This is a genomic window from Microbacterium sp. NPDC078814 (assembly GCF_040702645.1).
GTDB lineage: Bacteria > Actinomycetota > Actinomycetes > Actinomycetales > Microbacteriaceae > Microbacterium.
Window position 1 is genome coordinate 282,379 of record NZ_JBFBLT010000002.1, and the last position, 109,705, is coordinate 392,083.

108 protein-coding genes, 5 tRNA genes and 1 other RNA gene (2 of these 114 running past the window's edge) are annotated in these 109,705 nt (G+C 70.3%); 57 read left to right on the forward strand and 57 right to left on the reverse strand.

Annotated elements, in window-relative coordinates:
* On the forward strand, positions 1-81 hold the end of the coding sequence (locus tag AB0300_RS04605; protein ID WP_249521814.1) for a pyridoxamine 5'-phosphate oxidase family protein. It extends 513 nt beyond the left edge of the window; 81 of the gene's 594 nt are visible here — the last part of the coding sequence; its start codon lies off the left edge, out of view; the stop codon is at positions 79-81.
* Between the two features lie 176 nt (positions 82-257).
* Here AB0300_RS04605 and AB0300_RS04610 read toward each other — a convergent pair whose 3' ends face one another.
* Genes AB0300_RS04610 through AB0300_RS04625 form a run of 4 tightly spaced genes read right to left on the reverse strand, consistent with a single transcriptional unit; the run spans position 258 to position 2,155 of the window.
* The gene (locus AB0300_RS04610) at positions 258-1,067 is read right to left on the reverse strand and encodes an SURF1 family protein (RefSeq protein ID WP_366215547.1); all 810 of its coding nucleotides are present in this window, start codon (positions 1,065-1,067) and stop codon (positions 258-260) included.
* Complete coding sequence (locus tag AB0300_RS04615; protein ID WP_366215548.1) at positions 1,064-1,258, reverse strand: hypothetical protein; 195 nt, start codon at positions 1,256-1,258, stop codon at positions 1,064-1,066. Before AB0300_RS04615 ends, AB0300_RS04610 begins: the two co-directional genes overlap by 4 nt.
* Positions 1,255-1,599, reverse strand: a complete 345-nt coding sequence (locus tag AB0300_RS04620; RefSeq protein WP_025103634.1) for a DUF3099 domain-containing protein — start codon at positions 1,597-1,599, stop codon at positions 1,255-1,257. Before AB0300_RS04620 ends, AB0300_RS04615 begins: the two co-directional genes overlap by 4 nt.
* A 52-nt stretch (positions 1,600-1,651) precedes the next feature.
* Positions 1,652-2,155 (reverse strand): DUF4190 domain-containing protein, encoded by a 504-nt coding sequence (locus tag AB0300_RS04625; RefSeq protein ID WP_338566184.1) that lies wholly within the window; start codon positions 2,153-2,155, stop codon positions 1,652-1,654.
* Between the two features lie 140 nt (positions 2,156-2,295).
* Here AB0300_RS04625 and AB0300_RS04630 point away from each other — a divergent pair, with 140 nt between their 5' ends.
* A complete protein-coding gene (locus AB0300_RS04630; RefSeq protein WP_060921849.1) occupies positions 2,296-3,006 on the forward strand; it encodes a beta-ketoacyl-ACP reductase in 711 nt (236 codons plus the stop codon).
* Positions 3,007-3,021: 15 nt separating this feature from the next.
* On the opposite strand, the gene AB0300_RS04635 is transcribed toward AB0300_RS04630, so the two are convergent.
* From AB0300_RS04635 to AB0300_RS04645, 3 genes are read right to left on the reverse strand one after another with little or no spacing between them, the layout of a single operon-like run.
* The gene (locus AB0300_RS04635) at positions 3,022-3,723 is read right to left on the reverse strand and encodes an alpha/beta fold hydrolase (RefSeq protein WP_025103631.1); all 702 of its coding nucleotides are present in this window, start codon (positions 3,721-3,723) and stop codon (positions 3,022-3,024) included.
* 38 nt (positions 3,724-3,761) lie between these two features.
* On the reverse strand, positions 3,762-4,397 hold the full coding sequence (gene serB, locus AB0300_RS04640) for a phosphoserine phosphatase SerB (RefSeq protein ID WP_366215549.1): 636 nt from the start codon (positions 4,395-4,397) through the stop codon (positions 3,762-3,764).
* A 48-nt stretch (positions 4,398-4,445) separates the two neighbouring features.
* The gene (locus tag AB0300_RS04645) at positions 4,446-5,687 is read right to left on the reverse strand and encodes a glucose-1-phosphate adenylyltransferase (protein ID WP_025103629.1); all 1,242 of its coding nucleotides are present in this window, start codon (positions 5,685-5,687) and stop codon (positions 4,446-4,448) included.
* A 69-nt stretch (positions 5,688-5,756) separates the two neighbouring features.
* Between AB0300_RS04645 and glgA the strand changes: the two genes are divergently transcribed.
* From glgA to AB0300_RS04660, 3 genes are all read left to right on the forward strand, one after another.
* Positions 5,757-6,941: a glycogen synthase gene (gene glgA / locus AB0300_RS04650; RefSeq protein ID WP_085607679.1), complete on the forward strand. Its 1,185-nt coding sequence runs from the start codon at positions 5,757-5,759 to the stop codon at positions 6,939-6,941.
* A 17-nt stretch (positions 6,942-6,958) separates the two neighbouring features.
* On the forward strand, positions 6,959-7,744 hold the full coding sequence (locus tag AB0300_RS04655; protein WP_025103627.1) for an ABC transporter ATP-binding protein: 786 nt from the start codon (positions 6,959-6,961) through the stop codon (positions 7,742-7,744).
* 120 nt (positions 7,745-7,864) lie between these two features.
* On the forward strand, positions 7,865-8,122 hold the full coding sequence (locus tag AB0300_RS04660; protein WP_025103626.1) for a type B 50S ribosomal protein L31: 258 nt from the start codon (positions 7,865-7,867) through the stop codon (positions 8,120-8,122).
* A 69-nt stretch (positions 8,123-8,191) separates the two neighbouring features.
* Here AB0300_RS04660 and AB0300_RS04665 read toward each other — a convergent pair whose 3' ends face one another.
* The 3 genes from AB0300_RS04665 to AB0300_RS04675 are packed head-to-tail and all read right to left on the reverse strand — an operon-like array spanning position 8,192 to position 11,786.
* Complete coding sequence (locus AB0300_RS04665; protein ID WP_366215550.1) at positions 8,192-8,476, reverse strand: hypothetical protein; 285 nt, start codon at positions 8,474-8,476, stop codon at positions 8,192-8,194.
* Positions 8,477-8,529: 53 nt separating this feature from the next.
* Entirely contained in the window at positions 8,530-9,786 is a 1,257-nt protein-coding gene (locus AB0300_RS04670) for an alpha/beta fold hydrolase (protein WP_366215551.1), read from the reverse strand.
* Complete coding sequence (locus AB0300_RS04675; protein WP_025103623.1) at positions 9,783-11,786, reverse strand: DUF262 domain-containing protein; 2,004 nt, start codon at positions 11,784-11,786, stop codon at positions 9,783-9,785. Before AB0300_RS04675 ends, AB0300_RS04670 begins: the two co-directional genes overlap by 4 nt.
* A 176-nt stretch (positions 11,787-11,962) precedes the next feature.
* Between AB0300_RS04675 and AB0300_RS04680 the strand changes: the two genes are divergently transcribed.
* The gene (locus AB0300_RS04680) at positions 11,963-12,736 is read left to right on the forward strand and encodes a hypothetical protein (protein WP_025103622.1); all 774 of its coding nucleotides are present in this window, start codon (positions 11,963-11,965) and stop codon (positions 12,734-12,736) included.
* A 182-nt stretch (positions 12,737-12,918) separates the two neighbouring features.
* Positions 12,919-13,422 (forward strand): DUF3145 domain-containing protein, encoded by a 504-nt coding sequence (locus AB0300_RS04685; RefSeq protein WP_025103621.1) that lies wholly within the window; start codon positions 12,919-12,921, stop codon positions 13,420-13,422.
* A 139-nt stretch (positions 13,423-13,561) separates the two neighbouring features.
* On the opposite strand, the gene AB0300_RS04690 is transcribed toward AB0300_RS04685, so the two are convergent.
* Positions 13,562-14,965 (reverse strand): PLP-dependent aminotransferase family protein, encoded by a 1,404-nt coding sequence (locus tag AB0300_RS04690; protein ID WP_366215552.1) that lies wholly within the window; start codon positions 14,963-14,965, stop codon positions 13,562-13,564.
* Positions 14,966-15,060: 95 nt separating this feature from the next.
* Here AB0300_RS04690 and AB0300_RS04695 point away from each other — a divergent pair, with 95 nt between their 5' ends.
* Positions 15,061-15,738 carry a YitT family protein gene (locus tag AB0300_RS04695; RefSeq protein WP_025103619.1) on the forward strand — a complete coding sequence of 226 codons (678 nt, stop codon included), beginning with the start codon at positions 15,061-15,063 and terminating at the stop codon, positions 15,736-15,738.
* Positions 15,739-15,824: 86 nt separating this feature from the next.
* On the opposite strand, the gene AB0300_RS04700 is transcribed toward AB0300_RS04695, so the two are convergent.
* From AB0300_RS04700 to aceE, 6 genes are all read right to left on the reverse strand, one after another.
* Positions 15,825-17,063, reverse strand: a complete 1,239-nt coding sequence (locus AB0300_RS04700) for a beta-ketoacyl-[acyl-carrier-protein] synthase II (protein ID WP_366215553.1) — start codon at positions 17,061-17,063, stop codon at positions 15,825-15,827.
* A 97-nt stretch (positions 17,064-17,160) separates the two neighbouring features.
* Positions 17,161-17,409, reverse strand: coding sequence for an acyl carrier protein (locus AB0300_RS04705; RefSeq protein WP_017202249.1), 249 nt, complete (start codon positions 17,407-17,409; stop codon positions 17,161-17,163).
* 69 nt (positions 17,410-17,478) lie between these two features.
* On the reverse strand, positions 17,479-18,480 hold the full coding sequence (locus AB0300_RS04710; protein WP_315106987.1) for a beta-ketoacyl-ACP synthase III: 1,002 nt from the start codon (positions 18,478-18,480) through the stop codon (positions 17,479-17,481).
* Entirely contained in the window at positions 18,477-19,397 is a 921-nt protein-coding gene (locus tag AB0300_RS04715) for an ACP S-malonyltransferase (RefSeq protein ID WP_366215554.1), read from the reverse strand. Before AB0300_RS04715 ends, AB0300_RS04710 begins: the two co-directional genes overlap by 4 nt.
* 97 nt (positions 19,398-19,494) lie before the next feature.
* Positions 19,495-20,691: a helix-turn-helix domain-containing protein gene (locus tag AB0300_RS04720; RefSeq protein ID WP_025103615.1), complete on the reverse strand. Its 1,197-nt coding sequence runs from the start codon at positions 20,689-20,691 to the stop codon at positions 19,495-19,497.
* A gap of 31 nt (positions 20,692-20,722) precedes the next feature.
* A complete protein-coding gene (gene aceE, locus AB0300_RS04725; protein WP_062634357.1) occupies positions 20,723-23,449 on the reverse strand; it encodes a pyruvate dehydrogenase (acetyl-transferring), homodimeric type in 2,727 nt (908 codons plus the stop codon).
* Positions 23,450-23,602: 153 nt separating this feature from the next.
* On the opposite strand from aceE, the gene AB0300_RS04730 reads away from it, so the two are divergent.
* The 3 genes from AB0300_RS04730 (at position 23,603) to AB0300_RS04740 (ending at position 25,609) form a co-directional block, all read left to right on the forward strand.
* Positions 23,603-23,675 (forward strand) — tRNA-Val (locus AB0300_RS04730).
* Positions 23,676-23,703: 28 nt separating this feature from the next.
* A complete protein-coding gene (locus AB0300_RS04735) occupies positions 23,704-24,591 on the forward strand; it encodes a TIGR01777 family oxidoreductase (RefSeq protein ID WP_366215555.1) in 888 nt (295 codons plus the stop codon).
* A 64-nt stretch (positions 24,592-24,655) separates the two neighbouring features.
* A complete protein-coding gene (locus AB0300_RS04740; protein ID WP_366215556.1) occupies positions 24,656-25,609 on the forward strand; it encodes an L-lactate dehydrogenase in 954 nt (317 codons plus the stop codon).
* A 34-nt stretch (positions 25,610-25,643) separates the two neighbouring features.
* Here the strand turns inward: AB0300_RS04740 and AB0300_RS04745 are convergent, their stop codons facing one another.
* On the reverse strand, positions 25,644-26,408 hold the full coding sequence (locus tag AB0300_RS04745; protein WP_315108280.1) for an SDR family NAD(P)-dependent oxidoreductase: 765 nt from the start codon (positions 26,406-26,408) through the stop codon (positions 25,644-25,646).
* Positions 26,409-26,508: 100 nt separating this feature from the next.
* Between AB0300_RS04745 and AB0300_RS04750 the strand changes: the two genes are divergently transcribed.
* Positions 26,509-27,345 carry a helix-turn-helix transcriptional regulator gene (locus AB0300_RS04750; protein ID WP_366215557.1) on the forward strand — a complete coding sequence of 279 codons (837 nt, stop codon included), beginning with the start codon at positions 26,509-26,511 and terminating at the stop codon, positions 27,343-27,345.
* Positions 27,346-27,356: 11 nt separating this feature from the next.
* Here AB0300_RS04750 and AB0300_RS04755 read toward each other — a convergent pair whose 3' ends face one another.
* Positions 27,357-28,196: an aldo/keto reductase gene (locus tag AB0300_RS04755; protein ID WP_025103609.1), complete on the reverse strand. Its 840-nt coding sequence runs from the start codon at positions 28,194-28,196 to the stop codon at positions 27,357-27,359.
* A gap of 100 nt (positions 28,197-28,296) precedes the next feature.
* Here AB0300_RS04755 and AB0300_RS04760 point away from each other — a divergent pair, with 100 nt between their 5' ends.
* The 4 genes from AB0300_RS04760 (at position 28,297) to rnpB (ending at position 31,559) form a co-directional block, all read left to right on the forward strand.
* On the forward strand, positions 28,297-28,680 hold the full coding sequence (locus AB0300_RS04760; RefSeq protein ID WP_366215558.1) for a YchJ family metal-binding protein: 384 nt from the start codon (positions 28,297-28,299) through the stop codon (positions 28,678-28,680).
* A gap of 37 nt (positions 28,681-28,717) precedes the next feature.
* Complete coding sequence (locus AB0300_RS04765) at positions 28,718-29,455, forward strand: C4-type zinc ribbon domain-containing protein (RefSeq protein WP_366215559.1); 738 nt, start codon at positions 28,718-28,720, stop codon at positions 29,453-29,455.
* A gap of 22 nt (positions 29,456-29,477) precedes the next feature.
* Positions 29,478-31,178 carry a bifunctional 3'-5' exonuclease/DNA polymerase gene (locus tag AB0300_RS04770; protein WP_366215560.1) on the forward strand — a complete coding sequence of 567 codons (1,701 nt, stop codon included), beginning with the start codon at positions 29,478-29,480 and terminating at the stop codon, positions 31,176-31,178.
* A gap of 24 nt (positions 31,179-31,202) precedes the next feature.
* Positions 31,203-31,559, forward strand: an RNA gene (gene rnpB, locus AB0300_RS04775) — RNase P RNA component class A.
* 75 nt (positions 31,560-31,634) lie between these two features.
* On the opposite strand, the gene ppgK is transcribed toward rnpB, so the two are convergent.
* Complete coding sequence (ppgK, locus tag AB0300_RS04780; RefSeq protein ID WP_025103605.1) at positions 31,635-32,381, reverse strand: polyphosphate--glucose phosphotransferase; 747 nt, start codon at positions 32,379-32,381, stop codon at positions 31,635-31,637.
* A gap of 81 nt (positions 32,382-32,462) precedes the next feature.
* Between ppgK and AB0300_RS04785 the strand changes: the two genes are divergently transcribed.
* From AB0300_RS04785 to AB0300_RS04800, 4 genes are read left to right on the forward strand one after another with little or no spacing between them, the layout of a single operon-like run.
* On the forward strand, positions 32,463-32,702 hold the full coding sequence (locus tag AB0300_RS04785; protein WP_025103604.1) for a hypothetical protein: 240 nt from the start codon (positions 32,463-32,465) through the stop codon (positions 32,700-32,702).
* Positions 32,703-32,704: 2 nt separating this feature from the next.
* Complete coding sequence (glnA, locus tag AB0300_RS04790; protein ID WP_025103603.1) at positions 32,705-34,042, forward strand: type I glutamate--ammonia ligase; 1,338 nt, start codon at positions 32,705-32,707, stop codon at positions 34,040-34,042.
* Positions 34,043-34,049: 7 nt separating this feature from the next.
* The gene (locus AB0300_RS04795) at positions 34,050-37,025 is read left to right on the forward strand and encodes a bifunctional [glutamine synthetase] adenylyltransferase/[glutamine synthetase]-adenylyl-L-tyrosine phosphorylase (protein WP_366215561.1); all 2,976 of its coding nucleotides are present in this window, start codon (positions 34,050-34,052) and stop codon (positions 37,023-37,025) included.
* Between the two features lie 48 nt (positions 37,026-37,073).
* Positions 37,074-37,994, forward strand: a complete 921-nt coding sequence (locus tag AB0300_RS04800; protein ID WP_025103601.1) for a diacylglycerol kinase family protein — start codon at positions 37,074-37,076, stop codon at positions 37,992-37,994.
* On the opposite strand, the gene AB0300_RS04805 is transcribed toward AB0300_RS04800, so the two are convergent.
* Entirely contained in the window at positions 37,995-39,143 is a 1,149-nt protein-coding gene (locus AB0300_RS04805; protein ID WP_366215562.1) for an AI-2E family transporter, read from the reverse strand.
* A gap of 103 nt (positions 39,144-39,246) precedes the next feature.
* Complete coding sequence (locus AB0300_RS04810) at positions 39,247-40,638, reverse strand: serine/threonine-protein kinase (protein WP_366215563.1); 1,392 nt, start codon at positions 40,636-40,638, stop codon at positions 39,247-39,249.
* 136 nt (positions 40,639-40,774) lie between these two features.
* On the opposite strand from AB0300_RS04810, the gene AB0300_RS04815 reads away from it, so the two are divergent.
* Complete coding sequence (locus tag AB0300_RS04815) at positions 40,775-41,167, forward strand: VOC family protein (protein WP_249521830.1); 393 nt, start codon at positions 40,775-40,777, stop codon at positions 41,165-41,167.
* 66 nt (positions 41,168-41,233) lie between these two features.
* On the opposite strand, the gene AB0300_RS04820 is transcribed toward AB0300_RS04815, so the two are convergent.
* The 6 genes from AB0300_RS04820 to glnA (AB0300_RS04845) all read right to left on the reverse strand — a co-directional run bounded on the left by AB0300_RS04820 (position 41,234) and on the right by glnA (AB0300_RS04845) (position 45,784).
* The gene (locus tag AB0300_RS04820; RefSeq protein WP_126893106.1) at positions 41,234-41,719 is read right to left on the reverse strand and encodes a hypothetical protein; all 486 of its coding nucleotides are present in this window, start codon (positions 41,717-41,719) and stop codon (positions 41,234-41,236) included.
* Between the two features lie 90 nt (positions 41,720-41,809).
* Positions 41,810-42,094 carry a WXG100 family type VII secretion target gene (locus AB0300_RS04825; protein WP_025103596.1) on the reverse strand — a complete coding sequence of 95 codons (285 nt, stop codon included), beginning with the start codon at positions 42,092-42,094 and terminating at the stop codon, positions 41,810-41,812.
* Entirely contained in the window at positions 42,091-42,480 is a 390-nt protein-coding gene (locus AB0300_RS04830) for a hypothetical protein (protein ID WP_025103595.1), read from the reverse strand. The genes AB0300_RS04825 and AB0300_RS04830 overlap by 4 nt, the downstream gene beginning before the upstream one ends.
* A gap of 92 nt (positions 42,481-42,572) precedes the next feature.
* Complete coding sequence (locus AB0300_RS04835; protein WP_085607641.1) at positions 42,573-43,868, reverse strand: putative T7SS-secreted protein; 1,296 nt, start codon at positions 43,866-43,868, stop codon at positions 42,573-42,575.
* Positions 43,865-44,155 (reverse strand): hypothetical protein, encoded by a 291-nt coding sequence (locus AB0300_RS04840; protein ID WP_366215564.1) that lies wholly within the window; start codon positions 44,153-44,155, stop codon positions 43,865-43,867. The genes AB0300_RS04835 and AB0300_RS04840 overlap by 4 nt, the downstream gene beginning before the upstream one ends.
* 204 nt (positions 44,156-44,359) lie before the next feature.
* A complete protein-coding gene (gene glnA / locus AB0300_RS04845; protein ID WP_025103592.1) occupies positions 44,360-45,784 on the reverse strand; it encodes a type I glutamate--ammonia ligase in 1,425 nt (474 codons plus the stop codon).
* A 147-nt stretch (positions 45,785-45,931) separates the two neighbouring features.
* Here glnA (AB0300_RS04845) and AB0300_RS04850 point away from each other — a divergent pair, with 147 nt between their 5' ends.
* The gene (locus tag AB0300_RS04850) at positions 45,932-46,327 is read left to right on the forward strand and encodes an RDD family protein (protein WP_025103591.1); all 396 of its coding nucleotides are present in this window, start codon (positions 45,932-45,934) and stop codon (positions 46,325-46,327) included.
* Positions 46,328-46,330: 3 nt separating this feature from the next.
* Here the strand turns inward: AB0300_RS04850 and AB0300_RS04855 are convergent, their stop codons facing one another.
* Positions 46,331-46,819 carry an ATP-dependent zinc protease gene (locus AB0300_RS04855; protein WP_366215565.1) on the reverse strand — a complete coding sequence of 163 codons (489 nt, stop codon included), beginning with the start codon at positions 46,817-46,819 and terminating at the stop codon, positions 46,331-46,333.
* An 18-nt stretch (positions 46,820-46,837) separates the two neighbouring features.
* Here AB0300_RS04855 and AB0300_RS04860 point away from each other — a divergent pair, with 18 nt between their 5' ends.
* On the forward strand, positions 46,838-48,025 hold the full coding sequence (locus AB0300_RS04860) for a RimK family alpha-L-glutamate ligase (RefSeq protein ID WP_025103589.1): 1,188 nt from the start codon (positions 46,838-46,840) through the stop codon (positions 48,023-48,025).
* Positions 48,026-48,082: 57 nt separating this feature from the next.
* Here AB0300_RS04860 and AB0300_RS04865 read toward each other — a convergent pair whose 3' ends face one another.
* Positions 48,083-48,793, reverse strand: a complete 711-nt coding sequence (locus AB0300_RS04865; RefSeq protein ID WP_025103588.1) for a DUF4191 family protein — start codon at positions 48,791-48,793, stop codon at positions 48,083-48,085.
* A gap of 164 nt (positions 48,794-48,957) precedes the next feature.
* On the opposite strand from AB0300_RS04865, the gene AB0300_RS04870 reads away from it, so the two are divergent.
* Complete coding sequence (locus tag AB0300_RS04870; RefSeq protein ID WP_139833342.1) at positions 48,958-50,391, forward strand: hypothetical protein; 1,434 nt, start codon at positions 48,958-48,960, stop codon at positions 50,389-50,391.
* A gap of 16 nt (positions 50,392-50,407) precedes the next feature.
* Here AB0300_RS04870 and sucB read toward each other — a convergent pair whose 3' ends face one another.
* The 3 genes from sucB to AB0300_RS04885 all read right to left on the reverse strand — a co-directional run bounded on the left by sucB (position 50,408) and on the right by AB0300_RS04885 (position 55,101).
* Positions 50,408-52,177 (reverse strand): 2-oxoglutarate dehydrogenase, E2 component, dihydrolipoamide succinyltransferase, encoded by a 1,770-nt coding sequence (gene sucB, locus AB0300_RS04875; RefSeq protein ID WP_366215566.1) that lies wholly within the window; start codon positions 52,175-52,177, stop codon positions 50,408-50,410.
* A gap of 66 nt (positions 52,178-52,243) precedes the next feature.
* Entirely contained in the window at positions 52,244-53,617 is a 1,374-nt protein-coding gene (gene lpdA / locus AB0300_RS04880; RefSeq protein WP_025103585.1) for a dihydrolipoyl dehydrogenase, read from the reverse strand.
* Positions 53,618-53,622: 5 nt separating this feature from the next.
* A complete protein-coding gene (locus AB0300_RS04885; protein ID WP_025103584.1) occupies positions 53,623-55,101 on the reverse strand; it encodes a leucyl aminopeptidase in 1,479 nt (492 codons plus the stop codon).
* A 114-nt stretch (positions 55,102-55,215) separates the two neighbouring features.
* Between AB0300_RS04885 and AB0300_RS04890 the strand changes: the two genes are divergently transcribed.
* From AB0300_RS04890 to AB0300_RS04900, 3 genes are all read left to right on the forward strand, one after another.
* On the forward strand, positions 55,216-56,157 hold the full coding sequence (locus AB0300_RS04890; protein ID WP_025103583.1) for a PAC2 family protein: 942 nt from the start codon (positions 55,216-55,218) through the stop codon (positions 56,155-56,157).
* Between the two features lie 167 nt (positions 56,158-56,324).
* Positions 56,325-57,566 (forward strand): RNA polymerase sigma factor, encoded by a 1,242-nt coding sequence (locus AB0300_RS04895; RefSeq protein WP_025103582.1) that lies wholly within the window; start codon positions 56,325-56,327, stop codon positions 57,564-57,566.
* A complete protein-coding gene (locus AB0300_RS04900) occupies positions 57,566-58,258 on the forward strand; it encodes a coenzyme F420-0:L-glutamate ligase (RefSeq protein WP_029989267.1) in 693 nt (230 codons plus the stop codon). Before AB0300_RS04895 ends, AB0300_RS04900 begins: the two co-directional genes overlap by 1 nt.
* A 98-nt stretch (positions 58,259-58,356) precedes the next feature.
* On the opposite strand, the gene AB0300_RS04905 is transcribed toward AB0300_RS04900, so the two are convergent.
* A complete protein-coding gene (locus AB0300_RS04905; RefSeq protein ID WP_025103580.1) occupies positions 58,357-59,373 on the reverse strand; it encodes a sugar-transfer associated ATP-grasp domain-containing protein in 1,017 nt (338 codons plus the stop codon).
* An 84-nt stretch (positions 59,374-59,457) separates the two neighbouring features.
* Here AB0300_RS04905 and AB0300_RS04910 point away from each other — a divergent pair, with 84 nt between their 5' ends.
* Positions 59,458-60,162 carry an alanine racemase C-terminal domain-containing protein gene (locus AB0300_RS04910; protein ID WP_231729440.1) on the forward strand — a complete coding sequence of 235 codons (705 nt, stop codon included), beginning with the start codon at positions 59,458-59,460 and terminating at the stop codon, positions 60,160-60,162.
* Between the two features lie 11 nt (positions 60,163-60,173).
* Positions 60,174-61,211, forward strand: a complete 1,038-nt coding sequence (locus tag AB0300_RS04915) for an alanine racemase (RefSeq protein WP_025103578.1) — start codon at positions 60,174-60,176, stop codon at positions 61,209-61,211.
* Between the two features lie 26 nt (positions 61,212-61,237).
* On the opposite strand, the gene AB0300_RS04920 is transcribed toward AB0300_RS04915, so the two are convergent.
* Positions 61,238-61,456: a hypothetical protein gene (locus AB0300_RS04920; protein ID WP_025103577.1), complete on the reverse strand. Its 219-nt coding sequence runs from the start codon at positions 61,454-61,456 to the stop codon at positions 61,238-61,240.
* 178 nt (positions 61,457-61,634) lie between these two features.
* Here AB0300_RS04920 and AB0300_RS04925 point away from each other — a divergent pair, with 178 nt between their 5' ends.
* Positions 61,635-63,749 carry a DNA topoisomerase IV subunit B gene (locus AB0300_RS04925; protein WP_036292541.1) on the forward strand — a complete coding sequence of 705 codons (2,115 nt, stop codon included), beginning with the start codon at positions 61,635-61,637 and terminating at the stop codon, positions 63,747-63,749.
* Positions 63,750-63,809: 60 nt separating this feature from the next.
* On the opposite strand, the gene AB0300_RS04930 is transcribed toward AB0300_RS04925, so the two are convergent.
* Positions 63,810-66,251, reverse strand: coding sequence for a DNA topoisomerase IV subunit A (locus AB0300_RS04930; protein WP_366215567.1), 2,442 nt, complete (start codon positions 66,249-66,251; stop codon positions 63,810-63,812).
* A 44-nt stretch (positions 66,252-66,295) separates the two neighbouring features.
* Here AB0300_RS04930 and AB0300_RS04935 point away from each other — a divergent pair, with 44 nt between their 5' ends.
* The gene (locus AB0300_RS04935; RefSeq protein WP_338566145.1) at positions 66,296-67,417 is read left to right on the forward strand and encodes a nucleotide pyrophosphatase/phosphodiesterase family protein; all 1,122 of its coding nucleotides are present in this window, start codon (positions 66,296-66,298) and stop codon (positions 67,415-67,417) included.
* 15 nt (positions 67,418-67,432) lie between these two features.
* On the opposite strand, the gene sepH is transcribed toward AB0300_RS04935, so the two are convergent.
* Complete coding sequence (sepH, locus tag AB0300_RS04940; RefSeq protein ID WP_249521841.1) at positions 67,433-68,482, reverse strand: septation protein SepH; 1,050 nt, start codon at positions 68,480-68,482, stop codon at positions 67,433-67,435.
* 199 nt (positions 68,483-68,681) lie between these two features.
* Here sepH and AB0300_RS04945 point away from each other — a divergent pair, with 199 nt between their 5' ends.
* Positions 68,682-68,975 carry a DUF4193 domain-containing protein gene (locus AB0300_RS04945; RefSeq protein WP_025103572.1) on the forward strand — a complete coding sequence of 98 codons (294 nt, stop codon included), beginning with the start codon at positions 68,682-68,684 and terminating at the stop codon, positions 68,973-68,975.
* Between the two features lie 74 nt (positions 68,976-69,049).
* Here the strand turns inward: AB0300_RS04945 and AB0300_RS04950 are convergent, their stop codons facing one another.
* The gene (locus AB0300_RS04950) at positions 69,050-69,514 is read right to left on the reverse strand and encodes a DUF3093 domain-containing protein (RefSeq protein ID WP_025103571.1); all 465 of its coding nucleotides are present in this window, start codon (positions 69,512-69,514) and stop codon (positions 69,050-69,052) included.
* A 12-nt stretch (positions 69,515-69,526) separates the two neighbouring features.
* On the opposite strand from AB0300_RS04950, the gene dut reads away from it, so the two are divergent.
* The 5 genes from dut to dxs all read left to right on the forward strand — a co-directional run bounded on the left by dut (position 69,527) and on the right by dxs (position 76,396).
* Positions 69,527-69,997 (forward strand): dUTP diphosphatase, encoded by a 471-nt coding sequence (dut, locus tag AB0300_RS04955; protein WP_126893121.1) that lies wholly within the window; start codon positions 69,527-69,529, stop codon positions 69,995-69,997.
* Positions 69,994-70,581 carry a DUF3710 domain-containing protein gene (locus tag AB0300_RS04960; protein ID WP_025103569.1) on the forward strand — a complete coding sequence of 196 codons (588 nt, stop codon included), beginning with the start codon at positions 69,994-69,996 and terminating at the stop codon, positions 70,579-70,581. The genes dut and AB0300_RS04960 overlap by 4 nt, the downstream gene beginning before the upstream one ends.
* A complete protein-coding gene (locus AB0300_RS04965; protein WP_366215568.1) occupies positions 70,578-71,312 on the forward strand; it encodes a DUF3159 domain-containing protein in 735 nt (244 codons plus the stop codon). Before AB0300_RS04960 ends, AB0300_RS04965 begins: the two co-directional genes overlap by 4 nt.
* Before the next feature lie 108 nt (positions 71,313-71,420).
* Positions 71,421-74,300, forward strand: a complete 2,880-nt coding sequence (locus AB0300_RS04970) for an aconitate hydratase (RefSeq protein ID WP_197426452.1) — start codon at positions 71,421-71,423, stop codon at positions 74,298-74,300.
* Between the two features lie 155 nt (positions 74,301-74,455).
* Positions 74,456-76,396 (forward strand): 1-deoxy-D-xylulose-5-phosphate synthase, encoded by a 1,941-nt coding sequence (gene dxs / locus AB0300_RS04975; RefSeq protein WP_366215569.1) that lies wholly within the window; start codon positions 74,456-74,458, stop codon positions 76,394-76,396.
* A 28-nt stretch (positions 76,397-76,424) separates the two neighbouring features.
* Here the strand turns inward: dxs and AB0300_RS04980 are convergent, their stop codons facing one another.
* Positions 76,425-77,867 (reverse strand): glycerol-3-phosphate dehydrogenase/oxidase, encoded by a 1,443-nt coding sequence (locus tag AB0300_RS04980; RefSeq protein WP_366215570.1) that lies wholly within the window; start codon positions 77,865-77,867, stop codon positions 76,425-76,427.
* Positions 77,864-78,472, reverse strand: a complete 609-nt coding sequence (locus AB0300_RS04985) for a TetR/AcrR family transcriptional regulator (RefSeq protein WP_025103564.1) — start codon at positions 78,470-78,472, stop codon at positions 77,864-77,866. Before AB0300_RS04985 ends, AB0300_RS04980 begins: the two co-directional genes overlap by 4 nt.
* Before the next feature lie 20 nt (positions 78,473-78,492).
* Here AB0300_RS04985 and AB0300_RS04990 point away from each other — a divergent pair, with 20 nt between their 5' ends.
* Genes AB0300_RS04990 through AB0300_RS05000 form a run of 3 tightly spaced genes read left to right on the forward strand, consistent with a single transcriptional unit; the run spans position 78,493 to position 82,694 of the window.
* On the forward strand, positions 78,493-80,124 hold the full coding sequence (locus AB0300_RS04990; protein WP_231729438.1) for an FAD-binding oxidoreductase: 1,632 nt from the start codon (positions 78,493-78,495) through the stop codon (positions 80,122-80,124).
* A 1-nt stretch (position 80,125) separates the two neighbouring features.
* Complete coding sequence (locus tag AB0300_RS04995; RefSeq protein WP_025103562.1) at positions 80,126-81,040, forward strand: YegS/Rv2252/BmrU family lipid kinase; 915 nt, start codon at positions 80,126-80,128, stop codon at positions 81,038-81,040.
* Positions 81,030-82,694 carry a GMC family oxidoreductase gene (locus tag AB0300_RS05000; protein ID WP_366215571.1) on the forward strand — a complete coding sequence of 555 codons (1,665 nt, stop codon included), beginning with the start codon at positions 81,030-81,032 and terminating at the stop codon, positions 82,692-82,694. The genes AB0300_RS04995 and AB0300_RS05000 overlap by 11 nt, the downstream gene beginning before the upstream one ends.
* On the opposite strand, the gene AB0300_RS05005 is transcribed toward AB0300_RS05000, so the two are convergent.
* The 4 genes from AB0300_RS05005 to AB0300_RS05020 all read right to left on the reverse strand — a co-directional run bounded on the left by AB0300_RS05005 (position 82,695) and on the right by AB0300_RS05020 (position 87,879).
* On the reverse strand, positions 82,695-84,836 hold the full coding sequence (locus AB0300_RS05005; protein ID WP_366215572.1) for a 3-hydroxyacyl-CoA dehydrogenase NAD-binding domain-containing protein: 2,142 nt from the start codon (positions 84,834-84,836) through the stop codon (positions 82,695-82,697).
* Positions 84,833-86,038 (reverse strand): thiolase family protein, encoded by a 1,206-nt coding sequence (locus AB0300_RS05010; RefSeq protein WP_249521848.1) that lies wholly within the window; start codon positions 86,036-86,038, stop codon positions 84,833-84,835. The genes AB0300_RS05005 and AB0300_RS05010 overlap by 4 nt, the downstream gene beginning before the upstream one ends.
* Before the next feature lie 73 nt (positions 86,039-86,111).
* The gene (locus tag AB0300_RS05015; protein WP_126893129.1) at positions 86,112-87,305 is read right to left on the reverse strand and encodes an HRDC domain-containing protein; all 1,194 of its coding nucleotides are present in this window, start codon (positions 87,303-87,305) and stop codon (positions 86,112-86,114) included.
* Positions 87,298-87,879: a DUF3000 domain-containing protein gene (locus tag AB0300_RS05020; protein ID WP_025103557.1), complete on the reverse strand. Its 582-nt coding sequence runs from the start codon at positions 87,877-87,879 to the stop codon at positions 87,298-87,300. The genes AB0300_RS05015 and AB0300_RS05020 overlap by 8 nt, the downstream gene beginning before the upstream one ends.
* Before the next feature lie 25 nt (positions 87,880-87,904).
* On the opposite strand from AB0300_RS05020, the gene AB0300_RS05025 reads away from it, so the two are divergent.
* Entirely contained in the window at positions 87,905-89,062 is a 1,158-nt protein-coding gene (locus AB0300_RS05025) for an alpha/beta fold hydrolase (protein ID WP_025103556.1), read from the forward strand.
* Here AB0300_RS05025 and AB0300_RS05030 read toward each other — a convergent pair.
* Together AB0300_RS05030 and AB0300_RS05035 are read right to left on the reverse strand one after the other, a co-directional pair.
* Entirely contained in the window at positions 89,046-89,477 is a 432-nt protein-coding gene (locus AB0300_RS05030; protein ID WP_025103555.1) for a SufE family protein, read from the reverse strand. The two genes, AB0300_RS05025 and AB0300_RS05030, sit on opposite strands and share 17 nt — an antisense overlap.
* 18 nt (positions 89,478-89,495) lie before the next feature.
* Positions 89,496-90,389, reverse strand: a complete 894-nt coding sequence (locus AB0300_RS05035) for a sulfurtransferase (protein ID WP_025103554.1) — start codon at positions 90,387-90,389, stop codon at positions 89,496-89,498.
* 144 nt (positions 90,390-90,533) lie between these two features.
* On the opposite strand from AB0300_RS05035, the gene zapE reads away from it, so the two are divergent.
* From zapE to AB0300_RS05055, 4 genes are all read left to right on the forward strand, one after another.
* Entirely contained in the window at positions 90,534-91,571 is a 1,038-nt protein-coding gene (gene zapE / locus AB0300_RS05040) for a cell division protein ZapE (protein WP_025103553.1), read from the forward strand.
* 134 nt (positions 91,572-91,705) lie between these two features.
* Positions 91,706-92,944 carry an ammonium transporter gene (locus AB0300_RS05045; protein ID WP_025103552.1) on the forward strand — a complete coding sequence of 413 codons (1,239 nt, stop codon included), beginning with the start codon at positions 91,706-91,708 and terminating at the stop codon, positions 92,942-92,944.
* A 19-nt stretch (positions 92,945-92,963) separates the two neighbouring features.
* Positions 92,964-93,557 carry a type II toxin-antitoxin system PemK/MazF family toxin gene (locus tag AB0300_RS05050; RefSeq protein WP_025103551.1) on the forward strand — a complete coding sequence of 198 codons (594 nt, stop codon included), beginning with the start codon at positions 92,964-92,966 and terminating at the stop codon, positions 93,555-93,557.
* An 83-nt stretch (positions 93,558-93,640) separates the two neighbouring features.
* Positions 93,641-94,027 carry an SPW repeat protein gene (locus AB0300_RS05055; protein WP_366215573.1) on the forward strand — a complete coding sequence of 129 codons (387 nt, stop codon included), beginning with the start codon at positions 93,641-93,643 and terminating at the stop codon, positions 94,025-94,027.
* Positions 94,028-94,087: 60 nt separating this feature from the next.
* Here AB0300_RS05055 and AB0300_RS05060 read toward each other — a convergent pair whose 3' ends face one another.
* Together AB0300_RS05060 and AB0300_RS05065 are read right to left on the reverse strand one after the other, a co-directional pair.
* Positions 94,088-94,261 (reverse strand): hypothetical protein, encoded by a 174-nt coding sequence (locus AB0300_RS05060; RefSeq protein ID WP_153244978.1) that lies wholly within the window; start codon positions 94,259-94,261, stop codon positions 94,088-94,090.
* Positions 94,262-94,372: 111 nt separating this feature from the next.
* Complete coding sequence (locus tag AB0300_RS05065; protein ID WP_062634439.1) at positions 94,373-94,798, reverse strand: GIY-YIG nuclease family protein; 426 nt, start codon at positions 94,796-94,798, stop codon at positions 94,373-94,375.
* 103 nt (positions 94,799-94,901) lie between these two features.
* Here AB0300_RS05065 and AB0300_RS05070 point away from each other — a divergent pair, with 103 nt between their 5' ends.
* Both AB0300_RS05070 and AB0300_RS05075 read left to right on the forward strand, forming a co-directional pair.
* Positions 94,902-95,867, forward strand: a complete 966-nt coding sequence (locus tag AB0300_RS05070) for a TIGR03885 family FMN-dependent LLM class oxidoreductase (protein WP_366215574.1) — start codon at positions 94,902-94,904, stop codon at positions 95,865-95,867.
* Positions 95,864-97,528, forward strand: coding sequence for an alpha-amylase family protein (locus AB0300_RS05075; protein ID WP_126893136.1), 1,665 nt, complete (start codon positions 95,864-95,866; stop codon positions 97,526-97,528). The genes AB0300_RS05070 and AB0300_RS05075 overlap by 4 nt, the downstream gene beginning before the upstream one ends.
* Positions 97,529-97,580: 52 nt before the next feature.
* On the opposite strand, the gene AB0300_RS05080 is transcribed toward AB0300_RS05075, so the two are convergent.
* Positions 97,581-97,653 (reverse strand) — tRNA-Val (locus AB0300_RS05080).
* Between the two features lie 151 nt (positions 97,654-97,804).
* On the opposite strand from AB0300_RS05080, the gene AB0300_RS05085 reads away from it, so the two are divergent.
* The 5 genes from AB0300_RS05085 (at position 97,805) to AB0300_RS05105 (ending at position 99,130) form a co-directional block, all read left to right on the forward strand.
* Positions 97,805-97,877, forward strand: a tRNA-Gly gene (locus AB0300_RS05085).
* A gap of 52 nt (positions 97,878-97,929) precedes the next feature.
* Positions 97,930-98,000 (forward strand) — tRNA-Cys (locus AB0300_RS05090).
* Between the two features lie 27 nt (positions 98,001-98,027).
* Positions 98,028-98,102, forward strand: a tRNA-Val gene (locus AB0300_RS05095).
* Between the two features lie 205 nt (positions 98,103-98,307).
* Complete coding sequence (locus AB0300_RS05100; RefSeq protein ID WP_312672418.1) at positions 98,308-98,628, forward strand: hypothetical protein; 321 nt, start codon at positions 98,308-98,310, stop codon at positions 98,626-98,628.
* Between the two features lie 172 nt (positions 98,629-98,800).
* Entirely contained in the window at positions 98,801-99,130 is a 330-nt protein-coding gene (locus AB0300_RS05105; RefSeq protein WP_338567294.1) for an ATP-dependent DNA ligase, read from the forward strand.
* Positions 99,131-99,206: 76 nt separating this feature from the next.
* Here the strand turns inward: AB0300_RS05105 and AB0300_RS05110 are convergent, their stop codons facing one another.
* Positions 99,207-99,680, reverse strand: coding sequence for a DUF4383 domain-containing protein (locus AB0300_RS05110; protein ID WP_102209276.1), 474 nt, complete (start codon positions 99,678-99,680; stop codon positions 99,207-99,209).
* A gap of 188 nt (positions 99,681-99,868) precedes the next feature.
* On the opposite strand from AB0300_RS05110, the gene AB0300_RS05115 reads away from it, so the two are divergent.
* Together AB0300_RS05115 and AB0300_RS05120 are read left to right on the forward strand one after the other, a co-directional pair.
* Positions 99,869-100,369, forward strand: a complete 501-nt coding sequence (locus AB0300_RS05115; RefSeq protein ID WP_366215575.1) for a DUF6098 family protein — start codon at positions 99,869-99,871, stop codon at positions 100,367-100,369.
* Positions 100,366-101,211, forward strand: a complete 846-nt coding sequence (locus AB0300_RS05120) for an MBL fold metallo-hydrolase (protein ID WP_366215576.1) — start codon at positions 100,366-100,368, stop codon at positions 101,209-101,211. Before AB0300_RS05115 ends, AB0300_RS05120 begins: the two co-directional genes overlap by 4 nt.
* On the opposite strand, the gene AB0300_RS05125 is transcribed toward AB0300_RS05120, so the two are convergent.
* From AB0300_RS05125 to AB0300_RS05150, 6 genes are all read right to left on the reverse strand, one after another.
* A complete protein-coding gene (locus AB0300_RS05125; protein WP_126893140.1) occupies positions 101,117-102,343 on the reverse strand; it encodes a Dyp-type peroxidase in 1,227 nt (408 codons plus the stop codon). The genes AB0300_RS05120 and AB0300_RS05125 overlap by 95 nt on opposite strands.
* Positions 102,343-102,873: a copper chaperone PCu(A)C gene (locus AB0300_RS05130; RefSeq protein ID WP_366215577.1), complete on the reverse strand. Its 531-nt coding sequence runs from the start codon at positions 102,871-102,873 to the stop codon at positions 102,343-102,345. The genes AB0300_RS05125 and AB0300_RS05130 overlap by 1 nt, the downstream gene beginning before the upstream one ends.
* 11 nt (positions 102,874-102,884) lie before the next feature.
* A complete protein-coding gene (locus AB0300_RS05135) occupies positions 102,885-103,505 on the reverse strand; it encodes a copper resistance CopC family protein (protein WP_253247455.1) in 621 nt (206 codons plus the stop codon).
* A gap of 113 nt (positions 103,506-103,618) precedes the next feature.
* Positions 103,619-104,224 carry a hypothetical protein gene (locus tag AB0300_RS05140; RefSeq protein ID WP_366215578.1) on the reverse strand — a complete coding sequence of 202 codons (606 nt, stop codon included), beginning with the start codon at positions 104,222-104,224 and terminating at the stop codon, positions 103,619-103,621.
* Positions 104,225-104,285: 61 nt separating this feature from the next.
* Positions 104,286-105,635, reverse strand: a complete 1,350-nt coding sequence (locus tag AB0300_RS05145) for a deoxyribodipyrimidine photo-lyase (RefSeq protein WP_085607949.1) — start codon at positions 105,633-105,635, stop codon at positions 104,286-104,288.
* Complete coding sequence (locus AB0300_RS05150; protein ID WP_025103536.1) at positions 105,632-106,009, reverse strand: membrane protein; 378 nt, start codon at positions 106,007-106,009, stop codon at positions 105,632-105,634. The genes AB0300_RS05145 and AB0300_RS05150 overlap by 4 nt, the downstream gene beginning before the upstream one ends.
* 50 nt (positions 106,010-106,059) lie before the next feature.
* Here AB0300_RS05150 and AB0300_RS05155 point away from each other — a divergent pair, with 50 nt between their 5' ends.
* The 3 genes from AB0300_RS05155 (at position 106,060) to AB0300_RS05165 (ending at position 109,044) form a co-directional block, all read left to right on the forward strand.
* A complete protein-coding gene (locus AB0300_RS05155) occupies positions 106,060-106,419 on the forward strand; it encodes a YnfA family protein (protein ID WP_085607589.1) in 360 nt (119 codons plus the stop codon).
* 121 nt (positions 106,420-106,540) lie between these two features.
* Positions 106,541-108,493 carry a threonine--tRNA ligase gene (thrS, locus tag AB0300_RS05160; protein ID WP_253247471.1) on the forward strand — a complete coding sequence of 651 codons (1,953 nt, stop codon included), beginning with the start codon at positions 106,541-106,543 and terminating at the stop codon, positions 108,491-108,493.
* A complete protein-coding gene (locus tag AB0300_RS05165; protein ID WP_366215579.1) occupies positions 108,490-109,044 on the forward strand; it encodes an HIT domain-containing protein in 555 nt (184 codons plus the stop codon). The genes thrS and AB0300_RS05165 overlap by 4 nt, the downstream gene beginning before the upstream one ends.
* Before the next feature lie 221 nt (positions 109,045-109,265).
* Here the strand turns inward: AB0300_RS05165 and pdxY are convergent, their stop codons facing one another.
* On the reverse strand, positions 109,266-109,705 hold the 3' portion of the coding sequence (pdxY, locus tag AB0300_RS05170) for a pyridoxal kinase PdxY (protein WP_062634460.1). 412 nt of this gene lie beyond the right edge of the window; only the last 440 of its 852 coding nucleotides appear in the window; its start codon lies off the right edge, out of view; the stop codon is at positions 109,266-109,268.

Genomic DNA, 109,705 nt, shown 5'->3' on the forward strand with positions numbered 1-109,705 from the left:
CGGAACCACACCCGGATCGTCTATGACGTCGTCGGCCGCGTATGGCGGCATGCCGTCACGGGCTCTGCTCGCGAGCGCTAGACATCGAGATCGACCGGAGGCGCCCCGCAGGCGGGGATCGAAATGGTGCGTGCCGACGGTCCAAGAGGCCCGTTTCCCATCCTGCGTCGGCCGGGCGGTCCGTCCGGGATCGAAAGGGTGCCGGGCAGCGCAGCGTCCGGCGCGTTCTCGCGCTCGCGTGACGCTCGGCGGGTGCGTCAGCGCGCGTCGAGCAGTTCGTCCTCGGCGTCCGCGTCGCGGTCGCGGCGTTTCGGTGCCTTCGCCGGTGCCGGCTTCCCCTCGACCTCTTCGCGGTGCTTCACGATCTCCGTGCGGATGATGTACCCGATGAAGATGAAGCCCATGATGGCGAACAGGATCCACTGGATCGCATAGGACAGGTGCGGACCCGGGTCGTCGGTGGGGGACTCGAAGCCGCCCAGCGCGGCATCCGCGGCGGGCTGTTCCTCGACCAGGCGTCCGTAAGCACCGGTGATCACCTCGTCGCCGACGAGGTCGGCGATGGACGGGAGGTGGATCGTGGGCACCTGGCCCTCCGGAGCCCCGCGTCCGGACCCGGGAAGCGGCTCGCCGGGACGCAGGCGGACGGTCACCGTGACCTCGCCGGACGGTGGAGAGGGGACAGCGTCCGGGAGCTCGCCCTCGCCCGGTGCCACCCAGCCGCGGTCGACGATGAGCACACGACCGTCCGTGTCGCGGAAGGGGACCAGCACCTCGAACGCGCTCGTTCCGCCGTGGGGACGGTTGCGGACCAGGAGCTGCTCGTCGGCGAGGTACTCGCCCTGCAGCGTGACGGGGCGCCATTCGTCCGCGGGGTCGAGCTCGTCGTCGGCGACCACGTCGGCGAGGGGGACGGCCGGGGCATTGTAGTTCTGCTCCACCAGCGCGATCTGCTCAGCGCGGGATTCGTTCCTCTCGAACTGCCAGTTGGAGAGGAAGACGCAGGCGATCGCGAAGCCGATGGCGATGAGGACGTACACGCCCCAGCGGGTCAGGCGGTTGCTCATGAAGGCGCCCCGTCTCGCACCGTCACCGGGAAGTCCCGCGCGGCGAGGTAGTCGTGGAGGAAGCCGACGTGCTCGTCGCACGCCAGCCAGATCTTCTCGCGATCGGCGGAGTGGATACGCGGGTTGCGCCAGACGACCTGCCTCGTGGCCGCGCTCCGGCAGCCGGCGCGCGAGCAGATGAGCGCGCTCATCGGTCGGTGCGGCCTTCGCGGATGGTGATGACGTCGGGGGCGGTCTCCGGAGCGAGCGACGGTGCGGGCGGCGCATCGATCTCGCGCATCGGCGACTCGGCGGCGGTCTCTGTGCTGTCGCTGCCGGCGTTCGCGAAGACGACGGCGATGTACGGGAGCACGGCGGCGGCCAGCGCGAACACCCAGGTCCACCAGCCGAACGGCTGCACGAAGAACATCAGCCCGAAGCAGACGATGCGGATCGTCATCGTCAGGGCATATCGGCGCACACGATGGTCCCCCTCATCCCGCGGGGACTGCGGCAGTGAGGTGACGGCCGGGACTCGACGTGCGTTCTTCACGATGGTTCCAGCCTACGCCGCCGTGGCGACATCGGCATGCCCGGGCGGGGCGTCAGCTCGCGAAGACGAACGGCAGGGTGAAGGCGCCGAAGACGACGAGGCCGATGATCGTCGAGACGATGGTGAAGACCAGCACGCCGATCATGACGTAGCCGAGGATGAGCCCGGCGATCGCCATGCCGCGGCCGCCGAGACCGGGCGTGCGACGGATCTGTCCGAGCGCCATGTGACCGGTGATCACGGCCGCGATCGAGGCGAGCATCGGCACGATCGCCCAGAACAGCACGACACCGGCGATGCCGCAGACGAGGGAGGTGATCGCGAGTCCGCTGGACGGCCGCGCAGGCGCGGCTCCATACGGTTGCGGGGCCGCGTACTGCTGCGGGGCCCCGTACTGCTGAGGCGTCGAGTACTGCTGAGGCGCCGAGGACGGCTGCGTGGCGGCGTTCGCCGGCGGTGCCGGCGGGAACCCCGGGTACGCCGGGGCGGAACCGGGAGCCGGGGGGAAGGCCGGGGGCTGCTCGCCGGACGAACCGGAGATACGGGGATCGCTCACGCTGGTGCCTTTCGTCGCCCTCAGAGTCCCAGGAGGCTCCCGGTCTGTCAAACCGTCATCGTGAAGGCGGCACGGCAACGTCGCTAGGATCGATCACGGCCCGGAACCCCGGCCCTTGACCCCAGACCCAGGAGTGTCCCATGAGCGCGGAGCGCGTCGTCCTCGTCACCGGAGGCAACCGCGGCATCGGCCGCGCCATCGCCGAGCGCTTCGTGCGGGAGGGCTACCGGGTGGCGGTGACCGCTCGCAGCGGAGAGGGTCCGGAAGGCACCCTGACGGTGCGCGCCGACGTCACGGACGCCGCCGCTCTCGATGCGGCCTTCACCGAGGTGGAGCAGCAGCTGGGTCCGGTGGAGATCGTCGTCGCCAACGCCGGGATCACCAAGGACACCCTGCTCATGCGCATGAGCGAGGACGACTTCGACAGCGTCGTGGCGACGAACCTCGGCGGCACCTTCCGCGTCGTCAAGCGTGCGTCGAAGGGGATGCTGCGGGCACGGTTCGGACGGGTCATCCTCATCTCCAGCGTCGTGGGCCTGTACGGCTCCGCCGGGCAGACGAACTACGCCGCCTCCAAGAGCGCGCTGGTCGGTTTCGCCCGCTCGCTCACGCGTGAGCTCGGCGGACGCGGCATCACGGCCAACGTCGTGGCACCCGGCTTCATCGAGACCGACATGACCGCGGAGCTCCCCGAGGAGACGCAGAAGCAGTACAAGGCGAACATCCCCGCGGGGCGGTTCGCGACGCCGGATGAGGTCGCGGGCGTCGTGACCTGGTTGGCGAGCGACGACGCCGGTTACATCTCGGGCGCCGTCATCCCGGTCGACGGTGGTCTCGGCATGGGGCACTGACCCCAGCAGTCCTCCTCAGCGATCGATCGCGCGCACGAGGAGCTCCGCGAGACGCTCGGGCGCCGAGAACTGCGGCCAGTGTCCCGAGCCGATCCGGACGACCTCGGCGTCGCCGATCGCCCGATACTCCTCGGCGTACGGACCCCACTGGCTGATCACCGCGTCGAAGGCGTCCTGGTCCAGCCCTCCCATCAGCAGGGTGACCGGGATGCGATACCGTGCCGGGTCGTGGTCGTGCAGAGCGAGCTCGTCCGTCGGCACCCGCGCGGGGACGCTGTGCGTGAGCGGGGCCGTCCTCGCACGAGTCTCGTCGTCCAGATCGTGCACGTCCTCGTCGGGGAAGAAACCCCAGCCCGGGAACGGGACGACGCCGTCCTGCACCGGGAACTCGCTGATGCCCGAGCCCGGGGGCGGCGGCACGGTGTCGACGAAGACGACCCGGGCCACGCGGTCCGGTCGCGCGTCGGCGACGCCCCAGGCGACGTTGCCTCCGCCGCTGTGTCCGACGACCACCACGTCGCCCTCCGCGGCATCGACGGCGGCGACCGCGGCGGCGACCCAGTCGTCGATCCCGACACCCGCCGCCGTCTCCGCAGACGCGTCGAGCCCGGGCATGGTCAGCGGATGAGGGCGGTGGCCGGCGCGCTCGAGGGCAGGCACGACGTCGTCCCAGCTGGAGGCGTCGAGCCAGAGGCCGGGGATGAGGATGATGTCCATGACCCGACCGTAGACCCGGCCCCGGACATCGGCCAGGGTCAGGGGAGGAGCGGGATGACCGTTCCGAGGTCGACCGGGCCGATGACCAGGCTCGCGGACTCGCGGACGGCGGGCTTGGCGTTGAAAGCGAGCCCCAGGCCGGCGACCGCCATCATCGGGAGATCGTTGGCGCCGTCGCCGATCGCGATGGTCGCGTGCGGCGCCACGCCGAGCTCCTCCGCCCAGGTGCGCAGCCAGAAGGCCTTGGCCGCGCCGTCGACGATGTCACCGTCCACCCGCCCCGTGAGCGCGCCGTCGGCGACCTCGAGGCGGTTCGCCCGCCACCGGTCCACGCCGAGCCCCGGTGCGACGTCGTCGAGGATCTCGTGGAACCCGCCGGAGACGACGCCGACGACGCCGCCCCGTGCGTGTACGGCGGTGGTGAGGTCGCGGACGCCCGGAGTCGGCTCGACGCGGGCGCGAACGCGGGCGAACGCCTCGACGGGAACGCCCGCGAGGGCAGCCACCCGGGAGCGGAGGCTGGTCGCGAAGTCGATCTCCCCGCGCATCGCGGCTTCCGTGGCCGCCTGCACCTCGGTGCGACGGCCGGCCTCCTCGGCGAGGAGCTCGATCACCTCGTTCCGGATGAGCGTGGAATCGGCATCGAGGACGACGAGGAATCGCGCGGTGGTCACCCCCCGAGCCTAGCGACCGGGGGACCGGAGCCCACGCCGCATGACGCGTCAGCGTTCGATGAACACGCCCTTGCCCACGACTGTGATCCCCGACTCCGTGACCGTGAACCCGCGGGCGAGATCGCGTTCGCGGTCGACGCCGACCGTGGCGCCGTCGGCGAGCACGACGTTCTTGTCGAGGATCGCGCGGTGCACGCGGGCGCCCTGACCGACGTGGACGTGATCGAACACCACGGAGTCCGTGATGGTCGAGCCGCCGCCGGCCAGGGTCCACGGCCCCACGACGCTGCGTTCGAGGTGCGTGCCGGAGAGCACCGACCCCAGCGAGACGATCGAGTCGATCGCGTTGCCGATCCGCCCTACGGAGTCGCGGACGAACTTCGCCGGCGGGGAGTTGACCGCCTGCGAGTGGATCGGCCACTCCATGTTGTAGAGGTTGAAGATCGGAAGCGTCGAGATCAGGTCCCGGTGCGCGTCGAAGAACGAGTCGATCGTCCCCACGTCGCGCCAGTACGAGCGGTCGCGCGGGGAAGACCCCGGGACCTCGTTCTGCTTCATGTCGTAGTAGCCGGCCTCGCCGCGGTCGACGAAGTACGGGACGATGTCGCCGCCCATGTCATGACTCGACGTCGGCAGCTCGCCGTCGGCCTCGACCGCCGCGATGAGGGCGTCGGTGTCGAAGATGTAGTTGCCCATGGAGGCCAGCACTTCGTGCGGGGAGTCCGACAGACCCGTGGCGTCGGTGGGCTTCTCGAGGAACTGCCGGATGCGTCCGGACTCCGGATCGGCGTCGATGACCCCGAACTGGGACGCCAGGGCGAGCGGCTGACGGATGCCCGCGACCGTCGCCTTCGCGCCGGACTCGATGTGCGCCTCGAGCATCTGGCGGAAGTCCATCCGATAGACGTGGTCGGCGCCGATCACGACGACGATGTCGGGCTTCTCGTCGTTGATCAGGTTCATGCTCTGCAGGATCGCGTCGGCGGATCCGGAGAACCACCGCTTGCCGAGCCGCTGCTGGGCCGGGACCGAGGCGACGTACGAGTCGAGCAGCGCCGACATCCGCCACGTCTGCGAGATGTGCCGGTCGAGGCTGTGCGACTTGTACTGGGTCAGGACGACGATCTGTCTCAGCCCGGAGTTGATGAGGTTCGAGATGGCGAAGTCGATCAGGCGGTACTGGCCGCCGAACGGGACGGCCGGTTTTGCGCGGTCGGCCGTCAGCGGCATGAGTCGCTTGCCCTCGCCGCCGGCGAGGATGATCCCGAAGACCTTCTTTGGAGCGGACATGGGTCCACCATAGATCCCGTTCGGCGCGGGGAACTAGCATCTGGACAACCCGCTCGATAGCGTCTAGGCATGCGAGTCGAGATGATCACCAAGGAGTATCCGCCGGAGATCTACGGAGGCGCGGGTGTGCACGTCGCCGAACTCGTCTCCGCACTGCGTCGGGACATCGATGTGACGGTGCGAGCATTCGGCGCGCCGCGCGACGAGGAGGGCACCTTCGCCTACCGCGCTCCCGAGAGCCTCTCCGCCGCCAACCCGGCGCTGCAGACGCTCGGAACGGACCTGGAGATCGTGTCGGCCATCGCGGGCGCCGACGTCGTGCACAGCCATACCTGGTACGCCAACTTCGCCGGACACCTCGCCTCCCAGCTCCATGGGATCCCGCACGTGCTCACGGCGCACAGCCTCGAGCCGCTGCGGCCGTGGAAGGCCGAGCAGCTCGGGGGCGGCTACGCCGTGTCGAGCGGCATCGAGAAGCTCGCCTACGAGAACGCCGCCGCGGTGATCGCCGTGAGCGCCGGCATGCGCGCGGACATCCTCCGCAGCTATCCGCAGGTCGACCCCGCGCGGGTCCGGGTGATCCACAACGGGATCGATGTGGAGCGCTGGCGTCCGGTGCAGGATCCGGCCTTCCTCTCCTCGATCGGTATGGATCCCGACCGCCCCTCGGTCGTCTTCGTCGGACGCATCACACGGCAGAAGGGGCTGCCCTACCTTCTGCAGGCGGCACGGCTGCTGCCGCCCGAGGTCCAGCTCATCCTCTGCGCCGGTGCTCCGGACACGCCGGAGATCATGGCGGAGGTCCAGGAGGGGGTGCGGCTGCTGCAGCAGACCCGAGAGGGCGTGGTGTGGATCGAGCGGATGCTGCCGCGGGACGAGCTGTCGGCGATCCTGGCCGCGGCGACCACCTTCGTCTGCCCCTCCGTCTACGAGCCGCTCGGGATCGTGAACCTCGAGGCCATGGCGTGCGGAGCGGCCGTCGTGGGAACGGCGACCGGCGGCATCCCCGAGGTCGTCGACGACGGCGTGACGGGCCGGCTGGTCCCCATCGAGCAGGTGCAGGACGGCACGGGCACACCGACCGACCCCGACCGCTTCGTCGCCGATCTCGCGGCAGTCCTCACCGAGGTCGCCACGGATCCGGCGCGGGCGCGGGAGTACGGGGAGGCCGGTCGGGAGCGGGCCCGCACGCAGTTCAGCTGGGGCGCGATCGCCGACGAGACCCGCGCGCTCTACGCAGAGCTGTCCGCCTGAGCCGATAGGCTTTCGATATGCCGATCGCTCTGGAGTTCACCGACGTCGTCGTGCGCCGAGAGGGGCGCAACATCATCGATCACGTGACCTGGCAGGTCTCTGACGATCAGCGATGGGTGATCCTCGGGCCGAACGGTGCGGGGAAGACGACCCTGCTGCAGCTCGCCGACACGCTGATGCACCCCACCTCGGGCACGGTCACCGTCCTCGGCGAGACACTCGGACGCGCCGACGTCTTCGAGATCCGTCCGCGGATCGGGTTCGCATCGTCCGCCATGGCCAAGCGCATCCCGCGTGACGAGACGGTGCTCAACACCGTCCTCACGGCGGCGTACTCCGTGCTCGGGCGCTGGAACGAGAGCTACGAGGACATCGATGAGCGGCGTGCGCTGCGCGTGCTGGGCGACTGGCGTCTCGCGCACCTCGCCGACCGCACCTTCGGCACGCTGAGCGACGGCGAGCAGAAGCGCGTGCAGATCGCCCGGGCGGTCATGACGGACCCGGAGCTCCTGCTGCTCGACGAGCCGACGGCCTCGCTCGACCTCGGGTCGCGCGAGGAGCTGCTGGCTCTGCTCGGCGGCTATGCGTCGGCGCCGACGACGCCCGCGATGCTCATGGTCACCCACCACGTCGAGGAGATCCCCGTCGGGTTCACGCACGTGCTGCTGATCCGCGACGGCGCCGTGGTCGCCGCGGGCCCGATCGCGGAGACGCTCACCGCGGACGCCCTCGGCGAGACCTTCGGCATGCCGATCGCGCTCAGCAGCGAGGACGGGCGCTACTCCGCCCGCGCCGCCTCCTGACCTCGGTTCCGATGGGTTACTGAGCTTGTCGAAGTACTGGTAGAATCGATCCTTGGTGCGTTCGGCACCACAGACTTCCCTCGTCCCTGGCACAATCCAGGGCAGCAACAAAGGAATCCCATGAAGACTGACATTCACCCCGAGTACAAGGCTGTCGTGTTCCGCGACCTGGGTTCGGGCGAGACCTTCCTCACCCGCTCCACCGTCACGAGCGACAAGACGATCGAGCTGGACGGCGTGGAGTACCCGGTGATCGACGTCGAGATCTCCTCGGCCTCGCACCCCTTCTACACGGGCAAGCAGCGCATCATGGACTCGGCCGGCCGCGTCGAGAAGTTCAACCAGCGCTTCAAGGGCTTCGGCGGCTCCTCCAAGTAAGACCGCCCACGAAGGCCGCGTACTCCTCGGAGTGCGGGGCCTTCGTCATGTCCGGGGTGGACGAGTCGCTCAGACGTCGATGACGATGCGTCCGCGCTCGATGCGGCCCGGCGGATCTCCGGGGGTCGGCGTCGGGGCCGTGCGCCGGGTCTGCCGGTCCCGCTCCTGGCCGGCCTCGTGCGCGGTGGGGGACCACACCGCGTCGAAGACGCCGACGAGCCCTCCGGACCCGGCCTGCTCGTACTTCTCCTCGACGGGACGACGGGAGAGGGAATGCCGGATGCCCACGAAGAACAGCACCGGTCCCGTGCCGAGCACGAGGACGATCGTGGTCCACCCGAGCAGATGTTCCATGGCCCCAGGATAGATCGCCGAGCGCGGCGGTGGCACCCGTCGCGCGGCGGAGGTCAGCGGAGGCGGCGTCCGTGGGCGAGGTCGATCAGCCGCTCCAGCACGGGCCCCGTCCGCAGGCCGTTGTGCTCGTGCTCGCTCGTCACCCAGGGCGTCACGCCGGGGAGGAGACGGGCGGTCTCCAGCGAGAACTCCACGGGCACGTACACGTCGTTCACGTACACGGCGGCCGCGCCCGTCGCCCCGGTGGCGGCGAGGGCGGCGGTGTCGTAGATCCGCGGCCAGGGGTGCTCCGCCAGGATCGACGTCACCTCCCGCCAGGGCTGCAGCGCCGGGACGGTGTCGGCCCACTCGCGGCGGATGTGCTCGCCCGTGAAGAGCGTCGGATCGTCGCGGAAATCGGTCGGCTCGACGCGCTCGGCGGACCACCGCGTGGTGTGTCCGTTCGCATAGCTCGACTCGTGGAAGGCGTAGTACAGCGGGTTACGGCCGCCGAAGGGCATGGCGTGCTGGAGGTCGTGCCGGAAGGCGTTGGACGCGGGATCCCGCTCCAGCAAGGACCAGACCGTCTGCCAGCCGTCGTCGGTGCCGAGAGCGGAGCCGACGGAGCGGAGGCGGGAACGCGATACGACCTCGCCGTCGGGGAGGACGAGTTCACCGGCGTCCGCGAGATCGATCAGGCGTCGCATGACGTCGCGGTGCTCCGGGAAGCGCCGGTAGTACCGCTCGGAGGCCGTGCGCATCTTGTCGTAGCAGAGCGCGTACACCTCGTCCGGATCGCGCTCGACCGTGCTGAGACCGCCGGTTATGAAGACGTCGTCGAGGGAATCCGCGTGGGTGGACAAGTAGGCCAGCGTCGTGAAGCCGCCGAACGACTGACCGAGGACGCTCCAGGTCGATGCCCCCAGATGCTCCCGCAGTGCCTCGCAGTCGCGCACGATGGCATCGGCACGCAGGTGCGTCAGGTACTCGGCGACGCCTTCGGCGCCCTGCGCGAGGTCGCCGTCGCCGACGGGGGAGGAGAGGCCGGTGCCGCGCTGGTCCAGGAGCACGAGCCGATACTGCGCGAGGGCCTGATCCAGCCACGCCGGTGCCGCGGAGGAGTGGAAGGGGCGCGGCGCCTCGTGGCCCGGCCCGCCCTGCAGGAAGACCAGATAGGGGAGCGCCTCGCCGCCCTCGCGTGCGACGACGCGGGCGAACACGTCGATCGTGCGGGTGTCTGCCGGGTCGTCCCAGACGAGGGGGACCGTGAGCGTGTGCTCCTCGACGGCGAGGTCGAGCAGGCGGCGGCGGATGACAGTGGTCATGGTCACATCACATTCCCGATGTAGGAGTACTTCACGAAGACCTCGGCGGCGATGCCGGACTCGTCGAGGACGCCCTGGACGGCCGTCATCATGTAGTTCGAGTCCCAGCCCATGTAGAGGAAGTGCGTGTCATCGAGGTCGTCCCACTGCCCCTTCCACGCCTTGTCGCGGTAGATCGGGCCGCCGTGGGTCGCGCAGTACGCTAGAGCGGCCTCGGTCGTGTCGGTCCAGGCGCGACGGAACACGCGGTTGAACAGGTGCTTGACGTCGTACACCTCCCACCGCTCGCCCCGGTACTCCACGTAGTCGAACTCGCGCTCCCACCCCGCGGGCCAGCCGCGGCGGCGCACGGCGTCGAGGATCGGGGTGAGGCCGTCGTCGTCGATCTCGGGCAGCGCGGGCCGTGCCCACACGCGGACGAGGTCGTCCGTCAGCGCCACTGTTCGTGCGGTGATGGCCGCCGTGCCCCAGGATTCCTCCGCGGCGAGGGCGCGGGTGGCCGGTACCGCGCTGCGGGCGTAGGCCTCATCGCGTTTGGCGGGGAAGGAAGCGCCGAACACCCGCTCCGTTAGCCCCTGTTCCAGCAGCGTGAGGTTGCCGAGGGTCGGTGCGAGGGCGCGGTGGCTGTTCTGCTCGTCCTCGGAGTGCTCGCTCCAGGGACGCACGCCGTCGCCGGACCAGGCGTCGCCGGGCACGGCGGGCACGATGTGCTCGACGTCGAAGCCGTCCACGTCGTCGACGCCCTCGAGCCGACCGAGCACGTAGGCCGGATACGGCAGCTCGCTGTATTTGAGCACGGCGCTGACCCGCTCGTCCGACGGGGTGATGCGCGCGATGGCGCGGGCGAGGGCGTCGTGTCCGTCGCGACGGGCACGGCAAAGACGGGCGATCAGGCGTTCGGCGGGAAGGTTCACGAGCGCGCGACGGAGGAACATCGCCTGCAGCCACTCGAGCGTCTCGAGGAGCTGACTCCGGTCGATGAGGCCACGCGCGTGATCGCTGTAGGCGCTCATGACCAGCGGGGAGGAGGAGCGTCCGAACGTGTTCACGTACCTCAGCTGCCGCGCGATCTCCGGGTCCTGCTCCTTCGTCGGATCGAGGAGGATGCCGTAGATCTCCGCATAGTGCCGCCACGTCTCGGCGTCGGCCTGGAGGTGGGCGACGTCGACGCGCGGGAACGACTGGCGGAAGGCGCTGTACACGCCGTGCTCGCCGTTCGCCGCCACCTCACGCCCCGTCACGAGCACGAGGTAGTGGCGCCAGAACGCGCCGATCGCCTCGCCCGTGTGCTGCTCGATCGGCAGCCAGAACCGCGCTTCCACATCCAACTGCTCGGCGTGGTTCAGCCCCATGAGGATGTAGTTGTGGATCAGCTCGTGATCCCGCAGCGGCTCGCCGGTGGAGTTCAGGCTCTCGAAGATCTGCTGCGCGTTGGCCTGGGCGCCGAGCGTGATCGAGACGTGCTCCAGGCGCTGCAGCCCCTGCCAGATGAACGGCACCTCGTCGGCATGGATCTGGCTGCGGAAGAACGCGTAGTTGTCGTCGAAGCGCGATTCGCGGTCGACGTCGTCCCGGCGATCGAGCACGACCGACTCGTAGAGATCGGCCCAGGCGTCGTGCGGACGGAGCTTCGTGCGCTCGGGATCGTCGGGGCGGACCAGCACGCGGGCGAGGTCGGCGGCGAGCTCCGGATCGCGGTCTCGCACCGCGTGATGCAGCGCGGCGACGAGGAGCATGAGCGTGGTGAGGCGCTGCTGCCCGTCGATGAGGATGAGGTCGGCGTCCGGACCGGAGCCGTCCTCGGCGGAGAGGATCGAACCGATGAAGTGGCGATGCGCGTCGTCTTCCGCCGCCACCGCCCTGACGTCGGAGAGGAGCCGCTCGCAGCCGCCGATGTCCCAGCGGTACTGCCGCTGGTAGACCGGGACGACGATGGTCGTGCGTCCCGCCGCGAGCCATTCGATCGTGTTGACTGCCGTCGCCTCGACGTTGGTCGCGGTGCTCATGCTGGTGTCTCGTCCTCCCGTAGCGACAGGCGCCACGGACGCGCCGGGTGCCCCGCCCAGTCTATTCGCTTATCCACGGCGACCCTCCGGGGGAGGGCCAGGTCCCGCTGTTAGCCTTGCCTTATCAGGGCCTGTTAAAACGTGCTGGCCCCCGATGAAAGGAACATGACTCGATCATGGGATACATCAAGTCCGCAGCGCTGGAGGAGAAGGGCTTCGTCGTCCTCGACAGCTACGACCAGGAGGCCGACCCCAAGGAATGGCTCGACATCGAGTACGTCGACTGGAAGTCCTCGGGTGACACCCGGTTCGCGCCCCTCGCCAGCGCCTTCGGCGACATCGAGTGCAACGGCTTCTGGAACCACAAGCCGCCGCGCACCGACAAGGACGGCGTCTGGATCGACGAGCAGACCGCCAAGGCCCCGAACCTCACCCGTCGTGCGCAGGAGCCCGGTGCGAACGTCGGTCGCTGCCGCGTCATCGAGCTGCAGCCGACCCCGTACGGCGACTGCCTCTACAACCTCCACCAGGACGACAACAACCGCCTGAACCCGGACGGCACCGGCTGGGTCGTCCGCGGGTTCTTCAACCTGACGGACGACAAGGACAGCTACTTCGTCCTGCGTGAGAACCGCACGGACCCCAGCATCGAGTACCGCATCGCCCTCCCGGCGGGTGCGCAGCTCATCGTCGACACCCAGCGCCTGTGGCACGCGGCCACGCACAACGGCACCGACCCGCGCTACTGCCTCATCACCTCGTGGACCTCCGGTCCCGAGCTCGACGCCTACATCGAGAAGTACCACGGCACCGACGACGTCCCGAACGTCGAGGTCCCGCAGGACGTGCTCGAGTTCGGCTACGCCGAGCAGGCCCGCAAGGACGCCGCTCGCGCGGCCTACTACGCCGCGAAGGGCCAGCAGGTCAAGCAGGCCATGAGCGAGGCCTGAGCTGGGTCGCTGAGCTCGTCGAAGCGCCCGAAGGCCCCGGTCCACGGACCGGGGCCTTCGTCGTCGAATCACACGCTTGTGATTTCGCGGGAACTCGGCGAGAATGGGCGCACAACCGCATACTCTCGCCACTTCGTGGTTCAGGTCGTAGGGGAAGACGCACCTGATGAAACGGAGAGATCATGGCGACGGCTTACGCACGCGGAGTGGTGTTCATCCACTCGGCGCCTCGCGCGCTCTGCCCGCACCTGGAATGGGCGGTGGGTCGCGCTATCGGGCGTGCGGTGAACTTCGACTGGACCGAGCAGCCCGTGCTGACCGGCGCGCGCCGCGCCGAGTTCTACTGGGACGGTCCCGTCGGTACCGGTGCTGCCCTCGCGACCGCGATCCGGGGCTGGGAGCACCTCCGATTCGAGGTGACGGAAGACCCGACGCCGCGCAGTGACGGCGGTCGGTGGCTGCACACGCCGGACCTCGGCATCCACTACGCCCAGACCGATGCCGCCGGCAACATCGTCATCGGCGAGGACCGCATCCGCTACGCGATGGAGATCGCCGCGGGCAACGCCGTCGAGCTGCAGCGCGAGCTCGACATCGCCCTGGGCTCCGCCTGGGACGAGGAGCTGGAGCCCTTCCGTCACGCCAGCGACGACGCGCGCGTCGTCTGGCTCCACAAGGTCGGCTGACCGACCGTCGATACCGGGAGCGCGGAGGCGTGAGTATCGGATTCCGGTGAGTGATCCCGGACGCTGAGAAGACGAATCCGCGCTCCGCTCGACGAAGACCCCGCCCCGGGAGACCGGGCGGGGTCTTCGTCTGCGCCGGTCAGATCACGGCCGCGTGCGCGAGGTCGTCGACGGTGTTCACTCCACCGCCGCGCACGTCCGCCCAGGCCTGCGCCAGGCGCGTCATCGCCTCCGTCGCACGCTCGGGCGGGAGCGTGATCGGGATCCGGAGTCGCCGCTCCAGCACGCCGCCGGTCGTGAAGCGCGGTCCGGGCGGCAGGATGAGTCCCCGTTCGCGGGCAGCGAGGGAGAGGGTCGTCGACAGGGGAGCGCCGAGATCGATCCAGGCGGAGAGGCCGCCGGGCGTCTCCGGCATCCGCATCCCCGGGATCCCGGCGATTCCCGCGGTCACGGCCTCCCGTCCGGCCGTGAGGCGTCGCCGGACGTGCTGGGTCAGTGCCGGGACGTCGTCGAGCAGCTCCACGGCGATGCACTGCTCGAGGAGGGCCGTGCCGAGCTCGAACGAGGGGCGGACGGCCAGCAGCCGGGCGATGACCGAGCGCTCGGCGCGGATCCAGCCGATGCGCATGCCTCCCCACGCGATCTTCGACATCGATCCCACCGTGATCACGTTCGGGCCCTCGGCTGCCATCGGCGTCGGGGCCCATCCCCGGTCGATGTCCAGCTCCGCCGTCGTCTCGTCGACGATCAGGTGCGTGCCGGTGTTGCGGGTCGTCGTCGCGATCCGGGACCGCTCCTCCTGCGGCAGCGTCGCTCCGGTGGGGTTGTGGAAGTCCGGGATGAGGTACGCGACGTGCGGGCGCGCTGTCCGCAGGGTGTCGGTGAGGTGGCGGGCGTCCCAGCCATCGGTGTCGACCGGCGTCGGCACCAGACGGTAGCCGTGCCGGTGCAGAGCCTCGAGCGCATGCGGGAAGGTCGGCTGCTCCACGAGGGCGCGTTCGCCGCGGCGGCCGATCGCCGTGAGGATGAGGTTGACGGCGTTCAGGGCGCCCGAGGTGATCATGATCTCGTCGGCCGAGGTCGCCGCGCCGCGTTCGGTGAATCGGCGGGCCACGGCTTCTCGGAGCTCGGGAAGGCCCTGCAGCGAGTAGCCGCTCGTCCCGCGCAGGGCCGCCAGCCGGGGGAGGGAGCGCACGGTCGCGTCGTACAGGCCGGGGGTCGAGTCCATCGAGGCGATCGACAGGTCGATCGCCGCGTCGTCCGCGTCGGGGGCGGCGGCCGCCGGGCCGTGCGGGAGGGTCACTCTGGTGCTTCCGCCATGATGCCGGGACACGTAGCCACCGGCCTCGAGAACGCCGTAGGCGCGGGTGATGGTCGAGCGTGACCGCCGCAGCTCGAGCGCGAGGGCGCGCTCGCTCGGCAGTCGCTCGCCGACCGTGAGTCGTCCATCGAGGATGAGGGCCCTGATGCGGTCAGCCAGGCCCGACGCCGAGGCATCGTCGATGTCCTGGGTGCCGAGCTGAGTGACGAGACGGGAGGCCATGCCTCCAGCCTGCCGCAAAGTGGCCTTCCATGTGCAGACCACTTTTCGCTCAGTGGTCGGCCTCGTCCCGCCTTCGTCCGGGCCACGATGGAGAGATGCTCTTCCGTGCCGTCTTCCTGCCGTTCACCGCGACCAGCCGTCGAGACCTGGTCGAGCGGCTGGTGCAGCTCGTGGGCGGGCTCTTCCTCTACGGCGTCGCCCTCGGCTTCATGGTGCGAGGCGGCATCGGCGTCGCGCCCTGGGACGTGCTCTCGCTGGGTGTCGCGCGCTGGACGGGACTCGGGTACGGACTCGTCACGGTGCTGATCTCGATCGTCGTCCTGCTGCTGTGGATCCCGCTCCGCCAACGGGTGGGTCTCGGCACCCTGCTCAACGCGCTGCTCATCGGCCCGTTCGCCGACCTCACGCTCCTCGTGCTGCCGGCTCCGCCGTCCGTGTGGGTGGGGGCGCCCATGTTCGTCTTCGGACTCGTGCTGCTGGCGTTCGCGACCGGGCTCTACATCGCGGCGGACTTCGGCCCCGGACCGCGCGACGGACTCATGACGGGGCTCGTCCGGGTGACCCGATGGCCGGTCTGGCTGGCGCGGACGGTCATCGAGGGGTCCGTGCTGCTGATCGGCTTCCTGCTCGGCGGTCCGGTGGGCGTCGGCACCGTGCTGTTCGCCTTCGGCGTCGGCCCGTTGATCGGCTGGTTCCTCCCGCGGATCGAGCGCCGCCGCCGGGAGCGTTCGCAGCGCCTCGCCGTCGGGGCCAGCGCGCCCCTGGGTCCTTGAGCCCGTCGAAGGGGCAGAGCGGACCGCGCATGATGAAGGCCCCCGGGATCACATCCCGGGGGCCTTCATCGTGGACGCGGAAACGGTCAGTCGACGCCGCCCAGCACGAGCACGGCGTTGTGTCCGCCGAAGCCGAACGAGTTGCTGATGGCGATCTGCGGGCCGTCGCCGAGCGGAGCCGCCTCTCCGGACAGACGGAACGGCACCTCCGGGTCCGGCTCGGTCATGTTGATCGTCGGCGGAGCCACGCGGTCCCGCAGCGCGAGGAGGGAGAAGATCGCCTCCAGCGCGCCGGTCCCGCCCAGGAGGTGCCCGGTCGACGCCTTGGTGGCCGACACCGGGATCTCGTCGATCCGGTCGCCGAAGACGTTCTTCAGCGCGACGTACTCGTTGGGGTCGCCGACCGGGGTCGAGGTCGCGTGGGCGTTGATGTGCGTCACCTGGTCGGGCGTGATGCCGGCCTCCTCGAGTGCCTGGATCACGGCACGCGCCGCCCCCTTGCCCTCCGGGTCGTTGCCGGTGATGTGGTACGCATCGGCGGTCACGCCACCGCCGAGGACGTAGCCGTAGATCTTCGCGCCGCGGGCCTTGGCGTGCTCCTCGGTCTCGAGGATGAGGGCCGCGGCGCCCTCGCCCATCACGAAGCCGTCGCGGTCGATCGCGCCGGGTCGGGAGGCGTGGGCCGGGTCGTCGTTGCGGCGCGACAGCGCCTGCGCGGACGCGAACGCGGCCATCGTGATCGGGTGGATCGCCGACTCGGTGCCGCCGGCGATGACGACGTCGGCCAGCCCCTCCTGCAGGTGGTGGAAGGCGTGGATGATCGACTCGGTGCTGGAGGCGCACGCGCTGACGACGGTCTGCGCATAGGCGCGGGCCTCGAACTGCAGCGACAGGTTGCCGGCGGCCGCGTTCGGCATCAGCATCGGCACGGTCAGCGGCATGACCCGGCGGGGGCCCTTCTCGCGCAGCGTGTCCCAGGCGTCGAGCAGCGTCCAGAGGCCGCCGATCCCGGTCGCGAAGTCGACGCCGAGGCGCTCGGGAGCGACCTCGGGCGAGCCCGCGTCCTCCCAGGCCTCGCGCGCCGCGATGAGCGCGAACTGCGAAGAGGGGTCGAGACGCTTCGCCTCGTGGCGGGGCAGCACCACTTCCGGGCGGACGCTCGCGGAGGCGGCGAACGTGACGGGCAGGTCGTACTCCTGCACCCAGTCGTGCTCGATCGTGCGGGCGCCGGAGGCACCGGCGAGAAGGTTGTCCCAGTTCTCCGGGGCCGTCCCGCCGATGGCGGAGGTGGCGCCGATGCCGGTGACGACGATGCGCTTGGTCATGAGGTGTGGTTCCTTGTCGAAACGAGTTCGTGCGGGGGATGGGCAGGGCCGGAGGATGCCACGCCCCGCGCGGGGCGAGGGTGGCATCCTGCCGGGATTACTCCTGGCCCGCGACGATGAAGTTGACGGCGTCGCCGACGGTCTTCAGGTTCTTGACCTCGTCGTCCGGGATGGTGACGCCGAACTTCTCCTCGGCGTTGACGACGATCGTCATCATCGAGATCGAGTCGATGTCGAGGTCGTCCGTGAACGACTTCTCCAGGGCGACCTCGCTGGCGTTGATGCCGGTCTCGTCGGTGATCAGCTCTGCGAGGCCGGCGAGGACCTCATCGTTGGTGAAAGCCATGGTGGTCTTCCTCTTTCTTGCGGGTTGTATTCGGAACCGTGGAACAGTCTAGGGAAGGTCGACGCGTCTTCAGGGGAGGACGACGACCTGGGCTGCGAAGACGAGGCCGGCGCCGAAGCCGATCTGCAGGGCGAGGCCGCCGGAGAGCTCCGGGTGCTCGGCCATGAGGCGGTGGCTGGCGAGCGGGATCGAGGCGGCCGACGTGTTGCCGGTGGTCTCGATGTCGCGGGCGATGACGGTGGTCTCCGGCAGACCGAGCTGCTTGGCGAACTCGTCGATGATGCGCATGTTGGCCTGGTGCGGGATGAAGGCGGCGAGGTCGGAGGCCTCGATCCCGGCCTTGTCCAGCGCCTCCCGGGCGACCTTGGCCATCTCCCACACGGCCCAGCGGAAGACCGTCGGGCCCTCCTGGCGGAGTGTCGGCCACGGCACCACGCCGTCGCGGAAGTCGGTGAGGGTGCCGTTCATACCGACGGCGTCGGCCTTGGAACCGTCGCTGCCCCAGACCGCGGGGGCGATGCCCGGCGTGTCGCTGGGGCCGATGAGCGCGGCGCCGGCGCCGTCGCCGAGGAGGAACGAGATGCTGCGGTCGGTCGGGTCGACGACGTCGGAGAGCTTCTCCGTGCCGATCACGAGGGCGTGGCGGGCGGCTCCGGCCTTGATGAGCGCGTCCGCCTGCGCGACCGCATAGGCGTAGCCGGCGCAGGCCGCGTTGATGTCATACGCCGCGGCCGGGTTGGCCCCGACGCGGTCGGCGACGATGGCCGAGACCGACGGCGTCTGCTTCGGGTTGCTGATGGTCGCGACGATGACGAGATCGACCTGGTCGGCGGGGACACCCGACTTCTCGATGGCCTCGGCTGCCGCCGCGGTCGCGAGGTCGATGGCGTCCGTCTCCTTGTCCGCCCGGGCGCGCGTGACGATGCCGGTGCGCTGACGGATCCACTCGTCGCTGGAGTCGATCGGCCCGATGAGGTCTTCGTTGGGCACCGCGTTCTCGCCGCGAGCCGCGCCGAACGCGTAGATGCGGGTGTAGGCGGGCCCGGCGATCTGGGCGAGGGAGGCGGTCATGCGGCTTCTCCGTTCAGCAGCGCGACGGCGGCTTCGAGGTCTTCGGGGGTCTTCACGGCGACCGTCGGCACGCCGCGCAGGCCGCGCTTGGCGAGACCGACGAGGGCGCCCGCGGGGGCGAGCTCGATGACGCCGGTCACCCCGGCGTCGGCGAAGGAGGTCATGCAGAGGTCCCACCGGACGGGGGAGGAGACCTGATCGACGAGGTAGTCGAGCGCCGTCGCTCCGTCGGTCACGACCGAGCCGTCGCGGTTGGTCCAGAGCGTGATCTCGGGGTCGGACGGCTGCACGTCGGCGACCGCGTCGCGGAGCGCCGAGACGGCGGAGGCCATGTAGTCGGTGTGGAACGCTCCGGCGACCTGGAGCGGCACCACGCGGGTGCCCTCGACCGGCTCCTCGGCGAGAGCTGCCAGGGCCGGGAGAGGACCGGCGACGACGATCTGCCCGCCGCCGTTGAAGTTCGCCGACGCGAGGCCGAGCTCGGCGAGGCGGGCGAGGAGCGTCTCCTCATCGCCGCCGAGGACCGCGCTCATCCCCGTCGGGGTCTGGGCGGCGGCATCGGCCATCGCCCGCCCCCGGATGCCGACGAGGCGCATGCCCGTCGCGGCGTCCAGCACGCCGCTGCCGACGAGCGCCGCGATCTCCCCGACGGAGTGCCCGGCGATGCCGTCCGCGCGGCGACCGGCGGCGGCCACGAGAGCATCACCGGCGACGAGGGAGGCGGCCACGATCAGCGGCTGGGCGACCCGGGTGTCGCGGATGGTGTCCGCGTCCGACTCGGTGCCGTGCGTGCGGAGATCGACCTGCGCGGCCTCGGAGTAGGTGGCGAGACGCTCCTCCACTCCGTCGAGCTCGAGCCAGGGGGCGAGGAATCCGGGGGTCTGCGAGCCCTGTCCAGGGCAGACGACGACAATCACCCACCCAGTCTGCCAACGATCGCGGCAGAACGGTGGATGATCCATCACAAGATTGCGCGGAACCCTTGTGTGTGGCGCACAGAATGCACCGGGTGGGTCAGCGCGGAGGGCGGCGCAGCGGCGGACGGCGGCGTACCTGCTCCGCGGCCCCGATGGAGCCGAGGATGAGCGCCGTCTGCAGGATGAGCGCCTCGCGGGGCCCGGTCGCGTCCCACCCGATGACCTCGCTCACCCGCTTCAGGCGGTAGCGGACGGTGTTCGGATGCACGAAGAGCTCGCGGGCCGTCGCCTCGAGGGAACGGCCGTTGTCGAGATAGCTCCAGAGCGTCGTGACGAGGTCGGTCGAGTGCGCCTGCAGCGGGCGGTAGATGCGCTCGATCAGGGTCTGCTTCGCGAGAGGGTCGCCGGCGAGGGCGCGCTCCGGGAGCAGGTCGTCGGCTTCGACGGGCCGCGGTGCGCTCCGCCAGGCGCGAGCCACCGCGAATCCGGCCAGCGCCGCACGCGCGCTCTGGCTGGCGTCGACGAGGGCAGCGACAGCCGGCCCCAGCACGACGAACCCCGGGCCGAACGACGGCTCCAGACGGGCCGCGATCTCCTGGAACCCGAGCTCCTCGTCCTCGCCCTCCTGGCCCTCGACGCGCGCGCGTCCGAGCACGAGCACGAGGCGCGAGCCCTGCACGCCGATCAAGACGTCGACCGCGAGCTTCCGCGCCGTGCGACGCACGAGGTCGACGTCGAACTGCGGAGGCGTGGTGCCCACGAGGACCGCGACCTCTCCGTGGCCGTGCCACCCGAGAGCGGCGATCCGGCTGGGAAGCTCCTCGTCGGCCTCGCCCGTGAGGATCGAGTCGACGACGAGCGCCTCGAGCCGCGCGTCCCAGAGGCCGCGGGCCTCGGCGGCGCGCGCGTAGACGTCGGCGGCGGCGAACGCCACGTCCCGCGAGTAGAGCAGGATGGCCTCGCGAAGGTGCTCGCCCTTGCCCGCCACCCGTTCCTCGGTCACCTCGACCGTGACGCGGATGAGCTGGAGGGTCTGCTGCAGACTCACGCTCCGCAGCAGCTCACGGGGAGCGGCGGCGAAGATGTCCGCGGCGATCCACGGGGTGGACGTCGGGTCGTCGTACCACTGGATGAACGAGGTGATGCCCGCCTGCGCCACCAGCCCGACCGCGGAGCGGCGGGCCGGTGGCATGTCGGCGTACCAGGGGAGGGTGTCCTCCAGCCGCTTGATCGTCACCGTGGCGATGTCGCCGGAGATCCGGCGCAGCCAGGTGAGCGTGGCGGCCTTGTCCATGCCGGCGGCGGAGGCAGCTGTCACCGAGGGCTCAGCTTTCGCCGCCTGCGTTGCCGCTCGTGCCGGCGTTCACGTCGTGCAGGCGGTACTTCTCGATGGCCTGGGCGGAGAGGCCGCGGTCGACCTTGCCCTCCTCGGCCAGCGCCTGCAGCGTGCGCACGACGATCGACGGTCCGTCGATCTTGAAGAAGCGGCGGGCCGCGGCACGGGTGTCCGAGAAGCCGAAGCCGTCGGCGCCGAGCGTGGCGAAGCGGTTCGGGACCCACGGGCGGATCTGGTCCTGCACGGCGTGCATGAAGTCGCTCACCGCGACGACGGGACCCTCGGCGCCCTGGAGCTTCTGCGTGAGGTACGCGGTGCGCGGCTCCTGGTCCGGGTGGAGGAAGTTGTGCTCGTCGGCGGCGAGGCCGTCGCGGCGCAGCTCGGTCCACGAGGTGACCGACCACACGTCGGCGACGACACCCCAGTCCTTCTTCAGCAGCTCCTGGGCCTCGAGCGCCCACGGCAGGCCGACGCCGGAGGCGAAGAGCTGGGCACGGGGGCCGTCGCCCTCGCCGACGGAGACGCGGTGGATGCCGCGGACGATGCCGTCCACATCCACGTCGGCCGGCTCCGCGGGCTGGACCATCGGCTCGTTGTACACCGTGAGGTAGTACATGACGTTCGGGTCTTCGTGCTGCCCGCCGTACATCCGCTCGAGACCGGAACGCATGATGTGCGCGATCTCGTAGCCGTACGCGGGGTCGTAGGAGACCGTCGCCGGGTTGGTGGAGGAGAGCAGGTGCGAGTGCCCGTCGGCGTGCTGGAGGCCCTCACCCGTGAGGGTGGTGCGCCCGGCGGTGGCGCCGATGATGAAGCCGCGGGCCATCTGGTCGCCGGCGGCCCACTGGGCGTCGCCGGTGCGCTGGAAGCCGAACATCGAGTAGAAGATGTAGATCGGGATCAGCGGCTCGCCGTGCGTCGCGTACGACGTGCCCGCGGCGGTGAACGCCGCGAGAGCGCCCGCCTCGTTGATGCCGACGTGGACGATCTGTCCCTGCGGGCTCTCCTTGTAGGCGAGCAGCAGCTCCCGGTCGACCGAGGTGTAGTGCTGGCCGTTGGGGTTGTAGATCTTCGCGGTCGGGAAGTACGCGTCCATGCCGAACGTGCGCGCCTCGTCGGGGATGATCGGCACGATGCGGTGGCCGAACTCCTTCGAGCGCAGCAGGTCCTTCAGCAGACGGACGAACGCCATGGTCGTGGCGATCTCCTGCGTGCCGGAGCCCTTCTTGGGGAGCGCGTAGGCGTTCTCCTCGGGAAGGGACAGGCCGACGTGCGTCGAGCGGCGCTCCGGGAGGAACCCGCCGAGGGCCTTGCGGCGCTCGAGCATGTACTGGATCGTCTCGTCCTGCGGTCCCGGGTTGTAGTACGGGGGCAGGTACGGGTTCTCCTCGAGCTGCGCGTCCGTGATCGGGATGTGCATCGCGTCGCGGAACGTCTTGAGGTTGTCCAGCGTCATCTTCTTCATCTGGTGGGTCGCGTTGCGGCCCTCGAACTGCGGGCCCAGCCCGTAGCCCTTGACGGTCTTCGCGAGGATGACCGTCGGCTTGCCCTTGTGCTCGGTCGCGGCCTTGAAAGCGGCGTAGACCTTGCGGTAGTCGTGGCCACCGCGCTTGAGGTTCCAGATGTCGTCGTCGGAGTAGTCCTTGACCAGCGCGGCGGCGCGCTCGTCGCGGCCGAAGAAGTGTTCCCGGATGTACGCGCCGGACTCGGCCTTGTACGTCTGGTAGTCGCCGTCGGGGGTGACGTTCATGAGGTTGAGCAGTGCGCCCTCGGTGTCGCGGGCGAGCAGGTCGTCCCACTCGCGGCCCCAGATCACCTTGATGACGTTCCAGCCCGCGCCGCGGAAGAACGACTCGAGCTCCTGGACGATCTTGCCGTTGCCGCGCACCGGGCCGTCGAGACGCTGCAGGTTGCAGTTCACGACGAAGGTGAGGTTGTCGAGGCCCTCGTTGGCGGCGACCTGCAGCTGACCGCGGCTCTCGACCTCGTCCATCTCGCCGTCGCCGAGGAAGGCCCAGACGTGCGACTGCGAGGTGTCCTTGATGCCGCGGTTCTCGAGGTACTTGTTCGACATCGCCTGGTAGATCGCGTTGATCGGGCCGAGACCCATCGACACGGTCGGGAACTGCCAGTACTCCGGCATCAGGCGCGGGTGCGGGTACGACGGGATGCCGTTCGGCGCGTGCGACTTCTCCTGGCGGAAGCCGTCGAGCTGGTCCTCGGTGAGGCGACCCTCGAGGAAGGAGCGGGCGTAGGTGCCGGGGGAGGCGTGGCCCTGAATGAAGATCTGGTCGGCGCCACCGGGGTGGTCCGCGCCCTTGAAGAAGTGGTTGAAGCCCACCTCGTACAGCGCCGCCGAGGACGCGTAGGTGGAGATGTGACCGCCGACGCCGATGCCGGGGCGCTGGGCGCGGTGCACCGTGATGGCGGCGTTCCAGCGGATCCAGGCGCGGTAGCGCCGCTCGATCTCCTCGTCGCCGGGGAACTCAGGCTCGTTCTCCGGGGCGATGGTGTTGATGTAGTCGGTGGTCGGAACCATCGGCACGTTCAGGTGCAGTTCCTTGGAGCGCTTGAGCAGGCTGAGCATGATCTCGCGCCCGCGGCCGTGGCCCTTGGCGTCCACCAGCTCGTCGAGCGACTGCTGCCACTCACCGGTCTCTTCCGGATCGCTGTCGAGGGGGCCCTGAGAGTACGGATCCTGGTCGTGGACGGTCACGGGGGAACCTTTCGTCAAGCTGGCAGGTCATGCCAAGGAAACGGGAAGCGACACGGGCAGCCTTGTCGGCCGTGCACAACGCGCGCCGACCTCAGCCTATCCCTCTTCCACGACACGGGTGCGCATCCGCGCCCGGATAGACTGAGCGCACCAGGGCCTTTAGCTCAGCTGGTAGAGCGCCACGTTTACACCGTGGATGTCGTCGGTTCGATCCCGGCAGGGCCCACCCGTAACGTTTGCAGCGGGGAGCGGCAATGGCGCGACGCATCGTCATCAGCGGGGCATCAGGCCTCATCGGTTCCGCTCTGGCCGCCTCCCTGCGGGCGGACGGGGTCGAGGTCAGCACCCTCGTGCGACGTCCTCCGCAGGCGGAGGGCGAGATCGAATGGTCGCCGGGGGACACCGCGCTCGACCCGGATGCGCTCGCGGGAGCGGAGGCCGTCGTCGCCCTCGGAGGCGCGAGCGTCGGCCGGCTCCCGTGGACGCGAGCATATCGCCGTCAGCTCGTCGAGTCGCGGCTCGACGCGACGAACACCCTGACCACGGCGCTGCGCGCTCTGCGCACCGACGCGCCCGCCTTCCTCTCCGCCTCCGCTGTGGGCTACTACGGATCGGCGCCCGGCGAGGTGCTCACCGAGCACTCCGGCCCCGGGAGCACCTTCCTCGCCGACCTCACCGTGCGCTGGGAGACGGCCGCGCGACGAGCGGAGGACCACACGCGGGTCGCCCTACTGCGGACGGCACCGGTGATCCACCGCCGGGGTGTGCTCCGCCCCATGATCACGCTGACGAAGCTCGGCCTCGCCGGCCCGCTGGGGCCGGGCACGCAGATCTGGCCGTGGATCTCCTTGGACGACGAGGTGCGCGGCATCCGCCATGTCCTCGACGAGAAGCTCGCGGGGCCGGTCAACCTCACCGGGCCCACCCGGGCGTCCGCGAACGACATCGGTCGCGCGCTCGCGCAGCGGATGCATCGGCCGTTCTGGGTGCCCGCTCCCCGGTGGGCCCTACGCCTCGCTCTCGGCGACGCCGCCGAATCGTTGCTGCTTCCGGATGCGGACGTGCGGCCTGAGGCGCTGCAGCAGTCCGGCTTCCGCTTCACCCATCGCACCGCTGCGGATGCGGTGGCCGCGGCGGTCTGACGGCGACGCGATTCTCCCGGCGAGACCCCTGCCGTCGCGGCGCCCGCGCTGTCAGGATGGGCGCATGGAGATCATCGAGAACTCGAAGCTCACCGTCGTCGGCGCCGGCAGCGTCGGATCGAGCGTGGCCTATGCGGCTCTGATCCGCGGTTCGGCCCGCCACGTCGCCCTGTACGACATCGCGACGGAGAAGGTCGAGGCGGAGGTGCTCGACCTCGCGCACGGCACGCAGTTCACCGGCAGCAGCGACATCATCGGCGGCAGCGACATCTCGGTGGCGGCCGGGTCCCATGTCGTGGTCATCACGGCGGGAGCGAAGCAGAAGCCGGGGCAGACCCGCACCGAGCTCGCCGGGGTGAACGCCGGCATCATCCGGCGCATGATGCCGGAGCTGCTGTCGGTCGCGCCCAATGCGGTCTACGTCATCGTCACGAACCCGTGCGACGTGCTGACGGTCATCGCCCAGCAGGAGACGGGACTGCCGCCGGAGCGCATCTTCGCTTCGGGCACCGTGCTCGACACGTCTCGGCTGCGCTGGAAGCTGGGGGAGCGGGCGGGCGTGTCCACGGCGAGCGTGCACGCCCACATCATCGGAGAGCACGGCGACACCGAGTTCCCGCTCTGGTCGCGGGCGACGATCGGCACGGTCCCGATCCTCGACTGGGAGACCCCGGGGCACCCGCGCTTCACTCTGGAGGAGCTGGACGAGATCGCCGTCGACGTCCGCGACGCCGCCTACAAGGTGATCCAGGGGAAGGGCGCCACGAACTACGCGATCGGGCTCTCCAGCGCGCGCATCGTGGAGGCGATCCTCCGGGACGAGCATGCGGTGATGCCCGTGAGCACGGTTCTCCGCGACTTCCACGGGATCGACGGCGTCGCCCTGTCCGTGCCGTCGATCGTCAGCGCCGCCGGGGCCCTCCCGATCCGCACGACGGCGTTCTCGGATCGCGAGCTCGAGCTGCTGCGGCAGTCCGCCGAGGCGCTCACCGCGGTCGCCGCATCCCTGCAGGAGTGACGGCGGGTGGGGCGGCGGACCGCCCCACCGGGGTTCACCGGCCGTGCGGATCCGTGCGGTTGAGCACCGCCACGACCTCGTCGTAGTCGCCCCGCGCCTCGCCGTAGCGGAGGAACTTCACCCGCTCGACCTGGATCTCGGTCGCGTCGGGCTGAGTCTCGATGAGCGTCATGACCTCGTCGATGAACGCGTCGAGGGGCAGTGCGGCCTCGTTCTCCGCATGCCCGGGCATGAGGTCCGTGCGCACGGCGGGCGGCTCGAGCTCCTGCACCGCGACAGTCGTGCCCGCGAGCTGCAGCCGCAGCGACTCGCTGAGCATGTGGATCGCCGCCTTGCTCGCGTTGTACGTGGGCGTGACCTTCAGGGGTGCGAAGGCGAGACCGGAGGAGACGGTCATGATGGTCGCCGAGGGCTGGGCCTGCAGGTGCTCGATGAAGGCCGCGATGAGGCGGATCGGGCCGAGGATGTTCGTCGTGACGGTCTCCTCGGCGGTGGACAGGAAGCCGGCCGGCGCGGTCCAGTCCTCCGCCCGCATGATGCCGGCCATCGTGACCAGCACGTTCAGCGTCGGATGCGCGGCGAGCACCGCGGCCGCGGCCTCGTCGATGCTCGCCGGGTCGGCCGTGTCGATGCGGATCGTGTGGAGTTCGGGATGCGCGGCAGCGATCGCGGCCAGCCGGTCCTCTCGGCGTCCGCCGACGATCACGGTGTTGCCGCGCGCCTGCAGCCGGAGGGCCAGCGCCAGACCGATCCCGCTCGTCGCGCCGGGGATGAAGATGGTGTTTCCGGTGATGTCCATGGCCCCAGCCTCGGCGCTGCGCCCGCGCCGTTCCAGAGACGGCTGATCGGGGGATCGGCGGTCCCTGGATCCCCTCACGCGTCCGGGGGATACTGCACGGATGGATCGTGACGCCCTGGCCGACTTCCTCCTGCGCCGTCGGGAGGCGCTGCGTCCTGCCGACGTGGGCCTGCCCGAGGGGACTCGGCGACGGACGGCCGGACTGCGCCGCGAGGAGGTCGCACAGCTCGCGACCATGTCGACGGACTACTACACGCGTCTCGAGCAGCGTCGCGGCCCGCAGCCGAGCGCGCAGATCCTCGCCGCCCTCGCCCGTGCGCTGCGGCTGTCCTCGGACGAGCGCGACTACCTCTACCGGCTCAGCGGGCTCAGCGCTCCCGATCGCGCGGTGATCACCGACTACGTCCGTCCCGGCATCCTCCGCGTGCTCGACCGTCTGCACGACACCCCGGCGTTCGCGGTCTCGGCTCTCGACGAGGTGCTGGTGCAGAACGACGCCTCCCGGGCGCTGATCGGAGACGCGAGCGGTCTGACCGGGTTCGACCGGAGCGGCATCCATCGCTGGTTCGCGCGACCGGAGGAGGAACGGCGTCGGTACCGGGAGGTCGATCACCCCCGGCAGTCACGGGCGCTGGTGGCGGCGTTGCGCGCGGCGTACGGCACCATGGGCGCGCGGTCGCGGGCGGGGGAGATCGTGGCGGATCTGTCGGAACGGAGTCCCGAGTTCGTGCGGCTCTGGGCGGCCCACGAGGTCGCCCGTCGCTTCGAGCAGCACAAGGTGATCGTGCATCCGGAGCTCGGGGAGATCGAGGTGGACTGCCAGGCGCTGTTCACCGAGGACGAGTCGCAGGCGCTCATCGTCCTGACGGCGCAGCCGGGGAGCGAGGCGGCCGGGAAGCTGGAGTTCCTGCGCGTGCTCGGTACGCAGAGCGTCTGAGCCCTCCCCGCTCAGGACTCCTCGTGCACCGCGGGATCGCCGTCGAACAGGCGCCCGTCCGCGCGTCCGAGTGCGGTGATCGCGGCGACCTCCGCGTCGTCGAGCACGACGGCGGCGGCGGCGAGGTTCGCGGCCTGGTGCTCCGCGGACGACGCCTTCGGGATCGCGACCGTCTCCCTGGCCACGTGCCAGGCGAGGACGGTCTGCGCGGGCGTGATGTCGTGAGCGGCGGCCACCTCGCGGACGACGTCCTCGTCGAGGAGGGCCTGCGCACGCCCCAGCGGGCTCCAGGCCTCGGTGAGGATGCCGTGCTCCCGGTGGTAGGCCAGCTGCTCCTCCTGCGGGAAGTACGGGTGCACCTCGATCTGGTTCACGACCGGCCGGACCCCGGTCTCCCGTTCGATGCGCTCGAGATGCTCGGGGAGGAAGTTCGAGACGCCGATCTGGCGGACGACGCCCCGCGCCTGGGCGTCCACGAGCGCCTCCCACGCCTCGACGTACTCGTCCTGGCTCGGGTTCGGCCAGTGGATGAGGTGCAGGTCGGTCGCGTCGAGGCCGAGGCGGGAACGGCTCTCCTCGATGCTGGCGGTCGCCGTCGCGCGGGCATGGTGCCGTCCGGGGAGCTTCGTCGTCACGATGACCTCGGAGCGGGGGACGCCGGAGGCCGCGACGCCGCGCCCGACGGAGCCTTCGTTCTCGTAATTGAACGCGGAGTCCACGAGGCGGTATCCCGCACGGAGGGCCTGGGCGACCGCGTCGGCTCCGGCGTCGCCGTTCAGCCGATACGTGCCGAGGCCGAGTGCCGGCAGGGCGAAGCCGTTGTGGGCGCGGAAGGTGGGGACAGTGGTCATCGGTGCTCCTGGCGTTGGCGTGCCTCCAGCGTAGGGCGAGTTGGCGCGACACGGTCCTCCGCGCGATGCTGGCAGGCATGACCCTGATCGTCGCGCTCTCATGACGGAGCCCGCCCGCTGCCCCTGCGCCTCGGGGGATACGTTCGCCGCCTGCTGCGGACCGCTCCTCGATGGCGCTCCTGCCCCGACCGCCGAGCGGCTGATGCGCTCCCGGTACACCGCTTTCGTGCGGGAGGACGGGGCGTACCTGCTCCGCACCTGGCACCCGGAGACGCGACCGGAGACGATCACCTTCGAGGCGGACCTGGAGTGGCGGCGTCTGCTGATCGTGGACCGCGTGGCGGGCGGCCCGTTCGACACGGAGGGCGTGGTCGAGTTCGAGGCGTTCTGGCGGCAGGGCGGCACGCGCGGATCGCTGCACGAGCGCAGTCGCTTCGTCCGTGAGAACCGGACGTGGTTCTACGTGGACGGCGACATCCGGTGATGCGGCCCTCGGCCCGGCAGCGAGTAGATTTGAGAGCGTGAACGCCACCCCGGAGAACCAGCGCACCCTGCTCGACATCGCGGACCTCGACCGGCGCATCGCGCAGGCGGAGCGCGCCCGCACGCAGCCGAGCCAGGCGGGCCGGATCGCCGAGCTCGTCGCCATTCGTCAGGAGCAGCTCCGCGAGCTCACGGTCCTGACCGGCGCCAGGGACGACGCCCGCACCGAGCTCTCGCGGCTGGAATCGGACGTCGCGCTGGCCGAGCAGCGGCGCGACCGCGACGCCCAGCGCCTCGCGGCGGCCACCAACCCGAAGGAGGCGCAGGCGCTGGAGCACGAGCTCGCCAGCCTCGCCAAGCGTCTGAGCGACCTGGAGGACGCGGGGCTCGACGTCATGGGCCGAGTCGAGGAAGCCGACGCCGCCGTGGCCGCCCAGCAGGCGCTGCTGGATGCGACGACCGCGGAGGGGAGTGCCCTCACCGCGCAGGGCAAGGCCGACGTCGCCGCGGCGACCGACCTCGGCGCCCAGCTCGCCCGCGACCGGGAGGCGGTCGCCGCCACCGTTCCCGCGCCGCTTCTCGCGGAGTACGATCGCCGCGCCGCGAACAGCGCCGGAGCCGCGCTCCTCACCCGCGGAACCTGCGAAGGCTGCCGCATGATGCTGCCCGGCACCGATCTCAACGAGATCCGTCGCGCGCCCGAGGACGAGGTCGTCTCGTGCCCCGAGTGCGGCTGCATCCTCGTGCGCACCGAGGAGTCGGGACTCTCGTCATGAGCGCATCCGGCCTGCACCGCCCGTGACGGCGCCGGCGTCGGGCCCGGAGCGACGCCTCGCGCTGGTCGGCCTCGGTGCGGGGGAGTACGCCGCGATCGAGCTGGACGAACACGACGAGGAGCAGCAGCGCACGCTCCTGCCCGCGGCGGAACTCGCGGGATGGGTGGCCGCGGTCGAAGCCGCCGACGCCTCGCGGTGGATCATCCGCAGCGCGGCCGAGATCTACGCGCTGCTCCTGAGTGAAGGCGTCAGGATCACGCGCAGTCACGACCTCGTCCTCTGTCACGCGATCCTGCGCGACACGGCCATGGTGTCCACGCCGCTGGCGCCTGCCGCCGCATGGGAGCGCCGCGACCCGGTCGACACCACCCCCTCCCTGTTCGACGTCCTCGACGAGGAGTCCGGTGAGGACGCGGTCACCGCAGCACTCGAGCAGTACCGCGCGCAGCGGACCGTGATGGCGGAGGCGGCCGATGGACGCCTGACGCTGCTGTGCGCCGCAGAGTCGGCCGGCGGGCTGATCGCCGAGGAGATGCGCGTCGCGGGGCTCCCGTGGGACGCCGGGGTGCACGACGCGATCCTCACCGAGACCCTTGGCGCTCGTCCGGCTGCGGGCGGGCTGCCCCGACGGATGGTGGAGCGCGGCGACGAGGTGCGGGCGCTGCTCGACGACCCCACGCTGCACCTGGACAGTCAGCCGAAGCTGCTGCGGGCGCTGCACCGCGTGGGCGTGTCGGTGGAGTCCACGAGCAAGTGGGAGCTGTCGGCCCACGAGCACCCCGTGATCGAACCGCTCCTCGCCTACAAGAAGCTGTCTCGACTGCTCAGCGCGAACGGCTGGACCTGGCTGTCGGAATGGGTGCAGGACGGCCGCTTCCGCCCGGTGTACATCCCCGGGGGCGTCGTTACCGGACGGTGGGCATCGGCCGGCGGCGGCGCGCTGCAACTGCCGCGCAACCTCCGCCCCGCTGTGCGTGCGGATCCGGGCTGGGCCCTCGTCGTCGCGGACGTCGCCCAGCTCGAGCCGCGGATGCTCGCGGCCATGGCGGCCGACGAGGCGATGGCGGCCGCGGCACGCGGCGGCGATCTCTACGCGGGGGTCGTCGCGTCGGGTGCCGTCGCGACCCGCGAGGAGGCGAAGTACGCGGTTCTGGGAGCGATGTACGGCGCCACCAGCGGCGACAGCGGGCGACTCGTTCCCCGGCTGCGGAAGGTCTATCCCCGCGCCATGGCGCTCGTCGACGACGCGGCGCGTGTCGGGGAGGACGGCGGCATCGTGTCCACCTGGCTCGGTCGCTCCTCGCCGCGTCCGCCCACGGAGTGGATGCGGCTGCAGGCTGATGCCACGGGCGCCGACGCCGATCCTGCCGTGGTCTCCCTCGCCCGCCGCCGCGCACGGGAGTGGGGGCGCTTCACCCGGAACTTCGTCGTCCAGGGCACCGCGGCGGAGTGGTCGCTCATCTGGCTCGCCGAGATCCGTCACCGCCTGGCACAGCTTCCCGAGGTCTTCGGCGCGGCCGAGGCATCGGGGCCGTTCGCCCGGGAGCCGCACCTGGCGTTCTTCCTGCACGACGAGGTCATCCTGCACACACCGCAGGAGCACGCGGAGGCCGCGGCCGACGCCGTCCGCGAGGCCGCTGCCGTCGCCACCACCCGCCTGTTCGGCACCTTCCCGATCGACGTGCCGCTCGATCTGCGCATCGCGGACTCCGCCGAGAAGTGAGGCCCCGTAGACTGGAGGGGCGAATGGGTCGACTGGACGGTCGCGTGGCGGGAAACCGCACCGAGGAACGTCCGGGCTCCACAGGGCAGGGCGGTGGGTAACACCCACCCGGAGTGATCCGCGAGACAGTGCCACAGAGAGCAGACCGCCCCGCGAGGGGTAAGGGTGAAAGGGTGGTGTAAGAGACCACCGGGGGCCGTGGTGACACGGCCCGCCAGGTAAACCTCGCCCGGAGCAAGGTCAGACAGAGGATGATGACGCGGCCCGCCGAGTCCTCGGGTAGACCGCTGGAGCGGCACGGCAACGTGTCGCCGAGAGAGATGGCCGTCGAAGGGGCGAAGAACCCCGGAACAGAACCCGGCGTACAGGTCGGCCCATTCGCCTCGAACGCCGAAGGCCCCGATGACTCCCGTCATCGGGGCCTTCTCTCGTTGGGTCCCTGAGCCTGTCGAAGGGTCAGTCGCCGGCGAGCGAGGCGGCGCCGATGATGCCCGAGTTGTTGCGGTGGATCGCGGGGACGATCGGCGTCTTCAGGTCGAGCAGGGGCAGGAAGTCGCCTGCGTTCTTCGACACGCCGCCGCCGACCACGAACAGGTCGGGGCTGAACAGGAACTCGATGTGGGAGTAGAACGCCTGCAGGCGCTCGGCCCACTCCTCCCAGCTCAGGCCCTCGCGCTCGCGCGCCGAGGTGGCCGCATAGGTCTCGACGGACTCGTACTCGCGGAAGTTCAGGTGGCCGAGCTCCGTGTTCGGGAGCAGCACGCCGTCGTACAGGAACGCGGAGCCGATCCCGGTGCCGAGCGTGGTCAGGAGGGTGAAGCCGAGCACGTCGCGGGCGGCTCCGTGGCGGGCCTCCGCGACGCCCGCGGCGTCGGCGTCGTTCACGAAGACGATGTTGCGGCCGAGGCCGTCGCGGAAGAAGCGCTCGGCGTCGAAGTCGATCCACTCCTTCGAGACGTTCGCCGCGGACAGGGTCTTGCCGCGCTTGACGATCGCGGGGAACGCCACGCCGAGCGGCAGGGTCGACTCGTGGACGTCGAGCGTCTTCAGGACCGTCTGCACCGCGACGAGGACGTCTTCCGGTGCCGCGCCGGCCGGAGTGGGCACGCGCACCCGATCCGAGGCCATGGTGCCGTGTTCGAGGTCGACGATTCCCGCTTTGATGCCCGTGCCGCCGATGTCGACGCCGATCGCTTTTGCCATGGCCGATAGCTTAGCGACCACGGTGCACGCCAGTAGGATCGATGACATCACCCCAACCGCTCGCGGGAAGAAGGAGCAGCCATGACCGACGGCGATCACAAGTACTGGTACAACTCCGTCACGGGCGAGGTCGAGTTCGGCATGCTGTCGCCGTCCATCGACCGCATCGGCCCGTTCGACACCGAGGCCGAGGCGCGTCGCGCCCCCGAGGTGCTCAAGGAGCGGTCGCGTGCCTGGGCCGAGGAAGAAGCCGCGGAGCAGGGCTGGGACGCGAAGCCGTCCAGCGGCTTCGGTGCGGAGAAGGGCCAGGGCGCAGAGTAGCCATGGACAAGCAGAGGGACTTCGTCCTCCGGACGATCGAGGAGCGCGGCGTCAAGTTCGTGCGCCTGTGGTTCACCGACGTGATCGGCACGCTCAAGTCCGTCGCCATCGCGCCGGCCGAGGTCGAGGGCGCCTTCGCCGAGGGCATCGGGTTCGACGGCTCCGCGATCGAGGGGCTGACCCGCACGTACGAGTCCGATCTGCTCGCCCAGCCCGACCCGACGACCTTCCAGACGCTGCCGTGGCGCGGGGAGATCGACCCGACCGCGCGCATGTTCTGCGACCTCACCACGCCCGACGGACAGCCCGCGGTGGCCGATCCCCGTCACGTGCTGAAGCGGACGCTCGCGAAGGCCGCCGATGCGGGCTTCACGTTCTACACGCACCCGGAGATCGAGTTCTACCTGCTCAAGTCGTCGTCGTTCGGTCCTGAGGGGCCCGTCCCCGTCGACTCCGCCGGCTACTTCGACAACGTCCCCGGGGGCACGGCGCACGACTTCCGTCGCCGTTCGGTCCGCATGCTGGAGGACCTCGGCATCTCCGTGGAGTTCAGCCATCACGAGGGCGGCCCCGGCCAGAACGAGATCGACCTCCGCTACGCCGACGCCCTCACCACCGCAGACAACGTGATGACCTTCCGCACGGTCATCAAGGAGGTCGCGATCGAGCAGGGCGTGTACGCCACGTTCATGCCGAAGCCGCTCAGCGGCCAGCCCGGCAGCGGCATGCACACGCACATGTCGCTGTTCGAGGGCGATCAGAACGCGTTCTACGAGGAGGGTGCGAAGTACCAGCTCTCCAAGACGGGCCGTCACTTCATCGCGGGCCTGCTCAAGCACGCCAACGAGATCTCCGCCGTGACGAATCAGTTCGTCAACTCGTACAAGAGGCTCTGGGGCGGCGACGAGGCCCCGAGCTTCATCACGTGGGGGCACAACAACCGGTCCGCTCTCGTCCGCGTCCCGATGTACAAGCCGAACAAGGGGCAGTCCTCGCGCGTCGAGTACCGCGCGCTCGATTCCGCGGCGAACCCGTATCTCGCGTACGCGCTCATGCTCGCCGCCGGTCTCAAGGGCATCGAGGAGGAGTACGAGCTTCCGCCGGAGGCGGAGGACAACGTCTGGGCGCTGAGCGACGCCGAGCGCCGGGCGCTGGGCTACTCCGCCCTGCCCGCCAGCCTCGACCACGCCCTGGAGTACATGGAGGCCTCCGAGCTCGTCGCGGAGACGCTGGGGGAGCAGGTGTTCAACTACGTGCTGCTCAACAAGCGCAAGGAGTGGGAGGCGTACCGCGGCCAGGTCACGCCGCTGGAGCTGAAGAACAACCTCGAGCTCCTCTGAGCGCGGCATGGCTCGCCCCGACGCCTCCGTCTCGCTCTCGGCCCTCGCCCGGCTCGGGTTCGCTGAGCTGAGCGAGGCCGCGGCGTCGCTGGCGGAGCTCGAGAGCCTGCTCGGCGTGCCGCGCGCGATGCTGCTCGAGGCGGCCGTCGCGGCGGACCCGGATGCGGCGGTTCGCGGGATGCTGCGGGTCGCTCGACGAGACCCTGCCCCGCTGCGGGCGCTCGCGGACGACGAGGAGACGCGCCGGCGCGTCTGGCGCGTCTTCGGTGCCTCTGTAGGACTGGCGGAGTTCTTCCTGCGGCATCCCGACGAGCTGGACGTGCTGGCCGCACCGATCGACGTGCTCCCCACGGCGGACGTGTGGCGCGATCGCCTCCTCGCCGCCGTCGGGGCGGAGGACGGGTTCGCCGACGCGGCGGACGACGGGACGGTCGTGGCGCTCCGCGTCGCGTATCGGCGGAACCTCGCGGAGATCGCCGCCTTCGATCTCGGTCACTCGCGCCCCGAAGAGGTCGTCGCCGCGGTCGCCGCTTCCCTCGCGGATCTCGCCGGCGCCGCCCTCGAGGCCTCGCTCGCGATCGCCCGCACCCACCAGGCGCCGTCCGCCGGTCGGGACGCCGTCGCTGCCACTCAGCTGGCCGTGATCGGCATGGGGAAGGCCGGCGCGAGGGAGCTCAACTACGTCAGCGACGTCGACGTCATCTTCGTCGGCGGCACGGCGGATGAAGAGGCGCTTTCCGAGCCGCAGGCGATCGACATCGCCACGCGCCTGGCCAGGGACACCATGCGCAACCTCAGCGCCATCGAGGTCGAGCCGCCGCTCTGGGAGGTCGACGCGGCGCTGCGCCCGGAGGGCAAGCAGGGCGCCCTCGTGCGCTCCCTCGCGTCGCACGTCGCGTACTACGACCGGTGGGCGAAGAGCTGGGAGTTCCAGGCTCTGCTGAAGGCTCGTCCGCTGGCCGGCGACCCCGACCTGGGCGCTGCCTACATCGACGCGGTGCAGCCGCGCGTGTGGTCGAGTGCCGCCAGGGAGGAGTTCGTCGAGAGCGTCCAGCGCATGCGCGAGCGGGTCATGGAGCACATCGACCCGGAGGACGCCCCGTACCAGCTCAAGCTCGGCGCGGGCGGGCTGCGCGACATCGAGTTCACGGTGCAGCTCCTGCAGCTCGTACACGGTCTCACCGACGAGTCGCTGCGCACGCGTGGCACGCTGGAGAGCCTGGACGCCCTGGTCGCCGGCGGCTACATCGGCCGGGCGGATGCGGGCACCTTCGCGGACGACTATCGGGTGCTGCGGCTCATGGAGCACCGTCTGCAGTTGCGCGACCTCAGCCGCACCCACCTCATGCCCAAGACGCCGGCCGGCCTGCGCATCCTGGCGCGCAGCACGAAGCTGGCTGAGACGGGGGAGGGCGTCTGGGCGCGCTGGGAGAGCGTCCGCCGCGAGGTGCGCGACATCCACACCCGCCTCTTCTACCGGCCGCTGCTGAGCGCCGTGGCCGGACTGCCCGAGGAGGAGCGCACCCTCTCCGCGGAGCAGGCTCACGACCGGCTCGCCGCGATCGGGTTCCGCGACCCGGCGGGAGCGCTGCGCCACATCGGCGCGCTGACACGCGGACTCAGCCGCAAGGCGACGATCCAGCGGCACCTCATGCCCGTCATGGTGCGCTGGTTCGCGGACGGCAGCGACCCCGACTACGGCCTCCTCGCGTTCCGCCGCATCAGCGAGCGGCTGGGGGATACCTCGTGGTTCCTGCGCATGCTGCGGGACTCCTCCGGCGCGGCGGAGAGCCTCACCCGACTGCTGTCGTCCTCGCGGTACATCGGCGAGCTGCTGGAGTGGATCCCGGAGTCGGTGGCGTGGCTGGACAGCGCCGAGCGACTGCGTCCGCGGAGCGCGCAGGCGCTCGACGACGAGGCCCGAGCGATCCAGACGCGCCATGAGACGGTCGCCGACGCGTTGCGGGCCGTCCGGGCCCTGCGGCGTCGCGAGCTCCTGCGCACGGCGATGGCGGCCGTCCTCGACGTCGTCACCATCGAGGAGGTGGCCACCGCGCTCACCGACATCACGGACGCGACGATCCAGGCGGGCCTCCGCGCCGTCCTCCGCGAGGTCGTGCCTCCCGAGGACGCGGCGCTCGACTTCGCGGTCATCGGCATGGGGAGGTTCGGCGGTGCCGAGCTCGGCTTCGGCTCCGATGCCGACGTCCTGTACGTGTACGACGCGAACGGCGTCGACCCGGGCCGAGCGGAGAAGCTCGCGACGAGGATCGTGGCGGGACTCCGTGAACACCTCACCGATCATCGCCTCCCTCTCGACCTCGACGCGGGGCTGCGCCCCGAGGGGCGCAACGGTCCGATCGTGCGGTCGCTCGACGCCTACGCGGCCTACTACCGCCGCTGGTCGCTGTCGTGGGAGGCCCAGGCGCTGCTGCGGGCGCGTGGTGTCGCCGGGAGCACGAAGCTCATCGGGCGGTTCATGGAGCTCGCGGACAGCATCCGGTACCCGGAGGCGGTCGACCTCCAGGGCCTCAGGGAGATCAAGCGGATCAAGGCCCGCGTCGAGGGGGAGCGCCTGCCGCAGGGCACGGACCCGCGTCGTCACCTCAAGCTCGGGCCGGGGACTCTCAGCGACGTGGAGTGGCTCGTGCAGCTCCTCCAGCTTCAGCACGCGACCGACGTCCCGGGTCTCCGCACCACGTCCACGCTGCACGCGCTCGACGCCGCGGTCGCAGCCGGGCTCGTCGAGGAGGACGACGCCGAGCGCCTGCGGGCGGCCTGGCTGCTGTCGAGCCGTCTCCGTTCGGGCATCACCCTGCTCACGGGGCAGACGAGCGACGTCCTGCCTGCCGACCGCCGTCAGCTGGATGCCCTGGCCCGTCTGCTGGGCTATCCGCCCCGGTCGGCGACACCACTCGAGGAGGACTACCTGGCGGTCACGCGGCGCGCCCGGCGGACCTTCGAGCAGCTCTTCTACGGCTAGACGGCCGGTCGAGTTGCACGATCGCCCTCCGTCGCTCAGAGTGAGCGTATGACCTCTCCTCGCATCGGCGTGATCTGGAACCCGACGAAGTCCGACCGGGATGTCCTCGGGGAAGCGGTGACCCTCGCGTTCGGCGAGGAAGCCGATGTGCGCTGGGGGGAGACCACCCCGGACGACCCCGGGCGCGGCGTCGCGGCGAAGGCCGTGGAGGAGGGCTGCGCTCTCGTCATCGCGGTCGGCGGCGACGGCACGATCCGCGCCGTCGCGGAAGCTCTGGTCGGCACCGATGTCGCTCTCGGGATCGTGCCGCAGGGCACGGGCAATCTGCTCGCGCGCAACCTCGGTGTGCCGCTGGAGGGCGTGCTGCCGGCGCTCGAGCACATCCGCGACTCGGAGCCCCACCGCATCGACCTCGGCTGGGTGGAGTTCGACGGCGAGGAGCATGCCTTCTCCGTCATGGTCGGCTTCGGGGTCGACGCGCAGATGCTCGTGGAGACCAACGACGACCTCAAGGATCGCGCCGGCTGGCTCGCCTACGTCGAGGCGATGGGGCGCGCACTGGCCGGCACCGAGATGACGGACATCACGCTGCAGCTCGACGACCACGAGCCGGAGGAGGTGCGCGGGCACACGCTGCTCGTCGGCAACTGCGGCATGCTCCAGGGCGGCATCCGCCTGCTTCCGGACGCCGTCCTCGACGACGGCCTCCTCGACATGCTGCTCATCAGCTCCGACGGCGCGCTGCAGTGGCTCGACACCGTCCGCTCGGTCGTCTGGGACAACGGCATCCGTCGCATGATCGGGAACGTCGATCAGGCGGTCAGCACGGACTCCACCACCCACGTGTCGGCGGAGCGGATCCGCGTGCAGCTCGCCACGCCGCAGATGTTCGAGATCGACGGCGAGGAGGTCGGCGAGATCGACGCCTTCACCGTGCGCGTGCAGCCGGGCGCCGTCCTCGTCCGCTGATCAGGCGACGGTCACCGCGGGCGGCGTCTTCTTCCTGTCCTGGTTGGGGAAGACGACCTTCTGCACGATGATGATGATGCTCGCGGCCACCGGGATCGCGACGAGCGCACCCAGGATCCCGCCGAGCGCGCCACCGGCCACTGCGGCGATGACGACCAGTGCGCCCGGGACGTCGACGGCCTTGTTCATGATCCGCGGAGAGAGCACGTACGCCTCGATCTGCATGTAGATCAGGTAGTAGATGATCGCGATCAGCGCGGTCGTCGGGGAGACGAACAGGCAGATGAGCGAGATGATGATCGACGCCGAGAGGGTTCCGACGAGCGGGATCATCGAGCCGATAAAGGCGATCAGTGCGAGCAGCGCCGGCACCGGCGCTCCGATGATGGTCAGGAAGAGGAGGCTCAGGATGCCGTTGGTGAGCGCGAGGCTCGCCTGACCGATGACGTAGCGCCCGACGGCACTGGAGACGTCCTCCAGGAGCTCGCTGAACGTGTCGCGCTGGTACGCCGGGACGAACCGGGCAGCCACCCGCTTCATGCTGCGCAGCGACGCCATGAAGTAGAGCGTGAGGATGACCACGATCGTGATGCCCGTCAGGCCGCCGGCGATTCCGGCGCCGACGGCGAAGACACCGCCGCCGATGTCGAGGAAGTTGTCCGGGTTCTGCACGAAGCCGACCACGCCGTCGACGGCGTCCTTGATCGTGCCGCCGAACTGTCCGCTGACGTCCTGGAACCAGGCGCTGTTCGTGAAGTCCTCGATCATCTTCGGACCGTCTTTGATCAGGTTCCCGATCTGCTCCGCGAGGGTGGGGACGATGGCGAGGATGATCCCGGCGAAGGCGAGGAGAACCCCGATCACGACTACGGCGACCGCCGCCGGACGGGGGAGCTTGCGCTCGATGAACCGCACGATCGGATCGAGGCCGAGCGCCAGGAAGAGCGCGACGCCGATGTAGACCAGCACGGTGGCGAGCTGGCCGACGATGCCGCCGATCATGAGCGCGACGAGAACCCCGAGGGCACCGAGGAGACCGAACATGAACGGGTTCGCCCTGGCGCCAGCGACCACGCTCGACGGCGACCGTCGCTGCGCGGACACGCTGGGTGCCTGATCCGGCGGTGCGATCAACTTCTTGCGACGCATGGTCCCCTCCCTCTGTCGATACTCGACACTCGATCATCCTCCACCCGGTCCCGCGCGCTGCTCAGCGACACCCGCCGGCTCGGCGGGCGTCGGGAGCGTCGGATCAGTGGCTGCTGTTGCCCTTGCCGCTGTTGCCGGCGCTTTTGCCCTTGCCGTTGTTGCCGTCGCGGCCGGGGCTCTTGCCTCGGTTCTCCTGCGCCTGCGGTGCGGCGTTCTCGGGCAGGCTCTCCTCGGCGACCGACTCGGTGACCGATGCGGTCGGTGCCACCGGGGTCGCGGCCACCGGCTCGACGGCGACGGTCTCTGTCGGCTCCGAGTCGACGAGGGTGTCCGCGGGAGCCGGCTCGACCGGCACGAGGTCCTCGACGCCCTCGACGATCCTCGACGCGCCATCGGAGACGGCGCCCGAGCTGGCGAGAGCCTGCTCGCCGTGTCCGAGCAGTGCCGCGGAGCCGGTGGTCACCGCGCCGAGCACGACCACCGCGGCGATGAGGAGAGACTCGCGACGACGGCGCGTACGCCGTGCCGGGGACGCCGCGGGGTGCGCCGAGGCGGCGCGACGGCGGGCGCGAGCCTCGGCGCGCGTCCGGGGGAGGATGCTTGCGGTCGGCGCGGGAAGCGGCACGGTGACGTCTGTTGCCACCTCTTCGGTGCCGGGGAGATCGATCAGCCGGCGCAGTTCGCTCTCGACCTCCAGAGCGTGCGGTCGTGCGTCGGGGTCGATCGCCGTCATCGCGCTGAGCAGTGCGGCCCACTCCGAACCCAGTTCCGCCGGGATCTCCGGCGCGATGTGGAGACGGGCGAGGGCGGATTCGACGCTGAGGGTGGGGGCGAAGCCGGGCTTGCCGGTGAGGGCCTCCAACAGGACGAGACCGAGCGCGTAGATGTCGACCGCGGGACGGATATCGCCGTTCCGCAGCTGCTCGGGCGCCATGTAGGTCAGCGTCCCGAGGACGATGCCGGGAGTGGTGACGCGGGACATGTCGATGGCGCAGGCGATCCCGAAGTCGGCCAGCTTCGCGCTCCAGCGGCCGTTCGTGTCGAGAGGTGGGGTGAGCAGGACGTTCGAGGGCTTGATGTCGCGATGCACGATGCCGGCGCTGTGCACGGCGTGGAGGGCGGAGGCGATGTCCGCACCGATCGTGGCGATCTCGCGCGGAGTGACCGTCGCGCGGGCCATGCGCTTGCTCAGCGTCGGTCCGGGCACGTACTCCATCACGAGGTATTTCGGTCGTCCGGGCTCGAGGTGCGCGTCGAGGAGCGTGACCAGGCCCGGGTGGTTGAGACCCGCGAGGAGCGCCTTCTCCGAATGCACCCGCTCCACGGACACGATGGCATCGTCGGATTCGCGGAACATCTTCACCGCGACGGTGCGTTCGAGCGCGATGTCCTCCGCGCGGTACACGGTCGCCATCCCGCCCATGCCGACGGCCTCCGCCAGACGATAGCGGCCGTCCAGAAGCGCGGCGGTCGGCGGGGCTTCCTGGGTGATCACGGCGTCCTCCACTGGCGGGACCGGGTATCCCGACGATGTCTTCACCGTATCCGCGCAGAGAAAACACTGCGTTGGGGTTGACGTGGAGGCCGACACCTGCAACGGCGGGTCCACGGGGAGCTGAGAGACTGGTCGAATGGCAGGGATTCACCACGTGGAGGTCTGGGTCGCCGACCTCGTGTCGGCGCGAGCTGAGTGGGGGTGGCTGCTCGGTGCGGTGGGTTTCGTCCGCGCCAGCGCGTGGCCCGAGGGCGAGTCCTGGGAGGCGGGTGGCGCGTATGTCACCCTCACGACATCCCCGAATCTCAGCGGCAGTGAACACGATCGTCGCGCCCCGGGCGTGAACCATCTCGCCTTCGCTGCGGGCCCGCCGAGCCGAGTGGACGCGATCATCGCGGCGGCACCCGAGCACGGCTGGCGGCCGCTGTACGCGGAGCGCTACCCGCACGCCGGTGGGCCGGATCACTACGCCGGATGGCTGGAGAACTCCGCGGGGTTCAAGGCCGAGATCGTCGCCGAGGAGCGCTGACGCGGGCCCTGCCCGGAGCGCCGTTACCGCCAGAGGCGGGCGGCGTGCTGGCGGTCTCCAAGACTCTCATCGTTGCTCCGACAGCTCTTGGCTGAGGTCGAGCTCGCGGAGGACGTACGGCTGAGCGACGGTGTCGGTGAGGTAGTACGTGTAGAAGATGACCGCGGCTTCGTCTGCTGTGAACACCTCGTTCGGGAATACACGCACCGCACGGGTCTGACTGATCGGGATCAGCGTCGTCGTCCCGTCGACGGGCTCAGGGCGCCCGATCGTATAGAGGTGGCTCTTGCCGTCAGGTCCAAGAAGTCGGACTTCGACAGTAATGCCATCGGCTGATCCCGCCGCCTGGATGAAGGAGCCGGTCAGGTCTTCCGGCGTGACGAATCCCTTCTCAGGGTTCTCGGCTCGCCAGATGCTGCACGTGAACTTCGTTTCCCCGTCGAGGCGTCCCAACATGAAGCAGAGCTCGTCAGGGATGGGACGGTACGCGTCCGTGACGAATCCGTAGAGTCCCGAGGGAGAGGCCGAGGCGTGGGTGGGCTTGAACGTCAAGGCACAACCTGCGTTTCTACTCGTGTGACGACGATGTCTTCGCCGTCCGGTTTGGCGCGGGCGGGGGTTCCATCCCGAACCGTATGAGCGTCACTTCCAGAGGCGGGCGGCGGTGCTGGCGGTCTCCATGGAGATGGCGTTGGCGGTGATGAGTCGTCGATTGGCTTCGGCGAGGGCGGCCTTCATGCCGCGGATGGCGGTGTCCCAGTCGTGGTGGGCGCGGTCGTATGCGGCATGGGCCTCACCGGACCATGAGGATCGCAGCAGGGTGGCCTCCGCGTCGAGGCCATCGAGCGCGTCTTCGAATCGCCGGACGGTGAGAGCGAGACGCGCGACCGTGTCGCTAATGGCGTCGTGGCGGACCGCGACTCTCATCGTTCCTCCGACAGCTCCTGGCTGAGGTCGAGCTCGCGGAGGACGTACGGCTGAGCGACGGCGTCGGTGAGGTAGTACGTGTAGAAGATGACCGCGGCTTCGTCTGCTGTGAACACCTCGTTCGAGAACACGCGCACCGCACGGGTCTGACTGATCGGGATCAGCGTCGTCGTCCCGTCGACGGGCTCGGCACGCCCGACCGTATACAAGTGGCTCTCACCGTCAGGTCCAGGCAGTTTCACCTCCACCGTCATTGCGTCGGCAGAGCCTGCCGCCTGCATGAAGGTATCCCCGGCAGGCTCGCGGAAGCCCACGGTGCTGGAGGGATCGGATCCGGGCCAGATTATGTAGGTCAGCTTTCGCTCGCCGTCCAGGTGGCCCAGCATGAGCCTCAGATGCGCGGGAATGGGGCGGAAGCTGTCCGTGATCCAGCCGCGCTGCCCGCTGGGTGTTTCTTCGCCATGCGTAAATGGCGCTCTCATGGGACATCCCTGCTCTCTACTCGCGTGATGATGATGTCATCACCGTCTAGTTTGCCGCGCGCGGGCGTACCTGCGTTTACGGCATCGTCGAACTGGCGCTGGGTGCTCGATGCCCTGCCATACTCATCGATAGCCGAGCCGGACTTGACCTCGATTCCGGTATAGGTGTTCGACCCGTCATTATTCTTGACCAACCCGTCGTACGAGCGGCTCGCTTGCGGGGCGCCCTCATAGGTGACGTGAACTTTCCTTCGAATCACGTCGACCCCTGCCTCAGAGGCATACTCGTCGAGTCCGACTTTCTCCTTGTCGACCCAGGGCCTGATCTCCTGGCCATTCGCATAGCGCCCACCGGTGTCGCGCCCATCCCCGCGATCGACACCCTTGCGGGAGTCGGAGGCTCGGTCGGTTTCGCGGAACGACCGCCCGGTTGCATCGCCGATGAGTCCTGCACCGACGCCGGCGACGCCGATGCCTGCTGCGGCGATGGCGGGAGCGCCGGCGAGGGCACCGACGCCGGTCACCGTCAGGCCTGCGCCGCCGACAGCGAGTGCGGCGCCTCCGATGAAGGTCGCAGCCCCGCCGAGGAGTTCGAGGATGATGTCCGGGTGCTCCCAGAGCGTCTGCGCGGAGACGGCGAGCATGTCCATCGTGGCCTGGAACGGCTGCACGACAGCAAGGGTGAACACCGCCTCGGTGACGGCATGCTGGGCTGCGGTCGCGGCCTCAGCCTCGGTGAGCGGCATGCGCGCGGCCTCTGCAGCCTGGTCCAAGCGGACTGCGCAGTCCCGGGCGAAGACCTCCAGTGTCGCCCGGGCGTTGAACAGTACCTCTCTGGCCTGCTCATGCGCCGGACCGGACGGGTCGACGAACGGCACCTTCACCTCCGGGTGCCGTAGGCCCTGCCCGACCCGAAGCTCACGGACGTATGCGCGGTGCGCGGCCAGTGCCGTGGCGGCCTGCTGCTCGGCCTCGTCCCACAGGGTGATGGCGCGCGCGGCTTCCTCCTGCGCCCACTCCAGCGCATCCGCCCAGGTGAACAGGGCGTGAGCGCCCTCGCGGAGCCCGTCGCCGGCGTTCGACCAATGCAACAGCTGACGATCGAAGCGCGTCAGGTAGGCGTCGTAGGCCTCGCCCGTCCAGGTGCCCTCATCGTCGAGCGTCGCGAGCTGGTCGTGCACCCGTGCCGCAGCCACGCCGTGTGCCTTCCATGCCTCGGCCGTCGCCCTGACCTCGCCGGGGGAGCCGGGGATGAGGGCGGTGGCGGAGCCGGTCTGCCCGAGCTCCATCATTCTTCCCAGATCATCGCGTCGACCTCGGCCTTCGCGGCATCCGTCCCCTCGTCGAAGACCCGGGCCGTCGTCGCCAAACGCTCGGTGAACTCGTCGGAGTCCGTCACCCGGGCTGCGAGGCCCGCAGACCAGGCTTCGGCGAACCGCTCAGAGGCTGCGACCACCCACTCGTGGCCGGCGCTCGTCGACGGGGTGAGGTCGGTCGCCCCGATGTCTGCGACGATGCGCCGCGTCTTCGCCGCCATCGTCCGCAACACGTCCGTGTCGACCTCATAGTCCTGCGACATGCCGCCCTCTTCCTGCGAGCCCCCCGGCTGCGGGATCGAGCATAGGCGAAGACGGAGTCAGAAGACAGCGATATGTCTGGATCTGTGAATGAAATAACCTCGAATGAGTACGGAGGGGTAGGACTGCCGTCATCTCCCGGCCCCCGGACGGCGAAAGAGCCCGCCCCCAGATGGGGACGGGCTCTCTCGCGATCCGCGGTCGGCTCAGACGCCGAAGTACAGCTCGTACTCGAACGGGTGCGGGCGCTGAGCGATCGGCAGGATCTCGTTCTCGTACTTGTAGGAGATCCAGGTCTCGATGAGCTCCTCGGTGAACACGCCGCCCTCGAGGAGGAACTGGTGGTCGGCGCGGAGCGCCTCGAGGGAGTCCAGCAGGGAGTTCGGCACCTGCGGGATGTTCTTGGCCTCCTCGGGCGGAAGCTCGTAGAGGTCCTTGTCGACGGGCTCGTGCGGCTCGATGCGGTTCTTGATGCCGTCGAGGCCCGCCATGAGCTGCGCGGCGAAGGCGAGGTACGGGTTGCCCGAGGCGTCGGGGGCGCGGAACTCGATGCGCTTGGCCTTCGGGTTCGAGCCCGTGATCGGGATGCGGATCGCGGCGGAGCGGTTGCCGGCCGAGTAGACCAGGTTGACCGGAGCCTCGAAGCCCTTGACCAGACGGTGGTAGCTGTTCAGCGTCGGGTTGGTGAAGGCGAGCAGTGCCGGCGCGTGCGCCAGGATGCCGCCGATGTACCACCGCGCGATGTCGCTGAGCTGACCGTAGCCGGCCTCGTCGTAGAACAGCGGCTTGCCGTCGTTCCACAGCGACTGGTGGGTGTGCATACCCGAGCCGTTGTCGCCGTACAGCGGCTTCGGCATGAAGGTGGCGACCTTGCCCCACTCCTCGGCGGTGTTCTTGACGATGTACTTGAACTTCAGGATGTCGTCCGCCGCGTGCACCATGGTGTCGAAGCGGTAGTTGATCTCCTGCTGGCCGGCCGTTCCCACCTCGTGGTGGGAGCGCTCGAGGATGAAGCCCGCATCGATGAGCTTGAGGGTGATGTCGTCGCGCAGGTCGGCCGTCTTGTCGACCGGGCTGACGGGGAAGTAGCCGCCCTTGTAGGGGGTCTTGTTGGCGAGGTTTCCGCCCTCCTCCTCGCGGCCGGTGTTCCACGCGGCCTCCTCGGAGTCGACCTTGTAGAAGCTCTCGCCGGCGGTCACGGAGTAGCGCACGTCGTCGAAGATGTAGAACTCGGCCTCGGGGGCGAAGAACGCGGTGTCGGCGATGCCGGTGGAGGTGAGGTACTTCTCCGCCTTCTTCGCGACCTGACGCGGGTCCTTCGAGTAGATCTCGCCGGTGCGCGGGTTGTAGATGTCGAAGATCATCACGAGGGTGCTCGCCTCGCGGAAGGGGTCGATGTACGCCGTCGTCACATCCGGGATGAGCTGCATGTCCGACTCGTGGATGCTGGCGAAGCCGCGGATGGAGGAGCCGTCGAACAGCTGTCCGTCCGTGAAGAAGGCCTCGTCGACCGTCGCCGCAGGGATGTTGAAGTGCTGCTGCACACCAGGGAGGTCGGTGAAACGGATGTCAAGGAATTTGACGTCGTTCTCCTTGATGTAGGCCAGTACCTCGGACGAATCTTTGAACATGTACGACTCCTGTGATGCGGATCGATGGCTTCGGGGCCACTCTGCACAGTACGGACGGGGGATTTCTCCACGGTATCCGCTTTGTTTCGTCCGTGTTACAGCGTGAGCAGGATCAGAGGGCATCCACAGCCTCGGTAGGCTGGAGGGGTGACGGATGCTGTGAACACGTACCCCGGTGAGCGACTCGGACTCCCGGAGTCCGGACCGGGGAGCATCGGTCGCCCTGGACGTCGGATCGGGGCCCTCGCGATCGACTGGACGGCAGCTGTCATCCTCTCCGTCGCGTTCTTCCAGTACGACCCGTTCGCCACGCTGCTCATCTTCGGCGTGGTGCAGATCCTCTTCATCCCGACCGCGGGCGGCAGCCCCGGGCACCGCATCCTCGGCATGCGCGTCGTCCGTCTCGACGGCGGATGGGTCGGCCTGTGGCGCCCGATCGTGCGCACGCTGCTGCTCCTGATCGTGATCCCGGCCGTGGTGTGGGATCCGGATCAGCGTGGCCTGCACGACAAGGCCGTGGGAACGGTCCTCATCCGCGCCTGACGCTCAGGCGCGGCCGCGGTTGCGCCGACGTGCCTCACGGGGCGCGCGACCTCCGAGGAAGGAACGCGCCGGATCCACGACGTAGCCGCGACGCAGCGCTTCCCGGCCGATCAGCATGCGGAATCCCATCTCGTCCCGGTTGCTCAACGTGACCTCGGCCATCACCTCGCGGTCGACGAGCCGCATCATCAACTGCACGACGAGACGCTCCTGCGCGTGCCCGGACGAGCTCCGGACGGCCCGGCGATCGTGGATGGGGGACTCCACGACGACCGCGTCCTCCTGGCTGTCCTGCCAGGGCTTCACGCGGAAACGCACCCAGGCCTCGCCGTCGCGCTCGAACTCCTGGATGTCGAACGCGTGCAGGGACGAGGTGCGGGCGCCGGTGTCGATCTTGGCTTTGATCCAGTCGACGCCGAGATCGGGCAGGCTCACCCACTCGCGCCACCCCGTAAGGGTGTTTGAATGGGTAGACCTACTCACCTGATACATCCTGGCAGGAAATCCCCCGTGAAGATCGCAGTGCTGTCCCGTGCGCCGCAGGCGTACTCCACCCAACGCCTCCGCGCGGCCGCACTGCAGCGGGGCCACAACGTGAAGGTGCTCAACACGCTGCGCTTCGCGATCGACCTCACCTCCGATGAGCCCGACCTGCACTACCGGGGCCGGCAGCTCAGCGACTACGACGCGATCCTGCCCCGCATCGGCAACTCGATCACGTACTTCGGCACCGCCGTGGTGCGGCAGTTCGAGCAGATGGACGTCTACACCCCCAACACGGCGAACGGCATCTCGAGCGCGCGCGACAAGCTGCGGGCGAACCAGATCCTCTCCCGGCACAACATCGCGATGCCTCCGACGGCCTTCGTGCGCAACCGCGCCGACGTGCGACCGGCGATCGAGCGCGTCGGCGGCGCCCCCGTGGTGATCAAGCTGCTCGAGGGCACCCAGGGCATCGGCGTCATCCTCGCGCCTCAGGTGAAGGTGGCCGAGGCCATCATCGAGACGCTCCACTCCACCAAGCAGAACGTGCTCATCCAGAAGTTCATCGCTGAGAGCCGGGGGCGGGACATCCGCGCGCTCGTCGTCGGGGACCGCGTGGTCGCGGCCATGCGCCGCTCGGCGGCCGGAGACGAGTTCCGCTCCAACGTGCATCGTGGCGGCTCGGTCGAGGCGATCGAGCTCGACCCCGTCTACGAGCGGGCCGCCGTGCGCTCGGCCCAGATCATGGGCCTCCGTGTCGCCGGCGTGGACATGCTGGAGGGGGACGAGGGACCCCTGGTGATGGAGGTCAACTCCTCCCCGGGCCTGCAGGGCATCGAGACCGCGACCAAGCTCGACGTCGCGGGAGCGATCATCGACTACATCGCCGGTCAGGTCGCCTTCCCGGAGATCGACGTGCGGCAGCGCCTCACGGTCTCCACGGGCTACGGCGTCGCCGAGCTCATGGTCCACGGCGCCGCGGACCTCGTCGGCAAGACGCTGGGGGAGGCGGGCCTGTGGGAACGCGACATCACGGTGCTCACGCTGCACCGCGGGGTCAGCGTCATCCCGAACCCGCGCAAGCACGTGGTCCTCGAGGCCGACGACCGCCTGTTCTGCTTCGGCAAGCTCGATGAGATGCGCTCGATGATCCCCGAGCGTCGTCGCCGGCGGGCGAAGGTGCGCCGCCTCCCCAAGCAGCCGCTCTCGGAATGAGAGAAGCGCGGCCGCCCTCGATGAGGACGGCCGCGCTTCGCGGTTCCGGGGAGCGGGTCAGCGCGGACGCTGCGCCCGCACCTTCGTCGGGTCGATCCCCTTCGGGATGGGAAGCGACGACAGCGACTGCGACACCGAGTCGATGCGGCGGATGACGGCCGCCATGGTGGCCTTGTCGATGGCCTTCGGAAGCTTCTTGATGGTCTTCGCGAGGTCGGCGATCGGCACCTCGTCCTCGCCGTGCCCGACGTAGAGCACCGTGATCGGCACGCCGTGGGCGACGCGCTGCGCCCGGCTGCGCTCCTCGTTCACCAGTCGCGTGAGGCGTCCGCGGGCGCCCTCGCCGACGACGACGATGCCGCCGCGGCCGACCGTCCGGTACACGGCCTCCTGCGTCTTCGGGTTGATGCCCACCGGTGTCTCGGAGGCCTGCCACTGACGACCCAGGCTGGTGCTGAGCACGTGACCCGTCGCACCGGGCATGCCGTCGATCTTCGTGTACATGGCCGAGGTCGAAAGTCGGGTCATGAGGAAGAGGGCGCCGAGGACGCCGAGCATGAGGCCGGTGATGGCCCACAGGACGAGGGTCCACACCTGGAACGGCGGGATCAGGTAGCCGGCCAGGAGACCGAGGAGCACGCCGCCGATGAGGATCGCGGCCTGCGCCCAGGGGAGCCAGGGGTAGGCCTCGCGCGTGAACCGGAAGAGGGACTTGATCTGGGAGAAGAACCCAGGACGCTTTTCGGGTTCGGGAGCACGCTTTGCCATGGAGACCAGCCTACCGAGTCCGAGAGCCTTGCGATGCCGCCGTTCGCGTGCAGCGGAGAGGACGGCGCCTGATCTCTCCTGCACAGTCCGGCCCGGTTCCGGATCCCGTCCCGGAGCGGATGAACACGCGGACGGGACCGTGGCGATCGGTTGGGATGGGTCGCATGACAGATGAGCGTGAGAATCCGCCCTTCGACCAGGCCGTACTGCCGCAGGCTCATCGCACGATCCGGCTCCTGGATCCTGGGGAGGGACCCCTGGAGGGCGCTCTCGTCGCCTCGCCGGATGGTCCGGTCGTGCGCCGCGATGCGGAGGGCCTCACCGGATGGGCGGGGTGGCGGTACGCGGGGTCGCAGCACGTCGCCGCCCCTCTCGACGTCGTCCGTCGCGCGCGCGGACACGACGTGCTGCTTCCGTGGTGCACGGAGACTCTGCACGTCTTCCTGGAGCGGGCCGGTCGAGCGCGGGGAGGGCTGTCCTCGGGGGAGATCAGCACGGTCGTCGTGAGCATGCTGCGCGGGCTGAGCGAGCTGGGGCCGATGCCGGCCGCCGAGGTGCCGGGGGCCTGGTGGCTCACCGAACGCGGCCGTCCTGTCTTCGTGCCGGGAGCGGGCCAGGACGCGGCGTCGGCGGTCCTGGCAGTCCTGGATCGCCTGCACGCGGACTGCGCGGACAAGGCGCTGATCCGCGTCCTCGATCGCCTCCGGGAGCATCTCCGCACGGCTGCCGCGCAACGCCGTGTACCGCGACGGCTGCTCGAAGACGGGGAGCGGGAGCTGCTGGAGATCGCGGCGCCGCGGCCGCTGGAGTCTGCGACCGAGGATCAGACGGGTGCCTCCGTCGGCGCCGCCACGGCGCTCCGGCGCCTCCGAGCCGACTCCGCCACGCGCAGTCGGCTGCGGGAGACCGGCGTGCCGCGGGACCGTCTCCGCGTGCGCGAGCGAGCGACGGTCGTCGCCGCCCTTCGCGCCTTCCTCGACCACCTCTCCGGCCGAGCGCGCGCCCTCGTCCGCCCGCGCGAGGTCGCAGCGCCCCGAGGGACGGAGCGGCGGAGCACACGGCCCCGCCGGGCGCGGATCTTCGTCGTCGCCGGAGTCTGCGCGGCGGCTGTGCTCGTCGCCGGGTCGTTGTGGCCCAGCGGAGGAGAGGGTTCTGCGGTCGGAAGCCCCGATGCGGGTACGGCGACGACCGCGCGTCCGTCGACGTCGGATCCCGCGCACGAGACCTCGCGGGAACCCGCGCGGTCGCCGATGCCGTCGCCCACCGCGGGCGCCACGCCACCGGCGGTCGATGATCCGCTGGCCGCCCTGCCGGACGTGATCACGCGGATCGCGGAGTGCGAGTCGCGAGAGGATCCGGTGTGCGCGACGGCGATCGCGGGGGGAGCGCCGGCGATCAGGGCGGTCGCGGCAGAGCTCATCGGCGGTGACGACCCTGTGCTGGTGGATCGCTACGGAGACATCGCCGTGCTGGAGCTGTCGTCGTCGTCCGCGGCTCGAGAAGGCTCAGGCGCGGGGGCGATGATCGTCGTACTGGTGTGGGTGGACGAGAAATGGCTGGTCCGCGACGCGTATCGCGTCGCGGACCAGCCGAGGTGAGGGCGAAGCCGCCGGATCAGGCTCCGAGCTGACCGCTGAACTGCGCAGCCTCGAGGCGGGCCTTCACCGCACCGAGGAAGCGGGCCGCGTCGGCACCGTCGATGATGCGGTGGTCGTACGACAGAGCCAGGTACACGTAGGAGCGGACCGCGATCGCGTCGGTGCCGCCGACCTTGACCAGACCCGGGCGCTTGACGACCGTGCCGGTGCCGAGGATCGCCGACTGCGGCAGGAACACCACGGGGGTGTCGAACAGCGCGCCGCGCGAACCGGTGTTGGTCAGCGTGAACGTGCCGCCGGCGAGCTCGTCCGGCTTCAGCTTGTTGTCGCGCGTGCGCGCCGCGAGGTCGGCGATCTCGTGGGCGATCTCGGCGATGTTCTTCGAGGCCGCGTCGCGGAGCACCGGCGTGAGCAGACCGCGCTCGGTGTCGACCGCGATCGAGACGTTCTCGGAGGCCGGGTAGACGATCTGCTCGCCGTCGACCGTCGCGTTGATGATCGGGAAGGCCTGCAGGGCCTCCGCCGCCGCCAGCGCGAAGAACGGGAGGAAGGAGAGCTTGTCGCCCGTCTTCTCGAGGAAGGACGCCTTGACGCTGTCGCGGTACTCGGCGAGAGCGGTGACGTCGACCTCGACCACGGTGGTGAGCTGAGCGGTCTGCTGCATCGACTCGACCGCGCGCTTGGCGAGGACCTTGCGCAGGCGCGACATCGGCTGAGTGGTCCCGCGCAGCGGCGACACCTCGAGCGGTGCCGGAGCCGGTGCCGCGGCGGCGGCCGGTGCGGCGGTCGCCGTCTCGGCCGCCTTGAGGACATCCTCCTTGCGGATACGGCCTCCGACGCCGGTGCCCTTGACCGTGGCCAGATCCACGCCCTGCTGCGCAGCCAGACGGCGGACGAGCGGGGTCACGTAGAGGTTGTCGCTCTCGGTCGGCAGCGACAGCTTGGGAGCCTCGGTCTGCGCGGGCTGTGCCGGAGCAGCGGGCTGTGCGGGAGCAGCGGGCTGGGCCGGCGCGGCGGGGGCCTCGGCCTGCGGAGCGGGAGCAGCCGGAGTCTCGGGCTGTGCAGCCGGAGTCTCGGCCTGCGGGGCCGGCGCGGCGGGAGCCTCGGCCTGCGGAGCGGCAGGAGCCTCGGGCTGAGCCGCGGGAGCAGCACCGGAACCGACACGTGCCAGCACGGCGCCGACCTCGACGGTCTCGTCCTCGCCGGCGACGATCTCCTGCAGCACGCCGGCGACCGGCGACGGGATCTCGGTGTCGACCTTGTCGGTGGAGATCTCGAGGAGCGCCTCATCGACCTCGACCGAGTCGCCGACCTGCTTGAGCCACCGGGTGACGGTGCCCTCGGTGACGCTCTCGCCGAGTTCGGGGAGCACGATGTCGGTCGCGTCGCCGGACGGAGCCGCAGGGGCGGCCTCGGCGGGCGCGGACTCGGCGGGAGCCTGCGGCTCCGCTGCGGGAGCCGCGGCGGGCTCCGGAGCGGCGGGGGCGGCGGCTTCGGCCGGAGCTGCTTCGGCGGCGGCAGGGGCATCGCCGGCAGGGGCCGCGCCGCTGCCGTCACCGATGCGGGCCAGCAGAGCACCGACCTCGACGGTCTCGTCCTCGGCCACGAGGATCTCCTCGATCACGCCGGTGACGGGGGAGGGGATCTCGGTGTCGACCTTGTCGGTCGAGATCTCGAGCAGGCCCTCGTCCGCCTGGACGGTGTCTCCCACCTGCTTGAGCCAGCGGGTGACCGTACCCTCTGTGACGCTCTCACCGAGAGCGGGGAGGACCACGGATGTGCTCATGACTGAGTCTCCTTCAGAAGTTGTATGACGCTTGTCTAGCTTAGTGACTCGGGCACCGGTTGGTGCTCAGAGGGCGTGCAGGGGCTTTCCGGCCAGTGCGAGGAAGGCTTCGCCGAGGGCCTCGCTCTGGGTCGGGTGGGCGTGGATGAGCGGCGCGATGTCCTCCGGGTGGGCTTCCCACGCGACCGCGAGCTGCCCCTCCGTGATGAGCTCTCCGACGCGGTCGCCGAGGAGGTGCACACCGAGGACGGGTCCGTCCTTGAGGCGGACGACCTTGACGAGGCCACCCGTGCCGATGATCTCGCTCTTCCCGTTCCCCGCGAGGTTGTACTCGTAGGAGTGGACGGCGTCGGCACCGTGCGCGGCGACCGCCGCCTCCTCCGTCAGACCGACCGAGGCGACCTCGGGGCTGGAGTAGGTGACCTTCGGGATCTGCACGTCGGGCACGTTCACGGGGGAGAGACCCGCGATGCGCTCGGCGACCGCGATGCCCTGCTGGAACCCGCGGTGAGCGAGCTGGAGACCCGGGACGATGTCGCCGACCGCCCACACACCGGGGACATCGGTGCGGAGGTCGCCGTCCACCGTCACGAACCCGCGGTCCAGACGCACGCCGGCTTCCTCGAAGCCCAGGTCGGCGGTGGCGGGGCCGCGGCCGACGGCGACGAGGAGGTAGTCGGCGGTGAACTCCGTGCCGTCCTCCAGCGTGACGGTCACGGACGAGTCGTCCTGCGTGGCGCTCTGGAAGCGCACGCCGAGGGAGTACTGGATACCGCGGCGGCGGAACGCGCGCTCGAGCCCCTTGCTCATCGCGATGTCTTCGTTCGGGACGAGGTGGGGCAGGGCCTCCACGATCGTCACCTCGGCGCCGAAGGAGCGCCACACGCTCGCGAACTCGACGCCGATCACGCCGCCGCCCAGGATGAGCACGCGCTCGGGGATGACGTCCAGGGCGAGGGCCTGCTCGCTGGTCAGGATCCGGCCGCCGATCTCGAGCCCCGGCAGCGAGCGGCTGTAGGAGCCGGTGGCGAGGATCACGTCCGTGCCGACGTAGACGTCGTCGCCGACGCTCACGCTCCGGTCCGCGTTCAGGCGACCGAGTCCGGTGACCGTCGTGATCCCGCGCGCCTTCACGAGCCCCTCGAGACCCTTGTACTTCTTGGCGACGATGCCCTCGCGGTAGGTGCGCACCCCGGCGACGTCGATCCCGCCGAACGAGGCCGTGACTCCCACGGAGGAGGCGTCACGCACGTGGTCCGCCACCTCGGCGGCGTGCAGCAGCGCCTTCGTGGGGATGCACCCGCGGTGGAGGCATGTGCCTCCCACCTTGTCCTTCTCGATCAGTGCGACGGACTTGCCGAGCTCGCTCGCTCGCAGTGCCGCGGCGTACCCGCCGCTGCCGCCGCCCAGGACGACGATGTCGAAGGTGTGGGTTGTCATGGGTGTCATGCCTCCGGGTGGGATGCTGCTTCGGCGAAGGCGATGATCGATCGGACCATCGCCCCCGTGGGGCCCTTCTCGGTGAAGCCGTAGGGGGCGCCGGCGTGTTCACCGGAGCCCGCGATGTCGAGGTGCACCCAGGGGATGCGCGGCGCGTCGTCCGCGTCCGAGGTACGGCCGACGAAGCGCCGCAGGAAGAGGCCGGCGAAGGACGCGCCGCCCATCCGATCTCCCATGTTGGCGTTGATCATGTCGGCGATGGGGGAGTCGAGCGTCTCCTCCATGTAGGCGGGCAGAGGCATGTGCCACGCCGGCTCCCCCGTGCGCGCGGCGGCGGCGAGGAACTCCGCGACCGTCTCGTCGTCGCCGAAGACGCCGGTGTGACGGTGGCCGAGGGCCGCGACGATCGCGCCGGTCAGGGTCGCGACGTCGATGATGACGTCGGGGTTCTCGCGGCTCGCGGCGACCAGACCGTCGGCGAGGACGAGGCGCCCTTCCGCGTCGGTGTTCAGCACCTCGACGGTGGTGCCGTCGAGGATGCGGATGACGTCGCCGGGGCGGAGGGCGCGGCCGGACGGCATGTTGTCGGTGATGCAGAGCCACGCCGTCACATGCACGGGGAGGCGGAGGGCGGCGATGGCGCGGAGGGCGGCGAGGGAGGTCGCGGCACCGGCCATGTCGAACTTCATGCCGACCATCGAGGCCGCGGGCTTCAGCGACAGGCCGCCGGTGTCGAAGGTGATGCCCTTGCCGACGAGGGCGATGTGGCGCTGCGCGTCCGCCGGCGCATAGTCGAGGCGGACGAGACGCGGCGGCCGGTCGGAGCCCTGGCCGACGCCGAGGATGCCGCCGAAGCCCTGTTCCGCGAGAGCGGTTTCGTCGAGGATCTGCACGGTGACGTCGAGGTCGGCGACGCTGTCGGCGGCGCTCTGCGCGAGCTGCGCAGGGCTCTGCCACTCGGCGGGCACGTTCACGAGGTCCTTGATGAGGGCGACGGCCTCGCCCGTCGCGTGGGCACGGGCGATCGTCGCGTCGTCGAGCGGGGCGTGGACGACGACCGCCGTCGCCCGCTTCTTCCTGCCGTTCTCGGCGCGATAGTCGTCGAAGCGGTAGCCGCCGAGGACGGCGCCTTCCGCCGCCGCGGCCGCGTGCGCCTCGAGTCCGGAGGCGAGGCCGAGCGAGACGGTGTCGAAGCCGGTGAGGGACCGGAGAGCCGTGCCGGCGGCGCTGCGCACGGACGCGTCGTCGATGGTGGAGCCGACGCCGACGACCGCGAAGGGGAGCGTCGTCACCTCGGGGGCGTAGACCCGCGCGAACGCTCCGGCGGCGCCGGTGAAGCCGATGCCCGCGAGGACGTCGGCGAGACCGGGGTGAGCCGCCAGGGACTCGGCCGACTCGGAGAGATCGGGGACGACGAGCACTGCGGCATCGGCAGCGCTTCCGGGGAACTGATCGGTGGTGTGCGAGAGCACGGGAAGCGTCATGGTCTCCATCCTAGGATCTCCGCCCCGGGGTCGTCGGCCCGCCCGGCGGGGTGTGTTCGCTCTCAGCGAGACAGGTCAGAGCCCGGGTCCGGGTGCGGCTCGTAGCATGGAGACATGCCCTTCTCCGGAGAGATCCACGAACGCGTCGCGAACGCTCCCACGGTGCCCCACGGCCTGCCTCTCGTGATGCTGCTCACCGGATTCACCGACGCGGGCAGTGCGGTGTCGGGGCTCATCGATCACCTGAGGGAGACGACGTCGCCGCAGCCGCTCGCGATCTTCGACAACGACGTGCTCCTCGACTACCGCGCGCGTCGCCCCGTGATCTCGTTCGACCAGGACCACCTCGCCGAGTTCCGCCCGCCCCGACTCGAGCTCTCCCTCGCCACGGACGCGCTCGGTCGTCCGTTCCTCCTCCTCACGGGCTACGAGCCCGACTTCGCCTGGAACGCCTTCGCGGAGACGGTGCTGGACCTCGCAGCGGAGTTCGAGGCGTCGGGACTGCACTGGGTGCACTCCATCGCCATGCCCGTGCCGCACACGCGTCCCATCGGGACGACGGTGAGCGGGAACCGGCGCGACCTCGTCGTGTCGCACTCCGTGTGGCGTCCGCGCACGCAGGTGCCCGCCACTGCCGGTCACCTGCTCGAGTACCGGTTCGCGGAGCGCGGGGAACGCGTCGTCGGCTTCGTCCTCCTCGTGCCGCACTACCTCGCCGAGACCGAGAACCCGGAGGCGGTCAGCGCGGCGGCGGAGAAGCTCATGGCGTCGACCGGTCTCGTGCTCATGCTGGACGCCGTGCAGGAGCGGCGCGCGGACTACATCGCCCGGGTCGACGAGCAGGTCGCGGCGAACGACGAGCTGCAGCAGATGGTGCACAACCTGGAACGTCGCTACGACGCCTACATGGCCGGCCGTGACCCCGAGGACGACTCGTACGACGAAGGCGGATTCAGCGAACGCGACCTGCCCAGCGCCGATGAGCTCGCAGCCGAACTCGAGCGCTACCTCGCCACCCGTCCGTCGGGCGACGACGACAAGCCGGGCCGCGGCTGAATCCGTCCGTGCGGATCGGGCGCGAATGCGTCCTCATCGCCATACGTGTGCGATACTAGGAGTCCGACCCGTTGTCAATCAGTGTTTTCGAGCGCTGGACTTGACAAGGGTCTTACTAGTGTCCGAAATGTCCCGGGGTCTCCCAGCGGCCCCGTGAAAGGCGAAACGTGACTCCTGCCACGACGAAGAACACGCGGACGAAGAAGGCCGATCAGATCACCGCGGATCCCGAGGTCGAGGACGTCGAAGCGACCGAAGCGGCTCCCGCGCCCAAGCGTGCCGCGGCCAAGCGCGCCCCCGCGAAGAAGAAGAAGTCGGACGACGTCGTCGAGGAAGACGACGCCGCTGCGGCCGAGGGCTCCGAAGACGCCGCGGGCGACGAGGAGGAGGACGACGCGAAGCCGGCCTTCACCGAGCCGCTGCCGACCGGTGCGATCGTCATCTCCTCCAAGGACGACGAAGAGGTCCCGGTCTACTCGACCCAGATCACCGGCGCGACCGCCGACCCGGTCAAGGACTACCTGAAGCAGATCGGAAAGGTCGCGCTGCTGAACGCGGCCGAAGAGGTCGAGCTCGCGATGCGCATCGAGGCGGGTCTGTTCGCGGAGGAGAAGCTCTCCGCGATGTCTCCCGCCGAGAAGACGAGCCAGCTCGGACTCGACCTGCAGTGGGTCGCCCGTGACGGTCAGCGCGCGAAGAGCCACCTCCTCGGCGCGAACCTCCGTCTCGTCGTCTCCCTCGCCAAGCGCTACACCGGTCGCGGCATGCAGTTCCTGGATCTGATCCAGGAGGGCAACCTCGGTCTCATCCGCGCGGTCGAGAAGTTCGACTACACCAAGGGCTTCAAGTTCTCGACCTACGCCACCTGGTGGATCCGTCAGGCCATCACCCGCGCCATGGCCGACCAGGCCCGCACGATCCGCATCCCGGTGCACATGGTCGAGGTCATCAACAAGCTCGCCCGCGTGCAGCGCCAGATGCTGCAGGACCTCGGTCGCGAACCCACTCCGGAAGAGCTGAGCCGCGAGCTCGACATGACTCCGGAGAAGGTCGTGGAGGTGCAGAAGTACGGTCGCGAGCCGATCTCCCTGCACACGCCGCTCGGCGAAGACGGCGACAGCGAGTTCGGTGACCTCATCGAGGACACCGAGGCCGTGGTCCCCGCCGATGCCGTGGGCTTCACGATGCTGCAGCGTCAGCTCGAGCAGCTCCTCGACTCGCTCTCGGAGCGCGAGGCCGGCGTGATCCGAATGCGCTTCGGCCTGGGCGACGGTCAGCCGAAGACGCTCGACCAGATCGGTGACACGTTCGGGGTGACACGTGAGCGCATCCGCCAGATCGAGTCCAAGACGATGGCCAAGCTGCGCCACCCGAGCCGCTCGCAGTCGCTGCGGGACTACCTCGAGTGATGCAGGCGAACGAGGGCAAGGCGCTCGAGGCGAGCGTCGACGGAAAGAGCTACGCGCGGATTCCGCTGCGCACCCGTGTCGTGATGCCGGACGACGATCTCGACGCCATCATCACGGAGTACGCCAAGGATGCCGTCCAACCGGGCGACCTCCTCTTCGTGACCGAGAAGATCGTCGCGATCACGCAGGGGCGGTCCTACCGCCTCGACGAGATCAAGCCGCGCAAGCTCGCGCTGTTCCTGTCGAAGTACGTCACCCGCACGCCGTACGGCATCGGTCTCGGCATGCCGGAGACGATGGAGATGGCGCTGCGCGAGTGCGGTACGCCGCGCATCCTCTTCGCGGCGGCCGTCTCGGCGGTCACCAAGGCCTTCGGGCGCAAGGGCGACTTCTACCGCATCGCGGGGGACAAGGCGCGCGCGATCGACGGCCCGACGAAGCACACCATCCCTCCGTACAACGAGGCTGTGGTGCTCGGGCCGAAGGACCCGGACCGGGTCGCGGCGCACCTGAAGACGCTGATCGGCGGCCAGGCCGAGGTGGCCGTGGTCGACATCAACGATCTCGGCGGCAACATCCTCGGCTCCACGCTGGACAAGGCGGGGGAGCTGCGGCTGGTGAAGATCCTGGGTGACAACCCGCTCGGTCAGGGCCTCGAGTCCACCCCGCTCGGCATCGTCCGCGCGGTCTGAGCAGGTCGACCCACCCCCTTACGAACGAACCGGCCCCTTGCGTGCGAACGCAAGGGGCCGGTTTGCGCGTAAGGGGCCGGGTCGACGCTTCGACAGGGTCAGAAGCCGATGACCTCGCGGTAGCGCGGCTTGTGCCCGGTCCGGATACCGGTGACGCTGGGCTTGTTCTCGTACACGCCCGCGCCCCAGTTGCCCTCGACGAGCACGGGGCCGTCCGGGGTCACGACGACGTCCCAGCCCACGTACTGCACCTGCGGCACGACGCGGGCGACCTGATCGATGAACGCGCGTACCTCGTCCATGTACGGCAGCTGGAAGTCGGCGATGCGGAACCCGGAGTCCGGGTGCGTCTCGTGGACGTGGCCGTGCGAGTCGTAGCCGGCCCCCACCGCGTGCCCGTTCTCGTCGAGCATCGTGTAGAAGCCGCCGAATGTCATCTGATCGCTCACCGCGCCGCGGCCGAACTTCTGCGCCATCGCGAGGATGTGCGCCTTCTCGCCGTCGAAGAACGCGGTGATGCGCGTGGTGTTCACAGTCCCGGGGCACACCGCCGCCAGGTCGTCGTGCTGACGGATGACCTCTTCGATCAGCAGCTCGCCGCGATCGAGGAGGCCGCGGTGGAACTCGGTCCAGTCCGTGATGTCGGCGGCGTGATACCGGTGCACACCGGTGCCGGCCTGACCGACCGGCTCCTTCGTGACGATCGTGCCGAGGCGCTCCGTGAGGGCGCGGACCTCGTCGGCGTTCCCCTCCTCGACCACCATCCACTCGCGGTGCAGGTGCGCGGAGAACTTGCGGTTGAACTCGATCTTGTCCTGGAAGATCCAGCGGAAGTCGGGGTGGTCGTACTTCTGCGAGAGCTGGTTGGACACGGGGTGCGTCATGTACGTCTCGCGCTCGGCGCGGTTCAGCATCGCGAAGTCGTAGTCGATGTAGTCCTGGAAGCCGACGTTGTGACGGGCCGCCGACCAGAGCATGTCGGCGACGATCGTGGGCACGGGCCGGTGATGCTGGGCCGAGGCCTCCTTGGCACGTTCGAAGACGGAACCGACGTCGATGCGGCGGGCACGGCCGAGGAGGTAGCGGATGCGGGGCGCGAGAGAAAGACGAGACATGAAGCTCCGGGTCTAGGGATCGACGTCCCAGTCTACGCGGGGAGCCCCCAGGCTCCTGGGAGCGCGGAAGCTAGGCTGGAGCACGTGTGTGAGACGAGTTCGAGTGCGCTTCCGCAGGCGATGATCTCGCGTTCGGCCCTCGCTGCCGGCGCGTCCGCGGCGATCCGGGCGGGGGGTCGCCGGGCCGACCTCCGGCGCGATGCGTGGGGTCACGGTCTGCTCGCCGTCGCCCAGGCGGTGACCGCGGCGGGAGCGGAGGAGGTCCTCGTGGACTCTCCCGGAGAGGTCGAGGCGCTCCGTCTCGAAGGCATCACCGCCACGACCACTGGAGAGCCGGACCTCGATCCCCGTCTCCTCTATGGGCTGCCATCCGCGGAGGGCCTCCCGACGACGCCTCCGGTCATGCGTCTGGTTGGCCGTGTCATGTCCACCAAGCGCCTGCGGGCGGGAGAGGCCGTCTCGTACGGCTACACCTTCCGGGCGGCGGCGGACACCACGGTCGCGCTCGTGACGGGCGGCTACGCTCAGGGCGTCGTCCGGGCCCTGGGCAACCACGCGGACGTGGAGATCGACGGCGCACTGCACCCTATCGTCGGGCGTGTCGCGATGGACGTCTGCGTCATCGACCTCCAGGGCGCTCTCGCGGAGGTGGGCGACGCGGTGACCTATTTCGGAGGGACCGGACCCGCCTCCGGCGCTATCGCGCGCTGGGCGGAGCTGACCCGGATGACCCCGGCCGAGCTCGTCGCGGTCCCGGGAGCGCACGCCGTGCGCGGATGGGAGGCATGATGGGAGGCCCGATGCGCCCCGAACTGCGTCTGGACAGTGCCGTCTTCCGCGCGAACATCGCGGCGGTCCGTGACCGCCTCGGCGACTCCACGCTGATGCTGGTCCTCAAGGACGACGCCTACGGCCACGGGCTCCGCTGGGCGGTCGAGACGGCCCTCGAGGCCGGGGTGACCTCGTTCGGCAGCTATGACGTGCGCGGAGGCGTCGAGGTCCGGCGCATCGCGGGCGGAGAGGTGACGGTGTTCGCCTGGGCGACCTCGACCGATGAGGAGATCGACGAGGCGCTCCTGCAGGACATCGAGCTCGGCGTCGGCACGGTCGAGTATCTCCGGCGCATCGCCGCGCGGGCGGAGGTCCTCGGCGTGCGCGCACGGATCCACCTCAAGATCGACACCGGGCTGCATCGCAACGGCGTGCGCCCGGAGGACTGGGCGGCCGCGGTCGCCGAAGCCCGAGACGCCGAGCGCTCCGGCGCACTCGCCCTCGTCGGCGTCTGGAGCCACATCGCCGAGGCGAGCGATGCCGAGGACGACGAGGCGCAGGCCGTGTTCCTCGACGCCGTCCGGCAGGTCGGCCTGACCGGGCCGCAGCCGGGGTCTGTACACCTCACGGCCTCGGCCGCGTCCTGGTGGCGACCCGAGTTGCGCGGGACCGTGTCGCGGATCGGCGCGTTCTGCTACGGCATCCGCTCGGCGGACGGTCCGGACCTCGACGGGGTTCGTCCCGCGGCGCGTCTCGTCGCGCCGGTCGTGCGGGTGGAGGGCGAGAGCGCGATCGTCGCCGTCGGGAGCCTGGACGGCGTCCCCTCCACGCTGGCCGGGATGACGGTGGGCACCCCCGCCGGCTCGCGTGCGGTCTCGACCATCGATGTCGCCACGATGACTGTCGAAGGCTGGCCGGGGATGGCGGTCGGCGACGAGGTGACGATCTTCGGCCCCGGCGCACAGGGGGAGGAGACAGCAACGACCCTCGCCGAGCGGATCGATACGGTGGGCGAGGAGATCCTCACCCGCCTCGGTCCGCGGATTCGGCGGAGGGTCGTGGACTGAACCGGTTCGACCGGCTCAGGCGCTGATCAGACCGTCTCGATGAGACGAGCGGTCTCGTCGTGCCAGCTCGTGGCCACGCTGCGCAGCTTCTCTTCGTACTTGCGGCCGTGGTGGGCGCAGAAGAGCAGCTCGGAACCGTTGACCTCGGCGGCGATGTAGGCCTGCGCTCCACACGAGTCGCAGCGGTCCATCGCGGTCAGGCGGTACTCGACAGCGGAGGTCTCACGTTCGGTCGTTGCATTCATCTCGGGGCCTCCTCGGGTGTCGGCGTCCTTGTTGGTCGTGCTCAATACAACCACGCTGCACCTGGGGGCATGCCCGGTCGACGGCGTGTTTCGCTCAGCGCGTACGCGCGCACCCGCGAACGCGGCGACCCGGGGAGTGTCTGCGAGGGGCGGCTCCCTCCCGCGAATAGACTCGGAGATTGTGAATGCCGAGTACTCCGCCCATCATCTCCAGGTGCTCGAAGGACTCGAGGCGGTCCGCAAGCGCCCCGGCATGTACATCGGCTCGAACGGTTCGCCCGGGCTCATGCACTGCCTCTGGGAGATCATCGACAACTCCGTCGACGAGGCGGTGGCCGGCAACGGCTCGCGCATCGACGTCATCCTCCACGACGACGGCAGCGTCGAGGTGCATGACCGCGGTCGCGGCATCCCCGTCGACGTCGAGCCGCGAACCGGTCTGACCGGCGTCGAGGTCGTCTACACGAAGCTGCACGCCGGAGGGAAGTTCGGCGGTGGCTCCTATGCGGCATCGGGCGGTCTGCACGGCGTCGGGGCCTCGGTCGTGAACGCCCTCTCCGAGCGCCTCGACGTCGAGGTCGACCGCGGCGGCAAGACCTACGCGATGTCCTTCCACCGCGGTGAGCCCGGCATCTTCCAGGACTCGGGGGAGAAGCGGCCCGATGCGCCGTTCACCCCGTTCGAGGAGAACAGCGAGCTGCGCGTCGTCGGCAAGGCGCCGCGCGGCGTCACCGGCACCCGGGTGCGGTACTGGGCCGACCGCCAGATCTTCACCAAGGACGCCGCGTTCCAGCTCGCCGAGCTCGAGACGCGGGCGCGTCAGACGGCCTTCCTGGTCCCCGGGCTCGAGATCGTGGTGCGCGACGAGCGCGCCGCGAGCGCCGGGGTGGGGGAGGACGGTGCGCCGACCGGCCCCGTGGAGACGTCGTACCTCTACGAGGGCGGCATCTCCGAGTTCGTGGACTACCTCGCGGTCGACCCGCCGGTGACCGACACCTGGCGCATCCAGGGGGAGGGGACGTTCACCGAGACCGTCCCGGTCCTGCAGCCGGACGGGCACATGGTGGCGACCGAGGTCGAGCGCGTCTGCGCCGTCGACATCGCCCTGCGCTGGGGCACCGGCTACGACACCCGCATCCGCTCCTTCGTGAACATCATCTCCACGCCGAAGGGCGGTACGCATCAGCAGGGCTTCGAGCAGGAGCTGTTGAAGGTGCTCCGCAGCCAGGTCGAGCAGAACGCCCGCCGGCTCAAGGTCGGCAACGACAAGCTCGAGAAGGACGACGTCCTCGCCGGCCTCACCGCGGTCCTCACGGTCAACGTGCCGGAGCCGCAGTTCGAGGGTCAGACGAAGGAGGTGCTCGGCACGCCCGCCGTGCGCCAGATCGTGGCCCAGGTGATGCGGAAGGACCTCCAGCAGCGTTTCACCTCCACCAAGCGCGACGACAAGAGCCAGGCCACGCAGCTGCTCGACAAGATCGTCTCCGAGATGAAGGCCCGCGTGTCGGCACGCGCCCACAAGGAGACGCAGCGCCGGAAGAACGCGCTCGAGTCCTCGACCCTGCCGACCAAGCTCGTCGACTGTCGGACGAACGACGTGGAGCGCAGCGAGCTCTTCATCGTCGAGGGAGACTCGGCCCTTGGCACGGCGAAGAACGCGCGCAACAGCGAGTTCCAGGCGCTGCTGCCGATCCGCGGGAAGATCCTCAACGTGCAGAAGGCGTCGGTCGGCGACATGCTGTCCAACGCCGAGTGCGCGTCGATCATCCAGGTGATCGGGGCCGGCTCCGGGAGGACCTTCGATATCGACGCCGCGCGCTACGGGAAGATCATCCTCATGAGCGACGCCGACGTCGACGGCGCGCACATCCGCACCCTCCTGCTCACGTTGTTCTTCCGCTACATGCGGCCCCTCATCGAGCACGGACGGGTGTTCGCCGCCGTGCCGCCGCTGCATCGGATCATCGTCATCAACCCGGGATCCAAGCCGAACGAGACGATCTACACCTACAGCGAGCAGGAGCTGCACGCGCTGCTCGCGAAGCTCCGCAAGGCCGGCAAGCGCTGGCACGAGCCGATCCAGCGCTACAAGGGTCTCGGCGAGATGGACGCCGAGCAGCTCGCGAACACGACGATGGACCGCTCCGGTCGTCTGCTCCGCCGCGTCCGGATGGAGGACGCCGAGGCGGCGGGCCGCGTCTTCGAACTGCTCATGGGCAACGAGGTCGCCCCGCGGCGGGAGTTCATCATCGATTCCGCCGACCAGCTCTCCCGTGAGTCCATCGACGCCTGAGAGCAGAAGTCACGAAGAAGGGGACCCGGCGCGGCCGGGTCCCCTTCTTCGTGGAACGGATCAGACGAGCGTGCGGCCGATGCTGCCGATGACGCCGTCGATCGGCTGACCGGAGGCGTCGCGTCGTGCCCCCACGTCCGGCAGCTTGCGCACCGCGCCGGTGGGGTCGACGGCCAGAGCCGGGTTCGGGCCGACCCAGGCGACGGTGAGGCGGTCCTCGCCCTTCAGGAAGGCGTGGGCGCGGACGCCGCCGGTCGCGCGGCCCTTCGACGGGTATTCCGTGAAGGCCGAGACCTTCGCGCGGCCGGGATCGGTGCCGGGCAGGATGCTCTCCGCGCCCGACACCGTGGCGACGACGGCATCGGTGTCCGGGCGGACGGCGCCGAAGAAGAGGACGGAGGCGCCCGAGCCGAGCTTGATGCCCGCCATGCCGCCGGCCGGCGCGCCCTGGGGGCGGACCGTCGAGGCCGAGAACCGCAGCAGCTGCGCATCCGTCGTCAGGAACACGAGGTCGGCGTCATCCGCCGCGTCGGCCACACCGACCACGGAGTCTCCGGTCTTGAGGCCGATGACCTCCAGGTCGGGCCGCACGGGCAGGGTCGACGGCACGATGCGCTTCACGATGCCCTGGGCGGTGCCGAGCGCGACGGGGGTCTCGCTGTCGAAACGGACGAACCCGAGGATGCGCTCACTCTTGGTCGTGATCCCCAGGTAGTCGCGAAGCGGAGTCCCCGCGGCGAGCTGCACCGAGGTGCCCGGCACCGAGGGCAGGTCCACGGGGGAGAAGCGGACGACGCGTCCCGTGCTGGTGAGCGCCCCGACCTCGCCGCGGACCGTCGTCTCGACCGTCGCGAGGATGGCATCGTGCTTGCTCCGCCGGGCCGGAGCCGTCAACACCTGTCCTTCGCCGAGGTCCACGCGCACGGCGCGGCCCGTCGTCGAGAGGACGACGGTGGTCGGCGCGTCGGCGATCTGCAGGTCGACGGCGCCCTTCGTCGCACGGGGCTTCGGCGGGGCCGCGTTCATCAGCAGGGTGCGCCGCGGCGTCCCGTACGCCTCGGCCACGGCGTCCAGCTCCCGGGCGACGGCCGCGCGCAGCAGGGCCGGGCTGGCGAGCAGCTCGCGCAGCGACGCGATCTCCGCGAGGAGGGCGTCGCGTTCCGCCTCGAGCTCGATGCGCGAGAACTTGGTCAGACGTCGCAGCCGCAGCTCGAGGATGTACTCGGCCTGCGGCTCGCTGAGGTCGAACACGGACCGGAGCCGGGTGCGGGCCTGCTCGGTGTCGTCCGACGACCGGATGACCTGGATGACCTCGTCGATGTCGAGGATCGCGATGAGCAGACCCTCCACCAGGTGCAGGCGCTCCTCCCGGCGGGCGAGACGGTACCGGCTGCGGCGGGTGATGACCTCGATGCGGTGGCCGACGTAGACGCTGAGCATCTCCTTGAGCCCGAGGGTGCGGGGCTGGCCGTCGACGAGGGCGACGTTGTTGATGCTGAAGGAGTCCTCCAGCGGGGTGAGCCGGTAGAGCTGCTCCAGCACGGCGTTCGGATCGAAACCGGTCTTGATCCCGATGGCGACGCGGAGGCCGTGGTTGCGGTCGGTGAGATCGGTGACGTCGCTGATGCCCTGCAGCTTCTTCGCCTGCACCGCGTCGCGGATCTTCTCGATGAGACGCTCCGGACCGACCATGTAGGGCAGCTCCGACACGATGATGCCCGTGCGCCGGGGGCCCAGCGGCTCGATCGACGTCCGCCCGCGGACCTTGAGGGCACCGCGCCCGGTCGTGTAGGCGTCCTTGACGCCGTCGAGCCCCATGAGGATCCCGCCCGACGGGAAGTCGGGACCGGGGACGTACTCCATGAGGTCCTCGGTGGTGGCGTCCGGGTTCTCGAGCAGGTGGGTCGCCGCGGCGACGACCTCGATGAGGTTGTGCGGCGCCATGTTGGTCGCCATGCCCACCGCGATGCCGCTGGCACCGTTGACGAGCAGGTTGGGGAACGCCGCGGGCAGCACGGCCGGCTGCTGGAACTGGCCGTCGTAGTTCGGGATGAAGTCGACGACGTCCTCGTCGAGGTTCTCGGTGAGCGAGAGCGCGGGGGCGGCGAGACGCGCCTCGGTGTACCGCGCGGCGGCGGGGCCGTCGTCCAGGGATCCGAAGTTGCCGTGACCGTCGACGAGCGGCACCCGGAGGGCCCACTCCTGCGCGAGGCGGACGAGCGCGTCATAGATCGCCGAGTCGCCATGGGGGTGCAGCTTTCCCATGACCTCGCCGACGACGCGGGCGCTCTTCACATGGCCGCGGTCCGGGCGCAGACCCATCTCGGCCATCTGGAACAGGATGCGGCGCTGCACCGGCTTGAGGCCGTCTCTGGCGTCCGGGAGTGCCCGCGAATAGATGACGGAGTACGCGTACTCCAGGAAGGAGCCCTGCATCTCGTGAGAGAGATCGATGTCCTGGATGCGTTCCTCGACAGGCTCGGGCGGCGGGGTTTTCGGCATGGACTTCCTGAGGGCGTACGGGAGCCTGTGTCAGACTGGCTCGGATGTCCTTCATGCTACCGTCCGCGCCGCCGGGCGCCCGGAGCGTCGTCGGGGTGGCGGACGACCTGTGCGCCGCTCTCCGCGGCGAATCCGCCACGCTGCCGCGCGTCGATTCGGCCGTGCTCGTGGTGATCGACGGCCTCGGGGCGATCAGCCTCCGCGGGCACGCCGGTCACGCCCGCTCGCTCACCGCGACGATGACGAAGAAGGACGTCGCGCAGACGGTCTTCCCGACGACGACGGCGGCCGCCCTCACGAGTCTCACCACCGGGGTCTGGCCGGGGGAGCACGGTCTCGTCGGCTATCGCGTCCGAGACCCGGAGCGGGATGTCCTCGTGAATCAGCTCAGCGGGTGGGAGACGGACGGTCTGGACCCGCTCACCTGGCAGGCCGCCCCCACGGTGTTCGAGCGCATGGCGGCGACGGGCCGGCCGGTCTTCGCCGTGGGGCTGGCGGCGTACGCGCACAGCGGCTTCACACGTGCGACCCTCCGCGGCGCGACATTCGTCGCCGCGGCGACGCCGGAGGAACGGGTCGAGGCCTCCTACGCCCTGGCCGCGGAGAATCCGGGCTCCCTCGTCTACTGCTACCTGCCCGAGGTCGACAAGGCGGGGCACAAGCACGGGGTGGACTCCGCGGAATGGGTCACCGCGCTGGAGCGGATCGACGGCGCGCTCTCGGTCCGCGTCCCGCCGCGCGTGGGCGTGGTGGTGACCTCGGATCACGGCATGGTCGACGTACCGTCCCATCGGCAGGTCGTGCTCGAGGAGGAGCATCTCGTCGGCATCCGGCACGTCGGGGGCGAGCCCCGCATGCTGCACCTGTACCGGGAGCCGGACTCCGACACCGCGGTGCTGGCTACGCGTCTGCGCCGCGATCTGGAGGGGGTGGCCGAGGTCGCCACCCGGGAGGAGGCGCTGCGGGCCGGTCTCTTCGGCCCCGTCGTCAGCGACGACGCCCGGTCCCGGATCGGTGACGTGCTGATCGCCGCCACGGGTGTGCGCGCTCTCTACGACGGCACGGCCGAGGACCAGCGCAACCGCGGCATGATCGGGCAGCACGGCGCACTCACCCCGGAGGAGACCAGGGTGCCGTTCCTGCGGCTCGGCGCCTTCGCCTCCTGACGCGAGCGACCGCGGTCATTCGTCGGTGCGTGCTCCGAAGACGATCTCGTCCCACGACGGCATGGCGTTGCGGCGCCGCCGACGGCCGCCGCTGTCGCCGGCGTCGTTCGAGGACGGCTGACGAGGCGTGGGTTCCGGGGCCGCGGGCTCGTCGTCCGGCTCCTCCAATGCGGCGAAGAGGGCGATCGGATCGGTGTCGTCCTGAACGTCCTCGATCTCGTGCTCGATCGGCGCCGCCTCGCGCTGGCCGCGGCGACGGCGCAGGGCCTCGAGGAGATCGGCGGTCTCGGGGCTCGTCGAGGCGGCGTCGGGGGCGCGGTTGATCGCGGCGTCCTCGACCGCCGGCGCCGAGCGCTCGGGCTGCGCCGGCTCCTCTGCCTCGGCCGCGGGAGCCGGGACGAGGCGCGGTCCGAAGGCGCCGGAGTCGAAGCGGCTGTCGTCCTTGTAGGGCGAGGCGGCGCGGTCGGCCTCCACAGCTCGCAGTCGCGGGATCAGGCCCTCCGGCAGGGACCCCTGTCGCGAGAGCTGCGTGGCGTCGGCGTTCAGCGGCGAGAGGGCGCTCCGCCGAGGGTCGAAGCTCCAGCGCGCGTCGTGCTCGACGTCGTTGGCGGAGAACTCCAGCTTGATGATCCAGCCGGACTCCTCCTTCCAGCTCGCCCAGCGCTCGGACGACGCGCCCACCTCGGCCAGCTTGGCGCGCACCGCGGCGCCGAACGTCGGCTGCGCGTCGGGCTCGACCTCGCTGCCGATGAGGACGGGGACGGCGAGCGCCTGCCCGATGATGTGCTCCCGCTCGGCGAGGACGGGACCCTCGAAGCGTGCGACGTCGTCGACGCTGATCCCGAGGAGCTCCGCGACCTCTGCGGCGGTGAGACCGGCGCGGATCTGGGCCTGGATGTCCCGCGGACTCGCGGCGAGCTTCTGCGCCGCCGGCTCGGCCTGGCGGGTCGCGCGGCGGATCTCCCGCTGCAGCACGGCGTCGATGGGCAGCGCAAACCGCTCGCCCGCCTCGGTCGCGAGGACGAGCACTCCTGCTTCTGTGCCGACGATGGTGACGTTTTCCATGCGAATGCCCCTCTGATGGGTGTGGGTTCATGGTGTCATGGGAGACGCGTCGGGAGAGGGAATACGGCGGGCGTGCCGTGAGTTTGCCCTGTCGCATGGGAGGGCATTTGCGAAACGCCCGCCGGTCATGCAAACTATGGCCGCCGATTACCCGACGGCGCACCCGCCCACTCGCACCATGAAAGTGGAGATTCACCGCATGGCAACCGATTACGACGCTCCCCGAAAGAGTGAAGACGACTCCGAGTCGATCGAAGCCCTCAAGGAGCGTGTGCCGGACAAGCTGTCCGGCACGACCGGAGACGAGGACTCCGACAACCCGTCGAACTTCGATCTCCCGGGCGCGGACCTCTCCGATCTCGAGCTGGATGTCGTCGTGCTGCCCGCGCAGCAGGACGAGTTCACCTGCATGAGCTGCTTCCTCGTGAAGCACCGCTCGCAGCTCGACCACGAGGGACCCGATGGCCCCATCTGCAAGGAGTGCGCTGCCTGAGCAGCCCTCTGCGCGACGCCTCACGCGCCCCCGACCATCCGGTCAGGGGCGCGCTGTCGTTTCTCCGGGGGCGGTCAGCCCCGCGCCGCGCGGATGGCCGCGGCGAGCCGATCGGGCGTCCTGGTCGAGATCGTCCACGCGATGACGGGGTCTGCCTCGTCGATGTTCGGCACCACGACGACACCGTCGATGCCGCCGCGGATGAGGTGCCACCCGCGAGCCGGGAGCTCCGGTCCTCGTGCGGCCCGTGCCTCGTCGCCGGTCAGCGCCACCGGCTCGCCGAGGTGGCGCACGTCGATGTGGGCGGGTCCGGCGCGGAGCACGCCGTCCTGCACCGAGACGACCGGAGCCAGGGCGATGGCCGCCACCACGAGCAGCGCGGACACCGCTCCGCCGAGCAGCAGCGCGAAGGTCGAGCCGACCGGCACGAAGATCAGGGACACCATCGGTCCCGCCAGGGCGATCGTGACCAGCAGCCACAGGCTGGGGGCCAGGCGTTCGTGGTAGCGGGGACGTGCGTCCGTTGCGGGGTTCTGCATTAGCCTCATGGGGTGACCGATTCCGTTGATGTCCCCATTATCGCCGCAGCGGTCCCCGGCTATGCGCATCCGGGTGACGCCGGAGCCGATCTCGTCGCCGCCGAGGCCGTGCGGCTGGAGCCGGGGGAGCGCGCTCTCGTCCCCACGGGCGTGCGCATCGCGCTGCCGGACGGCTATGCGGCCTTCGTGGTGCCCCGCAGCGGTCTCGCGGCGAAGCACGGCATCTCGATCGTGAACTCTCCCGGCACCGTCGACGCCGGCTACCGGGGCGAGATCAAGGTCAGTCTGATCAACACGGACATCCACAGCGCGTACGATGTCGCCGTCGGCGATCGCATCGCACAGCTCATCGTGATGCCCGTCGCCCGTGCCCGGTTCCTCCCGGTCGACGAGCTGCCGGACAGCGTTCGCGGCGCCGGCGGATTCGGCTCGACCGGCTACCAGGCACAGACCCCCGAGAACGAAGCAGGACAGGCGAAATGACCGACAGCAACGAGACTCCTTCCAAGTCGGCGCCGGAGAACCGCGCCACCGAGGGCCCGTTCGACGACTCCGAGGCGAACCCCGTCCGCCCGTACATCGACCTCGGCGGGATCAAGATTCTGCCGCGCGAGGGGCTGAACCTGCGGCTCGAGGTGGAGGAGCAGAGCAAGCGCATCGTGGCGGTCGGGCTCGACTACGCCGAGTCGTCGCTCCAGGTGCAGCCGTTCGCGGCTCCGCGCAGCGGCGGTCTGTGGGACGAGACGCGCGTCCAGCTGCGCGACCAGGTCAAGGCGCAGGGCGGTCGCGTCGAGGAGCGGGAGGGGCCGCTCGGCAAGGAGCTGCTCGCGGAGGTGCCCGCGACCGCCAGTGAAGGCTCCGGCCTGCGCCTCGCGCGCTTCATCGGCATCGACGGGCCCCGCTGGTTCCTGCGTGGTGTGATCGGCGGCGCGGCGGCGTCCGACCCGGAGGCGGCGGCGAAGGTCGAGGACCTATTCCGCTCGATCGTCGTCGTCCGCGGGGGAGCGCCCATGCCGCCGCGCGACCTCATCCCGCTGAAGATGCCGGCGACGCCGGGCTCCGCGTGACCACGCCGGACGCCGAGGAGCCGCGCACGCAGAGCGCGTCGGAGATCCTCGGAGCAGCACTCGGCGGCGCCGCGCGCAAGGCCGGGCTCGACCCGTCCGAGAGCGCGAGCACGCACAAGGTCGTCTGGTCCGCCATGGGCGGCTGGCGCGGGATCCTCGAGTCGGTGCTCCCGAGCCTCGCGTTCGTGATCCTGTTCACCCTTCGGCCTGAGCCCCTGCTGCTGCCCCTCGGAGTGTCCGTCGGTCTGGCCGCCGTGTTCACCGTCATCCGGCTGGTGCAGAAGTCTCCGCCGTCGGCCGCCCTCGGCGGACTGATCGCGGCCGTGGCCGCCGCCGGTCTGGCCCTGTGGACGGGCCGCGGCGAGGACAACTTCGTCCCCGGCCTCATCACGAACGCGGTCTACGGGTCGGCGATCCTCGTCTCGGCGCTCATCGGCTGGTCCGTCATCGGTCTCGCGGTCGGCTTCCTCATGGGGGAGGGAACCGCCTGGCGTGCGGACCGTCGCAAGCGGCGGGCCTTCTTCTGGTTGGGCATCGCCTGGGCCGCGCTGTTCTTCGCCCGACTGATCGTGCAGTTCCCGCTGTACCTGGCCGGCGACGTCACCGCTCTCGGAACCCTCAAGCTCGTGATGGGACTGCCGTTGTTCGCGCCCCTGATCGCGGTGACCTGGCTGGTGGTCCGTGCGCTCTATCCCCGCGCGTCGTCGCACGACGACCCCGCGGCGGCGTGATAGATTTATCTCGACATCAAGATAAATCACGGGCTTTCGCCGGTGACCAGCGCGGAGCAGACTGGTTAGGTCCCCCTTGCTAGCCGCGCGGCCGCACCGGCGAGCAAGATGGAGGCGCCTGTCGCTCCCATCCGAATAGAAGGAGACGGATTCGTGTCCACGGTGAACAGCTTCGGTGCCAAGAGCACCCTGACGGTCGGCAGCACCGACTACGAGATCTTCCGCATCGACACGGTGCCCGGTTTCGACAAGCTCCCCTTCAGCCTCAAGGTCCTCCTGGAGAACCTGCTTCGCACCGAGGACGGCGCGAACGTCACGAAGGCGCAGATCGAGGCGCTCGGGTCGTGGGACGCCAACGCGGAGCCCAACACGGAGATCCAGTTCACGCCGGCGCGCGTGGTCATGCAGGACTTCACCGGCGTGCCCTGCATCGTCGACCTCGCCACGATGCGTGAGGCCGTCACGGCGCTCGGCGGCGACCCGAACAAGATCAACCCGCTCTCGCCGGCCGAGATGGTCATCGACCACTCCGTCATCGCCGACCTCTTCGGCACCGAGAACGCCCTCGAGCGCAACGTCGAGATCGAGTACGAGCGCAACGGCGAGCGGTACCAGTTCCTCCGCTGGGGCCAGACCGCGTTCCAGGACTTCAAGGTCGTTCCCCCCGGCACCGGCATCGTCCACCAGGTGAACATCGAGCACCTGGCGAAGGTCATCTACGACCGCACCAACGGCGGCGTCCTCCAGGCCTACCCCGACACCTGTGTCGGCACCGACTCGCACACCACGATGGTCAACGGACTGGGCGTGCTCGGCTGGGGCGTCGGCGGCATCGAGGCCGAGGCCGCGATGCTCGGCCAGCCCGTGTCGATGCTCATCCCGCGCGTCGTCGGCTTCAAGCTCTCGGGTGAGATCCCCGCCGGCGTGACCGCGACCGACGTGGTGCTGACCATCACCGACATGCTGCGCAAGCACGGCGTCGTCGGCAAGTTCGTCGAGTTCTACGGCGAGGGCGTCGCCTCGGTGCCGCTGGCCAACCGCGCGACGATCGGCAACATGTCGCCCGAGTTCGGCTCGACCGCCGCGATCTTCCCGATCGACGACGTCACCCTCGACTACCTGCGCCTCACCGGCCGCAGCGAGGAGGCCGTCGCGCTCGTCGAGGCCTACGCCAAGGAGCAGAAGCTCTGGCACGACGCCTCCCACGAGCCGGTCTTCAGCGAGTACATGGAGCTCGACCTCGGCACGGTCGTCCCGTCCATCGCCGGCCCGAAGCGCCCGCAGGACCGCATCCTCCTCTCCGAGGCGAAGACGCAGTTCGAGCAGGACATCCTGAACTACGCCACGGCGTCGACCAGCGACGACATCGTCGACCTCGAGTCCAAGCACTCCTTCCCGGCGTCCGACCCCGGTCAGGTCCCCGGCGAGGAGGAGCCGACCACGCGTCCCGTGCACATCAGCAGCGGCGCGCCGGCGAACGTGTCGAATCCGGTCCCGGTCACGACTCCCGAGGGCGAGAAGTACATCCTCGACAACGGCGCCGTCACCCTGGCGGCCATCACGTCGTGCACCAACACGTCCAACCCGTCGGTGATGATCGCCGCCGGCCTCCTCGCCCGCAAGGCGCGGGAGAAGGGCCTCAAGCAGAAGCCGTGGGTGAAGACCACGCTCGGCCCCGGCTCGAAGGTCGTCACCGACTACTACGAGAAGTCGGGTCTGGACAAGGACCTCGAGGGCCTCGGCTTCTACACGGTCGGCTACGGCTGCACCATCTGCATCGGAAACTCCGGGCCGCTCATCGAAGAGGTCTCCGAGGCGATCAACTCGCACGACCTCGCGGTCACGGCCGTCCTCTCGGGCAACCGCAACTTCGAGGGCCGCATCAGCCCGGACGTGAAGATGAACTACCTGGCCAGCCCGCCGCTGGTCATCGCGTACGCCCTCGCCGGCTCGATGCATTTCGACTTCGAGACCGACGCGCTCGGCAAGGACGCGGACGGCAACGACGTGTTCCTCAAGGACATCTGGCCCTCGCCGGACGAGGTCCAGGAGATCGTCGACTCGTCGATCTCGCGCGACCAGTTCATCAAGCAGTACGCCACCGTGTTCGACGGTGACGAGCGCTGGCGCAACCTGCCGACGCCGGACGACGACACGTTCCAGTGGGACGAGAACTCGACGTACGTGCGCAAGGCCCCGTACTTCGACGGCATGACGATGGAGCTCACCCCGGTGAAGGACATCGAAGGTGCGCGCGTCATGGCGACGCTCGGCGACTCGGTCACCACCGACCACATCTCGCCGGCCGGCAACATCAAGCCGGGTACCCCCGCGGCCCAGTACCTCACGGAGCACGGCGTCGACCGCAAGGACTTCAACTCCTTCGGCTCGCGCCGCGGCAACCACGAGGTCATGATCCGCGGTACCTTCGCGAACATCCGCCTGAAGAACCTCATGGTCTCGGCCGTGAACGACGGACAGGTCGTCGAGGGTGGCTACACCCGCGACTTCACGCAGCCGGGCGGCCCGCAGTCGTACATCTACGACGCGTGCATGAACTACGCCGAGCAGGGCACCCCGCTCGTCGTCTTCGGCGGCAAGGAGTACGGCTCCGGCTCGTCCCGCGACTGGGCGGCCAAGGGCACGAGCCTCCTGGGCGTCAAGGCCGTGATCACGGAGAGCTTCGAGCGCATCCACCGCTCCAACCTCATCGGCATGGGCGTCGTCCCGCTGCAGTTCCCCGCCGGCGAGAGCTGGGAGTCGCTGGGTCTCGACGGCACCGAGATCGTCTCGATCACGGGACTCGAGGAGCTCAACAACGGCGTCACCCCGAAGACGGTCAAGGTCACCGCCACCCCGAGCGAGCACTCGCCCGAGGGCAAGCAGACCGTCGAGTTCGACGCGGTCGTCCGCATCGACACCCCCGGTGAGGCGGACTACTACCGCAACGGCGGCATCCTGCAGTACGTGCTGCGCTCGCTCGTCTGAGCCGCGACGACGAAGGGGCTCGTGTCCACGGACACGGGCCCCTTCGGCGTGTCAAGGGTCTCCCGCCCTCGGGGGATTCCCGGCTCCGAGCGGTAGGATCGGGAAGACGTCCGCACCCGTTCGGACGCTCTGCCGAGGCCTGTGAGGAGGCGCAGATGCCCATTCTTCCGAGCATCTCTGGACCGCGCGATCTTGATCGGCTCTCGCCGGAGCAACTGGAAGAACTCGCTGCGGAGATCCGGGCTTTCCTCGTCGAGAACGTCTCGCAGACGGGTGGGCACCTCGGTCCCAACCTCGGTGTCGTGGAGCTCACGATCGCCCTGCACCGTGTGTTCTCCTCGCCGGACGACCCCTTCATCTTCGACACCGGCCACCAGTCCTATGTCCACAAGATACTCACCGGCCGCCAGGACTTCTCGAAGCTGCGCGTCCGGGAGGGGCTCGCGGGCTACCCGCAGCGTGCGGAGAGCCCGCACGACGTCGTCGAGTCCTCTCACGCCTCCAGCTCGCTGAGCTGGGCCGACGGCGTATCCCGAGCACTCACCGCGACCGGCCGCGCGGACCGACACGTCGTCGCGGTCGTCGGCGACGGCGCGCTGACCGGAGGCATGACGTGGGAGGCGCTGAACAACATCTCCGACGACAACGACCGCAACCTCGTGATCGTCGTCAACGACAACGGCCGCTCCTACGCGCCGACCATCGGCGGCATGTCCCGCTTCCTGAACCGGGTCCGCACTGCGGCGGCGTACAAGGACCTCCACCACAAGTCCGATCGCCTCTTCCGCGCGTTCGGGCCGGTGGGTCGAGCGGTGTTCCGCGGAGTGCGCGGCGGCACCCACGGATTCCTCTCGCGGTTCACCAACAACGAGGCCCTGTACTCCAACCTCGACATCAAGTACCTCGGTCCCGTCGACGGCCACGATCTTCCGGCGCTGCTGGAGACCCTGGAGCTGGCGAAGTCCTACGGCGCACCCGTCATCGTGCACGCGATCACCGAGAAGGGCCGCGGGTATCAGCCGGCCCGCGACGATGAGGCCGACCAGTTCCACGCGGTCGGCAAGATCGACCCGACGACGGGGGAGACGCTGTCCTCGGGCGGCCGCGGGTGGACCGACGTCTTCTCCGACGCCCTCGTGAAGGTCGGGGAACGCCGCTCGGACGTGATCGCCATCACCGCGGCGATGCTCCGGCCCACCGGCCTCGCCCCCTTCGCGGAGCGCTTCCCCGACCGTGTCTACGACGTCGGCATCGCCGAGCAGCACGCGGTGGCCTCGGCCGCCGGACTCGCGTACGGCGGCCTGCACCCGGTCGTCGCCGTGTACGCCACGTTCATGGGACGGGCGTTCGACCAGGTGCTCATGGACGTCGCGCTGCACCGCGCGGGCGTGACCTTCGTGCTCGATCGGGCCGGCGTCACGGGTCCCGACGGCCCGAGTCACCACGGCATGTGGGATCTGGCCATGCTGCAGATCGTCCCGCACATCCGCATCGCGGCGCCCCGTGACGGTGCGCGTCTGACCGAGGCGCTGGACGAAGCGGTCGCCGTCGAGGACGCTCCGACCGTCATCCGCTTCCCGAAGGGCGATGTCTCGGCCGATCTGCCGGCGCTCGAGCGCCTCTCGGACGGCGTGGACGTGCTGGCGCGCGGCGAGGGCGAAGACGTCCTCATCGTCGCCATCGGCCCGTTCGCCGCGCTGGCCGTCGACGTGGCCGACCGGCTGCGCGCCCAGGGCATCGGCGCCACCGTGATCGACCCGCGATGGGCCATCCCGGTGCAGCCCTCGGTGGTCGAGCTGGCGGCGCGGCATCGCCTGGTGATCACGCTCGAGGACGGCATCCGCGTGGGTGGCATCGGCACCCGCGTGCGGCAGGTGCTCCGCGAGGCGGGGATCGACACGGCGGTGGACGAGCTGGGCCTTCCCGACGAGTTCATCGATCACGCGTCGCGCGATCAGATCCTCGCCGACGCCGGTCTCACCGCCTCGAAGATCGCCCAGGACGTCGTGGCGCAGGTGCTGGGCACCCGCATCCCGAAGGCCCGCCACGCCGGTGAGACCGGCGCGATCGAGCTCCCGCTCCACGAGCGTCACTGACGGAGGATCCCCCGGCGTCCGCTGCCCGTCAGGGCAGGTCGGCGAGTGTCTCGGCGACGATCCGCTCCACCGCCGGAAGGGCTCGGACGCGGTCGTCGGAGACGAGCCCGATCCGCGTGCGGCGGTCGAGCACATCGGCTGCGGTCATCGCGCCCTGCGAACGCACAGCGTGCTCGACGGCGGCGCGGGAGAGGGCGCCGCCCTCGACGACATCGCCCGGTGCGGGATCGTCGATCAGGCGCAGGGTCGCGGTGCCACTGGGGCCGGCGCGGAGGCCGTACTGCCGCACCGCCAGGTCCACGGCGTCCTCGGCCATCCGCCGGTAGGTCGTCAGCTTGCCGCCGAGCACGGAGATCACCCCCGACGCGGAGGCGCGCACGAGATGCCGACGGGAGACGTCTGCGGTCTCGGCCGCTCCGGTGTCGACGAGCGGGCGGAGGCCGGCGAAGGCTCCGCAGACGCGGTCCCGCGCCACCGGCACCGCGAGCAGGCGGTTCAGTGTCTCCAGGAGGAAGCCGATCTCGGCCTCGGTGGGCTCGGCGACGGAGGGGATGGGACCCGGCGCGTCGACATCGGTGAGACCGACGAGGACACGCCCGCCGCGCTGTGGCAGGGCGAACACGTAGCGGCTGACAGAACCTTCCAGCGGGATGGTCAGCGCCGCGGCCGGATCGCCGAGATCCGCGGCGTCCAGGACGATGTGGGTGCCGCGGCTCGGGCGCAGGGTGAGGCCGTCGTCGAGGGTCGCCGCCCACACCCCGGTGGCGTTGATGACCGTCCGCGCCCGGATATCGATGCGTTCCCCGGTGAGCGTGTCCGTCGCTGCAGCGCCGTCCGCGTGCAGCCGCTCGGCGCGGACCCTGGTGAGGATCCGCGCGCCGAGACCGGCCGCCGTACGCGCGACCGCGACGACGAGGGCGGCGTCATCGGACAGCTGGCCGTCGTACGTGACCATGCCGCCGCGCAGTCCGCGGGGGTTCAGGGCGGGGAACAGGCGCAGCGCCCTCGCGGCCCCGACGGGGTGCGGCCCGGGGAGGGTCTTCGCGCTCGTGCGCGCCTGCAGCCGGAGGAGGTCGCCCATCGCCATCCCCGCCGCCCCGGCCCCCCGCTGGCGGCCGCTGACACCGGGGGCGAACGGGAGCAGCTGTCCGAGCGGACGGATGAGGTGGGGCGCGATCACCGACATCAGGAGATGCCGCTCCCGCGCACTCTCGCGCGCCGTCGCCACGTCGCCCGTCGCGAGGTACCGCAGGCCGCCGTGGACGAGCTTCGAGCTGAACCGGCTCGTCCCGAAGGCGAGGTCCTCCGCCTCGATGAGGGTCACCCGGAGACCGCGCGACGCGGCGTCCAGGGCCACGCCTGTCCCGGTGATCCCGCCGCCGACCACGAGGACGTCGCAGGTGCCGTCTGCCGCCGCGGCGAGATCGCTTCGGCGGCGGGCCGCGTGGAGGGCAGTCGGGGCGGGGGTCATGGCCGGAGGTGGCCGTCCAGCGCGGCGCGGAGCTCGCGTTCCCACGCCTTCTCGTCGATGAGGTCGGCCACCGTGCCGTGCGACAGCACGGCGGACTGGGCGATCAGGAGCAGCATGACGGCGATCTCGCCGGGGTCACCCGCGCGAACCGAGCCCTGGGCCTGCGCCGCCGCGATCGCGTCGGCGAGCCACTGGAGGATGAGTCGCTGGCTGGACCCCACCCGGTGCAGGGTGTAGCGCGTGAACGCCTCGGGTTCCTCGTCGAGGAGGTGGCCGTACACGGGGTCGGCCCGGAACAGGGAGGTGAACCGCAGCACGTCCGCGACGAGCGCGTCCCGGGAGCCGGTCGTCGCGGGGAACCGGCTGAGGAGGTCGGCGACCCGCCGGAGGAGCGCGGATCGGACGACGTCGTCGGCATCCCGCCACGTCCGGTAGATGGTGGGCCGGCTGAGACCGGAACGACGCGCGAGGGCGGCGATCGTCACCCCGTGGACGCCGGCGCGGACGAGCAGCTCGTCGGCGGCGTCGAGCACCCGGCGTTGCGTGGCGTCCCAGGTCGGCGCGAGGATCTCCGAGCGCACGGCGAGCGGTTGACGTTCTTCCATGATGTGTCACACTGTAACCCATGGAGCAGGCGAACGGCAGAGGGGCCGACAGGCCCGAGATGCGCTGGAACGGCTGGGGCGATCCGGACCGGGCGAAAGACCTTCCGCTCGCGGTGCGCGGCCTGCTGCCCCTGCTGCTGGGTCGTGTTCCCCGTCCGCCCCGTCCGCCGGCGCTGGATGACGTGCGGGTGCGGCCCTCGCGACTGACCGCGGATGATCGCGACGCGCTGGCGGCGGTGGTCCGCCCCGATGCGGTGGACGTCACGACGTCGGTGCGCCTCCGGCACGCCGGAGGACGCTCCACCCCCGACCTTCTGCGACGACGGCATCCCGAGCAGGATGCGCCCGACGCCGTGGTGTTCCCTGCGGACCACGACGCCGTGCGCGCCTGCCTCGCTCTGGCGGGGGAGCGCGGGATCGCCGTCATCCCGTTCGGCGGAGGAACGAGCGTGGTCGGTGCGCTGGATCCGGAGACCGGCCGGCATCGTGCCGTCGTCAGCCTGGACCTGCGTCGACTCTCCGGGCTGCTCCACCTCGACCCGCTCAGTGGTCAGGCGACTCTCGCGGCGGGCACGACGGGACCCGAGGCCGAAGCGCTGCTCGGCGCCCAGGGGTTCGAGCTCGGGCACTTCCCGCAGAGCTTCCGGTACGCCACGATCGGCGGTTTCGCCGCCGCCCGATCCTCCGGACAGAACTCCGCGGGCAACGGGCGTTTCGACGCGATGGTGACGGGGATCCGGGTCGCGACGCCCACGGGGGACCTCGACCTCGGCCGCGCACCGGGATCGGCCGCCGGCCCCGACCTCGTCCGCCTCTTCCTGGGCTCTGAGGGGATCTTCGGCGTGATCACCGAGGTCCGGGTCCGGGTGCATCCGGTGCCGACGGACCGGATCTTCGAGTCGTGGACCTTCCCGGACTTCGACCGCGGCGCCGATGCGCTCCGGCGGGTGGTGCAGCACGGTGCGGGTCCCACGGTCATCCGCCTCTCCGACGAAGCCGAGACCGCGGTGAGCCTCGCCCAGGTCGGCCGGATCGGGAAGGCTCTCGCGAAGGGAGCCGGCGTCGTGACGGTGTTCGAGGGCGAGGACGCCGCCGGCCGCCGGGACCGGACCGCCGCGATCCTCGCTGCGGCAGGCGGCCGCAGTGCCGGCACCGGCGACGCGGAGGATTGGGCGGCGGGACGATTCGACGGTCCGTACCTGCGCGACGCTCTGCTCGACGCCGGGGTGTTCTGCGAGACGCTGGAGACCGCGACGACCTGGTCGAACCTGCGCACTCTGAAGGAAGCGGTCGAGGCGGCCCTGCGGGACGGCTTCGACGCGGCGGATGCCCGCTCATACATCATGTGCCATGTCTCCCACGTGTATCCGACGGGCGCCTCCCTCTACTTCACGGTCCTCGCCGGGCTGCGACGGGACCCCCTCGGCGCGTGGGCGCTCGTGAAGGGGAGAGTGAACGACGCGATCCTCGCGAACGGCGGGACCATCAGCCACCATCACGCCGTGGGTCGCGATCATGCCCCGTGGCTCGCGGAGGAGATCGGGGACACCGGCATGCGGATCCTCACTGCCGTGAAGCGGGAGCTCGATCCCCGCGGCATCATGAACCCGGGCGCCGTCCTCGCCGATGTCCCGATCGGGACGACCGTCTGAGATGGGGCACATCGCGGTGCTGTCGAACCCGCTGTCCGGCAAGGGCCGCGGGCAGCGGGTCGCGGACGACGCGCTCGCTCACCTCCGACGGCGCGGGGCGGACGTGCGCGTGTACGCCGGGCGTTCGGCTGCCGACACGAGGCGGCTGGCCGCGGTGGCCCTGGACGCGGGACCGGACGGACTCGTCGTCGTGGGCGGCGACGGCACCCTCTCGGGCATCCTCGAGGTCGTGTGTGCGGCGGGTGTCCCGGTGACGGTGGTTCCCGCCGGCACGGGGAACGATCTGGCGCGCGCGCTCGGGCTGCCGCGCGCGGACGTGTCGGAGGCCGTGGAACTCGCGCTGACCGGCGTGCCCCGTGCCATCGACATCGGCGAGGTGCGGACCGCGACGGGCACCTCGCTGTTCCTCACGGTGGCGGCGCTGGGCTTCGATGCCCGGGTGAGCGATCGCACCAACCGCCTCCGCTGGCCCTCCGGCGCGTTGCGGTACTACCTCGCGCTGCTGGTCGAGCTCGTCCGGCTGCGTCCGTTCGACTTCACGATCCGCGTCGATGACGGCCCGGAGACGGCGGCACCCGGCACGCTCGTCGCGGTCGGGAACACCGCGAGCTACGGCGGGGGTATGCCGGTGTGCATCGGCGCCGCCCCGGACGACGGCGTCCTCGACATCGTCGCCGTGGGTCCCCTCGGCCGCCTCCGCCTGGTGCGACTGTTCCCGCTCCTCCTGCGCGGGACGCACCTGGCGCGCCGGGAGGTGCGGCACGTCCGGGCCCGCACGGTCACCGTCGCCGCCCCGGGTCTCGTGGCCTACGCGGACGGCGAGCGTGTCGGCGAGGAGACCTGCACGATCTCGATCCGCGCGGGCGCGCTGACCGTCATGACCCGGGTGGAGCGGAGGGACGCGCATGTTCGATGAGGACGTCGTCATCGTCGGTTCGGGCTTCGGCGGCTCCGTCGCGGCCCTCCGGCTCACGGAGAAGGGCTACCGCGTCCGCGTGTTCGAGGCCGGGCGGCGATTCGCCGACGAGGACTTCGCGAAGACCAGCTGGGACGTGCGTCGCTACCTCTGGGTCCCGGCGCTCGGGTGCTTCGGGGTGCAGCGCATCCATCGGCTTCCGCACGTCATGATCCTCGCCGGTGCGGGAGTGGGCGGGGGGTCGCTCAACTACGCCAACACGCTGTACGAACCGGGCGCGGCGTTCTTCGCCGACCCGCAGTGGGCATCGATCCGGGACTGGCGCACCGCGCTCGCCCCGCACTATGCCACAGCCCGGCGCATGCTCGGCGTGGTGGACCGCTATCCGCACGACGGACCGGTCGAGCGGATCATGGCCGGAGCCGCCGAGGACCTCGGGGTGGGCGCGACGTTCCGCCGCGCACCCGTCGGCGTGTGGTTCGGGGAACCGGGGAAGCGGGTCGCTGATCCGTTCTTCGGCGGGGAGGGCCCCGAGCGCACAGGCTGCACGCTCTGTGGGAACTGCATGGTCGGCTGCCGCGTCGGCGCGAAGAACACCCTCGTGAAGAACTACCTCGCCCTGGCCGAGCGCCGCGGGGCGGTCATCGAGCCGCTGCGCACCGTCACCGAGGTGCGCGAGCTGCCGGACGGCGGCTTCTCGGTCACGACACGACGCAGTGGTGCCTGGTTCCGGCGGCGTGAGCAGACCGTCATCGCGCGAGAGGTCGTGCTGGCGGCGGGGACCTGGGGCACCCAGCAGCTCCTCCATCGGATGAAGGCGTCGGGCGCGCTTCCGCGGATCTCCGACGCGGTGGGCCGGCTCACCCGGACGAACTCGGAGGCCTTGGACGGTGCCGTCGCCGTCCGGGTGCCGGAGCGGGTGGAGCTGGCGCGGGGCGTGGCGATCACCACCTCATTCCACGTGGACGACCGCACCCATGTCGAGAACGTCCGCTACGGTCCGGGATCCAACCTCATGGGCGCTCTCGCCACCGTGCTGGTCCCCGGCGACCGCGCCTTGCCGGGGCGCCTCGCCGCACTCGCGGGGCAGGTGCTGCGCCGACCCGTGCAGGCCCTCCGCCTCGCCTCCCTCCGGCGCTGGAGCGAACGGGGGATCATCGCGCTCGTCATGCAGACGGCCGACAACTCGCTCACCCTGTCCCTGCGGCGTCGCCTCGGGCGGACGCGGCTCACGAGTGCCCAGGGGCATGGCGCGCCGAACCCCAGCCACCTGCCCGAGGCGCACCGCGCCGCCCGAGCCATCGCCGCGCGTCTGCAGCGCGAGGGCGGGGTGCCCACGGCGGCGCGCGGCTCCTGGCCCGAGGTCTTCGGGATCCCGCTCACCGCGCACTTCCTCGGGGGAGCGGTGATCTCCGGTGCGCCGGAGGAGGGTGTCGTGGACGAGTATCAGCGCGTCTGGGGGCACCCCGGGCTGCACGTCGTCGACGGCGCTGCTGTGCCCGCGAATCCGGGAGTGAACCCGTCCCTGACCATCACCGCCCTCGCGGAGCACGCGCTGTCGCACTGGCCGCGCCGCGGCGAGCCGGATACCCGCCCGGCGCCGCGGACGACGCAGGGGGCCGCGCCCACGGCGCGACCCCCTGCGGAGAGCTGATCAGCGGTTCTGGATACCGCGGATCTGCGGGGTGTGGAAGGAGCCGCCGAATGCGCGCTCGGAGGCCCCCTCGCGGTCGAGGTACGGCGACGCCCCACCATCGATGAACGGCCAGCCGGCGCCGAGGATGAGGCACAGGTCGATGTCCTCGACCTCCGGCACCACGCCCTCGTCGAGCATCAGCTTGATCTCGGTCGCGAGTCCGTCCTGCACGCGCTGCAGGATCGTGGCCGCCGACGCCGGGCTCTTGCCGACGGCGGGCGCCAGGACCTTCTCGGCCTGCTTCGTCCAGCCGACCACACGGCCGCCCTTGTCCTTCTCGACGACCTGGTCGAGCTCGGCCAGGGCATGGAAGTTCTCGTTGGCGTAGAACCGGTCCGGGAACGCGCGCACCATCGTGTCCTGCACGTGCGCGGCGACCTTCCAGCCGACGAGGTCGATGAGCTGGAAGGGGCCCATCGGCAGGCCGAGCGGCGCGAACGCCTTCTCGACGTCGGCGATCGGGGTGCCCTCGTAGACGGCGCGCGCCGCCTCGCCCATGACCTTGGCGAGCAGACGGTTCACCACGAAGCCCGGGGCATCGGCGGTGAGCACCGCGTTCTTGCCGAGGTTCTTGGCGACGACGAACGCCGTCGACAAGGCGGTGTCGGCGGTCGTCGGCGTCTTCACGATCTCGATCAGCGGCATGACCGCGACCGGGTTGAAGAAGTGGAAGCCGACGAGCCGCTCCGGGTGGGCGAGCTTCGCGCCGATCTCCTCGACCGAGAGCGACGAGGTGTTCGTGGCGAGCACCGCGTCCTCCGCGATGATCTTCTCGATCTCGCCGAAGACCTGCTGCTTGACGCCGACCTCTTCGAAGACCGCCTCGATGACGAAGTCGCAGTCCGCGTAGAGGCTCTTGTCGGTCGTGCCGGTGACGAGACCGCGCAGCTTGTTCGCGGTGTCCGCGTCCACGCGGCCCTTCGCCTCCAGCTTGCCGATCTCCTCGTGGATGTAGGCGACGCCCTTGTCGACGCGCGCCTGGTCGAGGTCGGTGATCAGCACGGGCACCTGGAGCTTGCGCACGAACAGCAGCGCGAACTGGCTGGCCATGAGACCCGCACCGATGATGCCGACCTTGGTGACCTTCTTCGCGAGCTCCTTGTCAGGGGCGCCGACCGGGCGCTTCGCGCGCTTCTGCACGAGGTCGAAGGCGTACATCGACGCGGCGAACTGATCGCCGGTCACCAGTTCCGCCAGGGCCTCGTCTTCGCGGGCGAAGCCCTCCGCCTTGGTGCCGCTCTTCGCCTTGTCGAGCAGCTCGAGAGCCGCGTACGGCGACTTCGGCACGGTGCCGATCTTGGACTCCAGCATGCCCCGCGCCATCTTGATGGCGATCGGCCACTTGGTGAGGCGCTCGATCTTGCCCGGCTCGTTCTTGCGCACGACCTTCGTGCCGCCGAGGACCGCGTCCGCCCAGGCGAGCGAGTTCTCGAGGTAGTTCGCCGCGGGGAAGATGGCGTCGAAGATGCCCAGGTCGAAGGCCTGCTGCGGCTTCAGCATGCGGTTCTGCTTGAGCGGGTTGGAGATGACCACCTCGAGGGCGTTCTCGATGCCGATGAGGTTCGGCAGGAGGTAGGCGCCGCCCCACCCGGGGATGATGCCGAGGAAGACCTCGGGCAGTGCCACGGCCGCGGCCGAGGCGTCGACCGTGCGGTACGTGGAGTTCAGGGCGATCTCCAGCCCGCCGCCGAGCGCCAGGCCGTTCACGAACGCGAACGACGGCACGCCGAGCTCGCTCAGCTTCCCGAGCACCTTGTGGCCGAGCTGGGCAATCAGCCGCGCGTTGTCACGCGAACCGACCTTGCTGATGTCGGAGAGGTCGGCGCCGGCGGCCATGATGTACTGCTTGCCGGTGATGCCGACCGCCTGGATCTCGCCGGCCGCCGCGCGGGCCCTGAGGCCGTCCAGCGTCGCGCCGAGTTCGGTGAGGGTGGCCGGACCCAGGGTGTTCGGACGGGTGTGGTCACGACCGTTGTCCAGCGTGATCAGGGCGAGGACCTTGCCCGATGCGAGGCGGATGTCGCGCACGGGGGAGTGCGTGACGACCTCTCCCTCGGTGAGCGCCTGGATGGGCGAGAAGTCGACGTCGTCGTAGCTCACTTCTTCTTCTTTCCGTCGTAGTGCGGGTTCTCCCAGATGACCGAGCCGCCCTGCCCGAGACCGACGCACATCGCCGTCAGGCCGTAGCGCACGTCGGGGCGCTCCGCGAACTGCGCCGCGAGCTGGATCATGAGCCGGACGCCGGAAGCGGCCAGCGGGTGGCCGACCGCGATCGCGCCGCCCCACGGATTCACCCGGGGGTCGTCGTCATCGATGCCGAAGTGATCGAGGAGGGAGATGACCTGGATGGCGAACGCCTCGTTGAGCTCGAACAGACCGATGTCGGAGATGTCGAGGCCGGCCTTCTTGAGCGCCTTCTCGGTCGACGGGATCGGGCCGATGCCCATGATCTCCGGCTGCACGCCGGCGAAGGCGAACGAGACCATCCGCATCTTCGGCGCGAGGCCGAGCTCCTTGACGGCGCTTCCGCCGGCGAGCAGCGACATCGTCGCGCCGTCGGTGAGCGGCGAAGACGTTCCGGCGGTGACGCGGCCGTGCGGACGGAACGGCGTCTTGAGGCCGGCGAGGTCCTCCATCGTGGTCTGCGGACGGCGGCCCTCGTCCTCGGTGGCCAGGCCCCAGGCCCCGTCGGCGCGCTTGATCGCGACCGGCACGAGATCCGGCTGGATCTTGCCGGCGTCATAGGCGGCCTGCACCTTCTGCTGGCTGCGCATGCCGTAGCGGTCGGAGCGCTCCTTGGTGAGGTGCGGGAAGCGGTCGAAGATGCGCTCCGCGGTGACGCCCATGTTGAGGGCTCCGGGGTCGACCATCTTCTCCGCCACGAAACGCGGGTTGGGGTCGGCGTTCGCGCCGATCGGGTGGTGCCCCATGTGCTCGACACCGCCCGCCAGGGCGAGGTCGTACATGCCCACGCCGATCGAGGCGCCCATGGTCGTCACGCTCGTCATCGCGCCGGCGCACATGCGCTCCACCGCGAGTCCGGGGACGGTCTGGGGGAGTCCGGCGAGGATCGCCACCGACCGCCCGAGGGTGAGCCCCTGGTCGCCGGTCTGGCTCGTCGCGGCGATGGCGACATCGTCGATGCGGTCCGCCGGTACGGCCGCGTTGCGCTCCATCAGGCCGATGGTCGCCTTCACGGCGAGGTCATCCGCGCGGGTGTTCCAGTACATGCCCTTTTCGCCGGCGCGCCCGAAGGGGGTGCGCACTCCATCGACGAAGAAGACGTCCGAGATCTCGGCCACTCTGCCTCCAAGTTAGTGCGGTGGCCTCAGTCTATGAACGGCCGGAAACCGGGAGGAATCGGTTGGATCGAACCTACGAAGCGGTCGCGGACGTGGTGTCCGGCGATTGCGCCGCCTCTACAAAGGCGTCGGCGATCTTCTGTGCAGTCTGTTCAACCTGCCAGGGGCGGGCTCCGAGCGCGGAGAGCGCGGCGCCGATCTCCTCCGCCGTCGTCCCAGGGCCGTCCCACGCGACCCGGCGCAGGTACTCGGGCGTGAGGAGGTTCTCGGTGGGCATGCCCAGCTCCTCCGCGACGGCCTCGACGGCGGGACGGGCGGCCTTCAGGCGGGCGTCCGCCTCCGGGTTGCGGTCGCCCCAGGCGCGGGGCGGCGGGAGCGCGTCGCTGGGCACACGCTCGCGCGGCAGCGTCTCGGCGGCACGGCCGTCGACGATCGCCTGCCACCACCGGTCGAGCTGGGTGCGGCTCGCGCGACCCTGGAACTCCTTGACTCCCGCGAGAGCCTGCTTGGAGGCGGGGTTGGCGAGGACCGCAGCGACGAGGGAGCGGTCGGGAACGAGGCGCCCGGGCGAGATGTCCTGCTGCTGCGCGTACATCTCGCGCGCCTCCCACAGGGCGCGGGCGACGGCGAGGTTGCGGGCGCCGCGCACCTGGTGGAGCCCGCTCAGCCGCCGCCAGGGGTCTTCGCGCGGGGCCTTCGGGGCGCGCGCCAGGGTGGCGGCGAACTCCTGCGCGGCGAACGCGGTCTTGCCCTGTTCTTCGAGCTCGGCGACGAGGGCGTCGCGGACGTCGACGAGGTGCAGCACGTCGAGCGCGGCATAGTCCAGCCAGGAGTCGGGCAGCGGACGGGTGGACCAGTCGGCCGCCGAGTGCTCCTTCTTCAGGGTGATGCCGAGCGTGTCCTCGACGACGGCGGCCAGACCCACCCGGTCGTGACCGAGCAGACGGGACGCCAGCTCGGTGTCGAAGATCTCCTTCGGCTCCAGGTGCAGCTCGCGCAGCGACGGGAGGTCCTGGCTGGCCGCGTGGAGCACCCACTCGACGTCGCCGATGGCCTCCTGCAGGGGAGCGAAGTCGCCGATCGCGGGCGGGTCGAACAGGAACACCCCGGCCTCGCGCCGGAACACCTGAACCAGATAGGCCCGCTGCGAGTAGCGGAAGCCGGACGCCCGCTCGACATCGACGGCGACCGGCCCGGTGCCTGCGGCGAGCGCAGCGCAGGCGGCACGGAACTCCTCGGTTTCGGAGATCACGGAGTATTCAGTCACGTACAGCCTTTCGCGCGCCGATCACGGCGATGCCCTCGGAACCCGGCGGAAGCCCCGCCAGCATTCCGACCAGCTCGGCCCATGCTTCGACGTGCGGTCGGAACGGGCCCTCCGGAGTCCAGGACGCCCGCAATTCTATCTGTGCGCCGTCGCCCTCGTCGGCGAGGCCCCCGAATCCCTTCGACAGCGTCTTCGTCGACGTGCCGGACGGGGAGTGGTAGATCGCGTCCCGGGAATCCAGCGCGTCCACGAGCCACGACCAGGTGACGTCGGCGAGCAGGGGGTCGGTGCCGATCTCGGTCTCGAGTGGCGCCTGGGCGAAGATCACGATGCGCCAGGCGCCGCCCCAGGCATCCGGCTCGTCCGGATCGTGCAGCAGGATGAACCGTCCGGTCCCGTACACGGAGTCGCCGTCCTCGCCCGGGCGGACGTCGGCGGACAGGGCGATCGCGAAGGGGGCCAGATTCTGGGGCGTGGGGATCTCACGGACCGCGATGTCGTCTCGGAACGCGGTCGCGCGCAGTTCGGCCACGGCGGCGTCGAAGGGCGTCCCGGCCTCGGGGTGTGCGGTCACGGCAACAGGCTAGAGTCGGAAGGCGATGAAGAGTCTCAGGCACGCCGTTGCGATCGTTGTCCCCGCGCTCCTCGCTGTGGGCGCCGCCGTCGGGGTCCTCGTGATCGCGGTGGCGCGCCGGGTCGTCACCCCGTTGCGAAGCCGCATCCAGGACACCGAGATCCTCGCGATCGACACCGGCGCTCAGACGATCGAGCTCCGCCGCACGCTCGACACCGAGCTCCCGGGGCGATACGGCCTGTTCACGACGGGCACCTACGGCTACGTCAAGCTCGGTGCCGTCCTCAGCGCCGACGGCACGACGGTGCGGCGCAAGCTCCTCACGAAGATCGAACCCGGCGCCAGAGTGGACCGAGGAGCGTCCTTCAGCGGCAGCTACTACACGTCGCCGAGCGAGCTGCACCTGCGCTGGGAGAACGTGCTCATCGGCTCTCCGGCCGGGCCGTGCCCCGCATGGTTCTTCCCCGGGGACTCCTCGACCTGGGTCATCCAGGTGCACGGTCGGGGCACGACCAGGGCCGAATGCCTCCGTGCCGTGCCGGTGATGCACGCGGCGGGGCTGCCCACTCTCGTCGTGTCCTACCGCAACGACGGCGAGGCCCCGCGCACCAGAGCGGGCGCCTATGCCCTCGGGGCGTCGGAGTGGCGCGACGTGGACGCCGGGATCGCCTACGCGCTGCGTCACGGCGCCGAGCGGGTCGTGCTGATGGGCTGGTCCATGGGCGGGGCGGTGTCCCTGCAGGCTGCGGTCAACTCCGGCCATCGCGATCGCATCGCGGGCATCATCCTCGAGTCGCCGGTCGTGGACTGGCGCACCGTGCTGCGCTTCCAGGCGCGGGTCGCCCGAGTGCGCGAGCCCCTGCCCGCCCTCGCCATGGGGGCGCTGCAGCTGCCGCTCACGGCGAAGCTCAGCGGTGCGGACGAACCCATCCTGTTCGACCGCCTGGACATGGTCGCCCGTGCCGACGAACTGCACGCGCCGATCCTCATCCTGCACAGCGACGACGACGGCTTCGTTCCCGCGGACGCCTCGCACGCCCTGCAGGAGGCGCGGCCGGACCTCGTGACCATGCCGCGCTTCACGGTCGCGAGGCACACCAAGCTCTGGAACTACGACGAGAAGGGCTGGACCACCGCGATCACGGAGTGGCTCGCGGCGCAGGGGCTCAGCGCTTCTGCCTGACCTGGTTCTTGGCGCGCATCAGCATGCCGGTCATGCCGCCGATCCGCAGCGGTGACACGGCCTTGGTGAGTCCGATCGACTGCGGGTAGTCCTCGGGGATCGCCAGGACCTCGTCCGCCGTCAGCCCCGTGAGGCCCTGCACCAGGATGCTCGCGAACCCCCGGGTCGTCGGCGCCTCTTCCGGAGCCGTGGCGTGCATGGTCACGACGTCGTCGTGGACTTCGACGTAGATGTAGACCGGCGACTGGCACTCCGCGACGCGCTCGCACATCTCCGGATGCGCCGCCACCTCATCGGAGACGGCGGGCAGCTCGTCGGCGTACTCCAGGAGCAGCAGCAGGCGATCCGATTCCGGGGTCTCCAGGAATCCGTCGCGGATCTCGGCGAGGGTCTCGGGCAGGGCGGAGGCGTTCATCCCCGCCATTCTCCCACCTCAGACGGTGCCGGGCTCGGTACCCGTGACGATCGGGACGCGCACCGCGCTGCCCCACTCGGTCCACGAGCCGTCGTAGTTGCGGACGTTCTCGAAGCCGAGGAGGTGCTTCAGCACGAACCACGTGTGGCTCGAGCGCTCCCCGATGCGGCAGTAGGCCACGACGTCGTCGCCGTCCTGCAGCCCGGCGCCGTCCCGGTAGATGGCGTCGAGTTCCGCACGGCTCTTGAAGCCGCCGTCCTCGGCGACCGCCTTCGCCCACGGCACGCTCTGCGCGGTGGGGATGTGGCCGGCCCGCAGCGTCCCCTCCTCCGGATAGGCGGGCGCCGTGGTCCGCTCGCCGCTGTACTCCTCCGGCGAGCGCACGTCGATGAGCGGGTTGCCGAGATGGGCGAGCACGTCCTCCTTGTAGGCGCGGATGGCCGTGTCGTCCCGCTCCACCACCGGGTACTCCGTGGCGGGGCGGTTCGTCGCCTCGCGGGTGAGCTCGCGGCCCTCCGCGATCCAGCGGTCACGACCGCCGTCGAGGAGGCGCACGTCCTCGTGGCCGAAGAGGGAGAACACCCAGAGCGCGTAGGCGGCCCACCAGTTGTTCTTGTCGCCGTAGATCACGACCGTGTCGTCGCGGGCGATGCCCTTGCGGCTGAGCAGCTCGGCGAAGCCCTCGCCGTCGACGTAGTCCCGCACCACCGGGTCGTTCAGCTCGGTGTGCCAGTCCACCTTCACCGCTCCGGGAATGTGGCCCGTCTCGTAGAGGAGGACGTCCTCGTCCGACTCGACGACCACGAGGCCGGGCTCTCCCAGGTGGGCGGCGAGCCACTCGGTCGTCACCAGGCGGCCGGGCTCGGCGTACTCGGCGAACTTGGGGGAGGAGGAGTCGAACTCGATGGCCATGGGGTCTCCGTAGCGGTGAGCGGGCGAGCGGGCGGTGCGGACGGCGTAGTGTGGATCCGTCCCTTCGACGATAGATCCTCCGCGCGCCCCCGGGACCCGATCCGTAAGACTTCGACACAGGCCGTTGCCTGATTCAGGACCGTGATGACCGACCCGACCACCCGCACCGGAACCGTCCACCTCACCGAGCGCACGCCGACGGTCAGCGGACCCGAGATGCTCGCGAGCCTCGTGCCGCCGCCGCAGTTCGACGACGCCACGTTCGACAGCTATCGGGCGGACCCCGCCTACCCGTCCCAGGAGGAGGCGAAGCAGACGCTGCTCCGCTTCGCCGGACGCGGCGCCCCCGTCAAGCGCGGCGGTCTGTTCAGCCGGGCCAAGAAGGAGCCGGAGCTCAAGCCCGGCGTCTACCTCGACGGCGGCTTCGGCGTGGGCAAGACCCATCTGCTCGCCTCGATCTACCACGCGATGCCGGCCCGACGGAAGTACTTCGGCTCGTTCATCGAGTACACCGCCCTGGTGGGTGCCCTCGGCTACAAGAACACCGTCGACCTCCTCAAGGGCGCCGATCTGCTCTGCATCGACGAGTTCGAGCTCGACGACCCGGGCGACACCATGGTCATGACGCGCCTGCTGGGGGAGCTCGTGCCCACCGGCACCCGGCTCGCGGCCACATCCAACACGCCGCCGAACGCGCTCGGCGAGGGGCGCTTCGCCGCGCAGGACTTCCTCCGCGAGATCCACGCGATGTCGGACAGCTTCCAGACCCTGCGCATCGACGGCGTCGACTTCCGGCAGCGCGCGATCGACGGTCACGCCGTGGCGCTGGACGATGCCGCCTACAGCGCCGCCGTGGACGCCGCCGCGGCGGACGGCGCCGTCTCTGACGACGCGTTCGACGACCTCATCCGGCACCTGGCGCAGGTGCACCCCTCGCGCTACATCCGGCTCATCGACGGCCTGCACCGGGTGGGGCTGCGGGGCGTGCGCCAGCTCACCGACCAGTCCGAGGCCCTGCGGTTCGTCGCCTTCGTCGACCGCGTCTACGACGCCCAGATCCCGATCCTCGCGACGGGCCTCGGGCTGGACGCCGTGTTCTCCGACGAGATGCTCGCCGGGGGCTACCGCAAGAAGTACCTGCGCGCCATCTCCCGGCTCAACGCGCTCACGCATTCTGCGTAAGCCCGCAGGCCCGCGTAACGCGATGTTCACACGCGGAGCCGGGCTGTAACGGCGGGGAAACAAACCTCACGCATGGGCGAAATCGCCCGTGGTCACACTGAAGCTCTCAACTACTTCGGATGTGAGGTTTTCCTATGGATGCTCCCGGCAACATCTCGTGGGCGATCACCGCGACGGCACTGGTGCTGCTCATGACGCCCGGCGTCGCGTTCTTCTACGGCGGTCTCGTCAAGGCGAAGAGCGTCGTCAGCATGATGATGATGAGCTTCGGCTCGATCGGACTCGTCGCCGTGCTGTGGATTCTCTTCGGCTTCTCGATGAGCGCCGTGGACAGCCCGACGGCCTTCGCGGGCAACCCGTTCGCGGACATCGGCCTGTCCAGCCTCGCCTCGGGTGAGGGGTCGAACGTCGCCCTCCTCAGCGTCGCGTACGGCGCCACCTTCGCGATCATCACCGTCGCCCTCATCTCCGGGGCGATCGCCGATCGGGCGAAGTTCGGCAGCTGGCTGATCTTCGCGGGCGTCTTCGCCACGGTCGGCTACTTCCCGGTCGCCGCCTGGGTCTGGGGCGGTGGCTGGATCATGAACCTCGGCACCACCCTGTTCGGCGAGGACAGCGGCATCGGCGTGATCGACTACGCCGGCGGCACCGCGGTGCACATCAACGCGGGCGCCGCGGCGCTGGCCCTCGCCCTGGTGCTCGGCAAGCGCATCGGCTTCCAGAAGGGCATCCTCAAGCCGCACAACGTGCCGCTGACGCTGCTGGGCGCCGCCCTGCTGTGGTTCGGCTGGTTCGGCTTCAACGCCGGTGCGGAGTGGCTCGCCGAGGACATGGGTGGCGTCGGCCTCATCGGCCTGAACACGCTCGGCGCGACGGCGGCGGCGATCCTCGGCTGGATCCTCATCGAGCGCATCAAGGACGGCAAGCCCACCTCCGTCGGAGCCGCCTCCGGTGCGGTGGCGGGTCTCGTGGCGATCACCCCGGCGTGCGCCAACCTCACCCCCGGGTGGTCCCTCCTGCTCGGCGCGGTCGCCGGCATCGTCTGCGCCCTCGCAGTGGAGCTGAAGTTCCGCCTCGGCTTCGACGACTCGCTCGACGTGGTCGGCATCCACCTCGTCGGCGGTCTCATCGGCACCGTGTACCTCGGCTTCTTCGCGACCGGCACCGGCCTGTTCGTCGGCGGCGACGCCCGCCAGCTCGCCGTCCAGGTGATCGCCGCCGCCGGCGTGCTGATCTACTCCTTCGTGGTCGCCTGGGTGATCGGCTTCGTGATCCAGAAGACGATCGGGTTCCGCATCACGAACGAGGACGAGATCGCCGGTGTCGACCAGGTCGTCCACGGCGAGGAGGGCTACGCCCTCGCGAACGCGTGACGACGGTTAGGGTGACCGTGTGGGCACGACCAGCAACGGCATCCTGAAGACACTCGCGGATCTCCTGCGCCGAGCAGTGGGCTCCCCCCGGGCGTCGCGGACCTCTCCCGGTCCGCGGCGCCCGGACGCGCGTCTGCGGACGGCCGAGGAGCGCGAGCGGCGGTCGGCATCGGATGCCGGCGTCGAGCCGGGACGCGCCCGCGGGACCGAGACCGTGCGGCTCGATGCCGGGCGCATGCCGGCCGTCCGCGTGTCCTACGCGCCGCAGCGGGACGGGGCCCCGGATGCGGGCGAGGTCGTCTGGACCTGGGTGCCGTACGAGGAGAACGACGGCCGAGGCAAGGACCGACCGGTGCTGGTGATCGGGCGGCAGTCCTCCGAACGGGTGTACGCGGTGCGGATGACCAGCCGGCCGCACGACGGCGACCGCGACTACCTCTCGATCGGGAGCGGGGAGTGGGACGGGCAGGGCCGCGAGTCCTGGGTCGACATCGAACAGCTCTACAGCGTCCACGAGCGTGGTCTCCGCCGGGAGGCAGCGGCCCTGGACCGTACCCGGTACGCCCGGGTCGCCGCGGCGCTCCAGCGGCGATACGGATGGGCGCAGAGCTGAGGCGGATGCCGCGTTCCCATCCGATGGGGGCAGGGCTCCGAACCTTCCTGTGAGTCGCCGCCGGCGGCACCCAAGGAGGAATCATGCGTTTCATCCCGACCAAGGTCCATGGAGTTCTCGACTACGTCGTCGGAGTCGCTCTGATCGCCGCGCCCTGGCTCTTCGGCTTCGCCGGCATGGGCGGAGCCCCCGTCGTCATCCCGATCGTCCTCGGCGTCGGCCTCATCGTCTACAGCCTCTTCACGAAGTACGAGTGGGGTCCGTTCGGTCTGATCCCCATGCCCGTGCACCTCGTCTTCGACATCGTCGCGAGCCTCTTCCTCGCCCTGTCGCCGTGGCTGTTCGGCTTCGCGGGCGAGGCGCTGAACGTCTGGCTCCCGCACGTCGTCGTCGGTGCCGCCGTCATCGTCGTCGTGCTGTTCTCCCAGCCGCAGCCGCAGAGCGCCCGCGGACGCGCCGCGACTGCCTGACGCCGGACACGACGAGGGGCGACCGGATGCCGATCCGGTCGCCCCTCGTCGTCGCGAGGACTACTCCTCGTCGTCGGCCTCGGCCTGATGCTCCTGCTGCTGCTCGGTGTCGACCTGGGCGGGAGGCAGATCCTGCAGGAACTGGCGGTCGCTGTTCGGGTCGCCGCTCCCGTCGCCGGCGAGCGGATCCTGCGCGCTGACGTCGTCGGCGGGGATGTTCTCTCGTCCGTTCATGTCCGGTCCTCTCACGCGGGGCGCCGGGTGCGCCCGTTCATCGGCGAGTCTGCCTGCCGTCCGCGAAGGACGGGATCCCCTGGTGCGATCCGGCGCCTGGTGATAGGCGGCTCAGCCCCGGAGAGCGGCGCTGAGCCAGCGGGCGTACTGGTGCCAGGGGTCGCCGTCCTGCTGCAAACGGGCGATGTGAGCGCCGATCTCGGGCGTCAGGGTGAACCACTCGCCGCCTTCGCGCGCGGAGGCGAACTCGCGGTGACGCTGCTGTTCGCGCACCCGGTCGCCCCGTTCGAAGGCGAGGAGCTCGTCATGACGGATGCTCGCGAGTCTGCGCCGTGGCTGCCTGCTCGTGCCGATCTTCACCCTGCGGTCGTACCGGAGGTAGTACACGACGTCGATCCGCGGGAACGGCAGGTCGGGGTCGGGGGAGTCTCCGTAGCGCCAGCCGCAGAGCGCGCAGTGCCAGGCATCGTCCGTCCGCAGCCCGGTGAGACCGCCGCAGAGCGGGCAGGGTCCGGGGAGAAGGCGGGGTTTCGGCACCGGTGCAGCCTACGTCCGCCCTCGGACATCGGCCGTACCTGCCAGTACCCGGCGCTTCTGTCAACCACTGCCGTGGGACGTCGTCGCTTGCCAGACTCGGCCTATGGTCTTCATCGGATTCCACGCCTCCCATGAGCAGATCCCGCCCGGCGCCTTGCTCGACGCGGTCGTCAGCGCGGAGTGGGCCGGCTTCGACGGGGCGATGTGCTCCGATCACCTGGCCCCGTGGCTGCCCGAGCAGGGGGAGTCGGGATTCGCGTTCAGCTGGATCGCCGCGGCGCTGGCCCGCACCCGCTTCCCGATCGGCATGGTCAACGCGCCGGGACAGCGATACCACCCGGCGATCGTCGCTCAGGCCTTCGGGACGCTGGAGGAGATGTTCCCCGGACGGTTCTGGGCCGCGCTCGGCAGCGGGGAAGCCATGAACGAGCACGTGACCGGCGACGTCTGGCCCGCCAAGGACGTCCGGAACGCGCGGTTGCGCGAGAGCGTGGACGTGATCCGCCGGCTGCTGGCCGGAGAGGAGGTCGACCATGACGGTCTCGTGCGCGTGCACCGCGCGCGGATCTGGACCCGGCCGGCGCAGCCGCCACCCCTCTTCGCCACCGCCGTCAGCCCGGAGACCGCGGAGTGGGCGGCCGGGTGGGCGGACGGGCTCGCGACCGTCGCCCAGGAGCCGTCCGCGCTCCGGAGGGTGGTCGAGGCCTACCGCTCGGCCGGGGGACAGGGGCCGTGCATCCTGCAGACGCACGTGAGCTGGGGTGCCGACGATGCCGAGGCGTACGCGACCGCGAAGGAGCAGTGGCGGCAGGGAGTGGTCACCCCGCCGCTCGCGTGGAACATCGAGCAGCCGGAGGACCTCGACGCCGCGGTGGGCGAGGTCGACGAAGCGGGGCTGCGCAAGGCGGTCCTCGTCGATCATGACGCCCGTTCCCTCGCGGGACGACTGGCGGAGCTCGTCGGCATCGGCTTCGACCGGATCTACCTGCACCACGTGGGCCGCGAGCAGACCGGGTTCCTGAAGGCGGCCGCCTCCGAGATCCTGCCCGCCCTGAGGGAGCGCACATGAAGATCACCGACACGAGCGACCTCTGGTGGAAGACGGCCGTCGTCTACTGCCTCGACGTGGAGACCTTCCTGGACGCGGACGGCGACGGCGTCGGCGACCTCCGCGGCCTCGCGCAGCGGATCGACTACCTGTCGCAGCTCGGTGTGACGTGCCTGTGGCTCATGCCGTTCTATCCCTCGCCCGACCTCGACGACGGCTACGACGTCAGCGACTTCTACGGCGTGGACCCTCGTCTGGGCACCCACGGCGACCTCGTGGAGGTGATCCGCACCGCCCGCGACCGCGGCATCCGCGTGATCGTCGACCTCGTCGTCAACCACACCTCCGACCGTCACCCGTGGTTCCGCGCGGCGCTCCGCAGCGTCGACTCGCCCTATCGCGACTACTACGTGTGGCGGGACGATGCACCGCCGAAGGGCGAGAAGAACACGGTGTTCCCCGGGCAGGCCGACGGGATCTGGACGAAGGACGACAAGTCGGGGCAGTGGTACCAGCACAGCTTCTACGAGCACCAGCCCGACCTCAACATCGCCAACCCCGTGGTCCGAGATGAGATCGCGAAGGTGATCGGGTTCTGGCTGCAGCTCGGCATCTCGGGGTTCCGGGTCGATGCGGTGCCGTTCCTCCTCGAGGTCCCGAAGACGTCCGACCTCCCCGACCCGCACGAGCTGCTGCGCGACATGCGGCGCTTCCTGCAGCGGCGGTCCAGTGAGGCGATCCTGCTGGGCGAGGTCAACCTGCCGTACGAGGAGCAGCGGGCGTACTTCGGGGGTGCGCACGGCGATGAGCTGACCATGCAGTTCGACTTCGTGGCGATGCAGGCGCTCTATCTGTCGCTCGCCCGCCGCGATCCCGCGCCACTCGTTGAGGCGCTCACGGCCCGCCCGGTCCTCGGGCCCGAGGTGCAATGGGCGAACTTCCTCCGGAACCACGACGAGCTCACCCTCGACAAGCTGAGCGACGCCGAGCGCGAGGAGGTCTTCGAGGCCTTCGCTCCGGACGAGCGGCAGCGGGTGTTCGGGCGCGGGGTCACCCGGCGCCTCCCGCCGATGCTGGAAGGCGATCCCCGGAGGATCCGGATGGCCTACAGCCTGCTCTTCACCCTCCCCGGAACCCCGGTGCTGTTCTACGGCGAGGAGATCGGGATGGGCGAGAACATCGCCATCGAGGGGCGGCAGGCCGTGCGCACCCCGATGCAGTGGTCGGCGGATCGCAACGGCGGCTTCTCCGACGCGCGCCCCTCCCGGCTGGTCGCGCCGGTGCCGACGGACGGGTACGCGCCCACGCACGTGAACGCCGCCGCGCAGCTCGAGGACCGGGGATCGTTGCTGCACTTCATCCGCGACCTGACCGCGCGCTACCGGGTGTCGCCCGAGCTCGGGTGGGGGATGTTCCGCGTCATCGACCAGCCGCAGGACGCCCTGCTGGTGCACTCCCTGGAGGCGGATGTCGGGCGCACGATCGCCGTCCACAACTTCGCGGAACGGCCGGCGACGACGCGGTTCCGACTGGGGGAGGAGCCCGCGGGCACGACCCTGGTCGACCTCCTCGACGCGCGGCGCGTGCCCCTCGACGACGACGGCGGGGTGGAGCTGGAGCTTCCCGCGTACGGCTATCGGTGGCTGCGGGTCTCGCGACCGGGGGACGGCAGGGTCCTGTGACCGGTGGAAACACCGAAGGCCCCGGATGATCGGGGCCTTCGGAGGGATTCTGTGGGCGATACCGGACTCGAACCGATGACCTCTTCCGTGTGAAGGAAGCGCGCTACCAACTGCGCCAATCGCCCATACCCGCGGGGTACGTCAACCGATACTACCCGACCCGCGAGCGCCTCGATGACCAGTCGGGGAGACACGCGCGAGATTCGCCACGGGTTTGGCGGAGCGCGGATCATCGGCTAATGTTTCATAAGTGCCCGGGACAACCGGGAACGAAATGCGGATGTAGCGCAGTTGGTAGCGCACAACCTTGCCAAGGTTGGGGTCGCGAGTTCGAGTCTCGTCATCCGCTCGAGTGCAGTAGATCTTCTCGAAGATCGGCGGCACGTGGGGTCAATCCACACGGTGGCGTGGCCGAGCGGCTAGGCACCGGCCTGCAAAGCCGTTTACACGGGTTCGAATCCCGTCGCCACCTCACGGGAAAACTGAATAGCCCCAACGGGCGCGATTGGCGCAGCGGTAGCGCGCTTCCCTGACACGGAAGAGGTCACTGGTTCGATCCCAGTATCGCGCACCACGAAACCCCCGGTTCTGCCGGGGGTTTTTTTCTTGCCCGCGGGGCATCCCTCCCGCGCGCGGGGTCGCAGATCCGCGCGAGGTCGCAGCCTCACGGCGGAGCCCTGCGACCTCGGTGCGAATCTGCGTGTCGGTGCCGCAGGGATCGAGTTCGAAGATGTGTTCGAGTATCGGTATCCTGGAAGAGGCCGGAGGAAGGAGCCGGTGTGGGGAACTCGGGTCGCGCGCTCTCCGCGTACAACGACATGCGGTCGCAGCATCAGGCCATCGAGGCCGCTGCACGCCGCGGCCCCCTGCAGTCCCTGTCCGATCGCGAGCTCGCCTTGCGCGAATCCGCCATCACCGTCTATCCGCACGCGCTCCAGCGGCGGGTGCGGGCGTGGGTGCGGTTCGGCCCGGAGGCGATCCGCGTGGAGGCCAAGGTCGTCCGCTCCACTCCGCTCGCGGCGGGCATCGAGTTCCGTGCCGGCGAGCGCACCTACCGCTGCTGGGTCTGGGGGAACGCCGTCCAGCCGGTGGAGGGGTGACCCCGAGAGTGGACACTACTCGCACGATCTGTTCGTTTCCCGTCCGCACATCGGCGTCTTCGGGCCGCCGGGGGCGGTGCCGCTGACAGGGTGGACCGACATCACCACCGGCGATCGACGATCGCGCCTCCGTGGGACGAGATTTCGTGGCGATCATCTCCGGAGGGCGGACATGGGCAGATTCATCTACGAAGGAAGCACCAAGGTCGAGGTCGAGGATCGCGCACTGCGGCATCTGCAGCTCGTAATCACCGCGAAGCTGCGGCGGGGCGAGCCCTTCCCGTACTCCTGGAAGGAGGACGCCAGCATCGGGGGCGGACGGATCACCGTCTGGCTGCATGCCGGGAGCTCCCTGGTGTTCAAGTACGTCGGCAGCCGCCAGCCGGAGGTCAACCGGGCCTGGGTCGACGCGCTGGCGTACACGGCTAACTCGCCCGGCGGTCTGTATCTCGTACCGGAGCCGGCCGGTAGTGCGGTCACCGGGAATCTGGACGTGTCGTAGGGCCACCGGGCCGCGACAGTCGGGACGCCCCCTCCGCGAGGCGAGGAGGAGGCGTCCCGACGTGGTGCACCGAGCGTCAGACGCGCGCGGTGCCTGCGCCGTTCCGCGGGACGCGCGGCTCTCGACTGACGAAGATGCCCAGCAGCACCATGCCGATCGCGAGACCGAGGTGGAGCCAGTTGTCGGCGTTGTTCACCGGCAGGAAGTTCAGCTGCTCGTTGCCGACCGCGATGAGGCCGTACAGCCAGACGACGAGGTACGCGAGCCCGCCGATGATGAGGTAGAGGCGGGAGGCGCGCGGCGAGGCGGCGAGCGCGATGCCCGCGACGGCGAACAGCAGGTGCACGACGTTGTGCAGGACCGAGACCTGGAAGAGGCCGAGGAGCAGGGCCTCCGACGCTGCTCCGGCCCCGTGCAGGTGTTCGGCCGAGTGGGTCAGGCCCGGGATGAAGCCGGCGATACCGACGATGAGGAAGACGATGCCGACGATCAGCGCCGTCTTCTGGATCGGTGTCTCGGCGTAGCGGGTAGTGCGGGTGGTGTCGCTCATGATCCCCTCCAAGGTGGGTGCGGTTGCCCGAAGGTAGAACCCCTGGGTGCGGGCTGAGAGGGCATTGACGCGGCGGAAGCGGCGCGGTAGCTTCCCACGCGTACGCGAGCGCTCCGGCGATGATGCGCTCGATGCCCGGATTGTCAATCCCCCTCGGCGTCGTCACGGCCGCTTCTTACGCTCGGGCCATGACCGATGCTGCTCTCGACCGCACCTGCGGGCCCGTCTCTGCTCCCGAACGCGACGCCGCGACCGGGTTGCGACGCATCGACCATCTGCCGCAGCTGGCCGCCGTCGTCCGCGCATGCCCCGGCCTGCACGTCCGCTACTCGGAGGGGCCGGATGCGGATGCACGCCGTTCCAGCGTCGACACCGAGAGCGGACTCGAGCTTCCCGGCCTCTCCGTCAATCCCCTGGATGCCGAGCGCTGGTGGACGCGTCCGCTGGAGGACTGGCTCGCGCGCCAGCTCTGTCAGTACCGACACCTCGCCGAGAAGGATCCGCAGCGCATCGCCTGGGTCCTGCGAGGCGAGCACTGCGGCCGGGGGCCCGACTGCGAGCCGCTGCTGCGGGAGGTGGAACCCATCGCCGTGATCGGCGCACACGTGCTGCTCGAGGCCAGGGAGCGGTACGAGCGCAACTTCGATGCCGGGCGCGGACCCGCCGACGACGAGGAGGACCGGGGATGAGCAGAGGGCGGCAGTGGACGGAGGTCGTTCCGGGCTTCTTCAGCATCAGCGTGGCGGACGTCAACTGCTACCTCGTGCAGACCGCGGACGGGCTGACGCTGTTCGATGCGGGACTGCCGCGCAGCAGGGGCGTGCTGCGCGACCTGCTCGGTCACCTCGCGGCGAAAGAGACAGACATCGATGCGGTCGTCCTGACGCACGGGCACTTCGACCACGTCGGTGTCGCGTGCGGGCTGCACGAGGAGGGGGTCTCCGTGTTCGTCCACCCTCGCGACGCACACCTGGCTCGTCATCCGTACAGCTACCGTCCGGCCTCACCACGCGTCCCCTACGTGCTCACCCATCCGCGGGGGATCCCGACCATCACCCGGATGGCACTCGCCGGAGCGCTGAACGTCCGGGGCGTCGAGGCGCAGCCGCGCGTGCGGCACGAGCATCCGATCGATACCCCAGGCACCCCGATCGCGCTGTGGACTCCCGGGCACACGGAAGGGCACTGCGCATACCTGTTCGAGGAGTCCGGGGTGCTCATCGCCGGTGACGCTCGACCCGTACACCGGCGAGACCGTGCCCCAGATCGTCGCCAGGGCGGCCACGGCCGACACCACGGAGGCGATGGAGTCGCTGGACACCCTGGCACGGACGAGCGCGCGAGTCGTCCTGACGGGCCACGGAGAACCCGCGCTGGACGGCGTGGGGCCCGCGGTCGCCGCCGCCCGGCGACGCGGACCCCACTGACCCCGCACCTCAGTCGAGCAGCGTCTCCCCGATGTAGCCGCCCTCCGCGCACCCCGGGGGCATCGCGAACACGGCGGATCCGATCGGGACCGTCCACTCGTTGAGCAGGTCGAGCTCGTCGAGCCGTTGCTGCATGGGGACGAACTGCCGCGCGACGTCGGCCTGGAACGCGGCGAAGAGCAGCCCGGATTCGGAGACGCCGTCTCCGGCCGGGCGCTCGTCGTAGTTGTACGCCCGGCGGAAGATGCGCTCCGTCCCGTCCCCGCGAGCGCGCCGGATGTGCGCGAACGCCGGGATGACCGGGAACCCGATGGCCGTCGTCGCGTCGAAGTCCGGCTCGTCGAACTCCGACGTCCCCGTGAGCGGCGCACCGTCGCGGAGCGTCCGCCCCACCGAGGCCTCGCGGCCTCCGCGATCCAGGCGGTCCCAGGTGTCGAGGTCCATGCGGATGCGGCGCAGGACCATGCCCGTGCCGCCGGCCAGCCAGCCGTCCCCACTCCAGACCACCCGGTCGAAGTCGTCGGTCCCCGGCTGCGGATTGCTCGTGCCGTCGACCTGGCCGAAGAGATTGCGCATGGTCGTGCCCGGGCGCTCGGTGCCGTGGGCCCGGCGGAAGCCCTGCTGGATCCATCGCACGGTCGCGAAGCCGCGCGCGTCCTTCAGGAGCATGCGCTGCGCGTGCGCGACGGTCAGAGGGTCGTCGGCGGCGAGCTGGAGGAGCAGGTCCCCATCCGAGAACTCCGGCTGCAGGCGGTCCACGCGGAAGGCGGGCAGCGGAGCGAGCCAGGACGGACTGCTGCCGCCGGCCCGTGCCACGAGAGTCGGGCCGAAGCCGAACGTGACGGTCAACCGGGCCGGGGCGAGTGCGAGCTCCGGCTCCGAGTCCGCGAGCGCCGATCGTCCCTGGGTGAGCCGCGCCGCGTCGTCCGTGAGGATACGCAGGAGCCGGCGGAGTCCGTCGCGGTCGACCTCCGGCCGGAGGTCGAGCGCCACGAACGAGCCGTGCGCCTGGGCAGGGGTGTCGATCCCGGCCTGATGGACACCGTGGAACGGGACGGTGAGGGAGCCGTTGAGCGGAGCGGGGGCCGCGGGAGCCTCCGTGTCCGCTCGCGTGAGGGCGAGGTCGGCCCCGACCGCGACGGCGGCGCCGACACCGGCGACAGCCCCTCCGAGGAGGAACTGCCGCCGGGTCGAGCCGGTGCGGCCGGTGCGCGCGCCCGAGACGCGCGCGGACATCAGTGGTCCATGCCCTCGTGGTCGTCGGCGCCGTCGTAGTTCTCGTTCGCGCCGGAGTAGTCCTTCACCGGCGCGGCGAACTCGAACGTGGAGTCGTCCGACAGGGTGACGGTGAAAGCGACCTCGTCACCGGCTTCCAGAGGCTCGGAGAGGTCCATCATCATGATGTGATTCCCCCCGGGCTTGAGGGCGAGGCTGCCGCCGGCGGGGACGACGAAGCCCCCGGCGATCTCCCGCATGACCATCTCCCCGGCCTCGTTCTCCACGGTCTCGTGCAGCTCGATCATCGGCGAGGCGGCGGAGGCGACCGATGTCACCGTCACGTCCTCCTCGCCCTCGTTGACGAGCACGCCGAAAGCCGCGGACATGCCGTCGTCGGCGGCCTTGACCCAGGCGTCGTCGATCCGGAGATCGTCACCGGCGGGGGCGCTGGTCGGTGTCTCGGCTGTGGGCGCGGTGCACCCGGTGAGCGCGACGAGCGAGAGGACGATCGCCGCGCCGAGGCGGGGGAGGGAGGTGCGAGTGTTCATGATGATGCCTTTCAGGAGTTCTCTGCCGTGTCTTCGCCGGATTCCGGCGCCACAGCGGCCGCGCGACGGCGGCGGAGGATGAGGAGGACGGCGAAGGCGGCGACGGCGAGTGCCGCTCCCGCCCCGCCGACGAGCAGGACCCGGACCGGGCCGCCCGTCTCGTCTGCGTTCTGACCCGATGCGGTCGACGACCCGCCCGTGGCGGACGCGGTCGGCTCCGGGTTCCCTGTCGACTCCAGCGGAACGGCGTCTCCGACGGCGAAGGGGATGACCCCCGCGATCGGGTGCCCGTCCTCGGAGACGACCTGCCAGCGCACCTGGTACCCGCCGTCGGGCATGTCGGGCAGGAGGGCGGCGGTGACGTTCCGTCCGCGCACCTCCACCTCGCCCGTGGCCCAGTCCTCGCCCTCCGCGTCGACGACGAGGACGACGGCCCCGGCGGTCGACTCGTCGAGGACGAGGAGCTCGCCCGAGAACGTCATCGTGACGCTGACGGGCGCGGTGTCGAGCCGTTCCCCGCCGGCGGGGCTGCTCTCGATGAGTTGGTCATGGGCGGTCGCCGGCGCCGCCGTCGCGAGGATCGCGACAGCCGCCAGCACCGCCCCGGCCGCGAATCTGCGGACAGGGGACATGGAAGAGCCTCTCTTCAGACGTCGCCGAGCGACGCGGGTACCTGCGTTCGGACGCGCGCGTCACCGGGGACGGCGCGAGGACGCACCGCACGGCGGGAGGCCGCGGGCGCGGATCAGAGCGCGGGGAGAGAGGGCGGGGCGCGCCCGAGAAGCGGAGTGAGGAGGCGAAGACCGCGGCCCGCCGGCACGAGGAAGAGCCCGGCGAGGCGGAACGGAGAAGCAGCGGCGCGCGGGGCGAGCGTCGCGTCCGCACGCCGACGCACCCAGCGGACCAGTCGGACGGCGAGAGCGCGCAGGGTGAGGAGCAGCCGCTCCCCGCGGTGGAGCGCCGTCACGGTGAGGAGGGCGGCGAGGGTGTGCCCGAGCCACATCGAGGCGTCGGCGGTCGCGACGACGGCCGTGCCCTCGGCCGCGGGGAGCATGAGCGGAGCGCCGTGCACGTGACGGACAGCCACGCCGGACGCGCTGACCGTGCCGAGCACGAAGAGCACGTGGAAGAGGAACTGGCTCACGGCCACCGAGAGGGTGAGCCGGGTGAGGGAGAGCGTCCGCCCGGCGAGGAGCACGCTCACCATGAAGGCGAACAGCCAGGGCACCAGGATGCCCAGAGGGCCCGGCATCTCTCCGCCGCCGCTCACGTGACCGGCGAGAGCCACGAAGATCGCGAGCGACGAGGTCGCGAAGCCCCGCACGACGGCGGGCTTGCGGGACGGGCTCACGGGCACCAGTCTGCCATGCGGCGGCGGTCGCCGCGGGCATGAGCCGGGCGTGAGCCGGGCGTCAGCTCCGCGGTGCTCCGGAGCGCTTCACGACGTCGTAGGCCGCGAGCGCTGCCTTGCGGGTCTCGCCGAGGTCGACGATCGGCTCGGTGGGGGCGTCTGCGGCCCAGCGCCCCACGTACTGCCCCTCGCCGTCGAACTTCTTGGCCTGCAACTCCGGGTTGAACACGCGGAAGTACGGGGCGGCGTCGGCGCCGGAACCCGCGACCCACTGCCAGTTGAACGGGTTGCTCGCGTCGTCGGCGTCCACCAGCGTGTCCCAGAACCACTCCTCGCCGAGCCGCCAGTCGATGAGGAGGTTCTTGACGAGGAACGATGCGGCGACCATCCGCACCCGGTTGTGCATGTGCCCGGTGTGCCAGAGCTCGCGCATGCCCGCGTCGACGAGGGGGACTCCGGTCTCGCCGTGCTGCCACAGCTCCAGGCGTGCGGGGTCCAGGGGAGGCCAGGGGAACGCGTCGAACTCGCGCCGCAGGTTCTTCGTCGCGAGATCCGGGAAGTGGAACAGCGTGTGCCAGGCGAACTCGCGCCAGCCGATCTCCGAGAGGAATCCGCCGGCCCCGTCGACGTCGATCGCCTCGTGCCACACGGTGAAGGGGCTGAGCTCGCCCCAGCGCAGTCGCGGAGACAGCCGGGAGGTGGCACCGGCGGCCGGGGCGTCGCGAGCGCGATCGTACGTGCGGAGGTCCTCGCCGAGAAAGTGCCGCAGCCGGCGGCGTGCGGCGGGCTCGCCGGGCTCCCACGTCTCGCGGAGTCCGCCCGCCCAGTCCGGGGCGGTCGGCAGCAGGCCCCAGTCGTCGAGCGGATCGGAGCGGAGCCGCCGGCCGGCGCCGCGAAGCTCGCGGGGCTCGGGGAGCGGAGCGCGCGGGGCCGGAAGGGCCAGACAGGCCCGCCAGAACGGCGTGAAGACGGAATAGTGCGTGCCGCTCCCGGTGGTGACCGTCCACGGCTCGTGCAGGAGCGACCCCGCGAAAGACGCGACCTGGAGGCCGTCGTCGCGCAGCGTCGCCTTCAGCCCCGCGTCGATCTCGCGCCCGGCCGCCCCGTAGCGGCGGTTCCAGAAGACCGCTCCGGCGCCCGACTCGGCGACCAGCTCCCGCACGATCCGGTCGGCGGGCCCGTGCCGCAGCACCAGCGTCGCCCCCTTCTCCTGCAGCCGCTCGGCGAGCGAGGCCAGCGAATGGTGCAGCCACCAGCGCGCCGCGCCGCCCAGCGGACGGATGCCGGGGGACTCCTCGTCGAGGACGAAGAGCGCGATGATCGGTTCGTCGCGCTCGACGGCGGCACGCAGCGCGGGGTTGTCGGCCAGGCGGAGATCGTCGCGGAACCAGACGATCGAGGGCGACGTCATCGGGTCGCCCACAGCGCCCAGGCGACCAGCAGCGGCTGCAGGAACAGGCGGCCGAACCGCCGCCGGTCCGTGTCGAGCCCCGGCGTCGATCGCCCGGTGCGCCACTGATGCCAGTTGCCGGGGAAGACCGCGGCGAAGAAACCGGCCGTCGCCACTCCCATCCGACGGCGCTCGCGGGGCAGCGCCACCAGCCCCGCCGCGAGCGCGACCTCGGCCGCACCGGACGCCAGGACGATCGCGTCCTTGTCCATCCGGGTGAGGCGGGTCGCCCAGTCGGGCACGACGACCCGGAACCCGCGTGTCTGCGTGAAGTGCAGCACGCCCATCGCGCCGAGGGCGAGAGCGAGGAGCCAGCGGGCGATCGTCCGTGTCATGCGCCCACGCTACCGTCCCCGTCGGACGCCGTGCCTGCCACACTGAGGCGATGACCGTGCTGCGCATCACCGTCCTCTTCCTCCTCGCCGCCATCGCCGAGATCGGCGGCGCCTGGCTCATCTGGCAGGCGGTGAAGGAGGAGAGGGGCTGGTTGTTCGCGGTCCTCGGGGTCATGGCGCTCGGCGCCTACGGATTCATCGCGGCTCTCCAGCCGGATGCGAACTTCGGCCGCGTCCTGGCCGCGTACGGCGGGATCTTCATCGCCGGCTCCCTCGCCTGGGGCGTCATCGTCGACGGATTCCGCCCCACCTCGTGGGACGTGATCGGCTCCGTGGTGGCGCTGGCCGGGGCGGCGATCATCATCTTCGCGCCAGCGGCGACGGATTCGCTGTCGGAGACCGCTGCGTGACGGTCGGCGACCCGCGAGCGGACGAGTAGCCTAGATCCAGACCCAGATGGAGTGATCAGTGCCTGAAAACGCCCAGCCGACCGACGGCTTCGCCCTGTTCTCTGACCGAAACGTCGTCGCCATGCGCGTCGGCGGCGTCCTCAAGGACCTCGCCGCGACGGTCACCGAGACCGACGACGTCGAGCCCGTCACGATCGACAGCCCCGACGGCCTGAACATCCTGCGTCACTCGACCGCGCACGTGCTCGCCCAGGCGGTGCAGCGGATCAACCCGCAGGCGAACCTCGGCATCGGTCCGCCCATCACGGACGGCTTCTACTACGACTTCGGCGTCGACACCCCGTTCACGCCGGAGGACATCAAGGCGATCTCCAAGGAGATGCAGCGCATCGTCCGCGAGGGCCAGCGCTTCGTCCGTCGTGTCGTGACGGACGAGGAGGCTCGTGCGGAGCTCGCGGACGAGCCGTTCAAGCTCGAGCTCATCGGACTCAAGGGTCCTTCGACAGGCTCAGGGACCCAGGGTGCTGCCGAGATCGCCGAGGGGGCCTCCGTCGAGGTGGGCGAGGGCGAGCTCACGATCTACGACAACACCACCCGTGACGGCGAGGTCGTCTGGAAGGACCTCTGCCGCGGTCCGCACCTGCCCAACACGCGCATGATCGGCAACGGTTGGGACCTCACCCGCATCGCCGCCGCGTACTGGCGGGGGAGCGAGAAGAACCCGCAGCTCCAGCGCATCTACGGCACCGCATGGCCGACGAAGGACGAGCTGCGCGCCTACCAGGAGCGCATCGCCGAGGCCGAGCGTCGCGACCACCGCAAGCTCGGCGCCGAGATGGACCTCTTCTCCTTCCCGGACGAGATCGGCTCGGGGCTGGCGGTCTTCCATCCCAAGGGCGGCATCATCCGCTACGAGATCGAGGAGAACCTGCGCAAGCACCTGCTGCGCAACGGCTACGACCTCGTCAACAGCCCGCACATCACGAAGAAGGATCTCTTCATGACGTCGGGGCACCTGCAGACCTACGCGGACGGCATGTTCCCCCCGATGCACCTCGACGAGGTCGTCGACGACGAGGGCAACGTCACCCGCCAGGGCCAGGACTACTACCTCAAGCCGATGAACTGCCCGTTCCACAACCTCATCTTCCGTTCGCGCGGGCGCTCCTACCGGGAGCTGCCGCTGCGTCTGGCCGAGTTCGGCACGGTCTACCGCTATGAGAAGAGCGGAACGCTGTCAGGGCTGACCCGCGTGCGCGGTCTGACCCAGGACGACGCGCACATCTACGTCGCCCAGGACCAGGTCAAGGAGGAGCTCACCACCAACCTGAACCTCGTCCTCGACCTGCTCCGCGACTACGGCCTCAACGACTTCTACCTCGAGCTCTCGACGAACGAGGAGGGCAACCCGAAGTTCCTCGGCGAGCCCGAGCAGTGGTCGACGGCGATCGACACGCTGCGCGAGGTCGCGATCGAGTCCGGTCTCGAGCTCGTGGCCGACCCGGGCGGCGCCGCCTTCTACGGCCCGAAGATCTCGGTGCAGGCCCGCGACGCCATCGGCCGCACGTGGCAGATGTCGACGATCCAGCTCGACTTCAACCAGCCCGACCGCTTCGAGCTGGAGTACACCGGTCCCGACGGGCAGAAGCACCGGCCTGTGATGATCCACCGGGCGCTCCTCGGCTCCGTCGAGCGCTTCTTCGCGATCCTCCTCGAGCACTACGCCGGTGACTTCCCGCTCTGGCTCGCGCCGAGCCAGGTGGTGGGTGTGCCGGTGGCCGAGCAGTACGGCGATTACCTGGACGACGTCATCGCGCAGCTGCGCGCGGCGGGCGTGCGGGCCGACGTCGACCACTCCGACGACCGCATGCAGAAGAAGATCCGCACCCACACCACGGCGAAGGTCCCGGTCATCCTCATCGTGGGGGAGCAGGACCGCGCCGCCGGCACGGTGTCGTTCCGCTTCCGCGACGGCACGCAGGAGAACGGCGTGCCGGTGGCCGACGCGGTGCGCCGGATCAGCGCCGCCATCGCCTCGCACGCGCTGGTGTTGAAGGCGGGTGACCTCGCATGACGGGCGGTGAGGCGGACCTTGAGGACGCCTCCCGTCTCGTCGGGGTGCCCGACGAGTTCCAGCGGCTGTGGACCCCGCATCGGATGGCGTACATCCAGGCCGGGCCGGAACCACTGCGCGAGGAATGCCCGTTCTGCGAGGCGCCGATGTACCCGGATGCCGAGCGGCTCATCGTGGCGCGTGGGGAGACCGCCTACGTGCTGCTGAACCTGTTCCCGTACAACTCGGGGCACCTGCTCGTGTGCCCGTACCGGCACATCGCCACCTACGACCAGGCGACGCCCGAGGAGGTCGCGGAGATCGGTGCGCTCACGCAGACCGCGATGCGCGTGCTCCGCGAGGTCTCGGGCTGCGACGGCTTCAACCTCGGGATGAACCAGGGAGCGGTGGCCGGAGCGGGCGTGGACGCGCATCTGCATCAGCACGTGGTGCCGCGGTGGCGCTCGGACGCGAACTTCTTCCCGATCATCGCCAAGACAAAGGCGCTCCCGCAGCTCCTCGGTGAGGTGCGGGAGGCCGTCGCGGAGGCCTGGCCCGCCGCCGATCGCTGAGCCGCCTCTGGGTCGCTGAGCCGCCTCTGGGTCGCTGAGCCGCCTCTGGGTCGCTGAGCCGCCTCTGGGTCGCTGAGCCGCCTCTGGGTCGCTGAGCCTGTCGAAGCGTCGTGACCCGGCCCTTCGACAGGCTCAGGGACCCACCTTCGACAGGCTCAGGCCCTTCGGCAGGCTCAGGGACCCAGCGCGGGCCCGCTCAGGGACTCGGCGTCGGGGAGGAGTCAGCGCACCTGGCGGGCGGTGAACTGCATCCGCGGGTTCGCGTAGAACTCCTGCGCCTCGACGAGCTGCAGCTCGCGCTCGCCCGAGTCGAGCGTGGCCTGAAGCAGGTCGTAGACGCTCGAGGCGGTGCGCTCCAGAGCGGTCTGCGCGCTTCCGGTGGCGACGTAGTGCGCGGTGAACAGCGCGGCCGTCACGTCTCCGGAGCCGTTGGCCTTCATCGGCAGGTGCGGCGTCTGCACGAGCCAGGCGCCCGCGTCGTCGACGGCGAGCATCTCGATGGTGCCCTCTTCGCGGTCGGGCCGCTCGACGCTCGTGACGAGCACCGTACGCGGCCCCATCGCCCGCGCGAGGTCGACCGAGGCGAGGGTCGACTCGAGCGTGTCCGGCTCGGTCTCGGTGAGGAAGCCGAGCTCGAACTGGTTCGGCGTGATGATGTCGG

Excerpts from the sequence above, each read along its gene's own strand:
- AB0300_RS04610 (WP_366215547.1), bottom strand. The coding sequence starts at position 1,067 with ATGAGCAACCGCCTGACCCGCTGGGGCGTGTACGTCCTCATCGCCATC.
- AB0300_RS04615 (WP_366215548.1), bottom strand. The coding sequence starts at position 1,258 with ATGAGCGCGCTCATCTGCTCGCGCGCCGGCTGCCGGAGCGCGGCCACG.
- AB0300_RS04630 (WP_060921849.1), top strand. The coding sequence starts at position 2,296 with ATGAGCGCGGAGCGCGTCGTCCTCGTCACCGGAGGCAACCGCGGCATC.
- AB0300_RS04635 (WP_025103631.1), bottom strand. The coding sequence starts at position 3,723 with ATGGACATCATCCTCATCCCCGGCCTCTGGCTCGACGCCTCCAGCTGG.
- AB0300_RS04645 (WP_025103629.1), bottom strand. The coding sequence starts at position 5,687 with ATGTCCGCTCCAAAGAAGGTCTTCGGGATCATCCTCGCCGGCGGCGAG.
- glgA (WP_085607679.1), top strand. The coding sequence starts at position 5,757 with ATGCGAGTCGAGATGATCACCAAGGAGTATCCGCCGGAGATCTACGGA.
- AB0300_RS04655 (WP_025103627.1), top strand. The coding sequence starts at position 6,959 with ATGCCGATCGCTCTGGAGTTCACCGACGTCGTCGTGCGCCGAGAGGGG.
- AB0300_RS04660 (WP_025103626.1), top strand. The coding sequence starts at position 7,865 with ATGAAGACTGACATTCACCCCGAGTACAAGGCTGTCGTGTTCCGCGAC.
- AB0300_RS04665 (WP_366215550.1), bottom strand. The coding sequence starts at position 8,476 with ATGGAACATCTGCTCGGGTGGACCACGATCGTCCTCGTGCTCGGCACG.
- AB0300_RS04675 (WP_025103623.1), bottom strand. The coding sequence starts at position 11,786 with ATGAGCACCGCGACCAACGTCGAGGCGACGGCAGTCAACACGATCGAA.
- AB0300_RS04680 (WP_025103622.1), top strand. The coding sequence starts at position 11,963 with ATGGGATACATCAAGTCCGCAGCGCTGGAGGAGAAGGGCTTCGTCGTC.
- AB0300_RS04685 (WP_025103621.1), top strand. The coding sequence starts at position 12,919 with ATGGCGACGGCTTACGCACGCGGAGTGGTGTTCATCCACTCGGCGCCT.
- AB0300_RS04690 (WP_366215552.1), bottom strand. The coding sequence starts at position 14,965 with ATGGCCTCCCGTCTCGTCACTCAGCTCGGCACCCAGGACATCGACGAT.
- AB0300_RS04695 (WP_025103619.1), top strand. The coding sequence starts at position 15,061 with ATGCTCTTCCGTGCCGTCTTCCTGCCGTTCACCGCGACCAGCCGTCGA.
- AB0300_RS04700 (WP_366215553.1), bottom strand. The coding sequence starts at position 17,063 with ATGACCAAGCGCATCGTCGTCACCGGCATCGGCGCCACCTCCGCCATC.
- AB0300_RS04705 (WP_017202249.1), bottom strand. The coding sequence starts at position 17,409 with ATGGCTTTCACCAACGATGAGGTCCTCGCCGGCCTCGCAGAGCTGATC.
- AB0300_RS04710 (WP_315106987.1), bottom strand. The coding sequence starts at position 18,480 with ATGACCGCCTCCCTCGCCCAGATCGCCGGGCCCGCCTACACCCGCATC.
- AB0300_RS04720 (WP_025103615.1), bottom strand. The coding sequence starts at position 20,691 with ATGGACAAGGCCGCCACGCTCACCTGGCTGCGCCGGATCTCCGGCGAC.
- AB0300_RS04735 (WP_366215555.1), top strand. The coding sequence starts at position 23,704 with ATGGCGCGACGCATCGTCATCAGCGGGGCATCAGGCCTCATCGGTTCC.
- AB0300_RS04740 (WP_366215556.1), top strand. The coding sequence starts at position 24,656 with ATGGAGATCATCGAGAACTCGAAGCTCACCGTCGTCGGCGCCGGCAGC.
- AB0300_RS04745 (WP_315108280.1), bottom strand. The coding sequence starts at position 26,408 with ATGGACATCACCGGAAACACCATCTTCATCCCCGGCGCGACGAGCGGG.
- AB0300_RS04750 (WP_366215557.1), top strand. The coding sequence starts at position 26,509 with ATGGATCGTGACGCCCTGGCCGACTTCCTCCTGCGCCGTCGGGAGGCG.
- AB0300_RS04755 (WP_025103609.1), bottom strand. The coding sequence starts at position 28,196 with ATGACCACTGTCCCCACCTTCCGCGCCCACAACGGCTTCGCCCTGCCG.
- AB0300_RS04760 (WP_366215558.1), top strand. The coding sequence starts at position 28,297 with ATGACGGAGCCCGCCCGCTGCCCCTGCGCCTCGGGGGATACGTTCGCC.
- ppgK (WP_025103605.1), bottom strand. The coding sequence starts at position 32,381 with ATGGCAAAAGCGATCGGCGTCGACATCGGCGGCACGGGCATCAAAGCG.
- AB0300_RS04785 (WP_025103604.1), top strand. The coding sequence starts at position 32,463 with ATGACCGACGGCGATCACAAGTACTGGTACAACTCCGTCACGGGCGAG.
- glnA (WP_025103603.1), top strand. The coding sequence starts at position 32,705 with ATGGACAAGCAGAGGGACTTCGTCCTCCGGACGATCGAGGAGCGCGGC.
- AB0300_RS04795 (WP_366215561.1), top strand. The coding sequence starts at position 34,050 with ATGGCTCGCCCCGACGCCTCCGTCTCGCTCTCGGCCCTCGCCCGGCTC.
- AB0300_RS04800 (WP_025103601.1), top strand. The coding sequence starts at position 37,074 with ATGACCTCTCCTCGCATCGGCGTGATCTGGAACCCGACGAAGTCCGAC.
- AB0300_RS04805 (WP_366215562.1), bottom strand. The coding sequence starts at position 39,143 with ATGCGTCGCAAGAAGTTGATCGCACCGCCGGATCAGGCACCCAGCGTG.
- AB0300_RS04815 (WP_249521830.1), top strand. The coding sequence starts at position 40,775 with ATGGCAGGGATTCACCACGTGGAGGTCTGGGTCGCCGACCTCGTGTCG.
- AB0300_RS04825 (WP_025103596.1), bottom strand. The coding sequence starts at position 42,094 with ATGAGAGTCGCGGTCCGCCACGACGCCATTAGCGACACGGTCGCGCGT.
- AB0300_RS04830 (WP_025103595.1), bottom strand. The coding sequence starts at position 42,480 with ATGCTGGGCCACCTGGACGGCGAGCGAAAGCTGACCTACATAATCTGG.
- AB0300_RS04835 (WP_085607641.1), bottom strand. The coding sequence starts at position 43,868 with ATGATGGAGCTCGGGCAGACCGGCTCCGCCACCGCCCTCATCCCCGGC.
- AB0300_RS04840 (WP_366215564.1), bottom strand. The coding sequence starts at position 44,155 with ATGTCGCAGGACTATGAGGTCGACACGGACGTGTTGCGGACGATGGCG.
- glnA (WP_025103592.1), bottom strand. The coding sequence starts at position 45,784 with ATGTTCAAAGATTCGTCCGAGGTACTGGCCTACATCAAGGAGAACGAC.
- AB0300_RS04855 (WP_366215565.1), bottom strand. The coding sequence starts at position 46,819 with ATGTATCAGGTGAGTAGGTCTACCCATTCAAACACCCTTACGGGGTGG.
- AB0300_RS04865 (WP_025103588.1), bottom strand. The coding sequence starts at position 48,793 with ATGGCAAAGCGTGCTCCCGAACCCGAAAAGCGTCCTGGGTTCTTCTCC.
- AB0300_RS04870 (WP_139833342.1), top strand. The coding sequence starts at position 48,958 with ATGACAGATGAGCGTGAGAATCCGCCCTTCGACCAGGCCGTACTGCCG.
- sucB (WP_366215566.1), bottom strand. The coding sequence starts at position 52,177 with ATGAGCACATCCGTGGTCCTCCCCGCTCTCGGTGAGAGCGTCACAGAG.
- lpdA (WP_025103585.1), bottom strand. The coding sequence starts at position 53,617 with ATGACAACCCACACCTTCGACATCGTCGTCCTGGGCGGCGGCAGCGGC.
- AB0300_RS04885 (WP_025103584.1), bottom strand. The coding sequence starts at position 55,101 with ATGACGCTTCCCGTGCTCTCGCACACCACCGATCAGTTCCCCGGAAGC.
- AB0300_RS04890 (WP_025103583.1), top strand. The coding sequence starts at position 55,216 with ATGCCCTTCTCCGGAGAGATCCACGAACGCGTCGCGAACGCTCCCACG.
- AB0300_RS04900 (WP_029989267.1), top strand. The coding sequence starts at position 57,566 with ATGCAGGCGAACGAGGGCAAGGCGCTCGAGGCGAGCGTCGACGGAAAG.
- AB0300_RS04905 (WP_025103580.1), bottom strand. The coding sequence starts at position 59,373 with ATGTCTCGTCTTTCTCTCGCGCCCCGCATCCGCTACCTCCTCGGCCGT.
- AB0300_RS04915 (WP_025103578.1), top strand. The coding sequence starts at position 60,174 with ATGCGCCCCGAACTGCGTCTGGACAGTGCCGTCTTCCGCGCGAACATC.
- AB0300_RS04920 (WP_025103577.1), bottom strand. The coding sequence starts at position 61,456 with ATGAATGCAACGACCGAACGTGAGACCTCCGCTGTCGAGTACCGCCTG.
- AB0300_RS04930 (WP_366215567.1), bottom strand. The coding sequence starts at position 66,251 with ATGCCGAAAACCCCGCCGCCCGAGCCTGTCGAGGAACGCATCCAGGAC.
- AB0300_RS04935 (WP_338566145.1), top strand. The coding sequence starts at position 66,296 with ATGTCCTTCATGCTACCGTCCGCGCCGCCGGGCGCCCGGAGCGTCGTC.
- sepH (WP_249521841.1), bottom strand. The coding sequence starts at position 68,482 with ATGGAAAACGTCACCATCGTCGGCACAGAAGCAGGAGTGCTCGTCCTC.
- AB0300_RS04945 (WP_025103572.1), top strand. The coding sequence starts at position 68,682 with ATGGCAACCGATTACGACGCTCCCCGAAAGAGTGAAGACGACTCCGAG.
- AB0300_RS04950 (WP_025103571.1), bottom strand. The coding sequence starts at position 69,514 with ATGCAGAACCCCGCAACGGACGCACGTCCCCGCTACCACGAACGCCTG.
- AB0300_RS04960 (WP_025103569.1), top strand. The coding sequence starts at position 69,994 with ATGACCGACAGCAACGAGACTCCTTCCAAGTCGGCGCCGGAGAACCGC.
- AB0300_RS04970 (WP_197426452.1), top strand. The coding sequence starts at position 71,421 with ATGGAGGCGCCTGTCGCTCCCATCCGAATAGAAGGAGACGGATTCGTG.
- dxs (WP_366215569.1), top strand. The coding sequence starts at position 74,456 with ATGCCCATTCTTCCGAGCATCTCTGGACCGCGCGATCTTGATCGGCTC.
- AB0300_RS04980 (WP_366215570.1), bottom strand. The coding sequence starts at position 77,867 with ATGACCCCCGCCCCGACTGCCCTCCACGCGGCCCGCCGCCGAAGCGAT.
- AB0300_RS04985 (WP_025103564.1), bottom strand. The coding sequence starts at position 78,472 with ATGGAAGAACGTCAACCGCTCGCCGTGCGCTCGGAGATCCTCGCGCCG.
- AB0300_RS04990 (WP_231729438.1), top strand. The coding sequence starts at position 78,493 with ATGGAGCAGGCGAACGGCAGAGGGGCCGACAGGCCCGAGATGCGCTGG.
- AB0300_RS04995 (WP_025103562.1), top strand. The coding sequence starts at position 80,126 with ATGGGGCACATCGCGGTGCTGTCGAACCCGCTGTCCGGCAAGGGCCGC.
- AB0300_RS05000 (WP_366215571.1), top strand. The coding sequence starts at position 81,030 with ATGTTCGATGAGGACGTCGTCATCGTCGGTTCGGGCTTCGGCGGCTCC.
- AB0300_RS05025 (WP_025103556.1), top strand. The coding sequence starts at position 87,905 with ATGAAGAGTCTCAGGCACGCCGTTGCGATCGTTGTCCCCGCGCTCCTC.
- AB0300_RS05030 (WP_025103555.1), bottom strand. The coding sequence starts at position 89,477 with ATGAACGCCTCCGCCCTGCCCGAGACCCTCGCCGAGATCCGCGACGGA.
- AB0300_RS05035 (WP_025103554.1), bottom strand. The coding sequence starts at position 90,389 with ATGGCCATCGAGTTCGACTCCTCCTCCCCCAAGTTCGCCGAGTACGCC.
- zapE (WP_025103553.1), top strand. The coding sequence starts at position 90,534 with ATGACCGACCCGACCACCCGCACCGGAACCGTCCACCTCACCGAGCGC.
- AB0300_RS05045 (WP_025103552.1), top strand. The coding sequence starts at position 91,706 with ATGGATGCTCCCGGCAACATCTCGTGGGCGATCACCGCGACGGCACTG.
- AB0300_RS05055 (WP_366215573.1), top strand. The coding sequence starts at position 93,641 with ATGCGTTTCATCCCGACCAAGGTCCATGGAGTTCTCGACTACGTCGTC.
- AB0300_RS05060 (WP_153244978.1), bottom strand. The coding sequence starts at position 94,261 with ATGAACGGACGAGAGAACATCCCCGCCGACGACGTCAGCGCGCAGGAT.
- AB0300_RS05070 (WP_366215574.1), top strand. The coding sequence starts at position 94,902 with ATGGTCTTCATCGGATTCCACGCCTCCCATGAGCAGATCCCGCCCGGC.
- AB0300_RS05075 (WP_126893136.1), top strand. The coding sequence starts at position 95,864 with ATGAAGATCACCGACACGAGCGACCTCTGGTGGAAGACGGCCGTCGTC.
- AB0300_RS05105 (WP_338567294.1), top strand. The coding sequence starts at position 98,801 with ATGGGCAGATTCATCTACGAAGGAAGCACCAAGGTCGAGGTCGAGGAT.
- AB0300_RS05110 (WP_102209276.1), bottom strand. The coding sequence starts at position 99,680 with ATGAGCGACACCACCCGCACTACCCGCTACGCCGAGACACCGATCCAG.
- AB0300_RS05115 (WP_366215575.1), top strand. The coding sequence starts at position 99,869 with ATGACCGATGCTGCTCTCGACCGCACCTGCGGGCCCGTCTCTGCTCCC.
- AB0300_RS05120 (WP_366215576.1), top strand. The coding sequence starts at position 100,366 with ATGAGCAGAGGGCGGCAGTGGACGGAGGTCGTTCCGGGCTTCTTCAGC.
- AB0300_RS05125 (WP_126893140.1), bottom strand. The coding sequence starts at position 102,343 with ATGTCCGCGCGCGTCTCGGGCGCGCGCACCGGCCGCACCGGCTCGACC.
- AB0300_RS05130 (WP_366215577.1), bottom strand. The coding sequence starts at position 102,873 with ATGAACACTCGCACCTCCCTCCCCCGCCTCGGCGCGGCGATCGTCCTC.
- AB0300_RS05135 (WP_253247455.1), bottom strand. The coding sequence starts at position 103,505 with ATGTCCCCTGTCCGCAGATTCGCGGCCGGGGCGGTGCTGGCGGCTGTC.
- AB0300_RS05145 (WP_085607949.1), bottom strand. The coding sequence starts at position 105,635 with ATGACGTCGCCCTCGATCGTCTGGTTCCGCGACGATCTCCGCCTGGCC.
- AB0300_RS05150 (WP_025103536.1), bottom strand. The coding sequence starts at position 106,009 with ATGACACGGACGATCGCCCGCTGGCTCCTCGCTCTCGCCCTCGGCGCG.
- AB0300_RS05155 (WP_085607589.1), top strand. The coding sequence starts at position 106,060 with ATGACCGTGCTGCGCATCACCGTCCTCTTCCTCCTCGCCGCCATCGCC.
- thrS (WP_253247471.1), top strand. The coding sequence starts at position 106,541 with ATGCGCGTCGGCGGCGTCCTCAAGGACCTCGCCGCGACGGTCACCGAG.
- AB0300_RS05165 (WP_366215579.1), top strand. The coding sequence starts at position 108,490 with ATGACGGGCGGTGAGGCGGACCTTGAGGACGCCTCCCGTCTCGTCGGG.